We start from the raw sequence: 113,523 nt of genomic DNA on the forward strand, positions 1-113,523 counted from the left end.
TCGGGCGGGCCGGCAGCCAACGACGGGACGTGAGCAGCCACCAGTACAAGGGTTTGCGCGAGCCGTACGCGTGTTCAGGGTGGATCTCGACGCTGCCGGTGCTGATCACCGATACCGCGCGGACTGGGTCACCGCTGCCGGTGCGGGCCGGCAGTCTGGTCGCTTCCGTGGACATGTGAACTCCCTCCGGGCTCCGACGGGTTCGGGGCCGAGGGCATCAGTCTTCGTCCGGGGTGGTGGTCGCGTCTGTGACTTTTGTAGTGCGCGGGCGTTACCGAGGTCACGTGTCGTCGGGGTTCCAGGTCTGGTCGTGGAGACCGGTGGGATCGAGGATGTGGACCCGGTCGGCAGACGTGGCGACCAGCCCGGCCAGACGGAGCTCCCGCAGTACGCGCGCCACCACCTCGCGGACCGACCCGACCGAGTCGGCGAGGTCCTGCTGGGACACCCGGGCGACGAGCTCGCCGCGCGGACCCTGCTGGGTCGACGCCAGGTCGAGCAAGTGCGAAGCGACCCGCTGACGGACTGTGCCGAAGGCGTTGACCGCGGTCTGCTGCAGGTTCTCGTACAGGCGGCGACTGAGCTCCTCCGCGACCGCCCACCCGACCCGGCTGTCGGTCCGCGCAGCGGTCGTCAGCAGTCCCGCGTCGATCCGGAACAACGTGCAGTCCGACAGCGTCTGTACGCCGACATCGGCCGGCCCCGCGACCACCACGGCGATCCCGAGTACGTCGCGAGCCCGCGCGTACCGGACCGTCACCTGCCGCCCTTCCGGCGAGGACATGTAGACCCGCAGCAAGCCGCGAACCACCACCATGGCCCGCGGCGAGGAGCGCTCCCGGTACAGCGTCGTGCCGGCGGGGTAATCGATCCGATCACCCGTCACCAGCAACCGCTCGATCAACTCACCCGGCAGCCCCCCGAGGAAGCTACCGGCCATCGCCGCCGCCACGTCCCCATCAGCCATCCCTCCAGCATGGGCCACCACCCCCGCCGAAGCTACTGAGTACCTACCAAGGCGGCGGCGTGTTTGCCGGTGGTGAGGGATTGGCCCTGGTCGATCATTTGCTCGGCGATTCGGTCGACGGCCTGGGAGAAGGCCTCGGAGTTCTCGGGGTCCCAGTCGGTGAGGCGGTCGAGCATCCAGATCCGGAAGGCGCCGACGAAGCGTTGGAACATCTCCATGCCGAGCTGGGTGAAGCGGTAGTGGCCGAGAGTCTCGGAAAGGTAGCCGTCGGCAACCAGTTGGCTCGCGAGCGGTTCGAGCGCGCCGGGTGGCATGCGGAGGTCGCCGGTGATCTCGGACAGGGTCGCGGAGCCCTTCTCGGCGCCGCCGCGGAAGACGCGCATGATCATCCAAGCCTCGGCGTTGCTGAGCGGGAGACCGGATTCGGCCAGCACTTCGGGCGCGGGGTTGCGCTTGTGGTGCCGTACGACGAGGGCCGCGAGCTTCTGGAGTTCGTGTTCGGAGTCGAACGACGACGGCGCCGCGAAGTTCTCACCGACGTCGGAGGCGGCCATCCGCGCGGTGTCGCGGAGCGGGACCTCCTTCAGCAGCAGGGCCGTGATGAACCCGAGCGCCGCCACCGGGACGGCCCACAGGAACACCGTGTGCAAGGAATCGGCGTACGCCGCCGTCACCGCAGACCGCATCGACTCGGGGAGCTTGCGCACGCCCTCGACCGTTGTCACCACCCGCGGATCCGCGCCGGTGGCCTTGACGGCCTCCGCGAGGTGGACCGGCAGTTGGTGGGAGTAGATCGACCCGAACACGGCCACCCCGAACGAGCTGCCCATCGTGCGCAGGAAGCTCACCCCGGACGTCGCGACCCCGAGGTCCGTGTAGTCGACGGTGCTCTGGACGACGACCGTCGGGACCGGCATACACAGCCCGACGCCGAGTCCGAGCACGACCATGTAACCGGCCGTCACGACGTACGGCGTGGAGTTGTCGAGCAGGGACAGCAGGAACAGCCCGACACCGATCAGGATCGTGCCGACGATCGGGAACAGCCGGTAGCGGCCGGTCTTGCTGATGGTCTGGCCGGTCACGATCGACGCGACCAGCAGTCCGCAGACGAGCGGCAGCATCTGCAGGCCGGACTCGGTCGCCGAAGCGCCGTGCACGAACTGCAGGTACGTCGGCAGGTACGTGACTCCGCCGAGCATCGCGAACCCGATGATGAAGCTCATCACCGCGCACACCGTGAATACCCCGGACCGGAACAACCGCAACGGCAGCAACGGTTCCGCGGCCCGTCGTTCGACCAGGATGAAGAGGCCCAGGGCAACCAATGATCCGATCGCCATCGAGATGATGACCGGCGACGTCCAGTCGTACTCGTTGCCGCCCCATGTCGTCACCAGCGTCAGCCCGGTCGCGGCGAGCGCGATGAACAGGATGCCGAGGTAGTCGATCTTCGGCCCGACCGCAGCCTTCACCGAGGGAAGGGTGATCGAGGCAACGATCAGTACGACGATGCCGAGCGGGATGTTCACGTAGAACGCCCACCGCCAGCTCAGGTGGTCGACGAACAGCCCACCGAGCAGCGGGCCGGCGACCGTCGAGACGCCGAACACCGAGCCCATCACGCCCTGGTACTTGCCGCGTTCGCTCAGCGGTACGACGTCCGCGATCACCGCCATCGCGGTCACCATCAGGCCGCCGGCGCCGAGGCCCTGGAACGCGCGGGAGCCAACCAGCCACAGCATCGAGTCGGCCATCCCGCACAGCGCCGAGCCACCGAGGAACAGCACCACGCTGATCAGGAACATCGGCTTGCGCCCGTACAGGTCGCCGAACTTGCCGATCAGCGCGGTCATGATCGTCTCGGCCAGCAGGTACGACGTGACCACCCAGGACAGGTGGTTGGCGCCGCCGAGGTCGCTGACGATCGTGGGCAGCGCGGTCGCGACGATCGTCTGATCGAGGGCCGCGAGCAACATTCCGAGCATGATCGCGACGACCACCGCGTTCCGGGTGCCGCGTCCGACAGGCTGAGCCTCGGTCTCCATGAGCCGAATGTAACCGCCTCCGGACATTCTGTGACCACGAACCGACGGAGATCCGGTGTCGAAACGGTTCCGTAAGATGGGTTGGTGCCGTCGACATTGCCCGAGGGGGAGGTTGCGCCCCGGGACGGGGCGTTGCCGGAGTCTGCCGTCCGCGAGGCCGCGGACCGGCCGTTGGGGTTCTACCTGCATGTGCCGTTCTGTGCGTCGCGGTGCGGGTACTGCGACTTCAACACCTACACCGCGCGTGAGCTCGGCGGCGGTGGCTCGCAGGCGTCGTACGCCGAGACCGCGGTCCGCGAGGTGCTCCTGGCCCGGCGGGTGCTGGGAGAGCTGGACCGGCCGGTCGACACCGTCTTCTTCGGGGGCGGTACGCCGACGTTGCTGCCTGCCGCCGATCTCGGGAAGATGCTGGCCGCCGTACGCGACGAGTTCGGGCTGGCTCCCGACGCGGAGGTGACGACCGAGGCCAACCCGGAGTCGGTCGACCCGGCGTACCTCGAGGAGCTGCGGGCGGTCGGCTTCAACCGGGTCAGCTTCGGCATGCAGAGTGCGTCGTCGCATGTGCTCAAGATCCTCGACCGGCAGCACACTCCCGGGCGAGCCTTGCAGGCGGTCAAGGAGGCGACCGCGGCCGGCTTCGAGCACGTCAACCTCGATCTGATCTACGGCACGCCAGGCGAGTCGCTCGACGACTGGCGCGCTTCGCTGGAGTCGGCGCTGTCCGCGCAGCCCGATCACGTCAGCGCGTATGCGTTGATCGTCGAGGACGGGACGCAGTTGGCGCGGCGGATCCGGCGCGGTGAGCTGCCGATGCCCGACGACGACGATCTCGCCGACAAGTACGTCCTGGCCGACGAGCTGCTGTCCGCCGAAGGCCTGCGCTGGTACGAGGTCTCCAACTGGGCCCGCAGTACCGCGGCCCGCTGCCGCCACAACGAGCTCTACTGGCGAGGCGACACCTGGTGGGGCATCGGTCCCGGCGCCCACAGCCACGTCGGCGGCACCCGCTGGTGGAACGTGAAGCACCCCAGCGCCTACGCCGACCGCCTGAACACCAACCAAAGCCCCGCCCAGGCCCGCGAAATCCTCGACGAAGAAACCCGCCGCATCGAACGAGTCCTCCTCGAGATCCGCTTGGAGGCCGGCCTGCCACGAGAGGTCCTGGACGAGCCGGGCCGGAGTGCCGCCGCGCAGGTGATCGAGGACGGTCTAGCGGTGATGAACGGGGAGCGGCTGGTGCTTACCGATCGGGGCCGGTTGTTGGCTGATGCTGTGGTGAGGGATCTGCTTCCGTGAAGTGATCAGAAGTGATCGCAGTGGGCTGTTGACGACTGTTGTGCGCAGGCGGCAGGATCTACGGTAAGCGTTTACTGCCGTATGAGGAGTCGCGATGCCGCCCAGTTTTCGTCGTCGACTGTTGCTTCAGGCCGGGGTTGCCGCCGGCGCGCTGAGTGCGATAAGTCTGCCCACAGACGCGTTCGCGGAGGACGAGTACGACGTACTCCGGGCCCGCTGGACCGAGCTCAACACCGGTGGCGCGATCGACAGAGGAGACCCGGCGTACGCCGACGCGCTCGGCAAGCTGACCGCACAGGCGCAGCAATACGCCGGCACGATGATCACCACCGCTGATCGGACCGCGCTCTGGCCGGATCTGCCGTTGAGCCCGACCAGCGGGAACTTCTCGATCAGCTACACCCGCCTGAAGACGATGGCACTGGCCCGCGCGACCACGCAGAGCACCGACTGGGCCGACGAGCTGAGCGGCGCCCTCGACTTCCTCAACGCGAGTGCCTACAACGAGACCCTCAAAGAGACCGGCAACTGGTGGTTCTGGGAGATCGGCGCACCCCGCGCTCTCCTCGACACCTGCATCCTTGCGTACGACACCCTCGACGCCGACCAGCTGACGACGTACCTGAAAGCCGTCGACCACTTCGTCCCCGACCCGAACCGCCGGACCAACTCGCCGACCCTCCGCGAGACCGGCGCGAACCGGGTCGACAAGGCGCTGATCACCGCCCTCCGCGGCATCGTCGGTAAGTCCGCCGACAAGCTCGCGGCCGGCCGCGACGCGCTCAGCGACGTCGCCGAGTCCGGCAAGAACAGCATCTTCACCTACGTCAGCAGCGGCGACGGCTTCTACCGCGACGGCTCGTTCATCCAGCACGGCAACCTCGCGTACATCGGCACCTACGGCAACGTCGCGCTCGGCGGAGTCGCGAACCTCACCGCCCTCCTCGGCGGCTCGACCTGGGAGATCGCCGATCCCAACCGCGCCGTACTCCTCGACGCGGTCGAGGCGAGCTTCGCGCCGTTCATGACCGACGGCCTGATGATGGACTGCGTCTCGGGCCGCGCGATCTCCCGCGAGGCCGCCGGCGACCACCGCAACGGCCATGCCACCACGTCGACCGTGCTGTTGCTGGCAAGCGGTGTCGCCGAGCCGTACGCGTCCCGCTTCAAGGGCCTCGCCAAAGGCTGGATCACCCGCGACCGTCTCAACGACTACTTGCCCGGCGCATCGATCCCCGAGATCTCCCGCGCCAAGGCCCTGCTCGCCGACACCGCCGTCAAACCCGCACCCGCCGACCCTCGGCATTTCCAGTTCTACAACCAGGACCGCGTCGTCCATCGCCGCCCCGGCTGGATCTTCGCGATCGCGATGTCGTCGAAGCGGATGGCCCGCTACGAGTGGGGCAACGGCGAGAACCTCCGCGGCTGGTACGTCGGCGACGGCATGACCTACCTCTACACCGACGACCGGTCCCAGTACTACGACGCGTACTGGCCGACTGTCGACGCCCAGCGCATGCCCGGTACGACGGTCAGCACGCAACCGCGGCAACCCGGCGGCACCGGCGCAGGCACCGGGACCGTTGCCGCGTACGCCGAGTGGGTCGGCGGCGCGTCGTACAAGAACGTGGCCGGCGCTGTCGGTATGCACTTGATCAACTACGACAAGACGTTGCAGGCAAGGAAGTCGTGGTTCTGTCTGCGTGACTCGGTCGTTGCCCTGGGCGCCGGTATCACCGGGACCGACGGCTACCCGGTCGAGACGATCGTCGAGAACCGCAACCTGCACGAGAGCGGCACCGCGGCCCTGCTCGTCAACGGCCGACCTGCAACCGGCACGTACGACGACCCGAGCTGGGCGCACCTGGACGGCGTCGCCGGCTACATCTTCCCGAGCGGCGGCCGCCTGCGGACCGAGCGTGAGGACCGGACCGGGTCCTGGTCAGAGATCAATATCGGCAACGACACGGCCGGTTCGACCACCCCGCACACGCGCCGCTACGCGAAGCTGGTCTTCGAGCACGGCACCGCATCCGGCGAGTACGCCTACATCCTGTTGCCCAGAGCATCCAGCCGGGAGACGGCCGAGCGCGCACATGACCCCGGTCTGACTGTGCTCTCCAACAGCGCGAATGTTCAGGCGATCCGGTCCCACCGGGATGGCCTGACGCTCGTCAACTTCTGGGTGGCCGGCCAGGTAGCCGAGATCACCAGCGACGGGCCGGCGTCGGTGGTGATCGGCAAGGACGGACGGACGACAACGGTTGCCGTGTCCGATCCGAGCCGGACCGTGCAGACCGTGAGGCTGACGATCAAGAAGCCGATCGGCAGCGCGGTCACGAAGGACGACAGCGTGACCGTGGTCGAGACCGGGCGGCAGCTGGTCCTCGACATCGCCGTTGGCGACACCAACGGCAAGACGCACACCGCGTCGTTCCACTGAGAGGGTTATTCAGACGTCCCAGGTGAGCCTGCAAGAAAGAGATTGAAGGAAAGCCAGAGAGAAGAAGGGATTTAGAGTGGTGGCTGACCTCGGTGGCCAGCCGGAGGTTTCCGGCCCCGAGTGCCGAGTCGTGGATCAAGGCAGATTTGCAGCTCCCGGCCGGGGTGTCCTCGTCACCGCGGCCGGGTGCTGCCCTGGGGCGAGCTGGTGCGGTCGGCTCAGGGGCGGAGTTCGGCCAGGCGGCGTTCGGGCGCCGGGGCCGCCTCGGCGAGCAGTTGGGTGTACTCGTGCTGCGGATTCAGGATCACGTCGTCAGCCGGTCCGTGCTCGACGACCGCGCCGTGGTACAGCACCATGATCTCGTCGCTGAAGTGACGTGCGGTCGCGAGGTCGTGGGTGATGTAGAGGACCCCGAGGTTCTCCTCCCGCTGCAGGGCGGCCAGCAGGTTGAGGACGCCGAGCCGGATCGAGACGTCGAGCATCGACACCGGCTCGTCCGCGACCAGGATGGCCGGCTCCGGCGCGAGCGCCCGCGCGATCGCAACTCGTTGCCGCTGGCCACCGGACAGTTCGTGCGGCTTCCGGCCGACGAAGTCCTCGTCCAGCCGCACCCGCCGCAGCAGCTCCAGCACCCGATCAGTCACCCGGTCACGGGTGAAGTCCGGATGATGCAGCTTCACCGGCCGGGCCAGGTGATGGCCGATCGTGTGGTACGGGTTCAACGACCCGAACGGATCCTGGAACACCATCTGCACAGCCTTCCGGTACGCCGCCGCGCGCGCACCGCGGTACTGCATCGGCTCGCCGTCCACCAGGATCGATCCGGACGTCGGCCGCTCGAGCTGCATCAGCAACTTGGCGATCGTCGACTTGCCCGAACCGGACTGCCCGACGAGCGCGATCGTGCGCCCCGGGGTCAGCTCGAAACTGACGTTGTCGACGGCCCGCAACCGGGTGGTCCGCAGACCTTCTCGCAGCCGGTACTCCTTGACCACTTCACGCATCTCGAGCACGCTCATCGGCTCTCCATTTCGACGGCCTCCACGGTCTGCTCGGTCTCGTCCAGTTCCACGTCGTCGAGGTCGCCGCTGCGGACGAAGCCGCCGCGGTCGCCGGTCAGGCTCGGGAACGACGACAGCAGCCGCCGCGTGTAGGGATGCTTGGGCTGGGTGTAGAGCGTGATCGCGTCGTCGAGCTCGACGATCAGACCGGCCCGCATCACCGCGATCCGGTCGCTGATCTCGAGCAGCAGCGGCAGGTCGTGGGTGATGAACACGACCGCGAACCCGAGCTCGGCCCGCAGTCGGGTGATCTCGAGCAGGATCTCCCGCTGTACGACCACGTCGAGCGCGGTCGTCGGCTCGTCCATGATCAGCACCTGCGGCTCGAGCGCGAGCGCCATCGCGATCATCACCCGCTGCCGCATCCCGCCGGACAGCTCGTGCGGATACGCGCGCAGCCGGTTCCGATCGACGCCGACCCGTTCGAGCAGCTCGCCGCAGCGGATCTTGCGTTCGGCCTTGGGCACCTCGGGCCGATGCGTGATGAACACGTCCTCGAGCTGCTCGGAGATCCGCAGTACCGGGTTGAGCGAGTTCATCGCGCCCTGGAAGACCATCGCGATCTTGTCCCAGCGGAACGCCCGCAGATCGTCGCCGGACAGGCCGGCGAGGTCGACGTCGTACCCTTCGCGCGACGAGAACACGACCCGCCCGGAGGTGATCCGGGCCGGGGGTTTGAGCAGCCGGGTGATCGCGTACGCGAGAGTCGACTTCCCGCAGCCGCTCTCGCCCGCGAGGCCGAGGATCTCGCCGCGTTCCAGCGTCAGCGAGACCTCGCGGACGGCGTGCACGGTGGTCTCGGCCAGGTAGTCGATGCTGAGATTCTCGATGCTGAGCACGGGACCGCTCATGCCTTCACGCTCCACTTGTTGCGCTCGGCCCGCGTCTGCGAGCGCAGCTTCGGGTTGATGATCTCGTCGATCGAGAAGTTGATCAGCGACAGCGCCGCGCCGAAGAGCGCGATCGCCAGCCCCGGCGGCGCGAACCACCACCAGGCGCCGAGCCGCAGCGCGAGCCCGTTCTGCGCATAGAACAGCATCGTGCCCCAGGTGAACGAACCGGACGCGCCGAGGCCCAGGAACGACAAGCCCGCCTCGCCGAGGATCGCGAAGATCACCGCGAACACGACCTGCGACGCGAGCAGCGGGATCAGGTTCGGCAGGATCTCGACGAACAGGATCCGCCAGCGTTTCTCGCCGCTGATCTTTGCCGCCAGCACGTAGTCGCGGCTGCGCACGCTCAGGGTGAAGCCGCGCAGGACGCGCGCGGACCCGGCCCAGCTGGTGATCGCGAGCACCGCGGCCACCAGCCAGATGGATTTGTTCGGCACGTAGCTGGAGATCAGGATCACCAGCGGCAGGCCGGGAATGACGAGCATGATGTTGGTGAACAGGGAGAACGCCTCGTCCGCCCAGCCGCCGACGAACGCCCCGACGATGCCGAAGAACGACGACAGCAGCAGCGTGAGCGCGCCGACGACGAGGCCGATGACGAGCGAGCCTCGGGTTGCGTAGGCGAGCTGGGCGAACACGTCCTGACCGGTCTGCGTGGTGCCGAGCAGGAAGCCGTTGCCCGGGCCGGTCAGGCCCATGTCCCGGACGGTGGACGGATTTCCGACGAGCAGCGGACCGACGACGCCGAACACGACGATCACGCCGGCGATGCCCAGGCCGACGGCCAGCTTCAGCGTCATCGGCGGCAGCCGGCGTCTGGCCGGCGCCGCCGCCGAGGTCGCCGCCTGCGCCGCTCCTTCAGTGGTGATGGCCAAATCAGTTCACCCCGTTCAGGATCGTGCGCGGGTGCGCGGGTCGATGACGCCGTACAGCAGGTCGACGAGCAGGTTGGCGCCGAGGACCGCGAGCGTGATGATCAGGAACACGCCCTGCATCAGCGCGTAGTCGTTGTTGCCGACGGCAAGCAGTAGCGCGGAGCCGATGCCGGGGTAGGTGAACACCGCCTCGGTGACGATCGAACCCGCGACCACGAAGCCGAGCGAGATCGCGAAACCGGAGATCGACGGCAGGATCGCGTTCCGGGCGACGTACCGCGAACGGATCCGGCGCGGCGTCAGCCCTTTCGCCTCGGCGGTGACGACGAAGTCCTCGGACAGCGTCGACACCATCATGTTGCGCATCCCGAGCATCCAGCCGCCGATCGACGAGATGACGATCGTCAGTGCCGGGAGCGTGCCGTGGTACACGATCGACTGGACGAACGGCAGGTTCCAGCCCGGCGTCACGGAGTACACGTCGTAGCCGCCGTTGAGCGGGAAGACCGGCCAGGTGCTGCCGAGCAGGAACAGCAGCAACAGAGCCAGCCAGAAGTACGGGACCGACTGCAGCATCGTGGTGACGGGGATCAGGTTGTCGATCCACGAACCGCGACGCCAGCCGGCGGCCCGGCCGAGCAGGATGCCGACGGCGAACGAGATCACCGTCGCCAGCCCGATCAGGCCGACGGTCCAGGGCAGCGTCTGCCCGATGACCTGGGACACCGGCTCCGGGAAGTACGCGATCGAGGTCCCGAGGTTCCCCGACACCAGCTGGTGCAGGTACTTCCAGTACTGCGCCCACAGGGACGAGTGCGTGTCCGTCCCGAGCAGTGCCTCGATGGCTGCCCGGGTCGTCGGCGTGACCGGACCTTTGGTCGCCAGCTTGGACAGCATGAGGTCGACCGGGTTCCCCGGCATCAGCCGGGGAATCAGGAAGTTCAGTGTCAGTGCTGCCCAGAGCGCGGCGACGTAGAAGACGAGCTTTCTCAGCAGGTAGCGCACAGTCGGCCGCTACTTGGCGGGGGTGATGGTCTTGAGCACGATCCCGGCGTCCCACGCCTTCCAGGCCGCGGGCAGGACGTAGGTGTTGTCCTTGGTCGGCCAGCCGGTCGCACGCGAGGTGTTGAACTCGGTCAGCATCGAGTTCACGTAAACCGGGATGTACGGCAGCTGGTCCGCGATGATGCCCTGGATCTTCGCGTACGCGGCCTTCTGCGCGGCTTGGTCCGTCGTACCGGCCGCTGCCGTGAGGGCCGCGTCGACAGTCGGGTTCGAGAACCGGGACTGGTTGCCGGCCGACGCGCTCTTGCCGACCGCTGCGGTGTTCGTCGAGGCGAGCTTGCTGTCGTAGGTGAAGTACGGGTTCGTGGACGCGCCGAGGCCGACGGAGTCGAGCGACAGCTGGAACTTCCCGTTCGTCTGGGCGGCGTTCCACTCGTTCCACGAGACCTGGCTGGGCTTCAGCTCGATGCCGACCGCGGCCAGCTGCTGCTTGAGCGTGTCGTTGATCGAGATGTAGTCGCTCCAGCCCGTCACGGTCTGGACGGTCAGGGTCAGCCGCTTACCGGCCTTCGTCCGTACGCCGTCGCTGCCCTTGGTCCAGCCGGCCGCGTCGAGGAGCTTGCCCGCCTCGTCGGCGTTCGCGCTCTGCGGAAGCTTGGCCGAGCCGGCGTCCGCGATCCAGCCGTCGTCGCGGCCCGGAAGCAGCAGGGTGGGCGATCCGACGCCCGCGACTCCGCCGCCGGCCAGCTTGGCGAGCTGCTCGCGGTTCATGGCCAGGTAGATCGCCTTGCGTACGGCGGGATCGGTCTGCGGACCGGCGCATCCGAGCTGGGCGTTGGAGCAGGTCACGATGACCGTCGTCATGACGGGAGTGTTGACGTAGGTCAGGTCCTTGTTGGACTTCATGATGTTGTCGATCCCGGGCAGGTACGCACTCGCCCAGTCGACCTTGCCGGCCACGAGTGCCGCGCTGGCCGCGTCCGCCGACTGCACCGGCAGGTAACGGACCTCCTTGATGGTCGGCTTGCCCGTCTCCCAGTACTGGTCGTTCTTGGTCAGCACGTAGCTCTGCGGCGTGAACGACTTCAGCTTGAACGGACCGGTGCCGACCGGGTTCTCGTTCAGGTTCGTGGTCGGGTCCTTGATGTCCTTCCAGATGTGCTCGGGCACGATCGCCTGGTTGGCGAGGACGGCCGGCTCCTGCATCAGGGACTTCGACTTGAACGTCAGTACGGCGGTGTCGTCCGCGGTCGCCTTGGCCGTCGCGGCCAGGCCGGACGGGTTCAGCGCCGGGGTCTTCGCGACCAGGTTGAACGTGTACGCGACGTCCGTCGCGGTGAACGGCTGGCCGTCGTTCCACTTGACGCCGTGGCGGAGCTTGATCGTGAGCTCGGTGCCGGCGGCGTTCCAGGAGTAGCCGGTCGCGAGCACCGGGGTCGCCTCGGACTGCTTGGCGAAGTTGTACCAGTACAGCGGCTCGTAGATGACGCCGAGCGTCGGCTGCAGCGCGGTGCTGCTGAACGGGTTGAAGTTCTTCGCGGTGATGTCGCCGGCGGCGACGGTGATCGAGGCGTCCTTGGTGCCTGCGGCCTGGCCGCCGGTGGCGGCGCCCGAGCAGGCGCCGAGCGTCAGCGCCGTCGCGGTCACGGCGGCGACGGCGCTCACCAGGCGCCGCAGCCGCGGGCGGTTCGTGGAGTTCCGGAGCATGGGGGGAGTCCTTTCCGGGCATGCATGGTCCGCACCAACGCGGTCCTTGGAACGCGTCACCCGGCACCCGGCCAGGGAAGCTGGGCGGTAACTTAGTTGGCCTAATAAACTTGGCGCAAGAGTTCACCCGGGTAACGATTTGACCGCATACGGTCGCGAGCGCCCGGCCGCGAGGCGGGCGGGCGACGGGAGAGGGGGGCTACGCCGAGAGGGCGTGGTCGGATTTGAGCATCATCAGGGCGGCGCCGATGGCGGCGGCGTCGTGGCCGCGTTCGTCGAGGACGACCTCGGTGCCTACGCTGCGGCCGAAGACCGAGCTTAGGATGCGCTCCTGCAGGATCGGCAGGTAGATCGTTCCGGCGACGGCGAAGGCCGGGCCGGTGAGGACCAGCAGCTGTACGTCGTACATGTTGGCGATCGTCTGCGCGCCGAGGGCGATCCACGCGGCGCTGTCCCGGATGATCGCCTCCGCGCGAGAGTCCCCGCTCAGCGCGAGCCGGGCGATGGCGGAGAAGGCGGCGACGCCGGAGTGCCGGTGCGAGCCGAGGTCGAGCCCGGCCGCGCGTGCCTTGGCGACGACTGCGGCCGGTCCGGCCAGTGCCTCGAGACAGCCGGTGCCCCCGCACCAGCAGCGCGGACCGCCGATCTGCACACAGATGTGCCCGACCTCGCCGGCGTTGCCGTGCGCGCCCTGGTAGACGTTGCCGTTGAGACGCAGGCCGGAACCGATGCCCTCGCTCATGAACAGCGCAGCCATCACCGAGACGTCGTGGCTGGTGGTGAGCCGGGTGCCCGCGGCCGCTGCGGTCGCGTCGTTCTCGAGCAAAGCGGGCATCCCGAGCAGCTCTTCGAGGCGATTGCGGATCGGGAACCCGACCCAGCGCGTCATCGACGGCGGCGCCGACGTCACCCCGCGGTTGCGAATCAGCGGACCGGGGCAGACGAAGCCGAGGCCGAGCACGAGCGCCGGGTCGACCCCGGAGCGCGCGATCAGCTCGCGGGTCTCGACCGCCACCCGCGCGACGACGTCCTCGGGGTCGCTCTCGTCGCCAGGCCCGTCCCGCCGCCAGCGCGCGACGACGCCGCCGGCGTAGTCGACCAGCACGTACGTCAGGTGGTCCTCGCTCAGGTGGACGCCGACGACGTACCGCGCCGCCGCGCGGATCTGCAGCAGTGTGCGCGGTTTGCCGCCGATCGACGTGGAGGTCCCGCGGCCGGTCTCGGCGACCAGGCCGTCGTCGATCAGCCGGCGGACGACCGCGGTGACCGATGGTGCCTTGAGGCCGGTGAGCTGGGTAAGTTCGACCCGGCTGAGGGTGCCGGCGGAGCGGATGCGGTCGACGATCAGGGCGCGGCTGCTCGTCGGCGCCGGATCGTAGCCCGGCGACTGCGAGGAGTCGCTGACCTGCTGCATCGGGTCCATCCGCTTCTGTCCGGTTAGTTAGATCTGTGAATATAGTGGGAACGGCCGCCTAGGAGGGCAGTTTATGCAGGACCTCACGTCCCGGGATCGCATTGCCGGGCTGGTGCTGGCGCGTCCTGACCGGGTCCTCGGGATGGAGCCGTTCATGGCCGATGTCGTCCAGGGCATCGAGGAGTACTTCGCCGGCCGGCGCTGCAGCCTGCTGATCGAGTTCACCGCGGACGTCGCCGGCGAGATCGAGATCTGGCGCCGCTGGGTGGCCAACTCGTACGTCGACGGGATCGTCATGGTCGATCTCCGCAGCGAGGACCCCCGCCTGGACGAGCTGGTGCGCCTGCGGACGCCCGGGGTGCTGCTCGGCGGGCCTGAGCTGCAGGCCCCGATCACGAACGTCCTGGTCGACAACGCCGAAGGCGCCCGGGCAGCGGTTCGCGCCCTCGCCGACCTCGGGCATCGTGACATCGCCAGGGTGAGCGGCCCCCGCGACATGGTGCACTGCCAGGCGCGGGACGAGGCGTTCATCGCCACTTGCGCGGAGCGCGACGTGCAGGGGGAGCTGATCGAGGGGGACTACTCCGAGGACTCCGGCCGCGAGGCGACCCGGCAGCTGCTGACCGGCGACCGGGTCCCGAGTGCCGTTGTCTACGATAACGACCTGATGGCGATCGGCGGTCTCACCGTCGCGAAGGAGCTGGAGGTCGCGGTCCCCGAGGAGCTGTCGGTCATTGCGTGGGACGACACCGCCGTGGCCCGGCTCGCGCATCCGCCGTTGAGCGTGGTCACCGTCGACGTCCATGGGCTGGGCACGATCGTCGGCGAGGCGATCCTCGCGGCGATGGACGGCGCCGACGTGACGACGTACCACGTGCCGAAGCCGACGATCCGGCTGACGCCGTCGACGACCAGCCGGACCTGAGACAGGACGAAGGCACCCACCGGGTCGAGGTGGGTGCCTTCGTCGTACCGGGGGCTATTCGTCGAGGAACAGCTCGATCACGCAGCTGTCGACGTCGGGGGCGCGGTTCGGCAGCTTCAGCGTGAGCGTGTTGTCCGGCAGACCGGCGAGGTAGGTGTGGCCGGGTGCGGAGGGGTCGACGGTGACGCGCCGGACCTCGGACGCGTCGTGCAGGAATTGTGCGTACGAGACCTTGTCGCCGAGGCCGGGCAGGTGCAGGTGTCCCATCGGCCACGCGAAGATGTGCAGGTACAGCCGGCGGCCGTTCTGGGTGTAGCGGCAGTCGGCGGGTGGGACGTAGGTGCTCGGGCCGCAGTCGCGGATCGAGCGTTCGTGCAGTCGCATCCAGTCGCCGATCCCGTCCAGGACCGTGAGCGCTCGCGGTTCCCAGGCACCACGGCCGTTCGGGCCGACGTTGAGCAGCATGTTGCCGCCCTTCGAGACGGCGTCGACCAGCATCCGGATCAGTAGCGCGGGCGACTTCCAGTCGTGGTTGTCCCGGTGGTAGCCCCAGCTGCCGTTCAGCGTGTGGCACGCCTCCCACGGCACCTGCATACCGTTGCCTGCAGCAACTTCATTGCCCGGCGGCTGGACCTGTTCGGGCGTGGTGAAGTCGCCGGAGCCGAGGCCGAGCCGGTTATTGACCAGGATCCCGGGCTGGAGCTCGCGCACCATCTGCAGCAGTTCCGCCGACCGCCACTCGTCCGGGCCCTTGGCGTTGAACCCGCGATCGGCGTACGAGAAGTCGAACCACATCACGTCGATCGTCCCGTACTCCGTGAGCAGCTCGCGGACCTGTCCATGCAGGTAGTCGGCGTACTTCGAGACGTCGCGATCCGCCGTCCGGTCGATGAAGTCCACATCCTTGCGCTGCGGATGGTAAAGGTCGACCGGGAACTCTGGATGGTGCCAGTCGAGCAGCGAGTGGTACAGCCCGATCTTGAACCCGCGCTCGCGGAACGCCTCGACCATCGGCGCGAGCAGATCCTTTCCCCACGGGGTGTTCGGCGCCGAGTAGTCGGTCAGCTTGGAGTCCCAGAGGCAGAAGCCGTCGTGATGCTTCGTCGTGATGACCAGGTAGCGCATCCCGGCGTTCCAGGCGTCCTCGGCCCAGCGCTCCGGGTCGTACAGATCCGGCGAGAAGTGGTCGAAGTACGGCTGATAGGCGGCGTCGGTGAGCTGCTCGTACGACTTCACCCACTCGTGCCGTGCGGCGGCCGCGTAGATGCCCCAGTGCACGAACAGCCCGAACCTTGCCTCGGTCAACCAGCTCATCGCGGGCTCGCACCGCCGAGCGCCGACTCGAACTCGCCGCGGATCTTGTCGCCGCCGTCCTTCGCCCACTTCTTCACCGCGGCGTCGAACGCGCTGATCGGCTTCCGCCCGGCGATCACGTCGTTGCGTACGTCGGTCAGCGGCTGGCCGATGTCACCTCCGGACTTGTCGTTGGTCGGCGAGATCAGCGACGCGGTCGGGTCCTTGACGACCATGCCGATCAGCTTGGTCAGATCCTCGTGCGCACGGTCGACGTACGTCGGCGAATCGGTGTTGTAGAGGGCCTGCGGTGCGGCGGTGATGTACTTCCACGGCACGGTCAGCTCGGCCTCGCCCTTGCTCGTCAGCTTCGGGTTGCCGTTCGCGTCGCGAGTGAAGTCGACACCCTCGACGCCGTACGTGAGCAGCAGGTTCTCGCTGCTGCCGAACGGCGCGGCGAAGAAGTTCGCGACCGCGAGCAGTTCCTTGGCGCGGGCGTCGTCGGCCTTCTTCATCAGCGTGTACGCGAACAGGATGTTGTCCGACCAGGTGTTCGCCCTGCCGCCCTTCGGCGCCATCGGGACGAACGCGCGCGGATCGTTCTTCGGGTCCAGGCGGGACATGTCCTTGACGTAGCCGGAGTACCCCGGGAAGCCGTCGTACACCAGCGCGCCCTTGCCGGCCCGGAACGCGTTCTTCCGCGCCGTGCCGTCGATACCGTCCGAGCCCGGCACGAGCACCTTGGCCTTGACCAGTTCGATCGCGAACTCGAGCGCCGCCTTGTACTCCGGGGTCTCGAAGCTGCGGACCAGTTTGCCGCCGTCGAGCCGCCAGCCGTTCGGTACCCCGAACATCTGCTGGATCATCGTGAAGAACGTGTTGCCCTTCGAGTTCACGATCGCCCAGCGGCCCTGCTGCGGCTTGGTCAACTCCTTGCACGCGGCAAGGAAGTCCTCTGCGGTGGCCGGGTAGTCGACACCGGCCTCGTCGAACAGCCGCTGGTTGTAGAAGCCGGCACCGCCGGTGATACTGCGCGGGATCGGCAGCCCGTAGATCTTGTCCTGCACCACGCACGCCTGCCAGATCACCGCGGGGATGTTGGCCAGGTTCGGGTAGTCCTTGACCTTGTCACCGGACAGGTACGGCGTCAGGTCGGTGCACTTGGCCTTCAGGAACGCGGGCAGGTTGTTGACCGCGGTCGGGTCGGTGAGCAGCACCAGGTCCGGAAGCTGGTTCGCGGCCAGCATGGTCTGGAACTTCGTCGCCCAGTCGCTGTCCGGGACGATCGTCAGGTCCAGCGTGCCGCCGAGCTTCTGCTCGACGGCCTGCCAGGCGGCGTTCTTGTCCCGGGACGGCGGCAGCGGGTCGAAGATGTCGGTCATCACGCTGACCTTGCCGCCGTTCAGCGGCGGCTTGGGCACGGTGGTGACGAGGTCCTTCGGGTACGTCCGGTACCCGGGCGGCACGCCGTCCGCCGTACCAGGGAGATCCGGCTTCGGGCCGGCGAAGGCGACGTACGTCGGGAGCGTCACCGATGAGGCGCGGGCGGTGCCGGCCGCCGTGCTGCCGTTGCTGCAGGCAACCAGCGCCGGTACGCCGGTGGCGCTCATCACGGCGACGCCGACTGCGCTCCGCAGGAAGCTTCTGCGGCTGAGCGATGGGGTGGTCACGGTCTTTCTCCTAACCCTTGATGGCGCCGGTGAGTACGCCCTTGGTGAAGTAGCGCTGCAGGAACGGGTAGACGCAGAGGATCGGGACCAGCGCCACGACCACGACCGCCATCTGCACGGCCTGGATCGACGCGACCGCCTCGCCGGGCGACTCGGTTCCGCCGCCGACGGGCTGTCCCTGCAGGACGTAGAGACGCAGTACGAGCGGCAACGGCCACTTGCCGGTGTCGTTGAGGTAGAGCAAGGCGTTGAAGAACGCGTTCCAGTGGCCGACCGCGTAGAACAGCGCGACGACCGCGAGGACGGCCTTCGACAGCGGCAGCACGATCCGGATCAGGATCGCCAGGTCGCCGGCGCCGTCGATCCGGGCGCTGTCCAGCAGTTCGGCCGGGATGTTCTGGAAGAAGTTGCGCAGGACCAGGAAGTTGAACGCGCTGACCAGGCCCGGCACGATCAGCGCGGCGTACGAGTCGTAGAGGCCGAGCGCCTTGACCAGCAGGAAGTTCGGGATGATGCCGGCGCCGAACAGCATCGTGAACAGGACGGCGGTGAGCACGAACCGGCCGCCGACGATCGGCCGGCTCAGCCCGTACGCGAGCGCGATCGTGACGACCAGGTTCAGCGCCGTACCGATGATCGTGATGCCCGCGCTGACCAGCAACGCGTGGCTGACCACGCCGCCGGCGAAGATCGTCCGGTACGCCGCCAGCGTCGGCTCGCTCGGGAACAGCGGGATGATGCCGCCGCGTCTGGTGATCTCGGACTCGCCGGCCAGGCTGGTGGCGACGATGTTCACGAACGGGTAGAGCACCAGCAGGCAGACGATCGCGATCACGACGCCCTTGATCGCCAGCCCGAGTCTGCTCGGCGCCTCCATCCACGGTGGCCGGTTGGAGAGCCGCTGCGAGGTCGTCATCTGCTGTAGATCCCTTCGTGGCCGAAGCGATGGGCGAGTTTGTTCGCGCCGAGGATCAGGACCAGGCCGATCACGCCCTTGACCAGACCGACCGCGGCAGCCGGTCCCCACTGGCCGTCGAGTACGCCGTGGAAGTAGACGTAGGTGTCGAGTACTTCGGCGGCGTCGGCGCCGACCGCGTCGCGCTGGAGCAGGATCTGCTCGAAGCCGACCGAGAGGATGCTGCCCAGGTTGAGAATCAGCAGCAGCAATGTGACCGGCACGATGCCCGGCAACGTCACGTGCCACAGCCTTCGCCACCGATCCGCGCCGTCGATCGCGGCCGCTTCGTAGTGCTCGGTGTCGATGTTGAGCAGCGCGGCGAGGTAGATGATCGTGCCCCAGCCCGCGTCCTTCCAGATCAGCTGCAGCGTCACCAGCCACGGGAAGAAGCCGGAGCTGGTCATGAGGTCGACGCGCGGCAGGCCGAGTTCGCCGAGGAGCTGGGGGAGCAGGCCGGTGCCGCCGATGAGCTGCTGACTGATCGAGATCAGGATCACCCAGCCGATGAAGTGCGGCAGGTATACGACGCTCTGCACGAACCGTCTGATCTTCGGGCTGAGGATGCTGTTGAGCAGCAGCGCCAGACCGAGCGGCGCGGGGAAGAACAGGACCAGCTGGAGTACGGCGAACTTCAACGTGTTGAGCAGTGCGCGGTAGAAGTCCGGCTCTGCGAAGACGGAGAAGTTACCGAAGCCGACCCAGGGGCTGCCCTTGAAGCCGAGGTACGGCTGGTAGTCCTGGAAGACGATCACGTTGCCGAGCAGCGGCACGTAGTGGAACACCACGAAGAACAGGAAGCCCGGTAGCACCAGCAGCAGCATCGTGCGATCCCGCCGGAGCCGCTGGCGCAGTCCGGGGCCGGGGCCGGCCCGCCGCGCTGCGCGTCGCCCTACCTGCCGATGCATGAGGCGCCTCCTGATAGTAAGCGTTTGCTGTCGTGATTGGCAGTAACCATGAAACGTTCACAGCCTTGCTGTCAAGCGCTGGCTGGAACTTGTCTTGACCTGTGGCGGTCGAGCTGTCTACGGTTTCTAGTAACCGTTTACTAGGAGTGATCCGTGCCGAACCAGCACCCTGTCCCGCGTCTGCGCACGCTCGTTGCCATGCCCGCGGAAACCTGGTCAGAGGTGATCACCGCGCCTGTCCGGGATCGTCTTACGGCGGTCGTGGAGCTGCTCGGCCTGGGCCCGGCGGATTCCGGCGGCGTACTCGAGGTCGGCGCGGAATGCCGGCCGCGGTTGGTGGAGTCGTTCGCGGACGTGGCGGACGAGTTGGCGGCGGCGGAGGTGCTGTTGACGGGGTGGGGGTGTCCGCGGATCACTGCCGACGTACTGGACGCTGCGCCCAAGTTGCGGGCGATCGTGCATGCGGCCGGGACGATCAAGACGTTCGTGGATCCGGTGGTGTTCGAGCGGGGGATCGAGGTGTCGTCGGCGGCCGCGGCGAATGCGATCCCGGTTGCGGAGTTCACGCTGGCGGCGATCGTGCTGGCAGCGAAGCGGGCGTTCCGGCACCGCGAATGGTTCCAGGGGTCAGGGGTTAAGCGACCGTTGCTGGGGGCACCGATTCTGGGGACGCTGGGTACGACGGTCGGCGTACTCGGTGCGTCGCGGATCGGGCGCCTGGTGATCTCGAAACTGCAGTCGCTCGACGTGAATGTCCTTGTGAGCGACCCGTATCTGAGTCCCTTGGAGGCTGCCGAGCTGGGTGCTCGGTGGTGCGACCTGCCGACGCTCTTCTCCGCGAGCGATATCGTCACGGTGCACGCGCCACTGCTGCCGGAGACTCGCGGACTGGTCTCGGCGGAGTTGCTCTCGGCAATGCCGGACGGTGCCGTCCTGATCAACACTGCGCGTGGTGCGCTGGTGGATCACGCGGCCCTCGAGCGCGAGTGTGTCTCCGGCCGGCTGGACGCCGTACTGGACGTGACGGATCCTGAACCGCTGCCGCCTGGCTCGCCGTTGCTGCAGGCCCCCAACGTGTTCATCACGCCGCACCTGGCCGGTGCTATGGGCAACGAAACGACCCGCCTCGGCGAGGCTGCGGTGGCGGAGATCGAACGTCTGGCGAAGGGTCAGCCGCTCGGTCATCCCATCCATCGTGATGACCTCGGGCGGATCGCATGACCCGGAGCATGCGGCTGCCCGCGCCTGACCGCATGTTGTCTCCTCGGACCGGGTATACGCGGGAGACCTGGCTGGCGGTGGCTGATCAGTTGCTCGACTCGCTGGTGCCTTGGTTCTCGGGCAGCGGGGCGCAGGTGCGGTTGCCGGGGCGGGGGAGTTGGTCGGGGGCCGACTGCGACGGGTTGGAGGGGTTTGCTCGGTCGTTTCTGCTGGCTGCGTTCCGGATCGCGGCGACGGACGGCGATGAGCGGTTGGTCGAGCGGTACGCGCGCGGGCTGGTGGCGGGTGCGGCGGGTGAGTGGCCGCGGTTGACGCCGTGTTCGCAGCAGATGGTGGAGGCGGCGGCGATCGCGGTCGGGTTGCACGAGTCGCGGACGTGGCTGTGGGACAGGCTCGACGTACGCGAGCAGGAGAAGGTGGTCGACTGGTTGAGCGGGTTCGTCGGGTCGCGGACGTGGGACAACAACTGGCGGTTGTTCCAGGTGGTCGGCGAGCAGTTCGTGGCGTCCGTTGGTGCGCCGTACTCGCAGGACGACATTGACGCGGGGCTCGATCGGATCGAGGACTGGTACGTCGGGGACGGCTGGTACTCCGATGGTGACGGGCAGAACTTCGACCACTACATCGGCTGGGCGATGCACCTGTACCCGGGGCTGTGGACCCGCATGGCCGGTCCGTCCGCGGATGGTCGCCTTGCTGTCTACAGGGAACGGCTGCACCGGTTCCTCGAGGACGCGGTGCACCTCACCGGCACGGACGGGGCGCCGATCCACTTCGGGCGGTCGCTTTGCTACCGGATGGCTACCGTCGCGCCGTACTGGATGGGTGCGCTCCTCGACGCGACTCCGCTGGCTCCTGGGCAGACCCGTCGCCTGTGCTCGGGGACTCTGCGCCACTTCGTCGACCACGGCGTACCTGACGAACGCGGCCTGCTCACCCTTGGCTGGCACCACCACTTCCTGCCCACCACCCAGCCGTACTCCGGACCCGGCTCTCCGTACTGGGCCTCCAAAGGTTTCCTCGGCCTGTTGCTCCCCGCCGACCACGAGGTCTGGACCGTCCGCGAATCGGCTCTACCCCTGGACGAGCGCGACCAGCTCCGCCCGATGCCTGCCCCCGGCTTCCTCATCCAGTCCACCAAACACGACGGCATAGTCCGCCTTCTCAACCACGGCAGCGACCACGGCGGAGAAGGCGACCCCCACTACAACCGCCTCGCCTACTCAACCCACACAGCCCCAGAACTAACCGAAGCCCCCGAGCGCACCGTGTCTGCGGGCTGTGCTGGGGGTGGCGAGGGTGCCGGGGGTGCTGGGCAGGTCGGAGACGGCAGGGGTGTAGCGCACGCCGGTCGCGCTCAGGTCTCCGACTGCGGTTGGGGGCACCTCGACAACCACCTCTCGCTTTTCGGCGCCGACGGCTTACTTGAGCAGCGGCGGAGTATTCGGCGCCTGCGGGTGACGGGAGGGCAGGCGGCGTCGTGGTGGGAAGCAGGGGAGGCTCGGTTTGAGGTGGTGAGTGTGGTTTGGGGGCGGGTTGAGGTTCGGTGTGTGTTGGTCGACGGGCCGGAGGGGGTGGTGAGGCACGGCGGGTATGCGGTGGCAGGGGTTGAGCGACCTCAGGTGAGTGCAACCGGAATGTGGGCGCAGGCGACGCGTGTGGATCGGCTGACGAGTGTGGTGGTCGGGTTGCACGGGTACGACAGCGCAGCCGTCCGGCGTGGGTTGGACTCGAATGCGTTCGGGCCGCACTCGGCGACGCCGTACCTGGAGGCTCAGCACGACGGCAGAGGTGCGCGGGTGCTGGTGTCGGCGGTGGTACTGTCCGGCGACACGGTCTGGCCGGAGGCGGTGGCCGAGAGCATCGACGTCGCGGTCGACGGGCTCGACGTACGGCTGCGGTTCGCGGACGGTACGACGGCCGGCGTACGACTCGGCGAGGAGGTGGGGGATGGCGGAGCAGCCGCGGTCGCGGGCGCGCCGGCGTGACCCCGAGTCGGCCCGCACCATCCGCGACGTCGCCGCCCGCGCCGGCGTCTCCACCGCGACCGTCTCCCGTGTTGTCAACGGCAACTATCCGGTCGCGGCCTCGACCCGCGCCGCGGTCGAACGAGCGATGCGTGACCTCGGGTACGTCGCCAACGCGCACGCCCGCGCCCTGGCCGGCTCGACCACCCGCGTCGTCGGCATCGTCGTCAGCGAGATCGTCGACCCGTTCTTCGCCTACATCGCTCGCGGCGTCCAGGCCGAGGCGCTCGCGTCCGGCCGCCTCTGCCTCGTCTGCTCGACGCAGGGCGGCGAATCCGCCGAGCTCCGCTTCGTCGACCTGCTCCTCGAGCAGCGCGCCGACGCGGTGATCCTGGTCGGCGGCGCGGTCGAGGACAAGGAGTACTTCGCGGCCGTCGGGCAGCGCGCTCGTCAGCTCGCGAACAACGGCTCCAGCCTCGTCCTATGTGGCCGGCCGGGGCTCGAGGCCGGCGTACCGGCGTACGCGGTCGAGTACGACAATGTCGGCGGCGCCGCGGCGATCACCGATCACCTGCTCAGCGCCGGCCACACGAAGATCCTGTACCTCGGCGGCCCGACCACGCTGTCGACGACGACCGCTCGCCTGGAGGGCTTCCGCCAGGCGTTCGCCGCCCGCAAGCTCGAGCACGATCCGGCCCTGGTCCGCACCGGCGCGTTCGGCCGCCAGTGGGGCTACCAGCAGACCCTTCGCGCGCTCGACGACGATCTCGACTTCACCGCGATCTTCGCCGCCAATGACATCGTCGCCGCCGGTGCGTACGTCGCCCTGCGCGAGCGCGGCCTCAGCATCCCCGGCGACATCTCGGTGGTCGGCTACGACGACGTACCGGTGGCGACCGAACTGCAGCCGGCGCTGACCACCGTCCGGGTGCCGCTGGAGGAGCTCGGCCGCGCCGCGGTCCGGGCCGGGCTGGCCGGGCAGGAGCCGAACGCGGACCCGTTCGCGCACCAGCAGCCGATGACCACGCTCGGGACCGTCGTCGTGGTCCGGGACTCGGTCGGCCCGCCGCGGTGATCACTCACAGCTAACTCCCAGTCTGCGCTTCCCTCGGTGATCGTCGTGATTCGCAGCGTGATCAGCGGTGACACTATGTCAGGACCTTGTGGGGCTCGTGTCTCAGCGTGACCGGGGAGTGCTTGACATATCCGGTTCGGGCGTTTGAGACTCAGGTCACTTTCGCGATCCGAGAGCGCTCTCAACTCCGTCCAAGTTCCAGGGAGCACGTCACATGCGGCCCAGCGCCCGCTACCGCCCCATCGCCGGACTGCTGGCCTGCGCCGCGGTCCTGCTCGTCACCGCGGCCTGCGGCGGTGGTTCCAGTTCCTCCGATCCGACCGCCGCCAAGACGGACGGGCCGAAGATCAAGCTGACCATCGCGACCTTCAACGAGTTCGGGTACGACGACCTCTACACCGAGTACGAGGCCGCGCATCCGAACATCACGATCGTCGAGCAGCACGCCAAGACCGTCGACGACCACGTCAAGAACCTGGACTCGAACCTGGCGTCCGGGACCGGCCTGGCCGACATCGAGGCGATGGAGGTCAGCTGGATCTACAAGTACCTGGCCAAGGCCGACAAGTTCGTCGACCTGCGGCAGTACGGCGCGAACGACCTGAAGGACCGCTGGCTCGACTGGAAGGTGGCCGGTGCGACCACGCAGGACGGCAGGATCATCGGGTACGGGACCGACATCGGCCCGGAGGCGATCTGCTACCGGCGCGACCTGTTCGCGAAGGCCGGGCTGCCGACGGACCGGACGGAGGTCGCGAAGCTGTTCCAGGACTGGCCGTCGTACTTCGCGACCGGGCGCAAGTTCAAGGAGAAGGTGAAGGGCTCGGCGTGGTACGACTCGGCCGTCCTCACCTGGGAGGCGATGCGCAACCAGCTGATCCAGGCGTACTACTCGAACCAGGATCGCTTCCTCGCCGGCGAGAACCCGCGGCTGAAGAAGACCTGGGACCAGGTCGTCGCCGGGAGCAGGGACGGTCTGTCGGCCGGGCTGGTCGCCTGGAGCGACGAGTGGAACGCGGCCTTCCGCACCGACAAGTTCGCGACGATGGCGTGCCCGGGCTGGCTGCTCGGGGTGATCCAGGACAACGCGGGCAGCTTCGGCAAGGGCAAGTGGGACGTCGCCGATGTCTTCCCCGGTGGCGGCGGCAACTGGGGCGGCTCGTACCTGACCGTGCCGATCCAGTCGGCCCAGCCGGAGGAGGCCGCGAAGCTGGCCGCCTGGCTGACCGCGCCCGAGCAGCAGGTGAAGGTGTTCAAGAAGATCGGTTCGTTCCCGTCGACGCTCGACGCGTACAACGACCCGCAGGTGAAGTCGCAGGTCAATCCGTACTTCAACAAGGCTCCGGTCGGGCAGATCTTCGTCAACCGGGCCCGCAACGTGATCCTCAAGCAGCACAAGGGTCCCCGCGACGGCGAGATCAACCAGATCTTCAGCGCCGCGCTGTCCCGGGTCGACAGCGGCAAGCAGTCGTCGGCCGCGGCCTGGGCGCAGGCTGTCGACCAGGCCGAGAAGGTCGCGGACACCCGGGTCGGGAACTGAAGAAATCTGTCAACACGCCCCGGCGGGTTGCCAACGGCTGACGCGCGTTCGACCTAGGACGTACTACCGTGTGAACGCAGGCCGATCGACAGCCGAGGAGGGCCGATGGACGGGTCTGGTTCTCCGACACTGGAACAGGTTGCGGCGGTCGCCGGGGTGTCGCGGGCAACGGTCTCGCGGGTCGTGAACGGTTCGCCGAAGGTGTTGCCGGAGACGGTCGCCGCGGTCGAGCAGGCGATCCGGCAGTTGGGGTATGTACCGAACCGGGCGGCTCGTGCGCTGGTGACCCGCCGTACGGATTCGGTGGCGATCGTCGTACCGGAGCCGGACACCCGGGTGTTCTCGGACCCGTTCTTCGCCGGCATGCTCAGCGGGGTCAGCCGGACGCTGGCGCCGACGTCGTCGCAGCTCGTGCTGCTGATCGAGCCGGCCGAGGGTGACGACCAGCGCTTCATCCGGTACTTGCGCGGCGGGCATGTGGACGGCGCGATCATCATCAGCCACCACGGGCGCGACAACGTACTGCAAGAGATCGCGCAGTTGCCACTGCCGATCGTCTTCAGCGCGCGGCCGCTCGGGGTCGACGTACCGGTGGCCAGCGTCGACGTGGACAACGTGGCCGGTGCGCGGACCGGGGTCGAGCATCTGCTGGCGATCGGGCGAAGCAAGGTCGCGACCGTCGCCGGGCCGTTGGACATGACGGCCGGGCTCGATCGGTTGACCGGCTACAAGGACGTGATGAAGGAAGCTGGGTTGCCGGCCCTCATCGAGTACGGCGACTTCACCGCCGACGGCGGCGAGCAGGCGACGCTGCGGTTGCTGGACGCGCATCCCGATCTCGACGGGTTGTTCGTCGCGTCGGACCTGATGGCGACTGCTGCGCTCCGGGTGCTGTCCGAGCATGGACGTCGGGTGCCTGCGGATGTCGCGGTGGTCGGCTTCGACGACTCGGTCCTGGCCACCACGACGACGCCCAAGCTCACCACCGTCCGCCAGCCGGTCGAACAGCTCGGCGCCCGCCTGGCCGAGATCCTCCTGGCGAAGATCGGTGGGGCGCACCTCACCAGCCCGGAGATCTACAACACCGAACTGATCATCCGCGACAGCGCGTGACGGTGCCCGGTCGCCGGCGCGCTTGTGTGCGGTGTATATGTTGGTAGTGCCAACGTTGGCGCAGCCAACATAACCTGGGGAGTCCGGATGAAGAGTGTGCTTGTGGTGGGACGTAGTCCGAGCGTGCTGGAAGCAACGGTGGAGCTGTTGCGGGCGGACGGGTACCGCGCGGATGCGACCAATCAGTTCGACCGGGTGCTCGACGACTACGACGTCGGCGCGCTGGACGTACTGGTGTTCGGCGGGATGGTGCCGCCGGACACGAAGGAGGACTTGAGGGCGGAGCTCGGCAAGCGGAACGCCGCGCTCACGATCGTCCAAGGGCTGGTCGGGATCCCGGGGGTGATCGCGGCCCAGGTCGACGTGGCGACCCGCGGAGAGCAGGAGGTGGACGTCGAGTACATCGAGGAAAGCAGGATCCTCAGGGTCACGCTGGCGGACGCCGTACGGGTCACCGTCGACGCGTTCTGGATGACCTCCTGGACGCCGCCCGAGCCGAGCAGCACCTCGTCCGTGGTGTTCGACGGTGAACTCGCGGCAGGCGTTCACGACATCGCGCTGCCGGACCTGGTGCCGGCTGAAGGGTCGTTCGCGGTGGTCACGGCCGGCGCCGAGGTGCGGGTCCAACAGGTCGGGCCGATGCCGAAGGCGCTTGCGCGGATGGTCCCGAAGTCGGCAAGCGATCAGCGGCTACCCGGCGTCGCGAGTGTCAGCACCGGGACCGAGGTGGGCGGTTAGGGCGGGTCGTTCTGGAACTGGAACTGGACGCGGACGGAGTTGTCGAAGGGGATGACGACGGTGGTGTTGGAGGCGGACCAGGTCTGGGGGACGAGGAAGAGGCGGTTCTGGCCTACTACCAGTAGGCGCAGGCCGCGGTAGCGGTAGTTGAAGGTTTGGCCGGTGCCGGCGCGGAGGGTGGTTTCCTCGATGCCTGGGGAGCGGAGGGCCAGCCTCTCCTTGGTGTCGAGGATGACGACCGGGAAGCGGTTGAGGTCGCGGGCGTCGGCGCGGGCCAGACCACGGCCGGAGTACTGCGCTGTGGTCGCGGTTGCCCAGAAGGCGCAGGTGACCGTGGCGACGGCGAGCAGTGCGATAAGTACGCGTTGCGGACCGAGGGTCGGGTCGGCCTTACGGCGGAGATAGGTGAGGTAGGCAAGGGCCGCGGCGGAGAAACCGATCACGGCGGGGATGATCAGCGCGTAGTACGGCATCTGGCCGATGAGCGGATACGCGAGGAGACCCGCGACGCCCAGGACGAGGACCAGCACGGCGACGCGGGCGGCGCGACGTACTGCGGTGGGCGTCGGATGGATCGCGTTGTGCAGAAGAAGAGCGGCCACCGCGAGCAACGTGATCACCAGGAGCGGGACGAGCAGCGGTTGCGGGCTGCGCATCACGTAGTCCTGCGTGCTGAGGCCGATCGTGTCGACGTCGATCCCGAAGTACTCGTACTGCGACCGTGAGGAGACGTACCCGAAGTAGAACAGCAGCGCACTGAGCAGCGTCACCGGCGTGATGATGCCGGCGGCGAACCTGATCCAGCGTTCGGCCTGCGAACCTTCGTCGGCCATCCGTCAGCCGCCGTCGGGGGTCTCGGCCGGCAAGGCTGTCAGGACGATCTGGCTACCGCTCCGACCGAGCAGACTGTCGCAGTCGGACTGACTCTCGCACGTGGCCTCGCCCGGGACCTGGAGGGTGGTACTGCCGGAGCTGACGAGCTGGCGGACACCGACGTAGCAGGTGTCGTGCTGGTCGGTTGTCCACCGAAAGCCGGCACAAGCCGGAAGGTTGTCGGGGCAGGACTGCTGGTCGGCCCCGAAGATCCCCTCGGGGTTGAAGGTTGCCGAGCCCAACTCGATCGTGACGCCGGCCGGGAGTGACGTGTCGGTCAAGCTGACCGAGTAGCAGTTCGGATGCAGGTCGTCGACGGACGCGCCGCCGACCGGGAGCGAGGCGATGCTGATCGACGGCTGTTTCTGTTCCGGTTGGGTCGACTCGGTATCGGTCGGTTCGGGCGCCGGTTCGGTGGTGTCGTCGGCGGTCGCGGTGACGACAGGCGTCGGCGTACCCCCGTCGCTCGACGAGCATCCCGTCAGCAACAGGACCGGCACCGCGACGAACGCGACCAACGCACGCATGACAACCACCCCAGGACCCAGAATGACCCTCTGTGCAGACGGCGACAACCTTTTGTTCACTCTCCGCTGCGACAACGGTGCATCCGTGATATCCCTATGGACAAAGGGGGGACCTGAATGACCGACCACGAGATCCGGATCGCGCTGGTTCTGAACGGCGGTGTCAGCCTCGCGGTCTGGATGGGCGGGGTGACGCACGAGCTGGATCTGATCCGGCGTGCGTCCGGCGGGTCCGACGCGCCGCAGTCCCAGCCGTACGACGCGGTCCTCGCCGACCGCTGGCGGGAGCTGTGCCACCGGGGTGAGGAGCGGCGGCGCGTGGTGGTCGACGTGATCGCCGGCACGAGCGCCGGCGGGCTGAACGGTTCGTTGCTGGCGACAGCGATCGCGAACGGTTCGACGCTGGACCCCGACGGTGACTCGGGCGATGAGACAGGTCCCTGGCTGCGGCAGAAGTGGGTCGCGCTCGGCTCGCTCGACGTCGGCAAGCTGGTCCCGTCGGCCGGCGTGAAGTCGACCTCGGTGCTCGACGGCAAGTACTTCCTGCAGCAGCTCGAGGACCTGCTCAAGGGCGTGGCCGACGCCGGTGACAGCGACGCCGAAGAGCCGGTGACGTTGTTCGTCACAGCGTCCGGGCTGGGTGTGCAGCAGTTCAAGGCCAAGGACGCGGCCGGCCAGGCCTTCGTCGTGCCGGACCATCGCTACCTCTACGGGTTCACGAGCGAGGACGCCCCGACGTACGACGGGGCCAAGCGCAAGTTCTCGGTCAAGGACACGAACGGGTTGAAGGACACCGAGCTGCTCGCGCGAGCGGCGCGGGCATCCGCTTCGTTCCCGGCCGCGTTCGGTCCGGTGCTCGAGACACCCGAGCTGGCCGCGAGCCCGCCGCGGATCCAGCCCGGCCCGGCCGAGGCGGGGTCGTGGCTGGTGGACGGCGGCGTGCTCGACAACGCGCCGTTCGGTCCCGTGCTCGACGTCGTCGCCCGCCGGCCGGTGACCGGCAAGGCGACGCGCTACGTGCTGTACGTCGTGCCGTCCGCCGGGATCGGGCATGCGGCGACCGCGTTGCCCGGTGCGAAGGAGCCGAGCTGGCGGGTGGCCGCGTTGTCCGCGGTCCAGTTCCCGCGCGAGGTCGACTTCCGGTCCGATGTCGAGCAGCTCGAGCGGCTGCTGCTGGAGGCCGACGCGTCCTGGTCCGACACCCAGCGGCTCTTCGACCGTTGCCTGAAGCAACCAGAGGAGCGAGCCCGGTTGAAGGCGGCGGCGACCGCTCTGCAACCGACGTACTCGCGAGGGCGTGCGGCCGGCGGGGTCTGGGAGGCGGTGACGATCGCGAGCCACGACCAGTCGACCGTGCTGGACGCCGCAACCGCGTTGTCGGAGCCGCAGATCGACGAGATCCTCGCGACAGAGCATCCGTGGGTGCCGGGACCGGACGGTTCGACGACCGCCGTCCGCGACGATGCCGACGGCAACCCGAGCTGGCTGTGGGGGACCGGCGCGGCCGAGCGCATCGTCCGGCTGATCCTGCGTTGGCTGCGGAACCGGATCACGCAGGCCACGCACGCCGAGCGCGCGGAGCTGGACAAGCGGCTGACTGCCGCAAGCGATTGCCTGATGAAGGTCCAGGCCGTCCGCGACGCTCTCGATGTCGAGCTGGCCGCGGCGCATCTGGACCTGCGACCGGCCGGCGGCGCGGAGGCGGTCGCGGTCGGGTTGAACGACATCTTCGAGAAGTTGCAGATCCAGCGGGCGCTCGGTGACGCGTTCGCCGAGGTGGTCACGGTCGTCGGCTGGGAGCTCGTCGACACGGCGCTCGAGGTGGAGATCGTCTCGCGCTGTACGTCGGCGCGCACTCCGCAGCAGCGCAGCGCGCCGTTCCAGTTCCTCCGGCTCGGGCCGGACATTCCACTCGCCGTGCTCGACGAGCTGCAGGAAGGCTCGATCGCGAACCAGCTCAGCGAGCGCATCCTCTACGGCAGCCAGGTCGGGCACTTCGGCGCGTTCGGTGCGGCGGATTGGCGGCGGTGGGACTGGTTGATGGGCCGCCTGCATTGCGTCGCGCACCTGGGCACGATGCTCGGCGCGGACTCCGACTGGATCCGCGAGACCCAGCGGCAGGTGCTGCAGGCCGAGGGCTGGGAGATCGACGCGGTCGCCGAGCGGATCGAGCGGCTGGCCAAGGACTTCCCGGTCGACGCCGGGATGGGCGCGTTGGTGACCATGCGCAACGAGCTCAACGCGTCACCCGAGGGCCGCGCGATCACCAAGGGCATCGCCGACCGGATGGTCGATGTCTCGTCCGGCCTCGGCCCCGAGGTCGGCAACTGGGTGAAGGCGGCCGCGGGCCGCAAGCATCAACCCGGATCCTGGTTGTTACGGACGGCGCGCTGGTTCACCGAGCCGGCCCGGCAGACGGCCTGGGAGCGGATGGTTCGCGGCGCGAAGCTGAGCCCGGCGCACCGGCCGCAGATCTTCGAGCCATGGTTGCCTGTGGCAACAGCTGTGGTCGGTATCGTGCTGCTGATCCTGGCCGGCACCGTCGACGCCGTACGCCTCATCGCGGCGCTCCTGGCCGGGGCAGTGCTTGCGTTGAGCGCCGTCCTCGGCGTGGTGACGTGGTACGTACGACGGGCCCGCCGGCGGATCCGCGCGTGGCTCGAGCGGCGGATGCCGGCGATCAGTCCAGAGTCACGAAATCGATGAGCTCCTCGACCCGGCCGAGCACGGCCGGGTCGAGATCGGCGAAGCTGTTCACCTTCGACAGGATGTGCTTCCAGGCCGCGGCCACGTCGGCCTGGTCGGTGGCCGGCCAGCCGAACGACTGCAGCACGCCCTTCTTCCAGTCCTGACCGTGCGGGATCCGCGGCCAGGCCTTGATCCCGACCGACGACGGCTTCACCGCTTCCCAGATGTCGATGAACGGGTGGCCGACGACCCGCACGTACCGGTTGCTGACCTGCGCGGCGATCTTCGATTCCTTCGAGCCCTCGACCAGGTGATCGACCAGTACGCCGAGCCGCCGGCCGGGCGCGGGCTGGAACCGGTTGACGATCTCGACCAGGTCGTCCACGCCCTCGAGGTACTCGACCACGACGCCCTCGATCCGCAGGTCGTCGCCCCAGACCTTCTCGACCAGCTCGGCGTCGTGCCGGCCCTCGACGTAGATCCGGCTGGCGCGCGCGACCTTGGCGCGGACGTTGTCGACCGCGACCGAGCCGGACGCGGTCCGGGTCTTCTTCGGCGGGCCGGCCTTCTTCGGCGGCTTCAGGCTGACCGGTTTGCCGTCGATCCAGAAGCCCGGACCGAGCGGGTACGTGCGGATCTTGCCGTGCCGGTCCTCGAGGTCGACGACGCCGTGCTCCCAGCGCACGATCGCGCCGACGAACCCCGACGTGGGCTCCTCGACGACCATCCCCTTCTCGATCTCGACCTCGACGGTCCGCCCGTTCTTCGGCTTGCGCCAGTCCCCACTGAGTACGTCGTTCCCATACCTGTCAGCCACCCGCCCAACTCTAATAACTGGGAGCGGCATGCGACGCGGACGACTGGCGGCTCGGCGCGGTGAGTGTGAGCGCGAAGTACGCGAGGAAGCCGACGACCAGGCCGACCGCCCACGAGTAGTCGTAGAGCGGTTTGAGGAACGGGATCAGGCCGTCGGCCGGGAACGGGCCGGCGCCCGGGTTCGAGTACGCGCCGCCGACGGCGAGCAGTGAACCGAGCAGCGTTGCGACGACACCGCGCCAGTTCCAGCCGGCGGCGTACCAGTAGCGGCCTCCCGGCTGATAGAGGTCGGCGAGGAACAGGTTGGTCCGATCGATCAGCCAGTACCCCGCGATCAGCACGCCGGCCACCGAGGCGAGCAGACCGCCGTAGAACGACAACCAGACGAAGATGTAGATCGACGGGTCCGAGATCAGCCGCCATGGCTGGATCACGATGCCGATCACGCCGGTGAGCAGACCCGCGGTCCGGAAGTTCAGCCAGCGCGGCAATGCGTTCGCGAAGTCGTACGACGGGCTCACGACGTTCGCCGCGACGTTGCAGGACATCGTCGCGAGGATCGCCATGATGAGGCCGATCGTGACGATCACCGGGTTCTCGAACCGGCGGGTGAGCTCGACCGGGTCCCAGATCGCCGAGCCGTACAGCACGACCGTGCCGGAGGTGGTGATGATCGAGACCAGCGCGATGAACGACATCGTCGTCGGCAGGCCGATGATCTGCCCCCAGACCTGTTGCCGCTGGCCCTTACCGAACCGGGTGAAGTCCGGCATGTTCAGCGACAGCGTGGCCCAGAACGCGATCATGCCCATCAGCGACGGCGCGAAGATCTTCCAGAAGTCGGCGTCCCAGCCGAGCTTCGACGGCTGCGACAGGATCGGTCCGAAACCGCCGGCCTTGACCAGGATCGCGACCATCAGCGCCACGAACGCGACCGTCACCAGCGGCGCCGCCCAGTTCTCGAACCGGCGCAGACCCTCGATACCGCGGAAGATCAGCACCATCTGCAGGACCCAGAAGAACGCGAAGCTCAGCCACATCGTCCACGGATGGCCGCCGACCGCGGACGCGTCCAGCCAGCCCTTGCCGAACAGCTCGCCGACGATCACGTAGATCGCCTGGCCGCCGATCCAGGTCTGGATCCCGAACCAGCCGCAGGCGATGAACGCCCGCAGCAGCGCCGGGAAGTTCGCGCCGCGGACGCCGTAGAACGCCCGCGCGAACACCGGGAACGGGATGCCGTACTTCGTTCCCGCGTGACTGTTCAGCAGCAGCGGGACCAGCACGATCAGGTTCCCCAGCGTGATCGTGAGGAACGCCTGCAACCAGTTCATCCCGATCGCGACCAGGCCGGACGCCAGCAGGTAGCTCGGGATGTTGTGCGCCATCCCCATCCACAGCGCCGCGTAGTTGTACGTCGTCCAGGTCCGCTGCGGCAACCGCGTCGGCGCCAGCTCGGCGTTCGCGTACGGGCTGTTCGCCAGCGCGCCGGGATCGGTCAGTTCCACTCGTCCATCGGAGTGAACAGTCTGCTCAGCAGTGGCCACAGGTCCCACCTCATCCGGTCGGGCGATGTCCGTTCCGAACAAGTTGCGCGACGAGGTGACGTCATGTCAACGGACAACTACCCGAAAGGGTCATCCCGGGCCGAGCAAGGGCAGAGTCGGGCGCTGCGGCGCACCCAATGCCCGGTAGCCGCGGCGGATCGCGTCCTGGAGTTTCTCGACCGGCCACGGCCAGTCCTCGGTGTGCTTGAGGGCGTCGTCCAGCGGCGTGCCGGCGTGGTGCAGCGTCGAGATCGTGTTGGCGACCTTGCCCAGCTCGATCGCCTGGTCGCGGGCGAACTCGATGTCGACAACCGCGCCGTGGCCGGGAACGATCGTGGTTGCCGCGGTCATCATCCCGACCACGGCCTGGATCGTGTCCGGCCACTCGAGCGGGAACGAGTCCTCGCCGTACGACGGGGGCGCCGACTCCTCGAGCAGGTCGCCGACGAAGGTCACGTCGACATCCGGTACGACGACGACCGTGTCGCCGGAGGTGTGCGCGTTGCCGACGTACAGGAGCTCGACGCGGCGGTCGCCGAGGTCGATCACCTTGGCGGCGGCGAACGTCGTACCGGCGAGGTTCTCTTCGGTGGCCGCGTTCTCGTGCAGGTAGACCTCTGCGTCGGTGAAGACGCTGTTGCCGGCGACGTGGTCGAAGTGGGCGTGGGTGTTGACGACCCAACGGACCGGCAGGTCGGTCAGCTCACGGATGTGGTCACGCAGCTGCTCGGCCTCTTCGGTGGTAGCACGGGTGTCGACGACCAGCGCGCCCTCGGAGCCGACGACCAGGCCGACGTTCAGGTCCCATTCGTCGTACCGCCGGACCCAGGTGCGGTCGCCGATCTCGGTCCACTCACTCATGGCTCCGAGGTTACTTGCTGAGCACGTCGCCCTTGATCACCTGGTCGCGCTCGACGCCGCGCAGCAGCAGGCCGACGTTGTCGCCGGCCTTCGCGGTCTTGACGATCTTGCGGAACATCTCGACACCGGTGACCTCGACCTGCAGCATCGGCTGCCCGGCGCGGCTGAGCAGCACCTGCTCGCCGACCGACACCGTGCCGGCCTGCACCCGGCCGGTCACCACGGTCCCGCGTCCGGTGATCGAGAACACATCCTCGACCGTCATCCCGAACGACCCAACCGGCAACGCATCCTGCGGCCGCGGCGCTTCAGGAAAGCTCGGGGCGTCCTTCTTCCAGAACTTCCAGCCCATCCCTTGAGCCTAACTGTTGGCAAGCCCTCTCCCCGGGACTTAGGCTCGCAAGTGTTCCGAACGGAACGTCGAAACTTTCGAAGGGTGGTCGGTGTGACGACACGACGTGCTGTGGTGGTCCGGGGCGGTTGGGAAGGGCACTCCCCGGTCGAGGCGACCGACCTGTTCATCCCGTTCCTCAAGGAGAACGGCTACGAGGTCACGGTCTCCGACACGACCGCGAGCTACCTCGAGCTCGACGGTGTCGATCTCGTCGTGCAGTGCGTCACGATGAGCGAGATCGAGCCCGAGCACTTCAAGGGCCTGGAGGCGGCGATCCGCCGCGGTACCGGGTTCGCCGGCTGGCACGGCGGCATCGCGGACTCGTTCCGCAAGAACGTCGACTACAACTTCATCGTCGGCGGGCAGTTCATCTCGCACCCGCACGGGTTCACCGACTACCGCGTGGACATCGTGAAGGAGCACCCGATCGTCGAGGGCATCGAGCACTTCGACGTGCACACCGAGCAGTACTACGTGCACTACGACCCGACCAACAACGTGCTCGCGACCACGACGTTCGAGTCGCACCCGGACTTCCCGTGGATCGAGGGCGCGGTGATGCCGGCGATCTGGACCCGCCCCTACGGCGAGGGCAAGGTCTTCGTCTGCACGGTCGGCCACAAGCTGGACGACCTGGAGACGCCCGAGGTCCGCACGATCATCGAGCGGGGGCTGCTGTGGGCGAGCAAGTGACCAACATCGGCATCGTCGGCACCGGAGTCATCTCCGGCACGTACCTCGACCACCTGGCCAAGCTGCCGGGCGTCGACGTGGTCGCAGTGGCCGACCTGGATCGCAGCCGGGCCGAAGCGATCGCGGACAAGCACGAGGGGATCCGCGCCCTCACCCCGGACGAGCTGTACGCCTCCGACGACGTCGAGATCGTGCTCAACCTGACCATCCCGGCCGCGCACGCTCCGGTGCACCAGGCCGCGATGGAAGCCGGCAAGCACGTGTACGGCGAGAAGCCGCTGGCCGTCGACCGCACCGGCGCCGAGCCACTGCTCAAGTACGCCGCGGCGAACAGCCTCCGCGTCGGCTGCGCACCGGACACCGTGCTCGGCACGGGTACCCAGACCGCTCGTGCGGTGATCGACCGCGGCGACATCGGCGTACCGCATGCTGCGTTCGCGGCCTTCACCACGCCGGGCCACGAGCTGTGGCACCCCGCGCCTGAGTTCTACTACCAGCCCGGTGGCGGTCCGGTCCTCGACATGGGCCCGTACTACGTGACCAGCCTGGTCACCCTGCTCGGTCCGGTACGCCGGGTCACCGCGCGCGCCGGTCAGTCGAAGCAGGAGCGCAAGATCCACTCCGGGCCGCGGGAGGGTACGACGTTCCCGGTGGAGGTGCCGACGCACGTCACCGGCGTACTGGAGCACGAGTCCGGTGTGCTGACGACCGTGTTCATGTCGTTCGACGTGTGGGCGGCCCGGCTGCCGCGGATTGAAGTACACGGGACCGACGGCAGCCTGTCCGTGCCGGACCCGAACGGCTTCGACGGGACGGTCGAGATCGCCACGGCTGCGCAGCGCGACTGGACCGAGGTGCCGGTCGCCGGTGGGTACGCCGGAGCCGGGCGGGGCGTCGGTGTGGCCGACATGGCGCGGGCGCTTCGTCGCGGTGAGCCACATCGTGCTGACGGAGCGTTGGCCTACCACGTGCTCGACGTACTCGAGTCACTGCTCGACGCGGCCGTCCAGGATCAGCCTGTGGACGTCGCGAGTACGGTCGAGCGGCCCGCCGCCGTACCGTTGGGGGCGTCCCCCGAGTCCGCCTGAGGCACAGCCTGAGACCCGCCCCACGCCGTAGTGCGCGGAGTGGGTACTACGGCTCGGTAGACTGGCACTCGGAACTTTCGAGTGCCAAGGTCGATCGAGAGAGGGTGGTGCGCGTGCTGGACGACCGCAAGCTGGATGTGCTCCGCGCCATCGTCGAGGACTACGTGGCGACCCACGAGCCCATCGGGTCGAAGGCGCTGGTCGATCGGCACAACCTCGGCGTCTCGCCGGCCACGGTCCGCAACGACATGGCCGCGCTGGAGGAGGAGGGGTACATCACCCAGCCGCACACCAGCGCCGGCCGGATCCCGACCGACGCCGGGTACCGGCTGTTCGTGGACAAGCTGAGCACGGTCAAGACGCTCTCGGTCGCCGAGAAGAAGGCGATCACGTCGTTCCTGGCCGGAGCGGTCGACCTGGACGACGTCGTCCGCCGTACCGTCCGGCTGCTGGCGCAGATCACTCGCCAGGTTGCGATCGTGCAGTATCCGTCGCTCAACCGGTCGAGTGTCCGGCACATCGAGATCGTCACGATGAGCCCGCGCCGGCTGTTGCTGGTGCTGATCACCAGCAACGGCCGGGTCGAGCAGCGGATCGTCGAGCACCCGCACGATGTCGACGAGCAACTCATCGCCGATCTGCGTTCGCGGCTCAACTCGGTCCTTGCCGGACAGCGCCTCACCGACGCGACGACCTCGCTGGGCGGCGTGCCGGAGCTGTTCGCGCCGGGTGACCGGGCGCTGGTCGCGTCGATCGTCACCACGCTGCTGGAAGCCTTCACCGACGAGGTCGGTGAGCAGCGGATCGCCGTCGGCGGCGCCGCCAACCTGACCAGGTACGGCGACGACTTCGAGCGCAACGTCAAGCCGGTGCTGGAGGCGCTCGAGGAGCACGTCATCCTGCTCCGGCTGCTCGGCGAGGCGACGAACCCGCAGACCCTGACAGTCCGCATCGGTCACGAGAACCCGTTCGAGGAGCTGGCCACCACGTCGGTGGTCGCGACCGGCTACGGGTCCAAGTCGGAGGCGCTGGCCACCCTCGGCATCGTCGGCCCGACCCATATGGATTACCCGAGCACAATGGGCGCAGTACGAGCCGTCGCCCGCTACGTCAGCCAGATCCTGGCCGACTCATAACGACGGGGGGGTGTCTGATGGTCCAACGCCTACTGCGGGGCACTCGGCACGGCGCCTCGCCGCACGGGTGCAAAGGGAACGATGCTCCGCATCGACCCCTTCGCCCCCGCGCGCCGATGCACCGCACCGAGCACCTCCTCGCTACGGCGCTGGACCATCAGACACCCCCCACAACCCCCTGGTCTGGAGTATGAGCACCGATTACTACGCCGTCCTAGGTGTCAGCCGTGACGCGTCACCGGACGAGATCAAGAAGGCGTACCGCAAGCTGGCACGCCAGTACCACCCGGATGTGAACGACTCCGAGGACGCGCACCAGAAGTTCCAGGAGATCGGGCGCGCGTTCCAGGTGCTCAGCGACCCGCAGAAGCGGCAGATGCACGACCTCGGCGGCGACCCGTTCGCGACCGCGGGCGCCGGGCCGGGCGGCGCCGGGTTCGGGCAGGCGTTCACGTTCACCGACATCATGGACGCGTTCTTCGGCCAGACCGGCGGCGCGACCCGCGGCCCGCGACCGCGGACGCGGCGCGGTCAGGACGCGCTGATCCCGCTGCGGATCGACCTGGCCGAGGCGGCCTTCGGTACGACGCGGGAGCTCAAGGTCGACACCGCCGTACTGTGTCCGACCTGTAGCGGGTCCGGCGCCGCCGCCGGGTCCGAGCCGGTCACCTGCGAGATCTGCCACGGGCGTGGCGAGGTGACGCACACGCAGCGGTCGTTCCTCGGCGAGGTGCGGACGATGCGCCCGTGCCCGAACTGCCGCGGCTACGGCACCACGATCCCGAGCCCGTGCGTCGAGTGCGCCGGCGACGGGCGGGTGCGCTCGCGCCGTACCGTCACCGTGAAGATCCCCGGTGGCGTCGACAGCGGGACCCGCGTGCAGCTGTCCGGCCAGGGCGAGGTCGGCCCCGGCGGCGGACCGGCCGGCGACCTGTACGTCGAGATCGAGGTCGAGCCGCACGACATCTTCACCCGCAACGGCGACGATCTGCACTGCACGGTCACACTCCCGATGACGGCGGCCGCGCTCGGTACGACGATCGACCTGCCGACGCTCGAGGGTGAGACGACGCCGCTGGAGATCCGGCCTGGCACGCAGTCCGGGACGGCGCAGACGCTCACCGCACGCGGCGTACCGAGGCTGCGGCACGCCGGCCGCGGCGACCTGATCGTCCAGGTCATCGTCGAAACACCGACCAAGCTCGACGACGCCCAGGCCGACCTGCTCCGCCAGTTGGCGGTCGCCCGCGACGAGGAACGCCCCCAGGGCCAGGTCCAAGCCACCCACAAGAGCGTCTTCGGCCGCCTCCGCGACGCCTTCGGCGCCCACTAGATGACGCCGCCTCACCCCCGCCCGGTGCCCGTAGGTGGGGGTGTTCGGTAGGTGGGCGTCGCGGTGTTCTTTCATGCCGACCTCGTCGGCGATGAGCTGGTGTTGGACGGCCCGGAGGGCCGGCATGCTTCCGTGGTTCGGAGGATCGCGCGTGGAGAGCGCGTCCGCTTGACCGACGGACGGGGAGCGTGGGCCGAAGGACCTGTTGTTGCCGCTGGCAAGAGCGGGGTGACGGTGGCCGTGGACGAGCGGGGAGTTGTGCCGGCGGCTGATCCGCGGGTGGTTGTGGTGCAGGCTTTGCCGAAGGGGGAGCGGGCCGAGCTGGCAGTCGAGATGCTCACCGAGGTCGGCGTCGAGGTGATCGTGCCGTGGAACGCGGAGCGCAGTCAGTTCCGCGCGAATCCGGAGCGGGTCGAGAAGATGCTCGCGAAGTGGCGCGCGTGGGCGTTCGAGGCGAGCAAGCAGTCGCGGCGTACGTGGTTCGCCGAGGTCGCCCCGCTCGCGTCGACGGCCGACGTCGCGAAGCTGGTCGCCGCCGCGGCCCTCCCCGTCGTGCTCCACGAAGAGGCAACCGTTCCACTGGCGTCGCTACACGTCCCGCCGACAGGCGACATCGTCCTCGTCATCGGCCCCGAAGGCGGGATCGCCCCAACCGAGCTGGCCGCCTTCAACGTCGCCCCGGTCCGCCTGGGCGACACCGTACTGCGAACCTCCACCGCCGGCGTCGCCGCCGCAGCCGCCCTCCTCGCGCCGACCCGCTGGAGTTAGCCCCGCACCGCCTGCTGGTACGCCGCGAGGGCTTCGGCGTCGTCGATGCTGCCGTGGTGGATCTGCTGCCACACGCCGTCGTAGGTGAAGATCCGCGTTGTGCGGATCTGCAGCGGCTGCTCGCCCAACGTGGGATGCCGGTACGTGCCGACCTCCCGCCCCGCGAACACCACCGAGCCCTCGCTAGACTGTTAGACAGGAACCGAACACAACTGTACGACAAGGATCGAACACCATGGTCGTCGAGTCAGCCCGCGCCCGCACCCTCAGCCACGTGGACCCGGCCGAGGTGCCGCTGCAGACGGCCCTCGACGCGCTCGCGGACCCGGTCCGCCGCTCGATCCTGCGCGACCTCGCCACCCACGACGACTGGACCCGCGCCTGCGGCACCTTCGACCTCCCGGTCAAGAAGGCGACCGCCAGCCACCACTTCGCCGTACTGCGTTCGGCCGGTCTGATCGAGCAGCGCGACGAGGGCGCCCGCCGCCTCAACCGGCTCCGCCGCGAGGAGTTCGACAAAGCCTTCCCCGGCCTGCTGTCGGCCACCGTCGACCGCGCCGACTGACGAACTCTTACAAACCCCGAACACTGCCCCGAACCTCCTCGAACGCCGGCCGGGCAGAGTCGTTCTCGTCAACACAACGATCGAGAACGAGGAGCACAAGATGCGCAGGTCTGTGCGCGGCGCGATCGCGGCCGGTACGTCGGCCGTCGTCCTGGTCGGCGGATTCGTCGGCGGTGCGACGATGGCCGCTGCCGATCCGACCCCGGCGCCGAGTACGTCGTACAAGCAGGTCACGCTGAGCCCCGAGGATTCGCAGAAGTTGTGTGCGGACCGGCTGCCGAAGATGGTCGCCCGGCGCGACAAGTTGGCCGAGCGGATCGGCGGCGGCGCCGACGTGAAGGGCTCGGTGGCCTGGCTGAAGGCACGAGCCGCGGAGCAGAAGCAGAAGGGGCACACCAAGGTCGCGGACCGGTTGGAAAAGCGGGCCGAACGCCGCTCCGGTCGACTCACCGAGCTCAGCGCCGCGAAGACGAAACTCGAGGCGTTCAAGGCCAAGTACTGCCAGGCAGCCAAGTGATGCGCAAAGCACTCGTCGTGCTGCTCGGTACGGCGTGTCTCGGTCTCGGGCTGTCGGCCTGCGGCAGCTCGGGGGACGCGCACGGCAGCCAGCCCGGTGGGCAGGGCACCGGTCCTGCTCCGGCGACCCAACAGGTGGGGTCGCCGGAGCAGGAGCTGGATCAGATCGGGTCTACGCTGGACGCGATCGATCGCGAACTGGCCGGGGACGACACGCCCTGACCGAGAGTCTCCAGGAGCAGAGGATGGCCGAACCCGGCCGCGGGCTGGTTCTGGTGGTGGAGGACGAGGCCGCGATCGCCGAGGTGATCGAGCTGTACCTGCGCCGGGACGGCTTCGACGTCCGGATCGAGTCCGACGGCGAGGCGGCACTCACCGCCTGGCGTCAGCTCCACCCGGTCGCGGTGGTCCTCGACATCGGCCTGCCCGGCCGCGACGGCGCGGATGTGTGCCGGACGATGCGGGCGGCCGGCGACTGGACGCCGGTTCTGTTCGTCACCGCCCGGGACGACGAGGTCGATCGCTTGCTGGGCCTTGAGCTCGGGGCGGACGACTACATCACGAAGCCATTCAGCCCGCGGGAGCTGGCTGCGCGCGTCCGGACCGTCCTCCGGCGCGCGGCGGGCGGCGTTCCGGCAGGGAACGTTCCGGCGGACGGCGAGGTGCTGTCGGTGGGTGTCGTGCGGGTCGATCTCGGCCGCCGGCGGGCCTGGGCCGGTGAGGCCGAGGTGAGTCTGACGTCGACCGAGTTCGACCTGCTGGCGCAGCTGTTCCGGCGTCCGGGCCGGGTGTTCGAACGCGACGAGCTGCTCAGTTCGGTCTGGGGATACCACTCCGCCGCGGGCACCCGGACGGTCGACGTACACATCGCCCAGTTGCGCGCGAAGCTCGGCGCGGCCAGCCCGATCCGGACCGTGCGCGGCGTCGGCTATGCGGCCGACCGCGACTGACGGCCGACTGACGGGCGATTGATGGCAACCGACGTAAGGACCCCCGAGGACGCCGGTCGTGGCTCACTGGCCACCCGGATCGTCTTGACCTGTGTAGCTGTCGCAGGGATCGCTGTCTTGGTGGCCGGCCTGGTGATGGCGGGTCTGGCCAGGAGGTCCGCCCAGAACGTCCTGCAGCAGTCCCTGTCCGCGCAGGCCGATGTGATCGCCGGCCAGGTGGATCAGCGTGGCCTGAGTTCTCGGGCGGCCGGGCTCGGGCGGGTCGCGCAGGTGGTCCGCGGGCAGGGCATCGTCGTCGTACTGCTCCTGCCGCGGCGCGGGGTCCAGTCGACCGACGGATCCTCCACCCAGGCAGCGATCACGGCCGGGCTCGATGGCATCGGCAGTACGCAGCGGATCTCCACCCAGGTGCAGGTCGGCGGCACCGACTACCTGGTCGAAGCTCGCGGTCTCGGCGACAGCTCCGGCTTCGCGCTGGTCGAACCGGTCCGGCTGGCCGCCGACACCCAGCGGGTCCTGATCCGCAACATCCTGTTCGCGCTCGGCGCCGGTCTGCTGGTCGCGGCGCTCGCCGGCACCCTGCTCGGGCGCCTCCTCGGCCGGCCGCTGCGTCGTACGGCGGACGTCGCGGCCGCGATGCGTCAGGGCCGGCGCGATCTCCGCGCACCGGTCGAAGGCCCGGTCGAGGTGGCCGAGGTCGCGGCCGCGGTCAACGAACTCTCGATCGCGCTGCAACACAGCGAGGCGCGGCAGCGCGAGTTCCTGCTCTCGGTCTCGCACGAGCTGCGTACGCCGCTGACCGCGGTCCACGGGTTTGCCGAGTCGCTCGCCGACGGGGTCGCGACCGATCCGCGGCATGCCGGCCAGGTGATCCAGCAGGAGTCGCAGCGGCTCGAACGACTGGTCAGCGATCTGCTCGACCTCGCCCGGATCGGTGCGGATCAGTTCCGGCTCGACCTGGCTCGGGTGGACCTGCGCGAGACGCTGGTCGCGTGCGCCGAGGTCTGGCGGGTGCGCTGCGAGCGGCAGGCCGTCCGGTTCCGGCTCGACCTGCCACCGGTTCCGGCCGTCGCGACCACCGACCCGCGCAGGATCCGCCAGGTCCTGGACGGTCTGGCCGAGAACGCTCTGCGCGTCACCCCGGCAGGTGCACAGCTGACGATGTCTCTGGATCGCTCGCCGGCACACGTGACGATCCAGGTCCGGGACGGCGGTCCGGGCTTGGCGCCGGAGGACTACGCGGTCGCGTTTCAGCCGGGCGTACTCAACCAGAAGTACCGTGGCCGGCGGCCGGTCGGTTCGGGGATCGGCCTCGCGCTGGCTCAGGGACTCGTCACCAGGCTCGGCGGCACTCTCACCGCAGGGCCGGCGCCGGAAGGCGGCGCCGGGTTCACGATCGTGCTGCCGGCTACTTGACCTCGATCGTCTTCGAGTCGGTGTTCGTGATGGTGCCGTCGGCATCGGAGATCAGGTAGGCCTCGATCTGCCACGGCCCGGGCGTCAGCGAGACCGAGAACGCGAACGGCGAGAACTTCTGGCCTTCTTTGGTGTTGGTGAAGCTCTTCTTCGTCTCGCGGGTCTTCAGGTTCGTCAGCTGGTAGTTGACCGTCGCCTCGAACGCGCTCGCGGTGCCCTCGACGGTGACCTTGCTGCCGGTCACCGCGCCCTCGGTTGGCGAAGTGATCCAGACGAGCGCCTGCACGTCCGCCGCCTGCGCCCGGCCGAGCGGGGCGCTTGTGTCGACTTGACCGAACAGCTTCTGGCCGGCCCGGCCCTGCTGCGTGATCTGGACCGCGGACGAGTCGTCCGACAGTGCGCCTTGCACCGTGTAGATCAGCTGCTGCGTGGCGACGTTCGCGAGGTCGGGCGCCAATGTGGTCCTTGGCAATTGCTTGAAGTCGACCGTGACGACACCGTCCGACCGCGTCACCGAGTTCACAGCGGCGCCGCGCCAGACCGAGTAGTAGTCCGGGTCGTTCGGCTGCTTGGTGGTCATGATGCGGACGGCCTCTTCGGCCGGGTGGCCGCTGACCTTCGCCCAGGTCCGGTACAGCTTCGCGGCGGACTTCTTCGGTACGCCGACCTGCTGGCCGAGCCAGTAGACCGGGACGACCGCGCTGGTCACGGACTGCTCCGGCTTGCCGCGGTCGGTGGGCTGCGTGGTCGTCTTGACCGCAGGGGACGTTGACGGAGGCAGCGTGGCCGGGACCGGCGAGGGGGCGGACTTGGTGACGGACGGGGTCTGGCCCTGGGGCAGGCTGGAGGCGCTGGTCGTCGTACCAGGGCCGGCGACCGAGTCGCCGTCGTTCGCGACGTCGTCACTGCCGTTGAACACGGTGAATGCGCCGACCGCCGCGGCGGTGCCGAGCGCGGCCACGCCGGCGGTCAGGAGCCAGGGGCGCCGGGCGGCCGGCTGGCGCTGGGCGTGCGCGCGGGCGCGGATCTCCGGCAGCGCGTCGGCCGGCTCGATCCGGTCCGCCTCGTCCCGCAGGGCCCGGCGCATCAGCTCGTCGAACGGCTCGTTCGGTTTCTGGTCGTTCATGCGTTCTGCTCCAGGAGCTGGCGCAGCGACTTGGTCGCGCGCGCGGCGTGGCTCTTCACGGAGCCCCGGCTGATGCCCATCGTGTCGGCGATCTCGGCCTCCGACAGGTCGCCGTAGTACCGGAGCACCATCACCGTGCGCTGTTTCTCCGGCAGCGTCCGCATCGCCTCGATGACGCGGTCGGTCTCGGCGGTCCGCAGGACGGCCTGTTCGGCGCTCGGCTCGTCGGGGAGTGACTTCGGGGTGTGCTTGTCCACCACCACCAGGTGGCGCTGACGGGACCGGCAGCGGTTCACCACCGCGGTCCGCAGGTACGCGAGGGCCTTGTGGGGGTCGCGGAGCCGGTGCCAGCGACCGTGCATCGCGACGAACGCGTCCTGCACGATCTCCTCCGCCGTGCCGGTGTCGCGCAGCAGCAGGGCACCGAGGCGGACGAGCGAGGTGTAATGAGCGGTGTAGACAGCCGTCAGCGCCTCGTCGGCATCCCACGAGGACTCATGTGTCACGCACTCTTCGTACACCACGGCCGGTTGAGCCACGAAAAGACGACGCCAAGACCCTGTCCCAGGTTGACAACAGATTTGGCCCGATCTGGTGGGAACCTGAGGAGATGAAGCAGCGCGGTGACGGCCGGTGGTCGGGCCATCACGACATCACGTACGCCTCGGTGACGCGGCTCTACCAGCATGTCGCCGCCGCGGACGGCACCGTGCACGGTCTGCGACAGGGCGAGTACGCCGCGGCGCTCGACAAGGCTCAGGCCTACCAGGACCGCCCGTTCGGCGCCGGCGTGATCACGAACTTCGGCGGCCTCGGGAAGTCCTTTCCGTACGTCGGCCTCGGCCCGACGACGCACTCGGCGTACGCGAACCCCGACGCCCAGCGCGAGCACTTCATGGCCGACCCGTTCCGCAAGGGCTGGGACAACCTCGACACGAACGCGGCCTACATCTTCGAGCAGGTGGCGGCCGCGCAGGCTTCCCCGCATCTCGAGTTCGGCCATCTCGGCGCGGCCGCGCATGCGCTGCAGGACAGCTACTCCGGAGCCCACGCCTGGCGCGAGGACTCGGTGTACGACGGTGACCCGGCCGCCCCGGTCGTCTCGCTGCACGTGTTCACGCCCGCGCACACCGTGGGGGTCGACGACGGCCGGAACACCCACTCCGACGAGTTCGACACCCCGCCGGCCACCTCCGGGTCCACGCGGGCGGCGGTCGAGGCGACGTACCGGATGTTGCGTACGTACGAGCTCAACCGGGGCTCCTCACTGGAGAACGCGCTGCAGGCCGATCTGGGACCGCTGCTGCGGCCGTCCGCGGCCGGTGTGACCGTCAGCCTGCACCCGGACCGGGAGTGGACCCTCGAACGGAACCGGCGGCTCGCGCTCGAGAACGGCGTGATCACGCCCGGTCCCGAGGCGGACGAGATCGCCCGGCTGAGCGCCGTACTCGCTCCGAACGCAGCACCGAACGCCGCCTCGGACCGGGTGGGGACCCAGCCGCCGGCGCCCGGGAGGAGCGTGTCCCGGGGAATTACAAGTGAGGGTGTCGGACGAGGCGGCTAGCATGGGAGGTCACATCACCCGTATTCAGGAGGAAGAGCCTGTCCAGGCCACGCAGTATCGAACCGGAGGCGCGCGCGAACGGCACCGCTCGCGAAGCCGCCACCAGCGCGCAGGCATCACACAAGATCGTCGTGCCGAACAGCATCGACATGGTTGCCCTGCTCGGAGCCCGGGACGAGTTCCTCCGCATCGTCGAGAAGGAGTTCGCCGCCGACATCATGGTCCGCGGCAACGAGATCACGCTCAACGGTGAGCCGGCCGAATTGGCCCTGGCCGAGCGGCTGATCGACGAGCTGATCGCGGTGATCCGGACCGGGCACGGGCTGACCGCCGACTCGGTCGAGCGCAGCATCGCGATGATCAAGCAGGCGACGGCCGAGAGCCCGGCCGACGTACTGACCCAGAACATCCTGTCCAGCCGCGGCCGCACGATCCGCCCGAAGACGCTGAACCAGAAGCGGTACGTCGACGCGATCGACAAGAACACGATCGTCTTCGGCATCGGCCCGGCCGGTACCGGCAAGACCTACCTGGCGGTCGCCAAGGCGGTCCAGGCGCTGCAGGCCAAGGAGGTCAACCGGATCATCCTGACCCGGCCGGCCGTCGAGGCCGGTGAGCGGCTCGGGTTCCTGCCCGGCACCCTGTCGGAGAAGATCGACCCGTACCTGCGACCGCTGTACGACGCCCTGCACGACATGCTCGACCCGGAGTCGATCCCGCGGCTGATGACAGCGGGCACGATCGAGATCGCGCCGCTGGCCTACATGCGCGGCCGGACGCTGAACGACGCCTACATCATCCTCGACGAGGCGCAGAACACCTCGCCGGAGCAGATGAAGATGTTCCTCACCCGGCTCGGTTTCGGCTCGAAGATGGTCGTCACCGGCGACGTCACCCAGGTCGACCTGCCGACCGGGACGAACTCCGGGCTGCGCGTCGTCCAGGACATCCTCGAAGGTGTGCAGGACCTGACCTTCTGCCGGCTGACCTCGCACGACGTGGTCCGGCACAAGCTGGTCGGGCGGATCGTCTCGGCGTACGAAAACTATGAAGGTAGTGCTGACAACCACCGATGAACGTCGAGGTCAACAACGAGTCCGGAGTCGAGATCGACGCCCACGGACTGATGCGGCTCAGCCGGTTCGTGATGTCGTCCCTCAAGCTGCACCCGGAGTGTGAGCTGTCGATCAAGCTGGTCGACGAGGACACCATGGCGCGGTATCACGTCGAGTTCCTGGACCTGCCGGGTCCGACCGACGTGATGTCGTGGCCGATGGACGAGCTGCGGCCCGGTCCGTCGGACGATGACGACGGCGACCTGCCGCTCGGTCATCTCGGCGACATCGCGCTCTGCCCGACCGTCGCGGCCGCGCAGGGCGCGAAGGCCGGCCACGGCACGTGGGCCGAGCTGGAGCTGCTGACAGTGCACGGCATCCTGCACCTGCTCGGGTACGACCACGCGGAACCCGCGGAGAAAGCGGAGATGTGGGACGTCCAGGGCCGCCTGCTGGAAGCATGGCGGGCACCTGGGAACCGGCTCGAGAGTGTCTGAGGCAGGAGTGACGTTGCGGTGACCTCCCACGACCTCGTCCTCCTGGTTGTGGCTGCGGTGCTTGTCCTGCTCGCCGGTCTGTTCGCCGGCGCCGAGGCTGCGCTGTCGTCGTACTCGAAGGTGCGCGCGAACGAGCAGGTCGAGCTCGGCAACCTCCGGGCCGTCCGGCTGCGAGACCTGCTGTCCGACGCCCCGCGGTACCTGAACTCGCTGCTCCTGCTCCGGCTGATCTGCGAGATCACCGCGATCGTGCTGGTCACCCAGGCGCTGTCCGGAGTCCTGTCGGTGACCTGGGAGCACATCCTGATCACCGCCGTGGTGATGGTGCTGGTGTCGTACGTGATCATCGGGGTCGCGCCGCGGACGCTGGGCCGGCAGCACTCGGACCGGTTCGCGATCATCTCGGCCGGTCCGGTGATGGCACTGACCAGGATCCTCGGCCCGCTGCCGAAGTTCCTGATCCTGATCGGCAACGCGCTGACCCCGGGCAAGGGGTTCGCCGAGGGGCCGTTCGCGACCGAGGCCGAGCTGCGCGCGCTGGTCGACTACGCGGAGAAGTCGGCGGTGATCGAGTCCGGCGAGCGGCAGATGATCCACTCGGTCTTCGAGCTCGGCGACACGATCGTCCGCGAGGTGATGGTGCCGCGGACCGACATGGTCTACATCGAGAAGCACAAGAAGCTCCGCCAGCTCACCTCGCTGGCGCTGCGCTCCGGCTACTCGCGGATCCCGGTGATCGGCGAGTCGCTCGACGACATCCTCGGCGTCGTCTACCTCAAGGACGTGATGCGCCGCGTCTACGACAACGCCTCCGCCGAGTCGACCGAGCGGGTCGAGTCGGTGATGCGGCCGTGCATGTACGTCCCGGACTCCAAACCGGTCGACGAGCTGCTGCGCGAGATGCAGGCGGCCCGGATGCACCTGGCAATCGTCGTCGACGAGTACGGCGGTACGGCGGGACTGGTGGCGATCGAGGACATCCTCGAGGAGATCGTCGGCGAGATCACCGACGAGTACGACGAGGACCCGGACTCGGTGCAGCAGCTGTCGGACGGCTCGTACCGGGTGTCGAGCCGGCTGCCGATCGACGAGCTGGGCGAGCTGTTCGGCGTACCGCTGGACGACGACGACGTCGACACGGTCGGCGGTCTGATGGCCAAGCTGCTCGGCAAGGTGCCGATCCCCGGCGCCGAGGTCGCGATCGAGGGCCTGTCGCTGACGGCGGAGCGGCCGTCCGGCCGCCGCAACCAGGTAGGTACGGTTCTGGTACGACGCGAGGACCCCACTCCCGCGCCCCAGGACCAGAACCACCAGCACGCCTAGCCGCTCACCACCCCTTCCCTTTGGAGCTTTTGTTGTCGGACCTTTCGGCGGAGGACGCCAAACTCGTCACGCTCGCCCGCGCTGCCCGGGCCCGGACACGGGCCGCTGAAGGAGCCGCGGTCCGCGACTCCGACGGGCGCACGTACGCCGCATGCACGGTCGCGCTCGACACCGTCGAGCTGACCGCATTGCAGCTGGCCGTGGCGATGGCGCTCGCGTCCGGGGTGAAGGGTCTGGAAGCCGCGGCGGTCGTCACCGACGCCGATGCCGTCGACGTCGGCGTCGTCCGGCACTTCGCCGGCGCCAACGTTCCCGTCGTACATGCCAATGGCACCGGAGAGGCCCGCGATGTCGTCCACACCTGAGAACTTCAAGGCCGGGTTCGCCTGCTTCGTGGGTCGGCCCAACGCCGGCAAGTCCACCCTCACCAACGCGCTGGTGGGCAAAAAGATCGTCATCACCTCGTCGAAGCCGCAGACCACCCGGCACGCCGTCCGCGGGATCGTGCACCGGCCGGACGCGCAGCTGATCCTGGTCGACACCCCCGGGCTGCACAAGCCGCGGACGCTGCTCGGCGAGCGGCTGAACGACCTGGTGAAGACGACCTGGGCCGAGGTCGACGTGATCGCGATCTGCCTGCCGGCCAGCGACAAGATCGGCCCCGGCGACCGGTTCCTCGTGAGCGAGGCGGCGAAGGTCGCGAAGACGCCGAAGGTTGCCCTGGCCACCAAGGCGGACCTGGTCGAGCCGGACCGGATGGTCGAGCACCTGGCCGAGATCGCCAAGCTGGGGGAGTCGGTCGGGATCGAGTGGGCGTCCGTGGTCCCGGTCTCGGCGACGTCCGGCTTCCAGGTCGACGTGGTCGCCGACGAGCTGGTGAAGCTGCTGCCGGACGGCTTCCCGCTGTACCCGGACGGCGACATCACCGACGAGCCGGAGGAGACGCTCGTCGCCGAGCTGATCCGCGAGGCCGCGCTGGAAGGTGTCCGGGACGAGCTGCCGCACTCGATCGCGGTCACCATCGACGAGATGAACCTGCGCGAGGACCGCCCCGAGGACAAGCCGCTGCTCGACATCTACGCGAACATCTTCCTCGAGCGGGAGAGCCAGAAGGGCATCGTGATCGGCCACAAGGGCGCCCGCCTGCGTGAGGTCGGCGCCGCGGCCCGGCAGCAGATCGAGGCCCTGCTCGGTACGCCGGTGTACCTCGACCTGCACGTGAAGATCGCCAAGAACTGGCAGACCGACGCGAAGAACCTTCGCAAACTGGGATTCTGATGAGCCTCCAGAATCCTGTGTACGCCGCCCTCACCGGCCCGCACTCCCACCTCGCCGAGGTCCGTGGCAACGCACGCCGGTATCCCTCGGCCGTGGCGCCGTTCCTCGCCCTGCCCGACGAGCCCACCGAGCAGGACTGGGCCGACGCGGCCGTCCTCCTCGGCCCGGGGACGACCGGCGCGTTGATGCGGCCGGACTTCCCGATTCCCGCGTCGCTCAAGCTCGACCGGCAGTTCGACCTGGTCCAGTTCGTCGCTCCGGACGGGCTCGCCGAGCCCGACGACGAGGCGATCCTGCTCGGTCCGGACGACGTCCCCGAGATGCTGGCGCTGGTCGCGCTCACCGACCCCGGCCCGTTCCGCACCCGCACGATCGAGCTCGGCACCTACCTCGGCATCCGCCGCGACGGCGACCTCGTCGCCATGGCCGGCACCCGCTTCGCGCTACCGGAGTACACCGAGATCAGCGCCGTCTGCACCCACCCGTCGTACCAGGGCCAGGGCCTCGCCCGCCGCCTGATCGCAGCCGTAGCCGCCCACATCACCACCACCGGCCGCACCCCGTTCCTCCACACCGGCGGCACCAACACCAACGCCATCCGCCTCTACAACTCCCTCGGCTTCACCCTCTCCAACAAAATGAAGGTCACCCTCGTCCAGGCGGTCTAGGCCGGAACTGTTGCAACAAGCTGCAATTCGGGCGCGTTGTGTCCCCTGCGCACGTTATGCTCGCGCTCGATCTCGAGGCCCATCGAGGTTATTCATGTCCTGAGGGGGACTTCTCGTATGAAACTGCAGCGCTTCGCGCTTGCCTTGGCTGGGGTCGGCATGCTCGCCGGCACGGCCGCCGCTGTCCCGGCCACCGCGGCCGTCCGGTCCGACCCGACGCCCGCGATCGCCCACACGGCCAAGGGCGGCCTGAAGACCACGCCGAACACCAAGCTCGCATCCGGGGGATGCCTGCAGGATGTCGGCTTCAACACCCCGACGCCGGGGATCAACGACACTCTGATCACGCCGGCCAAGCCGCCGCGCGGTCAGTTCTATGCGGAGTTCCCGTTCGTCGGCACGCGTCTCAACACGACGTGGTACGGCGTGCAGACAGACACGCACTTCTACTACCACAGCCTGCTCGTGCAGAACGGCACGCTGTACCGCGGTGTCACCTACTTCGACACCGAGAACGCGCGCCCGACGTACGCGCGGATCGGCTCCGGCTGGACCAGCTTCACCCAGCTCGTCACGTCGAACTACGCGATCACCGCGCCGAACCGCTCGTACCTGTACGGGCTGAGCACCAACGGCAGCCTCTACCGCTACGCGGCGTCCGGCGCCACCTTCCGGGCGCTCGGTCATTTCGCCGGCTTCAAGGGCTTCAAGGCGATGACCGTGATCTCGGAGACCCCGACGTACGACACGCTGCTGATGACCACGAAGGCCGGCGCGCTCTGGACGGTCCGGATCCCGGCCGCGGCCTCGACGAAGCCGATCCTGAAGCTGGTGCGGAGCTCGGGCTTCGCGGCGTACGAGTCGCTGGCCGCCCGGGAGTGCGGTACCAAGGGCGGCACGCTGGTGACCGGTTTCGACAACGACACCGACTCGCTGTACCAGTACGCGATGAGCAAGTTCAACGGCTCGGCGACGGCTGTCACGTCGTACGGCCGCGTGACCGGCGGCACCGTCCCGGGCACCGGCATCTTCTCGATCACCGGCCACTGGAACCAGCTCGTCGGCGAGTGAGCCTTCAGCAGTAGAAACCGGGGGCGCCGCTGGTTGCGGCGCCCCCGGTCTTGTTTCAGAGCTTCTTCTGGTAGGCCAGGATCCGGGCCACGATCTTGTAGTTGAGTTGCTCGTTGATGCTGATCATGTGGTTGTTGGACTCGGCGTTCCAGGTGTCCACCTGGGTCAGGGCCGGTTCGGTCTCGCGCAGCCACAGCAGCATGGCGGACTTCACCAGGGCGCCCAGGCGGTGGCCTCGGTGGGCCCGGTCGACCGCGGTGTCGTGCTGTTCGCCGACGTGCGGGCGCTCGCGCTCGACCGAGATGACCGTGTGGCCGGCCAGCGCGCCGGTGGACTTCTCGCGGGCGATCACCCGGTAGACGGTGTGGCCGCTCTTGGACTGCGCCTCTTCGTACGCCCGCAGTCGCTCGGGGCTGTAGACGTCGTCCTCCATGTCGAGGTCGTCCTTCGGGGCGTCGTTGATGGACGCGGTCAGCGTGACCATGTCCGCCAGCAACTCCTCCGGCAGCGCCCCGGTCAGCTTGGTCAGTTCGTACGACGTGGACGCGGCGACGGCATCGTCGTACAGCCGCTGCACCACGCCGTAGTCCAGCCCGGTCAGGTCCTGCCGGCGGTTCACCTCGATGGCCTTCTGGACGAACCCGTGCCGCAGGGCGAACGCGTCGGCCTTCGGCAGGTCGATGCAGCCGTAGCCGATCGTGTCCCGGCCCAGCTCGCGGGTGAGGCTCTCGCCGTACTCGACCAGGGCCGACCCGACACCACGACCGCGATGATCCGGATGGACGTCGACGTCGATCCAGGTCTGGTTCGTGTTGTCGTAGAGGTTGACACCCATGCCCAGCAGACCGACGGCCGTGCCGTCGGCGTCCCGCGCCAGGTAGGCGTACTCGGGCTCCATGTCCCAGCCGTAGCGCAGCATGTTCGCATAGCCGCGCGCGGTGGGCTCCAGCATTTCCGGGCAGTCGAGCTTGAGGCCCGCGCTCTTCAGGGCAACGGCCTCGGCGCACCCGGCTTCGTCGTCGGGGGACAGTCTCGTGATCTCCACAGGCCCAGCGTCCACCGAGCGACCGGTTTACCGCGACTGGTTTATCCGCGGTCGAGAAGTTCCTCGCTGAGCTTCCACAGCCGCCGCGCGTTCTCCGGGTCGATCGCGTACGGGAGTACGCCGAACGCGCCCGGCGTCACCGCCAGCACCTCGGTGTCCGGTACGTCGGACGCATGCACCGTCGCGATGTCGACGTCCTCGCAGTACACCCCGCCGTACCCTTCGAGCTGCGGGCTGACCGCGCACCACACCTGGGTCGCCGCGCCCTGCTCGGCCGTCTTCAGCCCTCGCGCCGGATCGATGATCGGCTCGTAGTTCTCGTCCAGGAACCCGCCCTCGCGCAAGGTCTCGCGGTCCGAGTACCGGGCCAGATGCGTGATGATGCTGCCCGGATGGACGGCGAACGCGCGGATCCCGTTCGCCCGTTCGCGCGCGTCCAGCTCGACGGCGAACAGGATGTTCGCGGTCTTCGACTGGCCGTACGCCGGGTACGGCGCGTACTCGCGATGCTCGAAGTTCGGGTCGTCGAAGTCGACCGGGCTGTACCGGTGGCCGCGCGACGACACCGCCACCACCCGCGCGCCGCCGGCCTGCCGTAACGCCGGCAGCAACCGCGTGGTCAGCTGGAAGTGCCCGAGATGGTTCGTCGCGAACTGCGACTCGTACCCGCGGGCGTCGCGGGTCAGCGGATTCGCCATGATCCCCGCACTGTTCACGAGGATGTGCAGCGGCCGGCCCGACGCAAGGAACCGGTCCGCGAACGCGTCGATGCTCGCCGGATCGAGCAGATCCATCTGCTCCACCACAACCCCGTCGATATCCGCCAGCTCAGCGGACGCCCGCGTCACGTCGCGCGCCGGCACGATGACGTCGGCGCCCGCGAACCGGAAGGCGCGGACAGTCTCCTTGCCCAGCCCGGAGTACCCGCCGGTGACGATCGCGACCTTCCCGTGCAGATCGACACCTTCGAGTACGTCGGAGGTCGTCGATGCGGCTGTGAATCCAGATCCGATTGGTGTTTGCATGCTTCGACCGTATGCCGCAAGATCCGGACGCAGAATGCTTGAGAGTGCCGATAACTTGCGCGATAGTACGGATATAGTGAGTGGATGGCCGATCCGCTGACGGATACCCTCGCGCTCACCGAGGCGCATTGCCATGTCTCGCGCGGATTCGAGGCGACGGGCGAGTGGGCGTTGCACTACCCGGCGACGAACCGGCTCAAGTTCACGGCTGCCGTCGAGGGCACGTGCTGGATCGACTTCGACGACGAGCTCGCCACCGGCCGCATCGAGCTGGAGCCGGGGGACGTCGTGCTGTTCGACGGCCGGCACGAGTTCGTGAAGGGCAACTCCGACGCCGTGCCGGTCGAGGACGCCGTGGTCGCGTTCGGTGCCACCGACGGACCGATCGCCCGCTTCGGCAGCGGTGTCCTGACCGGCGATGGTCCGCGGGTGGTCGGCGTCGGCGGTCACGTCAGCCTGAACCGCACCGGCGAAGAGCTGCTGATGCGCGCCCTGCCGCCGGTGATGCACCTGCGGGCCACCGACGAGCGGTCGGCGACCTTCCACTGGCTGCTGAACCGGTTGTTGCACGAGGCAACGACTGCGGAACTCGGCGCGAGTCTGGCCGCCGACGACGTCGCGCACCTGCTCTTCCTCGAGGCACTGCGTGCGTGTCTCGCGCAGGCGGAGGATCTCCCGGTCGGTTGGCTGCGGGCGATCGCCGACGAGCGCATCGCTCCGGCTCTGCGCCTGATGCATGACGAACCCGGCCGGGCCTGGCAGCTCGACGAACTTGCCCGGGCCGCCGCGATGTCGCGTACGACGTTCGCCGAGCGCTTCCGCTCCGTGGCCGGCGTGCCGCCGCTGACGTACCTGCTCAACTGGCGCATGCGTCTCGCCGAGCGAGCGCTGCGCGACGACGACCAGTCGCTGTCCGCCCTCGCGCATTCGCTCGGCTACACGTCCGACAGCGCCTTCAGCAACGCCTTCAAACGCGTGAACGGCGTCGCTCCCCGGCGCTACCGCGAGGCTGCCCGGGCGACCCGGGCGGCTCCCGAAATGGACGAAGCTACGGCTTAGGCATCCCGTACGCGTGGTCGACCGTCATCGAGAACATCAGCCGCTGGTCCGCGACCATCACCGCGCGGTACTCGTCCCAGTCCGGGTGCTCGCCCGACGCGGTCCGGTAGTAGTCGACCAGGTCCTCGACGACGGCGTCGTGCGGATCGGCCGCGACCGGGCTGAGCTCGGCCTTGCCTTCCAGTACGACGTACGAGCGCCCGCGCGGCCCGTCGACGTACAGGCTGGCGCGCGGATCGCGGCGCAGGTTCTTGGTCTTGGCGCGACCGTCGGTCAGCGAGACCCGGACCCGGGTGCCGTCGAACACATACGTGACGTTGGACAGCTGCGGCCGCCCGTCGCGCTTGATGGTGACCAGCACACCGAGCCCATGCGTGCCGATCCGGTCGAGGAGGGATTCCGTCATACGACAAGCTTAAAAATTCAAGCGCCCTTGAAGGCAAGAGACACTCAGATGCTCACCAGCAGGATGCCGCCGACAATGGTGGCCAGGCCGATCGCCTGCCTGGTCTCGAACCGCTCCCGGAGTACGACGGCACCGAGCAGGACGCCTAGTACGACGTTCAGCGAGCGACCGATCGCGATCGTCCCGACCGACGCGAACCTCAACGCCAGCAGGACCAGGCCGTAGCCGGCGGGCGTCAGGACGGCGACCGGCAGTGCCTGTCGCCAGTTCGGTAGCGGGCGGCGGTAGGCCAACGGCGAGAGCACGGCTACCTGGGCCACGTTCGCGACTGCGAGATACGTCAGCAGATCGACGTGTAGCGATGTGATGGCGTAGCCGTCCCACAGCGTGTATGCCGCCGTGCATGCCGCGACCGCCAACCCGAGGATGACGCCACGTGATGACCGTGGGCGTTCCATCAGCAGTACGCCGACCAGCACCAGCGCCGCTCCGCCGTACACCTGCGGCCCGCCGAGACTCGCGATCGCCACCAACACCGGCGCGCTGCCTCGACTGACCGAGTAGACGGTCGAGAACGCCCCGGCGCCGTACGCCTTCTGCAGGGTGACGGCGTACGTCGTGTGCAGCGCCATGCTCACGACTCCGGCCCACCAGGCGGCCGACCCGCGAGCCAGCAAGACGAGCGAGATCGGCAGCGTCAGCAGCCCACACATCCACACGAACGCGGGACCGCCCAGACCGCCCCTCTTCAGCAGCAGGTTCCATGTCGCATGACAGCCCGCGGAGGCGGTCAGCAAGCCGAGTGCAATCACGTAGACAGTGTCTACACGACCCGAGTAGACGGTGTCTACCGGTACCTGTGGATCGGCTGAAGAAAGCCCCCGGATCCTGGTCCCGCGGCCGCGGACTGGAAAGCATCGGGGACATGACCGAGATCAGCGAGCGGGCCGCCGTACGGCGGCTGAACGACCGGTTGGGGTTCGGGCCGGCGCCGGGCGACCTGGACGCCGGCGTCGACGCGACCGTACGGCGACTGCTGGGTCCGGCGAAGGATGCGGCGGCCGCCGCAGTCCCGCCGCCGACCGGTCTGGAGTCGCCCGCGGCCGTGAAGAAGAAGGACCAGGACAAGGACGCGAAGAAGGCCGCCAACAAGCAGCGGGCCGCGCAGGAGCGGAAGCTGACGATCTGGTGGCTCGACCGGATGGTGGTCAGCCGGACCGCGGCCGAGCGGCTGACCTGGTTCTGGCACGGGCACTTCGCGACCAGCAACCAGAAGGTCCGCAACGCGGCCTGGATGCTGGCCCAGAACCAGACCCAGCGCAACCTCGCGCTCGGCCGGTTCGGTGACCTGGCGCAGGCGATGATCGTGGACACCGCGATGATCCGTTGGCTCGACGGCCAGAAGAACCGCAAGGGTTCGCCGAACGAGAACCTGGCCCGCGAGTTCATGGAGCTGTTCACCCTCGGCATCGGTCACTACCAGGAGGCGGACGTCGCCCAAGGCGCTCGCTGTCTGACCGGGTGGGTGTTGCACGGGGACGCGGCGACCTTCCAGCGGAAGCGGTTCGACACCGGCAGCAAGACGGTGCTCGGCAAGACCGGCGACTTCGATGCGAAGGGGTTCGCACGGCTCGCGCTCGCCCAGCCCGCGTCGGCCGGGTTCGTGATCGGGAGGCTGTGGTTCCGGCTGGTGTCGGCAACGCCTCCCGATGCGGCGACGCTGGCGCGACTGACCACGGCGTACGGCGTGAACCGTGACGTGAGGTCGTTGCTGACGGCAATGGTCGCGGAGGCGGCGTTCAAGGACCCGGCGGCGAGTCTGGTCAAGGAACCGGTGGAGTGGGCGGTCGGATTGCTTCGGGCGCTGAAGCTCCGGCCCAGCAAGCTCGAGGAGAAGGAACAAACCAAGCTGCTCGCCGGCCTGCGCGGCATGGGCCAGCTGCCGTTCCGGCCGCCGAGTGTCGGCGGTTGGCCGGCCGGAGCGAGCTGGCTGACTACCTCGGCCGGTGTCACCCGGCTCCAGCTCGCGCAGCAACTGGCGAAGAAGGCCGACCTGTCCGCAGTCAAGGACGCGAACGCGGTCGCCGCCTTGCTCGGCGTCGACGGCTGGTCCGAGCGGACCAAGACCGCGTTGGCCCGTGTGAAGGATCCTGCGCAGCTGACCGCGGTCGCGGCCTGCGCACCCGAGTACGTCGTGAGCGGATAGGGCGGAACTGTGGACAATCTGACGAGAAGGCGATTCCTCACGCTTAGCGGGGTGACCGCGGCCGGAGCCTTGGCGGCCGGAGCGACGCAGGTGAACTGGTCCGACCTGATGGCCGCGGCCGTCGACGATCCGCTGCCGACCGACCAGTCCGTGCTCGTCGTCATCACCTTGTACGGCGGGAACGACGGCCTGAACACGGTCGTGCCGGCGGCGGATCCGGCGTACCAGAAGGCGCGGCCGGACCTGGCCTACCAGACGAACGAGGTGCTCGACCTCGGCGACGGTCTCGGGCTGAACCCGGGGATGAAGGGTCTCAAGGGTCTGTGGGACGACAAGCGGCTCGCGATCGTCCGCGGTGTCGGCTACCCGGACCCGGACCGCAGTCACTTCCGGTCGATGGCGATCTGGCAGACGGCATCGCCCAAGTCGCCGGTGCCGACCGGCTGGCTCGGCCGCTGGCTCGACGCAACCGGTGCCGACCCGCTGCGCGCGGTGTCCGTCGAACCAACCCTGCCGCCACTCCTGGCCGGCGAAACCACGGCCGCCGCCTCGCTCCCGTTGCGCGGGCTCTCCTTACCGGGCGGCGCCTTGGGTACGGCGTACGCCGCGCTGGGCAAACCGAGTGCGGGTGAGGGGCACTGGCAGGCGCGAGCGGCCAAGTCCGTGCTGGACTTGCAGAACGCGACGCAGGTGCTCGGCAAGGCGGTCAAGAGCGGCCACGACCAGGAGGACGATGACGACGAGGAGCGGACGAAGGGCGCATCCGCGGGCGGTACGTCGCAGCTCGGTGCGCAGCTCGAACTGATCGCCGGCCTGATCGAGGCCGGCGTACCGACCCGGGCGTACTCCGCTTCGCTGGGTGGCTTCGACACGCACGCGGACGAGCGCGGCACGCAGCAGCGACTGCTGACCGAACTCGACGGCGCGCTGACGCCGTTCGTGCAGCGGCTGCAGAAGACAGACCGCGGGAAGAACGCGGTCGTGCTGGTGTACTCCGAATTCGGCCGCCGGGTGCAGGCCAACGGAAGCGACGGCACCGACCATGGCACCGCCGGCCCGGTCTTCGTCCTGGGCGAGAAGGTCTCCGGCGGCTTCTACGGCAACCAGCCAAGCCTGACCGACCTGTCCAACGGCGACCTCAAAGCGGGCACGGACTTCCGCGACGTCTACGCCACGATGCTGCAACACGTCCTCGGCGAAGACCCCGGCAAGATCCTCGCCAACCACACCACCACCATCGACGGCTTATTGAAGGTGTGAAAGCCGCAGATGGAAGGCGGCACCCTGTTTGCCGTCGGGGCGATCGGACACGGTGAGGTCGCCGCCGTGGGCTCGGGCGATGCCGCGGGCGATGGCCAGGCCGAGACCGGCGCCCTTGCTGTGCGGGCCGTGGACGAGGCGCTCGAAGATCCGCTCCCGGGCCTCCGGCGGTACTCCGGGACCGTCGTCCTCGACCAGTGCGCCGGACGCGTCGACGGTGATACGGATCGCCTGGGCTCCGGCCTGGCGGGCGTTGTCGACGAGGTTGGCCAGGACCTGGGTCAACCGCTCCGGATCGGCGGTGACGATGGCCGATCCTTCGACCTCGACCTCCAGATCCGGCGCGACCAGGCGGACCCGGGCAGCCTGGGACTCGGCGAGGTGGTGCAGGTCGACCTGTGTGAGGTGCAGCTGCAGGCCGGCGTCGATTCGGCTCAACTCGAGCAAGTCCGAGACGAGCGTGCCGGCGCGGCGAGATTCACGCACCAGAAGGAGTTCGAGCTGACCGCGCTGGTTCGCCGCGGCCTGCGGACCGAGCTGGATCAGCGTCTCCGCGGCCGTCTGCAGTCCGGCGATCGGCGTACGCAGTTCGTGCGCGGCATCGGCGACGAACTCACGCATCCGATCCTCCGAACGCCGTGCCGCACCCTCGGCGCCCTCGAGCGCATCGAGCATCTCGTCGAACGCGGCCGCCGTACGGCCGAGCTCGGTGTCCGCGCGCTCCGGCTGCAGCCGACCGCCACGCCGCCCGGCCGCGATCGACCGGGCCAGACCGGTCATCGCATCGAGCGGCGCCAGTGCGAACCGCATCCCGATCACCAGCGCCACCGCGGTGATCAGGATCGCCAGAGCGCCGGAGATCAACAGCACGGTCCGCAGCCGCGAGCTCGCGTCGGCGAGCAGGCTGGTGTCGGCGGACAGCATCAGCGTCGCGCCCTTCGTCTGCTGACCGGCTTGCAGCGTCGCCTTCACCTGCCGCACGGTCCCGCCCGCGTCGATCGGCGGCGCGCCCAGCTGCCGTCCGTTCCGCAGGATCAGCGTGACCCGTACGCCGTCGGCGTCGACCCGCCGTACCAAGTTGCCTGGAGCAACGTTCTGCCGGGCGAGCTGCTGGGCGAGCTGGGCCCGGCCGGTGAGCAGCGAGTCGAGGCTGCGCTCGGCCTGCGCGTCGAACACCGCCTTCACCGTCAGGCCGGTGACCGGCAGCACGACCAGCAGTACGGCGATCGCCGTCAGCGTCACGCGAACACGCAGCGAAGCGGTCCTCATGGGCGCAGCACGTACCCGGACCCGCGGACCGTATGCAGCAGCCGCGGTCCGTGCGCCTCCAGCTTGCGCCGGAGCCCGCTCACGTACACCTCGACCAGATTGTCCGCGTAGTCGTCGTACCCCCAGACCGCGGTCAGCAACTGCGTCTTGCCGACCACCTTCCCGTCGCGCCCGGCCAGGAACGTGAGCAGCTTGAACTCGGTCGCCGTCAGCTCGATCGGCGTCCCGCCCCGGCGTACCGATCGCGCCTCGACATCAACCTCGAGATCGCCGACCTCGAGAACGGTGCGCAGCCGGCCCATCCGCCGCAGTACCGCCTCGACCCGCGCGATCAGCTCGGCCAGGACGAACGGCTTCACCACGTAGTCGTCCGCGCCGGTCCGCAGCCCGTGCAGCCGGTCGCCGACGGCGTCGCGCGCGGTCAGCAGGATCACCCCGGCGTTCGACGTCTCGCGCGCGACCGTGAGCAGTTCGAACCCGTCCCGGCCGGGCAGCATCACGTCGAGCAGCACCAGATCCGGCCGGTACTCCGCGAGGTCCCGCTCAAGACCCTCGCCGTCCGGGCGGGTGAGTACGGCGTGGCCCGCTTCGGTGAGCGCGATGCCGACGGCGGTCCGGATCGGCTCCGCGTCCTCCACCACCAGCACCCGCGCAGTCATCGGGCCATCCTTGCACCCGCCCCCGACCCGCAACTGAACGAAGGATGCAATCCTCAGCACATCCTCAGCACATCCTCAGCGAGTCCGGCGTCACTCTGCGTGTCTCGTCCGTCGAGACCCCCGGTTCGACGGCCCGGGGGAGTTGTGCATAGAGTGGTTGCCATCATGCGGCATCAGCTTCTCCTCCTTCGCTGCCGCGGCGAGGCCTGTTAAGGCCGGTTCCCTCGCCGCGGTGTTCTGTCGTTCGCCGGTCGTCCAAGCGACCCCGCAGTAGACAGCTCCCGAGGAGAACCCCCGTGGCACCGAAGAACCAGCCCAAGCCCGTCCAGCAGCCGTCCGGTATGCCGACGCACCGCTACCGCGCGTTCCCGCCCATCGACCTGCCCGACCGCACCTGGCCGGCCAAGTCCGTCGACCGCACCCCGCGCTGGCTGTCCACCGACCTCCGCGACGGCAACCAGGCGCTGGTCGAGCCGATGTCGCCGGCCCGCAAGCGGCGGATGTTCGACCTGCTGGTGAAGATGGGCTACAAGGAGATCGAGGTCGGCTTCCCGAGCGCCAGCCAGTACGACTTCGACTTCGTCCGCAGCCTGATCGAGTCCGACGCGATCCCGGACGACGTCACGATCTCGGTGCTGACGCAGGCCCGCGAGGAGCTGATCGAGCGCACCGTGCAGTCGCTGCAGGGCTCGCCGAAGGCCACGATCCACCTCTACAACGCGACCGCGCCGCTGTTCCGCCGGGTCGTGTTCAACGTCGACAAGGCCGAGTGCCGCAACATCGCCGTCCGCGGCACCGAGACCGTGATGAAGTACGCCGACGAGATGCTCGGCGACTGCGAGTTCGGGTACCAGTACAGCCCGGAGATCTTCACCGGCACCGAGCTGGAGTTCGCGCTCGAGGTGTGCGAGGCGGTCAGCGACGTCTGGCAGCCCGCCGAGGGCCGCGAGATCATCCTGAACCTGCCGGCCACCGTCGAGATGTGCACCCCGAACGTGTACGCCGACCAGATCGAGTGGTTCGGCCGGCACCTGACCCGGCGCGAGCACAGCGCGATCAGCCTGCACCCGCACAACGACCGCGGTACGGCGGTGGCCGCGACCGAGCTCGCGCTGATGGCAGGCGCCGATCGTGTTGAGGGCTGCCTGTTCGGGCACGGTGAGCGCACCGGCAACGTCGACCTGGTCACGCTGGGGATGAACCTGTTCAGCCAGGGCATCGACCCGCAGATCGAGTTCTCCGACATCGACGAGATCCGCCGTACGGTCGAGTACTGCACGCAGATGCGCGTTCCCGAGCGTCAGCCGTACTCCGGCGACCTGGTCTACACCGCTTTCTCCGGCTCGCACCAGGACGCGATCAAGAAGGGCCTGGAGGCGCTGGACAAGCAGGCCGCGGCCGAGGGCAGGCCGGTCGGCGACATCGCCTGGGAGGCGCCGTACCTGCCGATCGACCCGAAGGACGTCGGCCGCAGCTACGAGGCCGTGATCCGGGTCAACTCGCAGTCCGGCAAGGGCGGCGTCGCGTACATGATGAAGTCCGAGCACCGGCTCGACCTGCCCCGCCGGCTGCAGATCGAGTTCAGCCGGGTGATCCAGCAGCACACGGACAACGAGGGCGGCGAGGTCGGCCCGCAGCAGATGTGGGACATCTTCGCGGCCGAGTACCTCGCGCCGGGCAAGCTGTCGCTGCTGAGCGTCAACTCGACGTCCGGCGAGGGCCAGGGCGACCAGCTCCGGGTTCAGGTCTATTCCAATGGCGTGCCCCACGAGTTGGTTGGTGAGGGCAACGGCCCGGTGTCGGCCTTCGTCGACGCGATCAAGCCGCTGAAGTACGACGTACGGGTGCTGGACTACCACGAGCACGCGCTCTCGGCCGGTGGTGACGCGCTGGCCGCGGCGTACGTCGAATGTGAGGTCGGCGACGAGGTTTTCTGGGGTGTCGGGCGGGACGCGAACATTCTCACGGCCTCACTGAAGGCCGTTGTCTCGGCTGTCAACCGCGCCACGCGCTGACTGCGTCACATTCTCCCGGCGAATCGCCCGTCCTTGTTTCAGGGGCGGGCGATTCCTGTACGCCCCGGTACCGTTGCGTCACTGACCGCAACGTTGTCTCACTGTTGCCTCAAGTCGTTGACTCGGGGACCAGAGCTGCGCACACTAACGACACTATGCGCAGATCCTTGCAAGACAGCGTTACTAAGTCGTGCTGTTGAGCGGTCTGCGCCACCGACTTTCCCTGGCAGTCGCGTGGAGGTGAGCAGTGAGCGGTGCGGTCGAGACACCCGCGTCGAAGCTGATCGAAGGCCCGGTTGTCGAACCGAGACCCTCGGCTGTTCGGCGCTTCTTCAACGCCTGGCTTGTCCGAAGAATCTTCAAGGCCGTCCTGACCGTCTTCATCGTCACCAGCGGTACGTTCTTCCTGGTCCGGCTGCTGCCTGGTAACCCGGTCGACACCTATATCCAGACCCAGATCGCGCAGACCGGCGTCTCGTACGAGCAAGCCGCCGCGCAGGCGAAGAACCTCTTCTCCCTGGACCCGAACGCACCGCTGATCCAGCAGTACGTGACGTACATGGGGAACCTGCTGCAAGGCGACTTCGGCAACTCGGCACTCTCGCCGGGCACGACCGTTGCCTCGGTCATCAAGACCTACCTGCCGTGGACGCTGTTCTCCGTCGGCGTGGCCACGGTGCTCGCGTTCGTCATCGGCATCGTCGCGGGCATGATCATGGCGTACCGCCGCGAGACCTGGGTCGACCATACGCTCACCTCGATCGGCGCGTTCCTGCACGCGATCCCGAACTACATCCTGGCGATCCTGATCGTCGTCTTCCTCGGGGTGAAACTGCAATGGTTCAACCTGACCGAGGCGCGCGGGTCGTACACACCAGGCGTGCATCCGTCGTTCAGCCTGTCGTTCCTGAACGACATCTTCTACCACGCGGCGCTGCCGATCCTGGCCTACACGCTGACCACGGTCGGCTCCTGGGCGCTGGTGATGAAGTCGTCGACCGTGGAGACGCTCGGTGAGGACTACGTGACCGTCGCCCGGGCCCGCGGCCTGTCCGACTCGCGGATCAGGAACGGGTACGTCGGCCGCAACGCCGTCCTACCGCTGTTCAGCGCGCTCGCGGTCTCGCTCGGATTCGTGGTCGGCGGGTCGATCTTCGTCGAGAAGATCTTCGGCTATCAGGGCATCGGATTCAGCCTCTTCAACGCGGTCAACGGCCGCGACTACGCCGTGTTGCAGGGGATCTTCCTGGTCATCACGATCTCGGTGGTGGCGGCCAACCTGATCGCCGACATTCTCTACAGCCGACTGGATCCGCGGATCCGCGTCCAGGGCAAGGGGTGACGAGATGTCCGAAGCAACCGTCGTGAATGTCAACGCGATCGGGACGACCAGCGTCTCCCGCTTCGCCGGCATCCTCAAGTCACTGCGGCGCAGCCCGGCCGGCTTCATCGGCTTCGTGCTGGTGGCGCTGCTCGTGCTGATCAGTGCGATCGGGCCGTTCTTCACCCCGGAGGTGGCGCCGAACGTCAAGGAGATCCTGCTCCCCGCGGGGACGCCCGGGCACCTGCTGGGCACCGACAACGAGGGCAAGGACGTCCTGATCCAGATGATCGCCGGCGGCCGGACGGTGATCTTCGTCGGCTTCGTCGCCGCGGCGATCTCCACCGCGATCGCCATCGTGCTCGGCTCACTGGCCGCCTACCTGGGCGGCTGGGTCGACTCGGTCGTGGTCACCGCGGCCGACGTGTTCCTGACCGTCCCGCAGATCGTCCTGCTCGCGGTCCTCGGCGCGTTCTTCAAGCTCGACTCGCCGATCCTGCTGGCCCTGCTGGTCGGTGGTCTGTCCTGGCCGGTGCTGACCCGGGCCGTCCGGGCCCAGGTGTTCTCGCTGAAGGAACGTGAGTTCGTCGAAGCCGCCAGGCTGCTCGATCTCGGCACGCCGCGGGTGGTGTTCGTCGAGATCCTGCCGAACATGGCCAGCTTCATCCTGATGAACTTCATGATCGGCGTGACCAACGCGATCTACCAGCTGGTCGGCCTCTACCTGCTCGGTCTCGCGCCGCTGACGGGATCGAACTGGGGCATCATGCTCAACCGCGCCTGGATCGCCGGCGCGATCTTCAACGACAACAGCCTGGCCTGGATCCTCAGCCCGATTGTCGCGATCATCCTGCTGCTGCTCGGATTGGTGATGATGACGAGATCCCTCGAAGAGATCCTCAACCCGCGTCTCCGGGACCGGTGACGATGGTGACGACGACTCCCTCGGGCAAGACAAACACAGCGGGCGCCGATCGCGCGGTGCGTGGCGGCGAGGGTAAGCCGCTGCTGTCGATCCGCGACTTCAAGGTCGAGTACCGCACCGGCTCCGGCGCGACGGTGCAGGCCGTCCGCGGCGTCGACCTCGACCTCTACCCGGGCGAGAGTCTTGCCCTGGTGGGGGAGAGCGGCTGCGGCAAGACGACGTTCGGGCTCGGGCTGCTCCGGCTGCTGCCGCGGCTCGGTCACGCCAGCGGCAAGGTGATCTTCAACCGCGCCGACGGCACCGAGATCGACATCCTGAGCCTCGACGGGCGCGACCTGCGGCAGTTCCGCTGGCGGGACGCGGCGATGGTGTTCCAGGGCGCGATGAACGCGTTCAACCCGGTGCTGAAGATCCGCGCGCACATGCACGACACGATGCGCGCGCACACCAAGGCGACCCGGCAGGAGATCGAGGACCGGGCCGGCGAGCTGCTCCGGCTGGTGCGCCTCGAGCCGGAGCGGGTGATGGACTGCTATCCGCACGAGCTGTCCGGCGGTATGCGGCAGCGCGTGCTGATCGCGATGAGCCTGCTGCTCGAGCCCGAGGTGCTGATCCTGGACGAGCCGACCACGGCGCTCGACATCCTCACCCAGCGGTCGATCGTCGACGTACTGCACGAGGTCCGTGAGCGGCTCGGCTTCTCGATGATCTTCATCTCCCACGACCTGTCGCTGGCCGCCGAGCTCGCCGACCGGGTCGCCACCATGTACGCCGGGCGCCTGGTCGAGACCGGCGGTGTACGGGACCTGTTCTACCGGCCGCGGCACCCGTACACGCTGGGCCTGATCAAGGCCGTGCCGCCGATCGTCGGCGACCTGCCCGACCTGGAATCGATTCCGGGCGGTCCGCCGAGCCTGGCCGCACTGCCGAAGGGCTGCACCTTCAACCCGCGGTGCAAGTTCGCCACGGACGAGTGCAAAGCGGCCGAACCGGACCTGCTCCCGGTGACCGACCAACCGGGCAGCGCCCACGAGGTCGCCTGCATCCACTGGAAGGACGTGCACCTCGACCGCGAGGTGCCCAGCCAAGACTTGGGGACTGCGTCATGAGCGCGCTCGAGAAGACCCCGGAGACCCCTGAGGCCGCAGCGGGCAGCCGTACGCCGTTGATGACGCTGGCCGGTGTCAGCCAGGTGTTCGACACCAAGGCCGGTCCGATCCGTGCGGTCGACAACATCGACCTGTCGGTCAACCCCGGCGAGGTGCTCTGCCTGGTCGGCGAGAGCGGCTCGGGCAAGACCACCGCGGCCCGGATGGCCGCCGGTCTGGCCCGGCCGACCGACGGCAAGGTCGAGTTCGCCGGCACCGACATCTGGTCGATGAACCGGCACGACTTCGGCGGCTTCCGCCGCAGCGTGCAGTACGTCCACCAGGACCCGTACGCGTCGCTGAACCCGACCCGGACGATCCAGCAGACGATCACCGCGCCGCTGCTCAAGCACGGTGTTGTCAAGGGCAACAAAGCGGCCGCCGACAAGGCCGCCGAACTGCTCACCAAGGTCGACCTGACGCCACCGGAGAACTACCTGCCGAAGTACCCGCACCAGCTGTCCGGCGGACAGCGCCAGCGGGTCTCGGTCGCGCGGGCACTGACGCTGGACCCGAAGCTGATCATCGCCGACGAGTCGACCTCGATGCTCGACGTGTCGATCCGGATCAGCGTGCTGGCGATGCTCGGCCGTCTGCGCGACGACCTCGGCGTCGGGTTCCTGTTCATCACCCACGACCTGGCGATCGCGAAGTACTTCGGCTGGAACGGCAAGACCGCGGTGATGTATCTCGGCCGGATCGTCGAGTTCGGCCCGACGCCGAAGATCATCAACGCGCCGACGCATCCCTACACCCGGGCGCTGATCGACGCGATCCCCGAGCCGGATCCGGACCTGACGAAGACCAAGGGCCGGGAATCCCTGCGCAGCCTGGAGATCCCGAGCCTGGCCCACCTGCCGACCGGCTGCTCGTTCCACCCGCGCTGCCCGATGTTCGAGGACGGGCTGTGCGACGGCGAGGTCCCGGAGCTGGTGCAGATCCGTCCCGGTCAGTCCGCGGCCTGCCACGTGGTGGCCCGCGACGGCGCCGGGGAGGTCCGGCCCGATGAGCCGGTGGCCTGATGTCACCGCAGATCGGCCGGGCGGCGCTCGGCTGGGCGACGTTCCTGGTACTGGCCAGCGGGGCGTTGCTGCTCACGCTGTCGCCCGGTACCCCGGAGTTCGTCGTCACCCTGTTCACCTTGTGTTTGGGCCTGCTACTGGGCCTGATCGTCGTCGTCGGGATCGTCTGGACCCGACGGCGGGAAAAACGCGAGGGCGGTTCGCAGTAACCCAAACCAGTAGTGCCTGACGCACACAGTCGTGCGGTCAGATCAGAAAGGACCAAGGAATGAGTCCCACCGGCACCAACGATTCCGGCACCAACTCTCCGGGGCCGAGCCCCCGGACGAACGCGATCTCGCGCCGAAACGTGCTCCAGTTGTTCGGCATCGCCGGTGTCGGCGTCGCCGGCATCGGGGCGCTGGAGGCTTGCTCGCCGAGTACCCCGAACAGCAACAGCGGGGACAGCAGCAAGAACGCCAACAAGGAGTTCCACGGCGCGTACCCGTACCAGCTGCCGCCGAAGGGCCACTTCAACCTGGCCGCCGGCGTCCTCGACGGCATCCAGCAGTCGAGCCCGTACCTCGACCTCGTCTACCCCAGCGGCGGCCTGTACTACTGGGCCGACAAGAAGTGGGAATGGATGATGGCCGAGTCCGGCACGCTGGACGAGGCGAACAAGACCTACACGATGAAGCTCCGGTCCGGGCTGACCTGGAGCGACGGCAAGCCGGTGACGGCGAAGGACGTCGTGTCGACGTTCAACCTGCAGTGGCTGATGCGCCAGCCACCGTGGACCTTCCTGTCCGACGTCACGGCGAAGGACGACACCACCGCGGTGTTCACCATCGGTACGCCGTCCACCGTGCTCGAGCGCTACATCCTCCGCGCCCCGATCCTGCCCGACTCGGTCTACGGCGAGTGGGCCACCAAGGCCGAGACGATGCGCAAGGCCAAGACCAGCCTGGACAGCGCCGAGGGTAAGCAGCTCAACGGCGACTTCCAGAAGTTCCGTCCGGAGAACCCGGTCGTGTCCGGTCCGTTCAACTTCGACGCGAAGAACATGACCAACGCGCAGATGAACCTGGTCAAGAACGACAAGGGCCTGTTCGCCGACAAGATCGGCTTCAGCAAGGTTCTCCTGTACAACGGTGAGACCTCCGACGTCACCCCCGTCGTCCTGAACAAGGACGTCGACTACGCCACCCACGGCTTCGCGGTGGCCACCGAGAAGACGCTGCTGTCCAGCGGCTTCCGGATCCTCCGGCCGCCGGTGTACTCCGGCCCGGCGCTGGTGTTCAACTACACGGCGCACCCGGAGCTGTCCGACCCGAAGGTACGGCAGGCAATCGCCTACGTCCTCGACCGGGCCGAGAACGGCACCGTCGCACTGGGCGACTCCGGCAAGCCCTGCAAGTACATGGCCGGCTTCTCCGACATCGCCGTCCCGGACTGGATCTCCGACGCGGACCAGAAGAAGCTGAACGCCTACGACAAGGACCTCGCCAAGGCCACCAGCCTGCTGCAGTCGGCGGGCTGGAAGCAGACCGGCGGCAAGTGGATGCTGCCGAACGGCAAGCCGGCGGCGTACGACATCAAGTTCCCGACCGAGTTCGCCGACTGGAACCCGGCCGCCACCAACGCGGCCGACCAGCTGAACAAGTTCGGGTTCAACATCACCAAGCGGGGTATCACGTTCACCCAGCTCAACCCGGACGTACTGGCCGGCAAGTTCGACTTCGCGATCCAGACCTGGGGCGCGTCGAGCCACCCGCACCCGTACTTCGCGTTCGTCCAGGACCTGTACACGTTCAACTACGTGGTCGCTGCGAACCAGGGCGGCAAGGGTATGAACTTCCCGCTGAAGCAGACCACCTCGGCCGGTCCGATCGACCTGCAGTCCGTGGTGGACAAGTCCGCGCAGGGCCTGAACCTCGACGAGCAGAAGAAGAACGTCACCGCCGCGGCGCTGGCCTTCAACGAACTGCTGCCGATCATCCCGCTCTGGGAGCGCTACGGTAACAACCCCGCGCTCGAGGGCACCCGGGTGGCGAAGTTCCCGGCCGACGACGACCCGATCCTGAAGAACGCGCCGTACGCGGACAACTTCGTGATCATGTACATGTACCAGGGCAAGGTCGCTCCGGTCTAACCGGTTGGCATCTGACCTGGTTGTCTGATTGGGTCGGCCGGGTGATCTTGGTTCGCGAGATCGACCCGGCCGACCTGGCCCTGTTCGACGAGTGGTACGACGCCTTCCGGGCCGGCGCGGTCGCCGGCCGGCAGGCTGCGCTGGTGGCCGGGCGGGAGACGCTCGGCTACTCGCTGCGCAACCCCAGCCCGCTGAAGCAGCGGATCGCCGTGGCTGCGTTCGAGGACGACCGCGTGCTCGGCGGGATGCTGTTCGAGTACCGGCTGACCGACAACCTCGACACGGTCGAGGTCGAGATCGACGTCCCCGCGGAGCACCGGCGGCGCGGGATCGGTACGGCGCTGTGGCAGTGGGCCGTCACCCGGTCGGCCCAGCTCGGGCGGACCATCGTCCAGACCGAGCTCGGCGTCCCGTGCGAGCCGTGGGCGGGTGCCGCGTTCGCGGAGCGGCTCGGGTTCGAGGTCGAGCACGTCGAGGAGCACCTCGTCGTACCGCTGCCGTACGACGATCTGCGGCTGGACGAGCTGCGCTCAGATGTAGGACGCCTCGACGGGTACCAGCTGACCTCGTGGGCGGGCGTGTGCCCGCCGGAGCATCAGCAGGCGTACGCCGATCTGCACACCGCGATGGACCTGGACGTCCCGACCGGTGGCATGACCCGCGAGCTCGTGCCGTGGACGGTCGACAAGCTCGAGGCGAGCGAGGCGCGGATCGACCGCAACTACCTCGCGCTGGTGACGATGGCCCACACGCTCGACGGCCTGCCGGCGGGGTACACGTTGCTCTATCTGCCGCGGGCCGACGCGGAGCATGCCCAGCAGGACGACACGCTCGTACTGCGGGAGCACCGCGGCCACAACCTCGGCACCCACCTGAAGCTCGCGAACCTGGAGCAACTCGCCAAACACCGGACGACGCAGCGCTTCCTGCACACCTGGACCGCGCTGTCGAACGCACCGATGCGCAAGGTCAACGCCCGCTTCGGCTTCCGCCCGGTCGAGGAGCATCGCGAACTCGAGCTGCGCCTGCCTCGGTTGCGTCCGGCGGCTCGTGCGGTGATCGTGGATGAGGAGGAGCGCATCCTGCTCGTCCGTTTCGAGTTCGACGACGGGCCGCTGTGGGCGACTCCCGGCGGCGGACTCGAGCCCGGCGAGACCGTGGTGGAAGGGCTGCGGCGTGAACTCGTCGAGGAGGTCGGCCTGCGCGACTTCCCCGACCCGCCGCACCTCTGGCACCAGGAAGTCGTTGCCGAAGGCCACGCCACCGGCTACGACGGCGTCCTCAACGACTACTTCCTGATCCGCACACCGGCCTTCGACCCCGCCGGCACCCTCACCGCAGCCGAGCTCCGCGCCGAGAACGTCCACGCGATGAAGTGGTGGACCCTGGCCGAGCTGACGGCGTACGAGGGCCGCTTCGCCCCGCGCGACCTGCCGACCCTGATCGACCGCCTGCTGACGGCCGGTCCGCCGACCACACCCACGCAGCTCGGCCTGTGAGAATGCCGTGTGAACCCTGTCAGAACAGGGGATCCGGGCACTGGAACGGCCTAACTTCGAAGTGTGAGCACTCGACATACCACTGACTGGTTCGTCCCCGTTCGTTGTGCCGGCGACATCGCCACCGTGCAGACCGGACGGCTGCCCGACGGACTCCACGTCGGCATCGCCTTCAGCTCGCTGGACCGGCTCCGCGCGGCGTCCGGCGCCCAGGACTTCATGCGCGTCTCGGAAGACAGCCTGCACGACATGCTCGGGCAGGTTGGGATCGCGAGGATCCAGCTCGACCCGACGCTGGTCGCCGTACCGGTCAGAGGCGCCGTAGCCAGCTGAGGCGACCCTCGTCCATCACCGCGTGGCCGTCGGCGCTGTCCGCGACATTGGGGTCGTGGGTGGCGATCACGACGGCCGCGCCCCGGCGGGCCTGTTCGTGCAGCAGGTCGAGGACCCGTTCACGGTTGGTGCTGTCGAGTTCGCTGGTCGACTCGTCGGCAAGGATCACCCGGCCCTGCTGGGCGATCCCGCGAGCGACCGCGACGCGCTGCTGCTCGCCGCCGGACAGCTCCTCGACCAGATGGTCGCCGCTCTCCTCGAGGCCGACGCCCGCGAGCGCCTCCTCGATCGTCCGCTCGACCTCTTCACCCGGCTTCCGGCTTGTCAGCAAGGGGATCGAGAGGTTCTCCCGCGCGGTCAGCACGCGCGCGAGTCCGTTGCCCTGCGGGATCAGTACGACGCCGTGCGCGGCCGCCGTCGGCCGGTCGGTGATCACCAGCCCGTCGATCTCGACCTGCCCCTTCGCCACCGGCACCGCACCGGCGATTGCCCACAGCAACGAGCTCTTGCCCGCACCCGACGGACCGCTGACCGCGAGCACGAACCCCGGCGGGACGGTCAACGACACGTCCGACACCGCGGTCACCTCGCCGTACCGCACGGTCACCTGGCTGACGTTGATCACTGGTTCCCCTCCTGCTCCACGGGGGTGAGCCGGATGACGCCGTCGTCGGTCGTGACCTGGACGAGAGTTCCGGCCGGCAACAGCTCGGCCACATGCGGGGGCAGCGGCAACGAGCCGTCGACCGCGACCACGGCGTACTCCTCACCGGACCTGCCCTCGGAGGCGATCCGGCCGTCGCGGATCGTGATCGTGCGGGGGAGGGTCGCCGCAACCTCCGGGTCGTGAGTGACCAGCAGGACCGTCATCCCGGTCTCGGTGTTGATCGTGCGGAGCGCCGCGAGGACCTCGTCGCGGGCATGGTGGTCGAGCTGGCTGGTCGGTTCGTCGGCGAGCAGCAGGCCGGGAAGGGTTGCGATGCCGACGGCAACGGCGCACAGCTGGACCTGACCAGGCGTCAGCTGGGACAGGGGTGTGGCCGCATGGTTGCCCAGACCAACGAGTTCGAGGATCGTCTCGGGCGTGGGCAGGTCGCGCCCGTCCGGTGCGGCCTGCTGGGCGTAGCGGATGTTGTCGGCCGGAGTCAGGTACGGAATCAGGTTGCGTCCGGCACCTTGCAGGACGATGCCGACGTCACCGGACCGCATCCGGTCCAGCTCGGCGTCGGTCATCGTGGCGACGTTGTGCTCACCGATCTGCAGCCGGCCCGCGCTCGGCGTCAGCAGACCGCCGCAGAGCTGGAGCAACGTCGACTTCCCGGCGCCGGACGGTCCGAGCAGCCCGACCAGCTCGCCGGGCCGGACGGTGATGCCGATACCGGACAGCGCGGCGACGTCGTGGCCGTGTGCACGGTAGATGTGCACCAGTCCCGTCGTACTGATCGCCAGCCCGCTCACGTCAGCTCCTCCCGGATGCGGTTGTAGGTGGAGCGTCTGTTGACGCCGCTGCCGAGCAACAACGTCACGGCTGCGAGGATCGCCGTACCTGCGGCCCAGAGGATCACGGCCACCGGCCAGCTGATGCCGAGGTCGAGTGGCACCGGGCCGCCGCTCGTCGCGAACAGCGGTATCAGCGGCAGCGCCACATGTGCGCCGACCAGCCCGCAGATCGTCCCGAGCAGGACGGCCAGTGCGACCGGACCGGTCTGCTCCCAGCGTGCGGCTCGCCCGGTCGCGCTCGCCGGTACGCCGGTGATCTTCAGGCTCGCGTAGTCCTGCGCACGTGACCGCCACGACGTGACGACGGTCAGCAGCAGTACGACGATCGCCAGCACCCAGGCCGCGATGCCGACCACCGGCGTCAACTGCAACGCGAGCGCGCTCGCCGACCGCCCGTACGCCGCGATCCGGTCGTCGCGCCGGTCGATCAGGTCGGCGTTGTACCCGGCCTGCGCGAGCTTGCTCGTGATCGTGTCGACGTTCGCCAGCCCGTCCTTGTTCAGCCAGAGCTCGAAGTCGGTGCCCTCTTCATCCACGACACCGCCGAGCCGCCGTACCGTCTCGAGATCGACCACCGCGGTGCGCTCGCTGTACCGGTTGACAGGCCCGCGCAGCCGGTCGATCCGGGCCAGGGTCATCGGGCTGCCGTCGGCCGCCGGGGTCGTGGTCGCATTGTCGACCCAGTGGTACTCCGGGGTGACCAGGGCGGGGACGACCGACGGCACGGTCCCGTACTGCACGAACATGTCGGCGCCGAAGCTCTTCATCGCGATCGTCAGCGCACCACCCGACGTGGCCGTGATCGAGCTCTGGTCGGAGCCCAGCTGCGGCACGGTCTGCCAGGACTCGGCCTTGCCCAGGGCAATCGTCGGGTGGTCGTCGCTGGAGATGTTGCTGATCACAACGTTGCCCTGGACACCGGCCGGGTCGAGTGGTTCGCGGCCGATGCCGAGCCGCAGCAGGTCACACCCGCCGAGGCAGTCGACGTCGGCCCGCAGTACGACGGCCTTAATCGACGGGAACTGTGTCGACGGGAACCGGATCGGCGGGAACGAGACCAGGAAGCGGGACCCGTCGCGGTGGCTGATCACGTTCGCCCGCAGGATCACGGACTTCGGCGTACCGCCGTCGATCTTGTCGCCGTTCGCGGCGCGGCTGATCAGCGGCTTGATCCCGTTCACCGAAACCGTGGCTGTCAGCTGCGAGCTGCGGAAGGCAAGCGGCGCGAGATCCTTCGGCGCCTGGAGCGTCTGCCAGCCCTGTGCGTCGGTGAGCTGATCGCCCTGGAACGCGACCCGGCGGAAGCTGTCCGGCTCGATCATCTCGGTCTGCAGCGTGTCGGGGGAGGGCGGCCGGGAGATCACGACCGGGGTGAGCCAGTGCCGGTCCGGGTCGATCTGGTTCACGGTTTGCAGGAACGACCCCAGATACAGGGAATTCATCCGCAGTACGCCCTCGGCGCCGGTCTCGTAGCCGGACCGGGTCTCGCGGTTGGCGGCGGCGATCGACGAGGCCTGGCCGGCGAACGTGAGGAGCGCGGCGGCGACCGCGACCGCGGCGACGATCCGGGTCACGGCCGGCCGGCGGGAGATCTGCAGTGCGCCGAGCGCGAGGCCGAGTCGGCCTCGGCGGAGTGCGGTGCGGCTGATCAGCCCGGCCGTCGGCAGCAGCAGGTGCGCGAAGATCAGGCCGGCCGCGAGCCCGAGCAGCGCGGGCGTGAGGACCGGCAGCGGGCCGCGACCGTCGCCGGTGAGCGCGGCGATCAGCCCGGCCACGGCGAACACGATGATGCACAGGTCGGCGACACCGATCGTCCGGCCGCGGCGGAGCGGGAGGACGCGCCGGAGCAGGTTGGAGATCGACTGCCGGACGGTGCCCCGGACCTGGAGCACCACGACGATCAGCGCGAGTACGGCGGCAACCACGAGCGCGACCGGTACTGTCCAGGGCAGTTCGATCGGTGCGCCGTGCCGCAGCCAGGTCGCGCGGACGATCAGCAGCAGCGCGAAGCCCGCGAGCCCGCCGAGCAGGGTGCCTGTCAGAACCGGCAGGCCGAGCTCGATGCAGAGGGCACGTTGGGTGCGTCGCGCGGACGAACCGCGCAGGCGCGACAGCGCGATCTCGGGGCGCCGCTGGTCGACCACGGCCGCCAGGGCAAGCGCCAGTACGACGACCGCGAACAACGCGACCTGCACCATCACCAGCGGGATGATCGTGGTCGCCTGCTTCCGCTCCGCCTGGATCTGGTCGACGAGAGTGGCCAGCGAGGACGTGTTCTGCGCGGCGACGCCGGTCTCCCTGGCGTTGCCGTTGACCGTCTCGGTCGCTTCCTTGAGGCGGTCCAGGTCGCCGAGCCGGGCCACGCCCGGGATCGGCCGGAAGTCCGACGTGACCCGCTGCGTCCAGTTGTTGCCGGCGAACGTCGAGTTGTCGGTGAAGAACTCGTTGGCCGCGCCCGGGTCCTTGTCGGCCGGCTTGTGCGAGTGGCCGGTCGGATAGTCGCCGTACCAGTAGTCGCCCCGGGCCTGTTTGGGCTGGTAGAAGCCGACGATCGTGAGCCGGCCGCCGCCCTTGCCGATGTCGCTCGGGGTCGCGGACAGGATCGTGCCGATGCGGAAGTCCCACGTCGTCTTGTCGACCGTCGAGGCGATCACCTCGTTCGCCGCGCTTGGGCAGCGGCCTTCGGTGACGTCGAGCTGCGCGCAGTACCCGTCCCGCCAGCGCACGCGGGCGCCGGGGGACGGGTCACCCTGTGTGGCCGGGATGCTCCAGCTGACGTCGTTGTAGATGCCGTGCAGGGGTGGGGTGAATACCGGCTTCAGATCGGCGGGGAGGAGCTTGTCGAGGTCCTCGGGGCGGGTGCTGACGCCGACCTGCGGGCCCGGTGAGGCGAGCAGCCAGGACGCGGGCAGGCTCTGGCCGGACAGGGTCTCGGTCATCACGGTCTGCTCGACTGCGCGGGCGAACCACGGCCCGAAGACGGCGCAGGCGCCGATCAACAGGCTGATGCCGGTCAGTACCAGGGCCTGGGCCCAGCGGTACCGCAGCGCCCGACGCAGGAACATGTCCACCCCTTTGCTGCCCGTTTGTTGCTCACTCGTGCCAGCCGAAGATATGGAATGTTGCGGTCTTTGTGCCTCGCGGCGGCAAAATGTCACAGTAATGTTGTCTGGACAGGAATATGGCTCACCCCGCGCCCCTGATGGTGCGGCCCGGCGGTAGGTTCGGGGCATGCGTGAATCCCAGCTCGGTGACCTGACCGTTTCCGCCCTCGGCCTCGGCTGCATGGGGATGTCCCAGTCGTACGGCGTCCGCGCCGACGACAGCGAGTCGATCGCGACGCTGCACGCGGCGATCGACGCCGGCTGCACCTTCATCGACACCGCCGACGTGTACGGCGACGGCGAGAACGAGGAGCTGGTCGGCCGGGCGCTGGCCGGGCGCCGCGACGAGGTGGTGCTCGCGACGAAGTTCGGCTTCAAACGGCCGTCTGCGGACGCGGTGGTGCCGACCGTCGTCGACGGTTCACCTGCTTATGCGCGGGAGGCTCTGGATGCGTCGTTGCGGCGGCTCGGCGTCGACCATGTCGACCTCTGGTACCTGCACCGGCGGGACCCGGCCGTGCCGATCGAGGAGACGGTGGGCGCGATGGCTGAGATGGTGGCGGCAGGCAAGGTCCGGTACCTCGGGTTGTCCGAGGTCAACGGGGACACGGTGCGGGCGGCACACGCCGTACATCCGATCACCGCCGTGCAGAGTGAGTGGTCGTTGTGGACGCGCGACCCGGAGACCGTCGTACTGCCGACGCTGCGGGAGCTGGGGGTCGGGTTCGTGCCGTTCAGCCCGCTCGGTCGCGGGTTCCTGACCGGGCAGATCAAGTCGGAGGCGGACTTCCCTTCGGATGACATGCGGCGGGGTTTGCCGCGGTTCCAGGGGGAGAACTTCCAGCGCAACCTCGACCTGGTCGCACAGGTGCAGGCCCTGGCTGCCACGAAGGGCGTGACGCCGGGACAGCTGGCGCTTGCGTGGCTGCTTGCTCAGGGCAATGACGTGGTGCCGATCCCGGGGACGAAGCGGCGGACGTACCTGGCCGAGAACCTCGGTGCTCTGGACGTCTCGCTGTCGGCTGACGAGCTGGCGTCGCTGGACGCGGCGTTCCCGCCTGACGCGGTTGTCGGGCAGCGGTACACCGAGAGCGGGATGGGCCTGGTGGGCAAGTGATCGGTGTCACCGGGTCGACCGGTCAGCTCGGTTCCCGGATCGTCGCGCGGCTGGCCGGCGTACCGCTGCGGTTGATCGTGCGCGACCCGGCCCGGGCTCCGTCGGTGCCCGGTGCGTCGGTCGCGCAGGCGGCGTACGGCGAGCACTCGGCGCTGCTCGAGGCGCTCGACGGGGTCGACGTACTGATGTTGCTGAGCGCAACGGAATCGGCCGATCGGGTGGCGTTGCACAAGGCAACGGTCGACGCGGCGGTTGCGGCTGGGGTGCGCCGGATCGTCTACACGTCGTTCGTGGGGGCGTCGCCGGGGGCGACGTTCACGTTTGCCCGGGATCACTGGCACACCGAGGAGCACATCCGATCCAGCGGGGTCGAGTTCACCTTCTTGCGGGACAACCTGTATTTGGACTTCGTGTCCGGCGGAGTGGGCGAGGACGGCGTGATCCGCGGCCCGGCCGGGGACGGCCGGGTGGCGGCGGTCTCCCGCGACGACGTGGCCGCCGTAGCCGCCACAATCCTCCGCACCGCCGACTCCCCTCCGACCACCCCGACCCCGGCAGCCTCTTCGCAGCCCACCCCCGCCGCCTCCGGCCCGCCCGGGACCTCGGCGGTTGCGTCCGGACCCTCCGCCGCTGCGCCGGCTGCCTCCGGTGCGTCCAGCACCTCCACCGCTCCGCCGTCCACCGCCGGCGCGTCTGGCGCGTTCGGCGCCTCTGGGGCGTCTGGGGCGTCCGGGGCGTCCGGGGCGTCCGGGACCTCCGGGACCTCCGCGGTTGCGTCCGGCGCCTCGGCCGCTGCGCCGTCGACCGCCGGCTCGGCCGGCCTGTCCGCGGCCGGCTCGGCCGGCTCTGCACCGGGGGCCGGCGACCACGTGGGGGCGACGTACGACCTGACCGGGCCCCGCGCGTTCACGCTGTCCGAGGCGGCCGCGATCCTGTCGGACGTCTGGGGCCGCAAGGTCCGGTACGAGCCGGAGACGCTCGACGAGGCGTTCCGCTCCCGCGAGTCGTACGGCGCCCCGGCGTGGGAGGTGGCGGGCTGGGTCACGTCGTACGCCGCCATCGCCAGCGGCGAGCTCAGCCAGGTGTCCACCGCCGTACGCGACATCACCGGCGTCGAGCCGACCGGGTTCGAGGAGTATGTCCGCGCGCAGTGAGAGACTGGTGCGGTGCCGCTCTACCGGGATCAGGCGATCGTGCTGCGCACCCAGAAGCTGGGTGAAGCAGACCGCATCGCCACGCTCCTGACCCGCGCCAACGGCAAGGTCCGCGCCGTCGCCAAGGGCGTCCGCCGGACGTCGTCGCGCTTCGGCGCCCGCCTGGAGCCGTTCAGCCACGTCGACCTGCAACTCGCGACCGGCCGGACACTCGACGTAATCACCCAGGCCGAGTCGATCGCGGCATACGGCGAGGGCATCGTCGGCGACTACGCCCGGTACACCACCGGCACCGTCCTGCTCGAGACCGCCGACCGCCTCGTCGTCGAGGAGAAGGAACCCGCCACCCAGCACCACCTCCTGTTGGCCGGCGCCCTAAGAGTCCTCTCCACCGGCGAACGCGAACCAGGCCTCGTCCTCGACTCGTTCCTGCTCCGCTCGCTGGCGATCTCCGGCTACGCCCCCTCGTTCGACGACTGCGCCCGCTGCGGCGAACCGGGCCCCCACCGAGCCTTCAACCCCGCCTCCGGCGGCATGGTCTGCACCACCTGCCGCCCCCCAGCCTCAGCCATGCCCAGCCCCACCACCGTCACCCACCTGGCCGCCCTCCTCACCGGCGACTGGCCCACCGCCCTAAAAGCCGACCCCAGAACCCGCCGAGAATCCACCGGCCTAATAGCCGCCTTCTTCACCTACCACCAAGAAAACCAACTCCGCTCCCTACCCCACCTAGACCTGACCTCGTAACTGAGAAGCAGGGAAAGATAGAGGGTTGTACAGAAGCTCCGAAGAGAGAAGTAAGGAAGAACAAAGAAAGAGAAGATAGGGAGGGGAGTTGGGTGTCGGCAGTCTCCGGCGGTCCAGCGCCGGTCATGACCTCCTCCGAGCAGTTTGTCCATCGCTGACTGCTGCTCCGCGTGTCGTCGGTTCTCCAGGCGCGACAACCTCGGCCAATTGCACCCAGCCGACGTGCACCGTTGATCGGAACGAGGCCGCACCATCGGCGACGTACTTCCGGAAGTCTGGCCCGATCACCGCAGGTCAATCCGGCATAGCCTTGCGCCTCTTAGCGATCCAGCAGATACGTTCGCGAATCACGCGTCGGCCGGAGCAAGCTCAGCACCCTAGGCCGTCAGACGGCACCGGCCGTACTCACTTGCGCTGCTCGGTGTCCTTAGCCTGCTCAACACCCGGCCCACTACTGGACTTCCGAGCTTCCGGCGCACCCTCAGGCGCTTGCGTCGTACCTGGCCGAGCCACACCTTCCAGCGCGGTGTACCGCGCCGACCCACGCTGATTCGCCGTCAGTATCGGCAACGTACCACGCTGTTCCGGAGGCACGACAGCATTCAGCTTCTGCGCAAACGACCGAAGCTCCTGCCCCTCCGCCATCTTGTCAATCAACGCCGACATGGTCTTCGGCTCCCGTCGATTTCGGTCCACCATCGCCTGCAGACCGGCCTGGACCCGCTCCGGCTCTTCGACGAGCTTGCGATTCAGGAACTGGTTCAGACTCTCGACGCGCATCGCGTTCGGACCCGACGACGGCGGCCTGAAGTCCTTCAGGTTGTCGGTGACCAGCACAGTCGACTCGCTCTGAACGGCCCCAGCCAGGACATGCCTGTCCTTGGGGTCCGCCTGCATCTGATCCTCCAGCTCCTGTGGAGGAGCCTCGACCATCGCGTCCTCGAACGCTGCGTTCATCCTCGAGATACGTCGGCCGATGGCCTGCTCCGACACCCCCGACGGTCGGTTGCGACGCATCTCGTCGATGACCTTCTCGGTCCAGCGCGGCTGGAAGACGCCCTGGTCGGCCAGTGACAACAGCACGTCGTTCGTCAGCTGTCCACGGACGACGTTGGCGTCCAAGAACGCGCGTTCGGGCTGGGGCCGCGGCGCGGGCGAGATCGACTCGGTCATGCCGTCAACTTTCGTCGTCGGCGGGATCGTCAGCCATCATCTCGTCGAGGATCGCGCGTCGCCGCCTGATGCGATCGTTGTCCCAGTTGATGACGTCAGCCAATTTCACCCAGTCGACGTACTCCGAGGAACGGAACGGGATCTCGCCGGCGCCGACATGTTTACGCAGGACGTCGCGCGCGATCCCGAGCGCATCCGCCGCCTCGTCGATCGGCAACTCGGTCCGCAACGGGATCACCTGCACCGCACGCCCTGCACGCATAGCGTCGAGCACATGCTGAACCGCCCGATACACGAGCTCCGGAATCTCCTCCCGGACCCCATCGGGCCGGATCACCGCAGGCCCATCCGGCACGAGTCCCCGCTGGTCGTCATCAAGCAAATAAATCCGCGACTCAGTCTCCGGTCCAAGCATGCACGAATTGTAATCTTTCCTAAGTTCTCCCAGGTCCGACTCGACCCGGGCGCCGCCGGTCTGGTAGGAGCAGTTCTTGACCGAGAAGTCGACCTGCGCTTCGACCTGGGCGGGCCACGCGCCCCCGGCACGCGCAAGCATGGACGAGCTCACCTCGCCATGCTGCTTGACTGCGTCCTCGACCGCACCAACGCCAGTGAGGTAGGGCGCGGACGTGAGCCGCAACTCTGCGTTAGCACCCGGTCTTGCTGGCTTCGACCGCGTCACGGCCGTCCGGATCAACCAGCACCGGGACAGCTTCTCCGATTCGGAGTTGGGTCGCGGCCTGTTCGGTCATCGCGATCTGGCCGGTGTCTCCTAGCGTGCTCTGCCAGGTGATTTCCCATTGGGCCGTGGCTGTCACCGGGTACTTGCAGTTGGGGAGCTTGTGTGAGGTCTTGGTGTAACTGTGCCCGCAGGTCGGCGATGCCTTCACGCCCATCGAGGCGTCGTACGGCGTGCCTGGGCCTTCACAACGCACTGTGCTTCCGTCGCCCATAGACCAGTTGACCGCTGTGACCTGTGCAGATGCGGTGACCGAAAGGCCCGGCACACTCGCGCCACGAACGATCGGACCCCAGGTGTTCTCCGATTTGTCTACCCACAGCCAGACGGGCATGTTCACAAGCCCGATCTGCCCCGCAGCCGGCGCGGTTCTCACCAGCGGTGGTGCGAGCTTCATGGTCGCAATTGCCTGGTAGACAAGGGTCAGAGGATCTACAACTACCGTGTCGGGTTTGCCTGGCAACCACACCCATTTCGTGACGACGTGTTTACCCTCGTCGTAACCCTGCTCGCGCAAGCATGCCCAAATGCTGCCGTCTGTGTGGCCCTCCCAGCGAGGATCACTGAGCGGCGGAGGTGGCGTCTCACGCCGCATGTAGCACTGCTGGCTGTTCGACCAGTTGCCGAGCACTGATGTACACGCCTGCAATGCACCGCCAGGAAGGTGGCAGATAGGTTTCTCTGTGTGCACTGGTTTCTTCGTCGGCTTCTTGCCGGGGTCGACACTGCCTGGCTTCTGAACGTAGCTCTTCAGGACCCACCCGCAGAAGTGCCGACTTCCAACGCATTTCCACACATAGTCGGGCCCGGGTTTCGGAGGGCGCTGCTCAGCGTCCGCGAGTTGCGGGTGGACCACGAGGATTGCGGTTGCTGCGATGATGCCGGCGAGCCGCCTCAACATACGCCCAGCTCCTTCTCCGTGATCAGCCACCAGTGCTTCACGCCGCCCGTCGCGGCAGGGGCGTAAACCATCCGAGACGAAACCTTCTGGCGCTTGCTTGTGCCCGCGCCGATCGGGATCGGCTTGCCGGTCTGCTGGGACCGAATGATGACCGCCGAACTGTCGATGCAGTTGATCAAGTCAACCTGTGGCTGCTCGAGCTTGAGATTGACGGCGGACACCTGCGTGTTGAGAACCTTCGTGCTGCCAGTCTCGTACCAGCCGTAGTCCTGGAAGTTGACGATGTCCTCGAGGACCGTAGTGATCCACGTCCCTCCGTTGCCGGCGCTCTCCAACTTGCCTCGGTCTGCCTTGGCCGGTGCCGCCAGGGCAGCGTCGATGGCGACCCGAGCGGCTGAGTACTGCTTCTTCGAGGCGGTGATCGCTGCCTGCTCCTCGGCCGTCCATTGAGGCCCCGAAGGTGTCTGCGACGGTCCTGGACTTGGTGAGGGCGAAGTGGGCACTGGAACGGTGTTCGGCCTGCCGGCCTCCGGGGATCCGTTGCACGAGGTCAGCGCTGTTAGGGCGCAGAGGGCTGCGAGTGCGGGTCCGAGTGGTGGTCGGCGGGGCATGGGGTGGGGCTCCGTTCTTGGGTTGCTGGTGGTGTAAGGGTTGCATACGGAGGGTGGTCGTGGGGGTGGGTTATCCACAGGTTGCAGGTTGCTGCAGGAGGGGGCGGGTGGGGTGGGAGGATCGGGGTATGTCGCCTATTGGTCGTCGTCGGGGTCGGGGAGTTTTGGGTGGGGGCCGGGAGAAGAAGGTGGTGGTGGCGCCGGACGTGCATCCATCCGGGGCGCGGGCGCCGGGGATTCCCAAGGAGCTGGTGCCTCGGCATGTGGCGATCGTGATGGACGGGAACGGGCGGTGGGCCAAGCAGCGGGGGCTGGCGCGGACCGAGGGGCACAAGGCGGGGGAGGCGAGCCTGCTCGATGTGATCAAGGGCGGGATCGAGATCGGGGTGAAGTACATCTCGGCGTACGCGTTCTCGACGGAGAACTGGGCGCGGTCGCCGGAAGAGGTGCGGTTCCTGATGGGGTTCAACCGCGAGGTGATCCATCGGCGCCGTGACGAGCTGGACGCGATGGGCGTCCGGGTGGTGTGGTCCGGGCGGCGGCCGCGGTTGTGGAAGTCCGTGATCGACGAGCTCGAGTACGCGCAGGAGCGGACCAAGGACAACGACACGATCACCCTGCAGTTCTGCGTGAACTACGGCGGCCAGGCGGAGATCGCCGACGCGATGAAGTCGATCGCGGCGGAAGTTGCCGCAGGCAAGCTCAAGCCGGACCGGATTACCGAGAAGACGATCGCGCGGCACCTGTACGCGCCGGACATCCCCGAGGTCGACCTGTTCGTCCGCTCGTCGGGGGAGCAGCGCACGAGCAACTTCCTGGTCTGGCAGCTGGCGTACGCCGAGATGGTGTTCCTCGACACCCTCTGGCCCGACTTCGACCGCCGCGACCTGTGGCGGGCGATCGAGCTGTACGCACAGCGCGACCGCAGGTACGGCGGCGCGATCCCGAACGAGGTCGCCACCGACGCCTGACCGTCGGCCGGCACCGCAACCGGCACCGCAACCGGCACCGCAACCAGCACCGCAACCATCAACGCACCGGGAACCGCCGGTCGACCTCGTTGCGTCTACGCTCGTTGTGCGAGGCATCAATCATGACGGGAGCGCGGGCCGGACCGGCGCGCGGCGGACGAAGGCGAGCTGATGGCGAACGAGGCGGAATACGCCCACTACACCAACCAGATCGCGACGGCGGTGACCGAGGTTCACACAACGCTGCGGTCGGTCACCTACGAGCTCGGCGACGACCAGGTCGGCCGGACGCTGGAGCTCCGGTCGCAGGATCTCGCGACGCTGCGGCCGGGCGTCGACGGCCTCGCAGCGGCCGAGCACAAGGCACAGGTGGCCGAGGGTGCGGCGAAGGCACCGGCCGGGGAGAACCTCGTCCGCACGTTCGCGGTGTACCAGGGTGACGTCGAACAGCAGTCGGCGCACCTCGGCAGGGTGCAGCGACAGCTGGGCGGTCTGAGCACCGGCACGACGCCGGACGACCGTCATTGTCTGCAAGCGGGATCGCAGGCTCTCGAAGGGGCTTTGCGGGATCTGGAACGGATCGAGCAGATGCCTGATCGTTCGACCGACGATGTCGCGAAACTGAAGTCGGGGGTCGAGTTCCTGAAGACCGTCGTCGACGACGTCGGCAAGCGGGTCGAGGCGATGACCGCCGAACTGTCGAACGGCCGGCAGGCGGCGTACAGATTCCACACCGCCGTGCCCGGGGACGTGCAGCCGTCCGACGAGCTCCGGCGGACCATCGGCCGGATGGACGATTCGATCGCCCGGACCGGCGACCACGCACAGCGCGTGCACACGGCCCTCGCCAGGAACAGTGCGGGGTTCGACGCCGTCGCCCAGTTCTCCGTCGACGTCGCCAATGGCGCGCTGGCGGCGCAACAACAGGCCGACAAGGAAGCCGCGCAGTTGGCCGATGCGGTGCGTGCCGGCGTCAACCCGACCGCGCGCGCCGACCAGCACCCGGTGGCGCACCAGCCGGAATCGAGCCTCAGCCGTCGCCTCGACGGTCCGGCCCAGGAGGGCGGCCTGAAGCTCTAACGCCCCGGCGAAGGCAGCAGGCCGCGTTCGATGGCGACCGTGACAGCACGCGTGCGGTCGTCGACGTCCAGCTTGGCGAAGAGACGCTGCAGGTGCGTCTTGACCGTGGCCTCGCCGATGAACAGCTCCCGCCCGATCTCCGCATTGCTCAGACCCCGAGCTACAGCAGCCAGCACCTCCAGCTCACGCGGCGACGGCGAAGCCGCGGCAGGTGCAGCCGGCGTACGCAGACGAGACATCAACCGCGCCGCAACCGGCGGAGCCAGAACAGTCTCACCACGAGCCGCGGCCCGGATCCCGTTCAGCAGTTCGGCATGCGGCGTGTCCTTCAGCAGATACCCCGCGGCCCCAGCCTCGACGGCATGCAGGATGTCGGTGTCGGTGTCGTACGTCGTCAACACCAGCACCCGCGTCGACGGATAGCCGGACACGATCGCCCCGGTCGCGGTCACACCGTCCATCCGCGGCATCCGCAGATCCATCAGTACGACGTCCGGCCGCGTCGACTCCACCAGCGCCACTGCTTCCGAACCGTCCCCGGCCTCACCGACCACGGAGATGTCCTCGGTCACCGACAACATCCCGGTCAACCCCGACCGCACGACCGGATGATCGTCGACCACCAGAACCCGAATCACGCATCCTCCTGCACAGCCGGAATCAACACCTGCACTCGCGTACCGCGCCCGGGCGCACTCTCCACCTGGACCGAACCGCCGGACTCCTCGACCCGCCCGCGCATCGCACTCAGCCCGAACCCGCCCGACTCGGCGCCCGGCGTGAACCCGGACCCGTCGTCGCGGATCTCGATCCACACCCCGTCGTCCGACAACCCGAGCGTGATCAGCACCTGCGTCGCAGCAGCATGCTTGCGGACGTTGGCCAACGCCTCCTGCGCCGACCGCAGCAACACCACCTGCTGCGCCTGCGGCAACGCCGCGACCTCGTCGTCCGGCAGGTCGAGCGAGACCTGTACGTCGACGCCCGTCTCGGCCGCGAACCGCTCCGCCTGCCGGCGCAGTACTTCGGTCAATGTTGCCTCCGACAACGCAACCGGGGTGAACGCGGCAACCAACGCCCGTGCCTCGGCGAGGTTCTCCCGGGCGGTGTCCTCGATGGCCGCCAGCCGCGCCGAAGCATCCGCCCCGCGCGACAGCTCCACTGCCGCCGCCTGCGCGAGCATCACGATGCTCGTCATCCCCTGCGCGAGTGTGTCGTGGATCTCCCGCGCCATCCGCTCCCGCTCGGCCATCACTCCGGCACTGTGGTGTGCCTCGGCGAGCTCGTCGCGCGCGGCCTCGAGCTGTTCGATCAGCTCGGCGCGCTGCTGACTCTGCGTGATGACCTTCTCGATCCAGATCCCGAACAGCAGACTGACCACGAGGCTGACCAGCATCCACGGCAGGATCTCCCAGAACGCGTTCCAGCCCCATCCCGCGCCCCACAACTGCGCCGTACCGACGCCGAGCACCAGCAGCAGGCTGAGCCCGATCCCCTCACGCACGTCCTCGCACAGCAACCAGATCTGCGCCGACGCGATGAACATCAGGAACACCGACTGCGGATAGATCCCGATCAGCACCACCAGCGACACGATCAGCACCAGCCGATACGCGTACGACGGGACCCTGCGCCGCGACCGGATCGCCGGCAGCCCGATGAACTGGTACGCCGCTGCGAGCACCACGACCGTACCGGCGAACACAGCCTGCCGCGCCGTCCCCAGATGTCCCAGGAACGACAGCGCCAAGGTCATCCCGAGCAGCACCCAGAACACGATGTGCCATCCGATCAGCGCCCGGGTCCACACGGGCTGTCCGGCGCCACCGCTCGAGCTCTGCACGGACCCCATCTTCCTCCACATCAGGATCCACACCCGAGGCCCGGTCCAAGCAGGGGTTGAAGACAGGCCGGTACGACGCCGGTCCGGAAGGTCCGACGTCGTACCGGTGACCTCGTTCATCAGCCCGCGTCCCGGCGGGTCCAGCGGAACACCCGCTGGGCGAGGAACAGGCCGACGATCAGCCAGATCGAGAGCACGATCGCGCCGGTGCCGAGCTGCCAGGACTTGGCCGGCTCGGTGAGTTCGAACCCGTCCGGCAGGAACACCGACCGCATGCCCTGGGCGAGCCACTTCAGCGGGAACACCGAGGCGACGTTGCGCATCCAGGCCGGCAGGCTGCTGTAGACGAAGTAGACACCGGACATGAACTGCAGCAGCAGGACGACCGGCGTGATCACCGCGGACGCGGCCTTGCCGGACTTGGGGACGACGCTGAACGCGATCCCGAGCACCGAGCCGGACGCCGTACCGAGGATGAAGATCCAGACGAAGTTCACCCATCGGTCGGGCTCGGAGGGCAGGTCGACGCCGAGCAGCAAGCCGGAGATCGCCAGCAGCAGCGCGATCTGCGCGACCGAGGTGATCAGGACCTGGCCGATCTTGCCGATGAAGTAGGCCTGCGGGGGCATCGGCGTACCGCGGAGCCGCTTGAGCAGGCCTTCGTCGCGCTCGAGCGCGATGCTGATCGCGAGCGACTGGAAGCTGCTCAGGAAGATGCCGGAGGCGATCATCCCCGGGGTGAAGTAGGTGGCGGCGTTGACGCCGTCGAAGTCGGTGTTGCCGAAGACGGCGGAGAAGATGCCGAGGAAGATGATCGGGAAGAAGAACGTGAAGATCAGCGCTTCGCGTTCGCGGAAGAACTCGCGGACCTCGAGCCGGGTCCGGGCCAGGCCTACCGAGAGGGTGGACGGCAAGGGTTTGGTGTCGGCCATCAGAGTGCACCAGCTTCGATCGCAACGGCGGGGGTGTCGGCGGCGGCCTTGCCGATCAGGTCCAGGTAGATGTCTTCGAGGCTCGGGCGCCGTACTTCGAGCTCGGGCACCTCGCCGCCGAAGCGGGCCATCAGCGCGGCGACCTCGGCGGTCGGCTGGTCGGTGCGCAGTTCGTGTTGTCCGTCGGCGTCGACCCAGGAGACCCGGGCGGTCCGGGCGCCGCGTCCGCCGAGCGTCTCCGGCGTACCGATCTCGATCATCCGGCCGTCCGCGATCACACCGACCCGATCGGCCAGGTGTTCGGCCTCGTCCAGGTAGTGGGTGGTGAGCAGGATCGTGGTGCCTTCGGTGCGGAGCTCCTCGATCAGCGTCCAGAACTGCCGGCGTGCTTCCGGGTCGAACCCGGTCGTCGGCTCGTCCAGGAACAGCAGCTCCGGGTTGCCGATCACCCCGAGTGCGACGTCGAGCCGCCGGCGCTGACCGCCGGACAGCTTGCGTGGGCGGGTCTTGCGCTTCTCCTCCAGGCCGACGGCGGCGATGACCTCGTCCGGATCGCGCGGGTTCGGGTAGTAGGCGGCGTAGTGGTTGACCAGCTCGGACACCGTCGACTCGGCCTCGTCACGCGAGGTCTGCAGTACGATCCCGAGCCGGGACCGCCAGTGCCGGTCGCCGTCTGCCGGGTCCGTCCCCAGCACACTCACTTCACCGTCGTCGGCCCGGCGATACCCCTCCAGAATCTCCGTGGTCGTCGTCTTACCGGCCCCGTTGGGGCCGAGCAGGGCGAAGACCTCGCCCCGGTGGATGTCCAGATCGACACCGTCGACCGCGACCTTGTCCGGGTACCGCTTGACCAGGCCGCGCACCCTCACTGCGTTGTCGTTCTCCATGCCTCAACTCTCCCGTCGGGCGGTGCTCCCGAGGGAGCACCGCCCGACGGACTCCCTGTCCACCGACCGGGGGACACGGCGGCGTACACGCCGAGGGGGCTGACGGGAGTGGGCCCGGCCGGTTAGGTTCGGGGAATGGCTCAGACGGTGCGTGGTGTGGTGGCGGCGGGCAAGGGTGCGCCGGTGACGATCGAGGAGATCACGATCCCGGACCCGGGTCCGGGTGAGGCGGTGGTGAAGGTCCAGGCCTGCGGGGTCTGCCACACCGACCTGCACTACCGGGAGGGTGGGATCAACGACGACTTCCCGTTCCTGCTCGGCCACGAGGCCGCGGGCATCGTGGAGTCGGTCGGCGAGGGTGTCACGGACGTCGCGCCGGGCGACTTCGTCGTACTGAACTGGCGGGCCGTCTGCGGAAACTGTCGCGCCTGCCTGCGCGGCCGGCCCTGGTACTGCTTCAACACGCACAACGCCAAGCAGAAGATGACGCTCAAGGACGGGACCGAGCTGAGCCCGGCGCTCGGGATCGGCGCGTTCGCGGACAAGACCCTGGTCGCGGCCGGCCAGTGCACGAAGGTCGACCCGGCCGCGAAGCCGGAGGTCGCCGGCCTGCTCGGTTGCGGTGTGATGGCCGGTCTCGGCGCCGCGATCAACACCGGCAACGTCGGCCGCGGCGACACAGTGGCGGTCATCGGTTCGGGCGGCGTCGGTACGGCGGCCGTTGTCGGAGCCCGTCTCGCCGGGGCAGCCAAGGTCATTGCCATCGACATCGATGACCGCAAGCTGACCGTGGCCCAGGAGCTCGGCGCGACCCACGCGATCAACTCCAAGGACCTCGACCACGACGGCGTCGTCGAGGCGGTGCAGAAGCTGACCGGCGGGTTCGGTGCGGACGTCGTGATCGATGCGGTCGGCCGCCCGGAGACGTGGAAGCAGGCGTTCTACGCGCGGGACCTGGCCGGCACGGTCGTGCTCGTTGGTGTGCCCACTCCTGACATGCAGCTGGAGATGCCGCTGCTGGACTTCTTCGGCCGCGGCGGCTCACTCAAGTCCAGCTGGTACGGCGACTGCCTGCCGACCCGCGATTTCCCGCTGCTCATCGACCTCCACCTCCAGGGCCGCCTCCCGCTGGGCCGCTTCGTCTCCGAGACGATCGCGCTGGACGACGTCGAGGCCGCATTCACCAAGATGCACCACGGCGACGTGCTGCGTTCGGTGGTCGTCTTCTAAGCCTGGCGCACGTTGCGGGCGAGGAAGCTGCCCGCAACGATGCCGAGTGCGGCGGCGAGGGCGAGGAACCAGCTCGTTGTCGCGAGTGAGCCTCCGGACAGGAACAAGGTTCCGAAGACCGTGACGCCGCCGACCTGGCTGAGCTGGATCGTCGTCGTGAGGATGCCGCTCGCGTCGGCCGCTCGGTTGAACGGGACGTGGACCAGCGATTGGGTGACGAGCGGGCTGGCGGACAGACCCATGCCTGCACCGGCCAGCACCAGCGCGGGCCACACGAGCGGCCCGGCGCCGAGCTGTGTGAGCCCGATGCCGACGTACCCGAGCATGCACAGAGCGAGGCCGGTGGGGACGACCAGGTGATGCACCCGGCTCGGGAGCGAACGCCAGAAGAACCCGACCAGACCGAACGTGACAGCGAAGGGGAGCCAGGTCAGCCCGGAGTGCAGGGCGGACTCGCCGAGGCCGTTCTGCAGGTGCAGGGTGAAGCTGAACATGAACCCGGAGACGGCCAGCAGCGTGCAGGTGAGTGTGGCGATACCGGCCCCGAGCCCGCGAGCACGCAGTACGTCGAGGTTGAGGAGCGGATCGGCGACCCGGCGCTCGACCCGGACGAAGGCCACTGCCAGGACAAGCCCCGCGACGATGCAGGCGAACGTCCATCCCGGCCAGCCGAGCTCGTGCCCGATCACCATCGGCAGTACCAGCAGGAGTACGGCGCAGGTCGAGATCGCCAGCCCGGTGAGGTCCAGCCGACGCGCAACCGCCGGCCGGGGTACGTCGGCCGGCACCAGCCGGGGGACCAGCAGCGCGAGGACGATGCCGACCGGGACGTTGATCAGGAAGATCGGGCGCCACTGGGACCCGAACAGGTTCGCGGCGAGGAGCAGGCCGCCGACGACCAGACCAGCGACCTGGCCCGCGGACAGCGTCGCGCCGTACGCCGACAGCGCCTTGGCCCGGGCGGGGCCGGTGAAGTGGGTCTGGATCACGCTGATGATCTGCGGAACCATCACCGCCGCCGCCATGCCTTGCGCGAAACGGAACAGCACCAGCGGCAGGATCGCCGGCGCCAGCCCGCACGCGAGCGACGCGAGCGTGAACAGCACGACCCCGATCAGGTACATCCGGCGGCGGCCGTAGAGGTCGCCGAGCCGGGCTCCGGTGATCAGCGTCATCGCGTACGCGACCATGTAGCCGCCGACCACCAGTTGCAGCCAGGCGCCCGATGCGTGGAAGCCGGTGCCGATGGTGGGCATCGCGACATTCACGACGGACGTGTCGAGCAGTGCCATGAACTGGCCGAGCAGCAGCACGGCGAGCATCAGTCCGCGCCGCGCGCCGACGTCGGCGCGGCGGTCGATCATCACAGTGGCCATCAGGTCTCTCCCTCGTCCAGTGCCTGAGAGTCAGGACGTGGGTATGTACCTGGCGCACCTCGCGAATTCATCGGCCGAGCAGCGATGAATTCCGGCGAGCAGCGCGGTATGTACTTCCACAGACCCGGACAAATGGGAGGCTCGCGCCGTGGACCGTGACGACTTCGATCAGCAGGTGGCGCCGTACCGGCGTGAGTTGCTGGCGCACTGCTACCGGATGCTCGGGTCGGTTCACGACGCGGAGGATCTGGTCCAGGAGACGATGCTGCGGGCGTGGCGGGCGATCGACACGTACGACGCCGAGCGCGCCTCGCTCCGCACGTGGCTCTACCGGATCGCGACCAACGCGTGCCTGACCGTGCTCAAGGGCCGCGGTCGCCGCGCGCTCCCATCAGGACTGGTCGGAGCGACGACCGATGCGCAGGCGCCGATCGAGCTGGCGATGGACGTGCCCTGGCTGCAGCCGTTCCCGACGGTCGGCGATCCGGCCGGTGCGATGGAGGCCCGGGGGAGTCTGCGGCTCGCGCTGGTCGCCGCGATGCAGTACCTGCCCGCACGCCAGCGAGCTGTCCTCGTACTGCGAGATGTCCTCGACTGGTCCGCGGCCGATGTCGCGGAGGCGTTGGAGACCACACCGGCGTCGGTGAACAGTGCGCTGCAACGCGCCCGGGCCCGGCTGGCCGAGGTCGATGTCACTGAGGACGATGTCGACGAGCCGACCGACAAGGAGATCCGGCAGATCGTCGACGACTACGTGCGAGCCTTCGAGTCGGCCGACGTACAGGGCCTCAGCCGGCTGCTGGCCGAGCGGGTCGTGCTCGAGATGCCGCCGGCTCCGCTGTGGCTGGTGGGACGCGACGCGTACGGCGCCTTCATCGAGCGGGTCTACGCGATGCGCGGCCCGTCCTGGCGGATGGTGACGACTGTGGCGAACGACCAGCCGGCCGTCGGCGCGTACGTGCGCGCCGACGACGGCAGGTTCCGCGCCCACAGCCTGCAGGTCTTCGCCGTCAGCAAGGCCGGAATCACCCACAACATCACGTTCTTCGACCAGACCCTGTTCGAGTACTTTGGCCTGCCGCTAGACCTTGAATGAGATCCACAGGTCCGGTGTCGCGTCGGGCTTGCCGGCGACCGGGCGCGCCTCCTGCGTCCACTCGTCGCCGGACACCTCGGTCGCGACGCGCTGCCAGAACCGGACCGCCTTCTCGTTGTTGCCCTGGAACGCGACGTCGCACGGGCCCGGGTGGTTCGACAGCACCTCCTGCACCGCCCGCAGGCCCAGGCCGCTGCGGCGTACCGGTCGGACGATGAAGAACGCGTTCAGCACGTGCACCGGCCGCTGCAGGGCACGCATGAAGCAGAAACCGACCGGGTTCTCACCAAGGGAGACCAGGTACCCGGCCCACTCCGGATCGCCGGTCAGGACCTTCTCCAGCCACTCGGAGCGGTAGCTGCCGTCGGGCCGCGGCACCTGCCCCTGGAACTCGGACAGGTCGTGGCGGAACAGCAGCCACAACCGCTCCATCAGCGGGCGGTCGGAGGCGTCGACACGGCGCACCACAAGATCAGACATAGGTCTCCTCACAGCGAATCGGAACGAATCAGAACGCAGAAAAGCCTCCCGCCGGAAGAGTCCGGTACGGAAGGCTTACTGCGGTCAGTTTATCAGTCCTGCGGCGCGGTCTGCCCGGCGACCCAGTTCATGTCGGGGTAGCGGTCGCCGACCGGGCTCAGCTTCGACAGGCCGGCCAGATCCTCCGCGGTCAGCGAAAGCTGCAGCGCCGCGGCGTTCTCCTCCAGGTACTTGCGCCGCTTCGTCCCCGGGATCGGAGCCACATCGTTGCCCTGCGCAAGCACCCAGGCGAGCGCGACCTGGCCCGGCGTGGCGTCGTACCGGGCGGCGACCGAGCGGATCTCGTCGACCAGCGCGAGGTTCGCGTCGAGGTTGTCGCCGGTGAAGCGCGGCAGGGTACGGCGGAAGTCGTCGGCCGGCAGGTCCGTCGGCATCGCACCGGTCAGCATGCCGCGCCCGAGCGGCGAGTACGGCACCATGCCGATGCCGAGCTCGCGGCAGGCCGGCAGCACCGACTCCTCGATGTCGCGGCTGAACAGTGACCACTCGGACTGCACCGCGGTGATCGGATGGACGGCATGCGCCCGCCGGATCGTCTCCGCCGACGCCTCGGACAGGCCGAGGTACCGCACCTTGCCGGCCTCGACCAGCGACGCCATCGCGCCGACGGTCTCCTCGACCGGTACGCCGGGATCCACCCGGTGCTGGTAGTAGAGGTCGACGTGGTCGACGCCCAGCCGTTGCAGCGAGGCGTCGATCGCGGACCGGACGTACTCCGGCGACCCGTTCACGCCGCGGGCCGACGGGTTCCGCGGGTCCCCGATGATGCCGAACTTCGTCGCCAGGAACACCTCGTCGCGGCGGTCGGCGATCGCTGTGCCGATCAGCTCCTCGTTGGCGCCGAAGCCGTACATGTCGGCGGTGTCGAGGAACGTGATGCCGAGGTCGAGCGCGCGGTGCAGGGTCGCGACGGACTCGTTGTCGTCGGCCGCGCCGTACGCGAAGCTCATTCCCATACAGCCGAGTCCGAGCCGGCTGACCTCGGCGCCCTGAGTACCCAGTTTCATCAGAATCTCCCTGAAAAATGGCATGGCTCCGCCCGGGACCCCCGGGTCGAGCGAGGAAAAGTTACGGAGTGGCAGTGCCGCCGTACATGTCGATCTTGTAGTCGGTCACCGCGAGGGCGAGCTGCAGATCACGCAGCTGCCGCTGGATGTTGGCGCGGTGCTCCTGCATCAGGGCGAGCCGCTGGGGTGCGGTGTGTTCGCCCTCGTGCACCAGCGCCAGGTAGTGGCTGAGCGTGCCGATCGGCATCCCGGAGGCACGCAGCCTGCTGATGAACACGATCCGGGCCATCGCCCGCCGGTCGTAGCTGCGGTAGCCGGCGGCGTCCCGCCGTACGTCGAGCAGCCCGATCCGCTCGTAGTACCGCAGCGTGTGCGCGGTGAGGCCGGTGAGCTCGGCGGCCTCGGCGATGGACAGCTGCTCGGGCAGATCGTCCGGGAGCTCGAGCAGGCAGAGCAGATCCGGGTCGACCGGTTCCAGCTCCGCGTGATGCGCAGCTATGGCGGCACGACGGTCCGTGAGCAGCTCGGTCGCGTTCATGTCTACGACCGTACGCCTTAGAGCGCGCTCAAAGGCAAACTCTCGGGATCACACCTGCTGGCAGTCGGCGCAGGTGCCGAAGATCTCCAGGGTGTGGCTGATGTCAGCGTAGCCGTGTTCGGCGGCGACCTTGTCGGCCCAGCGCTCGACGGCGGGCCCCTCGACCTCGACCGTCCGCCCGCAGTTGCGGCAGACCAGGTGGTGGTGATGACCCTTCGAGCAGCGCCGGTACGCCGTTTCGCCGTCGGCGTTGCGCAGTACGTCGACCTCGCTGGAGTCCGCGAGCGCCTGCAGGGTGCGGTAGACAGTGGTCAGGCCGACGTTCTCACCGGCGGACCGGAGGTCCTGGTGGATCTCCTGGGCGGTGCGGAATTCGTCGAGCTTGTCGAGCGCTTGCGCGACCGCCGCGCGCTGACGGGTCGAGCGTGTTCCGATAGCCACCGTTCCTCCTGTCATCTCGTCAGCCCAATTCTCTCAGAAGTCGGCAAGTGTCAGTGCTCATCCCAGTGGTCCCCGTGTGCCGCGTGCAGGTGACCGTCGTGAACGTAGTCGACATGGTCGCCGTGGTCGACCTTCTGATGACCACAAGCCTGGCTGTGGGCGTGGGGGTGCCCGGGGCTGACCACATGCGGCTCCGGAGCCGGCAGCCCGACCTCCGGCTCATCGTCCGCGAGCGGACGCATCCGGCCGGACCGCCGCCGGAGCAGCGTCCCCACCGCGGCCGCCACCACGAACCCGGCCAGCGCTAGCACGACGATGGTCGCGCCCGGAGCCACATTCGCGTTGTACGACGTGATGATGCCGGCCAGACACGCCAGCACGCCGATGATGCACGCGGTGACGAACGTACTGCGGAAGGAGCGCGTCACCTGCTGAGCTGTCGCCACGGGGACCACCATCAGCGCGCTGACCAGCAGCAGGCCCACGGTCCGCATAGCCACCGTGACGGTCACGGCAGCCATCACGGCGATCAACAGGTTGAGCAACTGCACGCGGAGCCCCGTCGTACGGGCGAACTCCTCGTCCTGGCAGACGGCGAACAGCTGCGGTCCCAGGCCGATCGCCACGACCAGCACGGTCACGGCCAGGCCGACAACGACGTACAGGTCGCTCTGGGACACCGTGGTGAGTGAACCGAACAGATAGGTGTTCAGGGTGGCTGCGCCTTGGCCGGCTAGCCCAATGAGGAGCACTCCGCCCGCTATACCGCCGTAGAACATCAGGGCGAGCGCCACGTCGCCAGTGGCCTTGCCGCGCGCCCGGATCAGCTCGATAGCTGTCGCACCGGCGATCGACACGACCACTGCGGTCAGCACTGGCGCACTGCCGGTCAGCAGACCGAGCGCGACGCCAGTGATCGCGATGTGGCCGATACCGTCACCCAGGAGCGACAAACGCCGCTGCACGAGGTAGGTGCCGATGGCCGGCGCGGACAGTCCGGTCAGCAGGCCGGCGATCAGTGCCCGCTGCATGAACTCGAGCTCGAAGAGGCTCATGATGGCGTCCACCCCGGTCCGTCGTCGGTGTGTGAATGGTGGACGTGGGCGTGGGTCTGCGAGGCGTGCGGCGGTCCGTCGTACACGATGCGGCCGCGGCGCATCACCACCGAGCGATCGATCAACGCGTCCATCGGGCCGAGATCGTGGCTGACCAGGACCACCGTCGTGCCGCCGGCGACCTTGTCCCGGACCGCGTCGGCGAAGATCTGCTGGCTGGCCAGATCCACACCGGCCGTCGGCTCGTCGAGGATCATCAGCTCCGGATCGGACACCAGGGCCCGTGCGATCAGCACCCGCTGCTGCTGCCCGCCGGACAGCTCGGCGACCGCGTCCTTGCGCCGGTCGGCCATGTCGACGACCTCGAGCGCCTGCTCGATCGCTTGCTTGCCGGCGGCCCCGAGCGGGCTGAACAGCCGCCGCTTGGAGAGCAGACCGGACGACACCACCTCGTACACGGTCGCCGGTACGCCGCCGGCCGCGGTGATTCGCTGCGGCACGTACCCGACGCGGTGCCATTGGCGGAAGCGGGGGACCGGCGTACCGAACAGGCGGACCTCGCCGCGAGCCGCCGGCAGCAGGCCGACGATGGTCTTGATCAGCGTGGACTTGCCGGACCCGTTGGTCCCGAGCACGGCGACCACCTCGCCCTGCCGGATCCGCAGATCGATACCCCTGAGCACGAGCCGACCGCCCAGGTCGACCGAGAGATCGGAGACCTGGACGGCCCTGGAGGCGTCTTCTGGTGTCATCTGCAGCCGTTCGCCGTGCGCAGTTCCTGGAGGTTCTGCTGCATGAGGGTCAGGTACGTTTCCTTGGAGTTGGCGTCGGACAGGCCTTCGATCGGGCTCAGCACGGCGGTCTTCACGCCGACGTCGTTCGCGATCGTCTCGGCCACCTTCGGGCTGACCAGCTCCTCGTAGAAGATCGTCGACACGTTCTGGTTCTTCACGATGTCCTGGACCTCCTTGATCCGGCTCGGCGTCGGCTCCGCGTCCGGCGCGAACCCGGCGATCCCGATCATCGTCAGACCGTATCGCTTCGCCAGGTAGGCGAACGCCTCATGACTCGTCACGAACGTGTTCAGCCTGCAGTCGGCCAGACCGGTCCGGTACTCGGTATCGAGCTTGCTGATCTGCGCGAGCAGGACCTTGGCACGCTCGTGGTACCCGGTGGCGTTGGCGCTGTCGAGGCTGACGAGCTTCTCCTCGACGGCCTTCACGACCTCGGCGTACCGCACCGGGTCGAGCCAGAAGTGCGGGTCGAGCGCGTTCTGCTTGTGCGCGGCCGGCATCGCGCCGTCGTCGTGCTCCTCGAAGTCCGCGCCGGTGGCCTCGAGCTGGGCGGCCGGGGCGATGTCGAACCCGGCGTCCTCCGCGTTCTGGTCGACGGCCTCGTCGACGGCCGGCTGCAGGTCCTTCTCGTAGACGACGAGCTTCGCCGTCGCGATCGATCCGACCTGCTTCGGGGTGAGCTCGAGGTCGTGCGGCTCGACGCCTGGCGCCGTCAGGGTGGTGACGTTCACGGCGTCGCCGCCGACCGAGCGGGCGATGAACTCGAGCGGATAGAACGAGGTCACGACGTCGAGCTTGCCGTTGGTGGTCCCGGTGGCTGCGCCGCCGCATCCGGCCAGGGCGAGTGTCGCCGTCGCGACGGCACCGGCGACAATGGCTCGAAGACCAGATCTCATGACAATCATTTTCATTTAATTGGAACTGGTTGTCAAAACAGGGAGTCATACGATGGCCAGCCGCAACGTCGGGCGCCGGCGCGCCGACCACCGGAGCAACCGACGCCGGAAGCTGGAAATTCCCGCGGGCCACGGACATGGCCACGGCCATGGGCACGGCCACGGCGACCACGTGGTCGACACGTCGGTGGTGAACGACGATGCGATCGTGGCCCGGCGGGTCCGGATCGTGGTCGCGGCGGTGCTGATCCCGCTGCTGCTCGCCGCGGTGGTCGGGATGATCGTGATGTGGCCCGACGGTGATGTGAAGGTGGCGTCGTACCAGACCGCCACCGCGCGCGGCGACGTCACCGCGGTCAAGGCCTGCCCCGGGAAGCAGGGGCAGCAGTGTGACGAGGCCACGGTCAAGCTCACGAGCGGTCCCGACAAGGGCCGCACGGTGCCGATCGAGGTGCCGAAGGCCAACCAGACCCCGATCCCGGTCAAGGTCGGTCAGACGGTGATGCTCGGCATCGACGACGGCGCACAGACGCTGGCCGAGCGATACTCCTATGTCGACCACGACCGCACCAACTCGTTGTTGCTGCTGGCCGGGATCTTCGCGGTCGCGGTCGTTGCACTGTCACGCTGGCGAGGGTTCGCGGCGCTGATCGCGCTGGCGGTGACGGCGGTGATGCTGACGCAGTTCATCCTCCCGGCGATCCTGCACGGCGAGAACGCGCTGCTGGTCGCGGTGGTCGGCGGCACGGTGATCATGGCGATCGCGTTGTTCCTCACGCACGGGATCAATGCCGAGAGTTCGATCGCGTTGTCCGGGACAGTGGCCGCGCTCGGCCTGACGGTCCTGCTGGGCTGGTTCTTCACCAAGTTCTGCCAGCTGAGCGGGCTGGCGTCCGAGGGTGCGTCGGGCGCCAAGTCGCTGGTGCCCAACATCGACCTCACCGGCCTGCTGGTCGCGGGCATGGTCATCGGCGCGCTGGGTGTGCTGGACGACGTGACCGTCACACAGGCGGCGGCCGTCTGGGAGCTGTCGGCGGCGAACCCGGCCGCCAACCGCCGCGAGCTGGTCACTGCGGGTCTGCGCATCGGCCGGACACACGTCGCCTCGGTGGTCAACACCCTCGTCCTGGCGTACGCCGGTGCATCGTTGCCGGTGCTGCTCGTCTTCGCCATCCAGGACCTGCCCGGCCGGGCCGTTCTGTCCACCGAATCGGTCGCGATGGAGATCGTCCGCGGCCTGGTCGGCAGCCTCGGCATCATCGCCGCCGTACCGCTCACCACCGCCCTCGCCGCGATGGCCGTCGCCGACCGCTCCCGCGAACTGGTTGCCGACGTCGAGCACATCTACGACTAGGGCATAGCTGACCGAAAATCAGCCCTTCCGCCCGGGCCGTCAGGCTTCTACAGTGCTGGTAGGTCACGGAGAGTCCGCCCGCAATTACCTTCGGTGGCCGAACGGGGTGAGGAGCTGATGAGATTTCGTCATCGGGACGGTTCGACCGTCCATCTGGCGTACTGCGCGACCGTGCATCCGGCCGGTGAGCTCGACGAGCTGATCGCCGGTCTCGACGACTGCGCCGGACCGGTGCGCTCGGCACTCGGCGTACCTGTGCTCGGGGTTGGACTGTGGTTTCCACACCGGCTGGCCGACCGGCTCGCGAACTCGCCGTCCTCGCTCAGCAAGCTCCGTCGATCGCTGCACCGCAATCGGCTCGAAGTCGTCACTCTGAACGGCACCCCGCATGCGCACTTCGCCGAGAAGGTTGTCGGCAGCAAGCTGTACTGCCCGGACTGGACCGACCCGGAGCGGCTCCGCTACACCCTCGACCTGGTCGATGTGCTGGCCGAGTTGCTCCCCGCGGACGCGTCGTACGGATCGGTCTCGACCGTCCCGCTGGCCTGGCGCGTGCCGTGGTCGAAGGCGCGCAACCGCGCCGCGCGTGAGGCATTCGACCGGGTCGAGCAGCACCTCGCGCGGACCGAGAACCGGACCGGCCGGACGATCCGGCTGGCTGTCGAGACTGAGCCGGGCTGCGTCCTGGAGATGGTCGGTCAGGCCGCTGCGTGGCTGGACCGCTACTCCAGTCCGTACGGCGGTACGTCGCGCATCGGACTGGGACTGGACGCGTGCCATCTGGCCGTGCAGTTCGAGGAGCCGGCTGATGTGTTCCAGATGCTGTGGCGGGCCGGAGTCGACGTGGTCAAAGGGCAGCTGTCTGTTGCGCCGACGCTGGTGGACCCGTCCGATGCGGCCGCTCGGTATGTCCTGACGCAGCTCGGCACACCGAAGTACCTGAGGCAGGTGCGTGAGTGGGGCGGGCCGGGAGTGGACGACGTCGCCCAGGCCTACGAGTTGTCGGGTCACGCGGCTTGGCGGATGCACACGCACCTGCCGGCCCACAGTGCGCCACCGGACGGGTTGAGCGTGACAACCGGCGTACTCGACGACTGTTTGACCAGACTGGTCGGCGGTGGGCATCCACTAACGCACCACCTGGAGTCCGAGGTGTACATGTGGCCGCGTGGTCGGCAGTCCCTGGTCAAACGGATCACCAAGGAGCTGACCTGGCTACGCGACCGACTGACTGACCTGGGGCTGGACGAGATCCACTGAGCCGAGCGTCTTACCTACTGCGTTCTGCGACCAGATGAAGCGCTGCACCGCCGTGGGCAGCTTCGGGAGCGCTGCAGCGGCGAACGGCATCAGCCGCAGTGCCAGCGGGCTGCCCGGGATGATCGTCCTCATCAGCTTCGGGCCGATCCTCCGACTCTGCTCGACCAGCGGCCGGATGATGCGCTCGTAGCTCTTCAGCCCTGACGCCAGATCGCCCCGTGCCGCGGCCAGTTCGCTCGCCAGGATGTACGCCGTCATGACGGCCAGACTCGTCCCGCCGCCAACTGCCGGTCCGGGGCAGTAGCCTGCATCGCCGACCAGCCCGATGCGCCCTTTGCTCCAGGTGTCCAACGTGATCTGTGCGATCGAGTCGAAGTAGAAGTCCTCGGCGGTCTCCAGGTGCTCCAGCAGTTGCGGCACCTTCCAGCCGTAGTTGCTGAACTCCCTGACCAGCAAGGCCTTCTGCTCGTCCTTGTCGCGGTAGTCGTAGTGCAGCTCGGTCGGCGTACGGAACAGGAAGCCGCTGCGTGTCTGGCCGGTCTGGTGGACGCCGTAGATGCCGATGAGCTTGTCGACGGACAGGTGCGCGAGCGTGTGGTTGCCGACGCCGAAGACGTCCGGCATCGAGAACACGGCGAGGTAGCCGCCGAGCCAGCGCCGTAGCGGTTCTTCGGGGCCGAAGGCGAGCCGGCGGACGTTCGAATGCAGACCGTCGGCGCCGATGACGAGGTCGAAGCGACGCTGTGTGCCGGAGTCGAACGTGACGTCGACCCCGCTGCCGTCGTCGTGCAGGCTCGCGATCGAGTCGCCGAAGAGGTACTCCGCGGCGTCGCGGGAGGCGTCGTACAGGATCCTGGTCAGCTCGCCGCGGAGGATCTCCACGTGGCTGCTCGAGATCCCGGCGTACATCCGGCTCAGGTCGACCTCGACCGGGCGGCGGCCGAACCGTTCCATCGTCATCGAGTCGATCCGGGTGCGGGCCGCGTCGATCGCGTCCCAGCAGCCCATCCAGCGGGTCACCTCGGCGGCCGAGCTGAACAGGTCGACGGCGTGACCGCCGAGTCCGTGCCGCAGTTCGGGTGTGCGCTCGACGATCGTCGGCTCGAAACCGTAGCGGTGCAGCCAGTGCGCGAGGACCGGACCGGCCACGCTCGCACCCGAGATCAGAACCTTCATCACAGCCCCCTGACGTTTGCTTACTTAACGGAAGGTAAGCATGCGTCTAGGCGTTGTCAATGGCTTACTTACCGGAAGGTCAGTTAATCTTCGGGGTATGCCGAGACAACGGACCGGGGACACCCGGGCGCGGATCCAGCAGGCCGCGCTGGAGCTGTTCGCCGAGCGGGGGATGCAGCAGACCAGCCTGCGCGACATCGCCGACCGGCTCGGGTTCACCAAGCCGGCGTTGTACTACCACTTCGCGTCGCGCGAGGACCTGCTGAACAGCCTGGTCGAGCCGATGATCGCCGACTTCGAGGCGTACGCCGCCGCGCAGCAGGCGGCAGCCCCGGTCGCCCCGCGCGAGCTCCTCGGCTCGTACTTCGACCTCGCCTACCGCCACCGCAAGCTGATCCAGCTCGCGATCCGCGACCTCTCCGTGCTGCACGAGCTCAACCTGGCGGACCGGTTCATCGAATGGCGCGGGACGCTGGCGACGCTGCTGATCGGCACCGAGCCGTCGCTGTCCGACGTGGTGCGCTGCATGGTCGCGCTCGGCGGTCTGTCCGACTGTGCGGTGATGCTCGACCACGTGCCGGTGGACGAATTGCGGGAGGCCTCGGTCGAGGCTGCCTACGACAGCCTCGGCCGGCCTTGATCAGCCTTTCGCGATCCTCGAAACGGCCCAGAACAGGATCAGCAGAATCGAGAAGATCCGCAGGAACTTCGGTCCGCCGGTGACGGCCGGCCACGACAGGAACGCGAGCCACGACAGCAGCAGAGCCAGCAGTATCAGTGCCGGCACCCCGACCACTGCCGGAGCGAACACTCCGGCCAGTGCGAGCACCAGCGTGATCCCGGGCAGCGTCAGCTTCGGTGCGGCGTGCAGCTTCGCGACATACGGGTAGCTGATCTTCGTCAGACGCTGCCGTAGCGAGCTGACCGGCTGACTGCCGCTGGGGGAACTCATTGCACCATTGTTCCAGGCTGTAGGTAGTTGCTACGGGTTGAGTCGGTAGAAGCGCCAGAACGGGTGCTCGATCGGCAGTACGTCGACACCGCTGTACCCGGCGTGTTCGGCCAGGTGCCGTAGCTGATCCGGTCGCATGATCGCGCCGACCACGTCGGAGTCCGCGTCGACCAGGCCCTGCGGCGTACACCAGATAGTGCTGGCCGCGGCCAGGAACCGCTGGACCTCGTCGCCGGGCGCAGCGAGCACCTCGTCCGCCCGCTCGTCCATGACGATCACCGAACCACCCGGTACCAGGGCTGTCCGCGCAGCGATCAGCGCTTCCACGGGGTGCGCGAAGTCGTGCAGGCACTCGAAGAACGTCACCACGTCGTACTGCCCGGCTGCGACCGCACTGATGTCGCGGACCTCGAAGTCGACCCGGTCGGCCACACCCTGCTCGGCCGCGTTGCGACGGGCCCGGCTGATCGAGTCCTCGTCGTTGTCGTACCCGTCCACCCGCACCGCCGGGTACGCCTTGGCCAGTTCGATGGCCGACCAGCCCGCACCGGTCCCCAGGTCGGCCACGCGCGCACCTGCGGACAGTACGTCGTGCAGTCCGGGCACAGCCGGGACCCACTCGGTCGTCAGCGAGTTGACGTACGCCGGCCGGTTCAGCCCCTCCTGCGCCAGCACCGCCTCCTCGCCGTACGCCGTGTAGGGCACGCCGGCGCCGGTGCGGAACGCCTCCACCAGTTGGGGAAACGCCCTGCCGGCTGCGGGCACGATCGCGGCCAGACCGCCGGCGTAGAACGGACTCATCGGCTCCAACAGCGCCTCGCGTACGCCGGGTGCCAGCTCGAACCGGTCCGTCCAGACGTCGGTGCCATGGATCGTCAGCAGGCCGCTGATCGCCTGTGACTGCAGCCATTCGACCAGGTAGCGGTGGTCGACACCGGTCTGCTCGGCCAGCTCGGTTGCTGTGATCGGACCGTTCGTACCGATCGCCTGGTAGATGCCGTGCTTGTCGCCGAGGTAGATCGTGAGCAGCTCGGCCGCACCGAGTGCTGCGCCGAACATCCGTCCGAGCAGGGCCTCCGCGGCTGCCGGGTCTGCCTTGGTGACGTCTGTGGTGGTCATGTCGCTCTCCTGTTGCTGAGTAGGAACTGCCTTCACCCACTCAGGCGCCAGATGTCACCTGGCAATGCCAGGTGACGTCGTCCTCCGGCTCGTAGACGCACTGGCGGCCGGTGCGGATCGAGGCCCGCAGATGCCGGCCCAGCGCCGGGTGGACGCGCTCGATCACCTTCACCGCCGCGCCGATACGCATCGAGACCGCCTTCCGGCTGCGCTCCACTGGATCACCTGCCGACCTGGCCCGGCCACCGAGCCCGAGCGCACCGGCCAGCTCCTGGGTCAGGAACTCCTGCTCAACACGGAGCTTCTCCGCTCTGCCCAGGTCGTTTCGGTCCTCAGCTTCGGCGAGCTCATCCGCCAGCTCCCGCAGCCGCTCGCGATAGGCGGCTCGCGCCTGGTCGTCGAGTGCCGGTCCGAGGTCGGCGCCATGGACTCGACCCGGACCTGAAAGGTCGATAACACTCACCGGTGTCCGCGGCCGCGCGAGTAGTAGCGCCAGGTCGCGCACGCCTTTGGAGTCGGCAACCTGCACTGTGACACCACGCCACGTCACCTCCCACGTCGCACCGAGGCGCCGGAGTACGCCGACACCCGGGGCGGCGTGGACTGCTCCAAGCTCGGCCAGGGCCTTCTCGGTCTCCACGACCAGGGTCTCCGCGCCGGCCATCCGGTGCGTTTCCAGCGCCGTCTCCAGCAGCTCACGTGCCTCAGGCCGTCCCAGTTGCGCAGCCAACCGGCCGAGGAACAGGGACACGCTGCCCAGACACGCGCCTCCGACCCCATCGATCACCCACAGCCCGGCGTACGGCGTCAACGCGTCGAACGCGAGCTGTGCGCACTCGTCGTCGCCGAGTACTCCAGCTGCCGCGCCCAGGAAGGCGACGGACTCCAGCCACTCGGCGTCCGTGGGGATTGCGTCCAGTCCGTCGCGGACACGGCGCCGTACTATGCCGCGGGCCTCCTCGACCGCTCCTGCTCGTGCCAGGTAGTACGCCGACGGCCCGTCGATCATCGGGTTGCCGATGAACGGCACCATCACGGTCTCGACGTACGCCTGCAGCTCGTCGAACACACCGGTCGTGTCGGCGAGTGCTGCACCCAGGGCGAACACCATAAGCGGCGCGTTGACGCTCTCCGCATCCTCGCCGAGCCGCGTGGCCTCAGCGATACAGGTCTCGGTCTCGTCGAGCCGTCCGGACATCAACGCGCGCATGCCTTTCCAGATTGGCACCAGCCAGCTGTACAGCGGAAGACGGAGAGGCAGGACCGCGCGGGCGAACGCGGCAATCTGTACGTCGGCATCCGTGAACCGGCCCTGCTCGAGCAGAGCCACCACCAGCAACCGCCGGGCCAGCAGCAGCAGCGCCAGGTCACCGGTCGCGAGCGCCAGCATGCGCTCGGCCGCGGCGGCCCGCTCGGCCACGTGGTCCGGCCCGGCGAACACGTCGCACCACACCGCCAACGCCGCAGCTTCGGCGCGCGCATCCCGGGTCGCCCTGGCCATCCGCACCGCCTCGTCCGCCAGCTGCCGAGGACCGTCACCGCGGTCAGTCGGTATCCGCCCGAGTGCCACGCGTGCGACAGCAGCAGCCTTCAGTGCGTCGTCCGGCAGCTGCGGTACGACGCTTGCCAGCAACTCCGTCTGCTCGGTGTCACTGAGGTCCACCTCGAACCCGCCGACCCCACCGCCCATGCCCAGCACAGCTCTCGCGACTGTCCGGGGATCAGTCGCCTCTCGTGCCACAGCTCGCAGCGTGTCCCGTCCGGCCGCCAGCTCACCGGCCAGGACCTGTGCCTCGCCCAACTCCAGCTGCACCAGCGGGTCCTCGACATCCGCCCAGCGATAGAACCGCACCGCCTGCTCGTACCCGGACTGCCGCTGCGCGGCCCGAGCCGCGAGCAATGCGAACTGACGCGACCGCGTGGCCGCATCCGGCTGACCGACCGCCCCGCGGTAGTGCGCAGCGACCTGTCCGGGGTCAGCGTCCGGCCTCCCGGCAAGCAGCTCTGCCGCCCTGAGGTGCAGCAGGGACCTGCGGTGAACACCCAGGCCGGAGTACACCACCTCGCGAACCAGCGAGTGTGCGAAGCGCATCCGGGTCCCGTCCACCTCGGCAAGCCGCGCCGCGACCGCATCAGCTAGTACTACGAGCATGTCGGCCGTGGTCGTCTCGTCAACTGCGGCGACGAGCTCCAGGTCCACGTCCTCTCCGAGAACGGCGGCAGTCGCGAGTACGTCGTACGCCGGCTGGCTCAGGCGGGCGAGTCGACGCTCCAGCACCTGCCGTACGCCGGTCGGTGTCTCGGTGGACGTCGTACCGCGGGCTGCGTGCCAGCGGGCGAGCTCCTGGACGAAGAACGGGTTCCCGCCGGTGCGGTCGTGCACCACGTCGGCGTACGCGAGGTCCGTGTCCTGCCCCAGGACCTGTGTGACCAGCTGTCCGGTTGCCTCGCGGTCCAGCCCGCTCAGCGGTATCCGCACGAACGACGGCGGCAGCGCGCGGAGTGCCTCGGCGGCGGGCTCGGCGACGTCCACCGCGTTGTCCCGGCTGGTTATGAGGAGCAGACAGCGAAGCTCCGGGAGCAGACCGACTACGAAGGGCAGCAGTGCGAGCGCCGGACCGTCCGCGAGGTGCAGGTCCTCCAGGATGATCAAGGCGGGGTACTCCGCGGTCGCCGTCGCGAGCTGGTCGGCCACAGCCGCGAAGACACCGGTCCGGCCGGTGCCGGGATCGTCGGGCAGCACAGTCGACAGTCCGAGCGCGCGGAACGCCTGCCGCCACGGCCAGTACGGCAGGGTCTCCGTCTCCGGGCAGCGGCCCCACGCGACGACGTACCCCCGCTCGCGGGCAGTGTCCGCGAAGGCGGCCGCCGTGGTCGACTTCCCGATGCCGGCGTCGCCGATCAGGAGCGCGCCCTGGCCGCGGCCGCGCTCGACCTCGTCCAGCAGGCCGGCGAGAGTGCCGAGCTCCCGTCGCCGGCCGACGACACGCTCGGGCATACCGACACTGTGCGGCGGCCGGCGGCCCGGGGGAAGTGCTGACCGGCGTCCGTGCGTGTCACGTAAGGTGACTCGGGTGTTCGTGGTGATCAGGTTCCGGGTGGGGGAGGCCGAACAGGCCCAGTTCGCCGAGCGGGTGCAGGTCGCGATCGACGTGCTGTCGCAGCAGAAGGGCTTCGTCTCGGCCCGGGTCGGGCGGAACGTCGACGACCCGGAGTTACTGGCCCTTGACCTGGAGTTCGTCAACGTCGGGAGCTACCGCCGGGCGCTGTCGCCGTACGACGTGAAGGTGGCCGCGGTGCCGCTGCTGTCGGAGGCGATCGACGAGCCGACGGCGTACGAAGATTTGCTGACCTAGCACGGATTCGATGAGGGCCACCCGGGACCGATAGCCTGGACCTTTCCGTAGCTTCACCTGTGCCCGTTCTGGAGTCGAAAAGTGCCCGTGGAAACCGTCGATGCCGTCGTCAGCCTCAGCAAGCGGAGAGGCTTCGTGTATCCCTGCGGCGAGATCTACGGCGGTACCAAGTCGGCCTGGGACTACGGACCCCTCGGCGTCGAGCTGAAGAACAACGTCCGGACCCAGTGGTGGCGGACGATGGTGACCGGTCGCGACGACATCGTCGGGCTGGACTCCTCGGTGATCCTGCCGACCCAGGTCTGGGAGGCCTCCGGCCACCTGGCCGAGTTCGTCGACCCGCTGACCGAGTGCCAGTCCTGCCACAAGCGGTTCCGCGACGACCACCTCCGCGAGGACTTCGCCCGCCGGAAGAACAAGGACGCCGACGACGTCAAGCTGGCCGAGATCGCCTGCCCGAACTGCGGCAACAAGGGCACGTTCACCGAGCCGCGGATGTTCAACGGCCTGCTGAAGACCTACCTCGGCCCGGTCGAGTCCGAGGAGGGCCTGCACTACCTCCGCCCGGAGACCGCGCAGGGCATCTTCATCAACTTCGCGAACGTGATGGGCACCGCCCGGAAGAAGCCGCCGTTCGGCATCGCCCAGGTCGGCAAGAGCTTCCGCAACGAGATCACACCCGGGAACTTCATCTTCCGGACCCGCGAGTTCGAGCAGATGGAGATGGAGTTCTTCGTCGAGCCCGGCACCGACGAGGACTGGCACGAGTACTGGCTGAAGGCGCGCTGGGACTGGTACACCGGCCTCGGGCTGAACCCGGACAACATGCGGTTCTACGAGCACCCGAAGGAGAAGCTTTCGCACTACTCGAAGCGGACCGTCGACATCGAGTACCGGTTCAACTTCGGCGGCAAGGAGTTCGACGAGCTCGAGGGCATCGCGAACCGCACCGACTTCGACCTGACCACCCACTCCAAGCACTCCGGCGCCGACCTGTCGTACTTCGACCAGGAGAAGGGCGAGCGCTGGACGCCGTACGTGATCGAGCCCGCGGCCGGCCTGACCCGCAACGTGCTCGCGTTCCTGCTCGACGCCTACACCGAGGACGAGGCCCCGAACGCGAAGGGCGGCGTCGACAAGCGGACGGTACTGCGCTTCGACCCGCGGCTCGCCCCGGTCAAGGCCGCCGTACTGCCGCTGTCCCGCAACGCCGACCTGTCGCCGAAGGCCCGCGACCTGGCCGCCGAGCTGCGGAAGAGCTGGAACGTCGACTTCGACGACGCCGGCGCGATCGGGCGGCGCTACCGCCGCCAGGACGAGATCGGTACGCCGTACTGCATCACCGTCGACTTCGACACCCTCGAGGACCAGGCGGTGACGATCCGGGAGCGCGACTCGATGAAGCAGGAGCGGGTCGCGCTGACCGAGGTCACCGGATACCTCGCCCAGCACCTGGTGGGTTGCTGACGATGAAGCTGTCGCGGGATCGGGTGCGCTTCGGGCTGGCCGTTTTCGGGTTGTCGGCGCTGGCCGTCTTCCTGTTGTCCGCGTGCTCGGACGACAAGCCCGCGGCCGGGAGTTCGCCGTCGGCTTCCGGCGCGTCCTCGTCGAGCGCGCCGTCGTCGACTGCCCCGATCCCGACCGCTTCCACGCCGTCGCTGACCCCGCTGCCGACGCCGTCCAAGCCTTGGCCGACCCCTCGCGTGACTGGTGAGCCGGCCAGCGACGCGCCGCTGGCCTCGCGGATCACCTTCGCGATCTCCAAGCAGGCGCAGATCGCGGCCGGGAAGGCTGCCACCACGACGGTGAAGTGCCCTGGGATCGACAAGGTCGAGACCGCCGGCACGCACGAGCTCACCTGCACCGTGACGTACGCCGGGAAGTCCTACAGCGGCACGTTGACGGTTGACGCGAAGCAGTACTCCGCGTCGTACAAGTTCACCTCGCCGTCGGTCGCGATCGTCCGCGCGAAGGTCGTCGACGCCGTGCAGCGATCCGTCGCCGACGCCGCGAAGGTGACCTGCACGATGGACGATGTTGCCGTGGTCAAGACCGCCGACGCGGGGATCGCGTGCGACGTGACGACGACCGCGAACGCCGTACAGCCTTATAAAGCACAGGTTTCCGGCAACGGACAGGTGCTGGTGGCGAAGGCCTGATGCTCAAGCTCGGCAACCTCACGATCGAGACGCCGGTGGTGCTCGCCCCGATGGCCGGCATCACCAACGCGGCGTACCGCCGGCTGTGCGCGGAGCAGGGCGCCGGGCTGTACGTCTGCGAGATGATCACCTCGCGCGGCATCGTCGAAGGCGATCAGAAGTCGCTCGACATGCTCACGTTCGACGCCCGCGAGACGGTGCGGTCGGTGCAGCTGTACGGCGTGGACCCGGTCTTCATCGGGCGGGCGGTGCAGATCCTGTGTGACTCCTACGGAGTCGCGCACATCGACCTGAACTTCGGGTGTCCCGTCCCGAAGGTGACGCGCAAGGGCGGCGGCGCAGCGCTGCCGTGGAAGCGGAACCTGCTCGGCGCGATCCTCCGGTCCGCGGTGCACGCGGCCACGCCGTACGGCGTACCCGTGACGATGAAGACGCGGATCGGGATCGACTCGTCCCACCAGACGTACCTGGACGCCGGGCGGATCGCCGCTGACTCGGGGGCCGCCGCGATCGGGCTGCATGGCCGTACGGCGGCGCAGGCGTACTCCGGTCAGGCGGACTGGTCGACGATCGCCGAACTCGTGGAGCACGTGTCGATCCCGGTGCTGGGGAACGGCGACATCTGGGAGGCCGGGGACGCACTCCGCATGGTGGCCGAGACCGGGTGCGCTGGTGTGATCGTTGGCCGGGGGTGTCTGGGGCGGCCGTGGCTCTTCCGGGACCTCGCAGCTGCCTTCGCCGGCGCCGAATCTCTTAACCTGCCGACCCTCGGCGAGGTGGCCGTTGTCATGCGCCGCCATGCGGAACTCCTCGCCGAACTGATGGGCGAGCAGCGGGGTCTGCGGGACTTCCGCAAACACGTGCCGTGGTACCTGAAGGGCTTCCCCGCCGGCGGCGAACTCCGAGCCGCCCTGGGCATGGTCGACACCCTCACCCACCTGGACGAACTCCTCGCCCAACTCGACCCGACCGTCCCCTTCCCGGTCGCCGAACTAGGCGCCCCCCGAGGCCGCCAAGGCAGCCCCCGAGACCACATCGTCCTACCCCAAGGCTGGCTGGACGACACCGACGGCCTATCCGCCGACCTAGCCGACGCCGAACTAGGCGTCTCCGGCGGCTAACCCAACCTCAGCGAAAGCACACCGCCTGCGGCGGCGACTGTCTCCCTGGGCGCCTTCGGCGGGCATGGATCGCTGGAGCTGGTTGGTTTGGTGGGGCAGGGTGCACCTACGGCCACCATCGGTGGATGCCGGATTCGCGGGAGCAGCTCGTGAGCGGCCTGCTGCACGAAAGGGCAGCGTCTTCGGGGGCAACTGCCTGTAGCGCCCTCCGGCGCAGTACGGATCGCCGTGCAGTCGGATCGCTTGTGGTGAAGGCGGTTGTGTCCGTGGCCTCCGGTGAGAGGGCGCCGTTTCGTGGGAGGAACTCGAGCGAGGTGTGGTGTCGGCTGGTGAGGTGTGGCGGGAAACGGGGTTGCTGGAGGTTTGGTTGGCTGGGAGGGTCTAGGAAGTGGAAGCGACGCGAGGGGGCCTGCTATGCGAAACGTCGTTCTGTACATGTCGATGTCGCTGGACGGATACGTCAGCAGCGACCGTGAGCATCCAGGTGTTGCGGTCGCCGAAGTGGCTGAGTTGAAGCAGTGGAAGTTGGATCGGATCAGCAAGGCCGGCGCGCACCTCATGGGGCGGGTCACCTACCAGGAGATGGCGTCGTACTGGCCGCACTCCGACGACGCCTACGCGGCTCCGATGAACGACGTACCGAAAGTCGTGTTCTCGAAAAGCCTCAGTGACGCCGAGGCAACCTGGCCTGAGACCCGGGTCGCGCGTGGCGACCTCGCGACCGAGATCGCCACGATCAAGGCCGAGCCTGGCGCCGACGTGGTCGTCTGGGGTGGTCGCCAGTTCGCGGGTGCGCTTGCCGCCGCGGATCTGATCGACGAGTACCGCCTCCTGGTCCAGCCGCTCGCCCTCGGCCGCGGACAGACCCTGTTCGACCAGCTTCCGGAGTCGCGTCGCCTGGAGCTCGTCGAGTCCAAGCCGTTCTCCAACGGCGTCGTCGTACAGATCTACCGACCCCAACACACCTGAAAAGTCATTCGAGCACCGGCGCAGGTTCCTTGGCTGCCGACTCGTGGTCGACGTCGCTGTGCGTCAGAGCCAGATAAGCCACGAGTACTGCGAACAACAGCAGCCCGACCAACGTGACCGGACCGATGCCCCATCCCACCCCGCCGTCGTGCGTACCCTTTCCGAGCCAGTCGGCGACCGACGCACCGAGCGGCCGCGTCAGCACGTACGACGACCAGAACGCGACGGTGACGTTGAGCCCGAGCTTCCACAGCCCGAGCGGTACGACGATCAGCACCGCGAACAGCAGGATCGACCAGGTGAACCCCAGTCCGAAGTCGATCGCGGTCGCATCACCGACGGCGGTGCCGAGCCCGAACGTCAGCAGCACGACGCCCCAGTAGAACCGCTCGCGCCGCGCCGTCGTGATCGAGTGCACCGAGATCGTGCCCTCACTGCGCTGCCACCAGGTGAGGAGGCCGCAGAGCAGCGCCAGATAGACGAGGGAGTCGAACCAGTACGGCGTACCGAGCGCGACATGTGGTCCGTCGGCGATCATCGTGCCGAAGAGCGCGACGCCGAGCACAGTGATCCAGTACCGGACCGGATGGTAGGTGTTTGCCTTCAGTTGCAGGTAGAGGGCGGTGCCGAACCCGCCGACGCCGATGACGCCGGCGAGCGGGATGCTGATGGAGCCCAGGTAGTCGGATGCGGTCTCCCCGATCCCGGTTGTCAGCAGCTTGACCAGCCAGAACATGGCGAAGACAGCCGGAACCTTCGGGGCAGTGAACACGCGAGTTTGCACGGTCCCGAAGGCTACGACCGCCAAGCTGAGAGATCCCTGATTGCCGTACGCCGGCCTTTCAGCGGGCGTTGGTGGTGCGCCAGGTGATGTAGTCGGCGACGGCTTCGGGGAACGTGAAGCTGGGGGTGAAGCCGGTCTCCTCGGTCAGGCGGGTGATGTCGAGGTGCGGGCTGGTCTCGCCGCCGGGTTCGACAGCGAGCTGGCCGGCTGCTTCGCCGTACACGAAGGGCTTGCCGCTGGAGACGTTGTAGGTGGTGTGGTTGAGCGTGTCGGCGCTGACCAGGAGCGCGATCGCGCGGCCCATGTCGGGCGCGTAGCACCAGTCGCCTCCCGCGTCGGCGGGCAGGGGAGCGGGGGTTTCGCCGCGAAGTACGGCGCTCACGTACGGCGGGATCGGGCTGAAGATCGACTCCGGGTCCATCAGCGGGCCCCACGTCGAGCCGATCCTGAGCACGATCGGCCGTACGCCGGAGCCGGCGAGGCTGTGCGTCGTCACGGGCTCGACGGCCTTCTTGAAGGCGACGATGAGGTGCGGGAGGTCGGCGGTCGGTAGCGACATCCCTTCGTGCCAAGGGCTTTCGTCCTGCCCGATGTACACACCGATGCTGCTGGCAACGGCGAACCGGCGTACGCCCCACGTCCGCGCCGCATCCAGCGCGTTGAACAGCGCTGCGGTGTCGTGGCGGAAGTACGCGACCGGGTCCCCGGACGGGATCGAGCCGGCCAGGTGCACGATGTCGCTGATGTCGTAGCGATCCCCGAGCGCGAGGAACGCCTCCCGATCGGTGACATCGAGCCGCTCGACGACGACTTTGCCGTCGACGGCGCTGCCGTCAAGGGAACTGTCGAGGAACGGCGGGGGATCGGTCTGCCGGTGTGACGTGACCACGACCTCCTGCCCGAGGTCGAGGAGGGCGCGGGCGGTGTGGGCGCCGATCATGCCGAGCCCACCGGTGACGAGAATCATGGCCGCGACGCTAGACGGGTATCACCGCGCCGGGCTTGAACGAATCACGCACGATCCCTTGACCTGACCCCGGAAGTCAGGGGACCTTTGACGACATTGATTTACGAGTCACTTCCGAACATGGTTCGTAAAGGAGTGCCGTGGGCATCGTGATCGGGGTCGTCACACATGTGACCCACCACGAGTTGTTCCACGACGCGGCCCGCACGCTCGGCGGTGTGGATCTCGAGTGGGTCAGCTACGACCACGAGGACGAGATCCGGGACAAGGTCGCCGAGTTCCTGAGCACGACGCGACTCGACGGCTTCCTGGCCGGCCCCGTGCCGTACACCGCGAGCCGCGAACTGCTGCCGCCCGGTCTACCGGTCGGCGTGATCCGCTCGTCGGCGCTCGACCTGACCCTCGCGCTGTACCGCGCGCAGGAACGCGGCTGGGGCCGTACGCCGGTCAGCATCGACACGTTTCCGGCCGAAGCCGTCGAAGCGGTGGCCACCGCGCTGGACCTCGACCAGGACCAGATCGATTGCTTGCCCTACGCACCGACCCAGAGCGTGGAGGAGATCGTTGACTTCCACCGTTCGGCGTACCAAAAGTTCGGCGACCGCAGCTACGTGATCAGCGTGCGTGCCGCGGTCCGCGAGCAGCTCGACGGGCAGATCCCGATCATGAGCGGTATGCCGGTACCGGCAACGATTCGCACCGAGCTGCACGAGCTCGCGCTGCGGATCGAGTCGGAGCGGGCCAGCGCGCAGCGGTTCGCGGCCGGCGTCTTCCTGATCTCGCAGTCCGCGGACGAGGAACGCGCCCGCATCGGACTGATGAACCACCTGCTCAACACCCCGGAGTTCGCCGGCGCCTGGATCGAGAACCGCGGGCGCCGCGGTGTGGTCGTCTTCGCCCACAAGGCGTTGTTCGAGCGCATCACCCGCAACTGGGTCGCCGTACCCGCGCTGGCCGAGGCCGCCGCGGCGCTCGGTGCGCAGATCTCGGCCGGCTTCGGTGTCGGGGTGTCGGCGCGCAACTGCGTCCTGCTCGCCGAGCAGGCGGCCGCGCGCGCCGAGCTGTCGGAAGAACCCTGCGCGTACCTCTTCGAGGACAGCGGTGTCGTCATCGGCCCGATGGGGCCGGCCGGCGAAGCGCTCCGGTTCTCGTACCGCGAGCACGGCGAAGAGGTCGAACAACTGGCGAAGTACGTCGGTCTGAGCGCCGCCACCGTGTCACGGCTGGCCGCGCTGGACCACGAACTACAAGGCCGCACGCTCTCGCCTGGAGAGCTTGCCGGTCATCTCGGCATCACGGATCAGAGCGGACGCCGGCTGATCCGCACCCTCGACGCAGGCGGCCTGGTGAGCGTCGAGGGCACCGCCCAGCACCACCCCAAAGG

The 113,523-nt window shown here is 68.5% G+C and carries 109 protein-coding genes (2 of these 109 cut by a window edge); 56 read left to right on the plus strand and 53 right to left on the minus strand.

Annotated features, from left to right (window positions below; all coding sequences use genetic code 11):
- The 3 genes from ABT313_RS09740 to ABT313_RS09750 form a co-directional block, all read right to left on the minus strand.
- Positions 1-175, minus strand: the 5' portion of a protein-coding gene (locus ABT313_RS09740) for an N-acyl homoserine lactonase family protein (protein WP_350850589.1). The gene continues 719 nt to the left of window position 1, outside the view; only the first 175 of its 894 coding nucleotides appear in the window; it begins with the start codon at positions 173-175; its stop codon lies off the left edge, out of view.
- 105 nt (positions 176-280) lie between these two features.
- The gene (locus ABT313_RS09745) at positions 281-967 is read right to left on the minus strand and encodes a Crp/Fnr family transcriptional regulator (protein WP_350850591.1); all 687 of its coding nucleotides are present in this window, start codon (positions 965-967) and stop codon (positions 281-283) included.
- A gap of 32 nt (positions 968-999) precedes the next feature.
- Entirely contained in the window at positions 1,000-3,015 is a 2,016-nt protein-coding gene (locus ABT313_RS09750; RefSeq protein ID WP_350850593.1) for an MDR family MFS transporter, read from the minus strand.
- A gap of 84 nt (positions 3,016-3,099) precedes the next feature.
- Here ABT313_RS09750 and hemW point away from each other — a divergent pair, with 84 nt between their 5' ends.
- Both hemW and ABT313_RS09760 read left to right on the plus strand, forming a co-directional pair.
- Positions 3,100-4,311, plus strand: coding sequence for a radical SAM family heme chaperone HemW (gene hemW / locus ABT313_RS09755; protein WP_350850595.1), 1,212 nt, complete (start codon positions 3,100-3,102; stop codon positions 4,309-4,311).
- Between the two features lie 94 nt (positions 4,312-4,405).
- Entirely contained in the window at positions 4,406-6,754 is a 2,349-nt protein-coding gene (locus ABT313_RS09760) for a polysaccharide lyase 8 family protein (protein ID WP_350850597.1), read from the plus strand.
- Between the two features lie 218 nt (positions 6,755-6,972).
- Here the strand turns inward: ABT313_RS09760 and ABT313_RS09765 are convergent, their stop codons facing one another.
- The 6 genes from ABT313_RS09765 to ABT313_RS09790 form a co-directional block, all read right to left on the minus strand.
- The gene (locus ABT313_RS09765; protein ID WP_350850598.1) at positions 6,973-7,773 is read right to left on the minus strand and encodes an ABC transporter ATP-binding protein; all 801 of its coding nucleotides are present in this window, start codon (positions 7,771-7,773) and stop codon (positions 6,973-6,975) included.
- Positions 7,770-8,666, minus strand: coding sequence for an ABC transporter ATP-binding protein (locus ABT313_RS09770; RefSeq protein ID WP_350850599.1), 897 nt, complete (start codon positions 8,664-8,666; stop codon positions 7,770-7,772). Before ABT313_RS09770 ends, ABT313_RS09765 begins: the two co-directional genes overlap by 4 nt.
- Positions 8,663-9,583, minus strand: a complete 921-nt coding sequence (locus ABT313_RS09775; protein WP_350850601.1) for an ABC transporter permease — start codon at positions 9,581-9,583, stop codon at positions 8,663-8,665. Before ABT313_RS09775 ends, ABT313_RS09770 begins: the two co-directional genes overlap by 4 nt.
- Positions 9,584-9,598: 15 nt before the next feature.
- Complete coding sequence (locus ABT313_RS09780) at positions 9,599-10,588, minus strand: ABC transporter permease (RefSeq protein WP_350850602.1); 990 nt, start codon at positions 10,586-10,588, stop codon at positions 9,599-9,601.
- A gap of 9 nt (positions 10,589-10,597) precedes the next feature.
- Positions 10,598-12,295: an ABC transporter substrate-binding protein gene (locus ABT313_RS09785; protein ID WP_350850604.1), complete on the minus strand. Its 1,698-nt coding sequence runs from the start codon at positions 12,293-12,295 to the stop codon at positions 10,598-10,600.
- 199 nt (positions 12,296-12,494) lie between these two features.
- On the minus strand, positions 12,495-13,709 hold the full coding sequence (locus ABT313_RS09790; protein ID WP_350850606.1) for an ROK family transcriptional regulator: 1,215 nt from the start codon (positions 13,707-13,709) through the stop codon (positions 12,495-12,497).
- Positions 13,710-13,782: 73 nt separating this feature from the next.
- On the opposite strand from ABT313_RS09790, the gene ABT313_RS09795 reads away from it, so the two are divergent.
- Positions 13,783-14,634: a LacI family DNA-binding transcriptional regulator gene (locus ABT313_RS09795; RefSeq protein ID WP_350850608.1), complete on the plus strand. Its 852-nt coding sequence runs from the start codon at positions 13,783-13,785 to the stop codon at positions 14,632-14,634.
- 54 nt (positions 14,635-14,688) lie between these two features.
- Here ABT313_RS09795 and ABT313_RS09800 read toward each other — a convergent pair whose 3' ends face one another.
- From ABT313_RS09800 to ABT313_RS09815, 4 genes are read right to left on the minus strand one after another with little or no spacing between them, the layout of a single operon-like run.
- Positions 14,689-15,948, minus strand: a complete 1,260-nt coding sequence (locus ABT313_RS09800; RefSeq protein ID WP_350850610.1) for an alpha-L-fucosidase — start codon at positions 15,946-15,948, stop codon at positions 14,689-14,691.
- Positions 15,945-17,597, minus strand: coding sequence for an extracellular solute-binding protein (locus tag ABT313_RS09805; RefSeq protein ID WP_350850612.1), 1,653 nt, complete (start codon positions 17,595-17,597; stop codon positions 15,945-15,947). The genes ABT313_RS09800 and ABT313_RS09805 overlap by 4 nt, the downstream gene beginning before the upstream one ends.
- Positions 17,598-17,607: 10 nt before the next feature.
- Positions 17,608-18,513 carry a carbohydrate ABC transporter permease gene (locus ABT313_RS09810; protein WP_350850614.1) on the minus strand — a complete coding sequence of 302 codons (906 nt, stop codon included), beginning with the start codon at positions 18,511-18,513 and terminating at the stop codon, positions 17,608-17,610.
- Positions 18,510-19,460 carry an ABC transporter permease gene (locus ABT313_RS09815; protein WP_350850615.1) on the minus strand — a complete coding sequence of 317 codons (951 nt, stop codon included), beginning with the start codon at positions 19,458-19,460 and terminating at the stop codon, positions 18,510-18,512. Before ABT313_RS09815 ends, ABT313_RS09810 begins: the two co-directional genes overlap by 4 nt.
- A gap of 153 nt (positions 19,461-19,613) precedes the next feature.
- Here ABT313_RS09815 and ABT313_RS09820 point away from each other — a divergent pair, with 153 nt between their 5' ends.
- The 6 genes from ABT313_RS09820 (at position 19,614) to ABT313_RS09845 (ending at position 27,114) form a co-directional block, all read left to right on the plus strand.
- Positions 19,614-20,681, plus strand: coding sequence for a hydroxyacid dehydrogenase (locus tag ABT313_RS09820; RefSeq protein ID WP_350850617.1), 1,068 nt, complete (start codon positions 19,614-19,616; stop codon positions 20,679-20,681).
- A gap of 32 nt (positions 20,682-20,713) precedes the next feature.
- Positions 20,714-22,669: a DUF2264 domain-containing protein gene (locus ABT313_RS09825; RefSeq protein WP_350850618.1), complete on the plus strand. Its 1,956-nt coding sequence runs from the start codon at positions 20,714-20,716 to the stop codon at positions 22,667-22,669.
- Positions 22,632-23,723: a LacI family DNA-binding transcriptional regulator gene (locus ABT313_RS09830; protein WP_350850620.1), complete on the plus strand. Its 1,092-nt coding sequence runs from the start codon at positions 22,632-22,634 to the stop codon at positions 23,721-23,723. Before ABT313_RS09825 ends, ABT313_RS09830 begins: the two co-directional genes overlap by 38 nt.
- A gap of 214 nt (positions 23,724-23,937) precedes the next feature.
- Positions 23,938-25,263, plus strand: a complete 1,326-nt coding sequence (locus tag ABT313_RS09835) for an ABC transporter substrate-binding protein (protein ID WP_350850622.1) — start codon at positions 23,938-23,940, stop codon at positions 25,261-25,263.
- Between the two features lie 105 nt (positions 25,264-25,368).
- A complete protein-coding gene (locus ABT313_RS09840; RefSeq protein ID WP_350850624.1) occupies positions 25,369-26,376 on the plus strand; it encodes a LacI family DNA-binding transcriptional regulator in 1,008 nt (335 codons plus the stop codon).
- Positions 26,377-26,463: 87 nt separating this feature from the next.
- Positions 26,464-27,114: a hypothetical protein gene (locus ABT313_RS09845; protein ID WP_350850626.1), complete on the plus strand. Its 651-nt coding sequence runs from the start codon at positions 26,464-26,466 to the stop codon at positions 27,112-27,114.
- On the opposite strand, the gene ABT313_RS09850 is transcribed toward ABT313_RS09845, so the two are convergent.
- Together ABT313_RS09850 and ABT313_RS09855 are read right to left on the minus strand one after the other, a co-directional pair.
- On the minus strand, positions 27,111-27,947 hold the full coding sequence (locus tag ABT313_RS09850) for a hypothetical protein (RefSeq protein ID WP_350850628.1): 837 nt from the start codon (positions 27,945-27,947) through the stop codon (positions 27,111-27,113). The genes ABT313_RS09845 and ABT313_RS09850 overlap by 4 nt on opposite strands.
- A gap of 3 nt (positions 27,948-27,950) precedes the next feature.
- Complete coding sequence (locus ABT313_RS09855) at positions 27,951-28,514, minus strand: hypothetical protein (RefSeq protein ID WP_350850629.1); 564 nt, start codon at positions 28,512-28,514, stop codon at positions 27,951-27,953.
- Between the two features lie 117 nt (positions 28,515-28,631).
- Here ABT313_RS09855 and ABT313_RS09860 point away from each other — a divergent pair, with 117 nt between their 5' ends.
- Positions 28,632-31,220: a DUF3376 domain-containing protein gene (locus ABT313_RS09860; RefSeq protein WP_350850631.1), complete on the plus strand. Its 2,589-nt coding sequence runs from the start codon at positions 28,632-28,634 to the stop codon at positions 31,218-31,220.
- On the opposite strand, the gene ABT313_RS09865 is transcribed toward ABT313_RS09860, so the two are convergent.
- From ABT313_RS09865 to ABT313_RS09880, 4 genes are all read right to left on the minus strand, one after another.
- Entirely contained in the window at positions 31,195-32,049 is an 855-nt protein-coding gene (locus ABT313_RS09865) for a DUF3097 domain-containing protein (RefSeq protein ID WP_350850633.1), read from the minus strand. The genes ABT313_RS09860 and ABT313_RS09865 overlap by 26 nt on opposite strands.
- The gene (locus ABT313_RS09870) at positions 32,030-33,526 is read right to left on the minus strand and encodes an NCS1 family nucleobase:cation symporter-1 (protein ID WP_350850634.1); all 1,497 of its coding nucleotides are present in this window, start codon (positions 33,524-33,526) and stop codon (positions 32,030-32,032) included. The genes ABT313_RS09865 and ABT313_RS09870 overlap by 20 nt, the downstream gene beginning before the upstream one ends.
- A gap of 129 nt (positions 33,527-33,655) precedes the next feature.
- Positions 33,656-34,426, minus strand: coding sequence for an MBL fold metallo-hydrolase (locus ABT313_RS09875; RefSeq protein ID WP_350850636.1), 771 nt, complete (start codon positions 34,424-34,426; stop codon positions 33,656-33,658).
- Positions 34,427-34,436: 10 nt separating this feature from the next.
- On the minus strand, positions 34,437-34,778 hold the full coding sequence (locus tag ABT313_RS09880; protein ID WP_502883953.1) for an EF-Tu/IF-2/RF-3 family GTPase: 342 nt from the start codon (positions 34,776-34,778) through the stop codon (positions 34,437-34,439).
- Between the two features lie 93 nt (positions 34,779-34,871).
- Between ABT313_RS09880 and ABT313_RS09885 the strand changes: the two genes are divergently transcribed.
- The 5 genes from ABT313_RS09885 (at position 34,872) to ABT313_RS09905 (ending at position 39,838) form a co-directional block, all read left to right on the plus strand.
- On the plus strand, positions 34,872-35,513 hold the full coding sequence (locus ABT313_RS09885; protein ID WP_350850637.1) for a ThuA domain-containing protein: 642 nt from the start codon (positions 34,872-34,874) through the stop codon (positions 35,511-35,513).
- Positions 35,498-36,601, plus strand: coding sequence for a Gfo/Idh/MocA family protein (locus ABT313_RS09890; RefSeq protein WP_350850639.1), 1,104 nt, complete (start codon positions 35,498-35,500; stop codon positions 36,599-36,601). Before ABT313_RS09885 ends, ABT313_RS09890 begins: the two co-directional genes overlap by 16 nt.
- Positions 36,602-36,714: 113 nt before the next feature.
- Positions 36,715-37,737, plus strand: coding sequence for a heat-inducible transcriptional repressor HrcA (hrcA, locus tag ABT313_RS09895; protein WP_130447330.1), 1,023 nt, complete (start codon positions 36,715-36,717; stop codon positions 37,735-37,737).
- A gap of 190 nt (positions 37,738-37,927) precedes the next feature.
- A complete protein-coding gene (dnaJ, locus tag ABT313_RS09900) occupies positions 37,928-39,070 on the plus strand; it encodes a molecular chaperone DnaJ (protein ID WP_350850641.1) in 1,143 nt (380 codons plus the stop codon).
- A gap of 63 nt (positions 39,071-39,133) precedes the next feature.
- On the plus strand, positions 39,134-39,838 hold the full coding sequence (locus ABT313_RS09905; protein WP_350850642.1) for a 16S rRNA (uracil(1498)-N(3))-methyltransferase: 705 nt from the start codon (positions 39,134-39,136) through the stop codon (positions 39,836-39,838).
- On the opposite strand, the gene ABT313_RS09910 is transcribed toward ABT313_RS09905, so the two are convergent.
- Positions 39,835-40,011, minus strand: a complete 177-nt coding sequence (locus ABT313_RS09910; protein WP_350850644.1) for a hypothetical protein — start codon at positions 40,009-40,011, stop codon at positions 39,835-39,837. The genes ABT313_RS09905 and ABT313_RS09910 overlap by 4 nt on opposite strands.
- 62 nt (positions 40,012-40,073) lie before the next feature.
- On the opposite strand from ABT313_RS09910, the gene ABT313_RS09915 reads away from it, so the two are divergent.
- From ABT313_RS09915 to ABT313_RS09935, 5 genes are all read left to right on the plus strand, one after another.
- Positions 40,074-40,403 (plus strand): ArsR/SmtB family transcription factor, encoded by a 330-nt coding sequence (locus ABT313_RS09915; protein ID WP_350850646.1) that lies wholly within the window; start codon positions 40,074-40,076, stop codon positions 40,401-40,403.
- 100 nt (positions 40,404-40,503) lie between these two features.
- On the plus strand, positions 40,504-40,920 hold the full coding sequence (locus ABT313_RS09920) for a hypothetical protein (protein WP_350850648.1): 417 nt from the start codon (positions 40,504-40,506) through the stop codon (positions 40,918-40,920).
- Positions 40,920-41,141 (plus strand): hypothetical protein, encoded by a 222-nt coding sequence (locus ABT313_RS09925; protein WP_350850650.1) that lies wholly within the window; start codon positions 40,920-40,922, stop codon positions 41,139-41,141. The genes ABT313_RS09920 and ABT313_RS09925 overlap by 1 nt, the downstream gene beginning before the upstream one ends.
- 23 nt (positions 41,142-41,164) lie before the next feature.
- Entirely contained in the window at positions 41,165-41,869 is a 705-nt protein-coding gene (locus ABT313_RS09930; RefSeq protein ID WP_350850651.1) for a response regulator transcription factor, read from the plus strand.
- Positions 41,870-41,989: 120 nt separating this feature from the next.
- Positions 41,990-43,285, plus strand: a complete 1,296-nt coding sequence (locus ABT313_RS09935) for a sensor histidine kinase (protein ID WP_350850653.1) — start codon at positions 41,990-41,992, stop codon at positions 43,283-43,285.
- Here the strand turns inward: ABT313_RS09935 and ABT313_RS09940 are convergent.
- Both ABT313_RS09940 and ABT313_RS09945 read right to left on the minus strand, forming a co-directional pair.
- A complete protein-coding gene (locus tag ABT313_RS09940) occupies positions 43,278-44,411 on the minus strand; it encodes a Gmad2 immunoglobulin-like domain-containing protein (RefSeq protein ID WP_350850655.1) in 1,134 nt (377 codons plus the stop codon). The genes ABT313_RS09935 and ABT313_RS09940 overlap by 8 nt on opposite strands.
- A complete protein-coding gene (locus ABT313_RS09945) occupies positions 44,408-44,917 on the minus strand; it encodes a SigE family RNA polymerase sigma factor (RefSeq protein WP_350850657.1) in 510 nt (169 codons plus the stop codon). Before ABT313_RS09945 ends, ABT313_RS09940 begins: the two co-directional genes overlap by 4 nt.
- Positions 44,918-45,021: 104 nt before the next feature.
- Between ABT313_RS09945 and ABT313_RS09950 the strand changes: the two genes are divergently transcribed.
- The 8 genes from ABT313_RS09950 to ABT313_RS09985 all read left to right on the plus strand — a co-directional run bounded on the left by ABT313_RS09950 (position 45,022) and on the right by ABT313_RS09985 (position 51,867).
- A complete protein-coding gene (locus ABT313_RS09950) occupies positions 45,022-45,975 on the plus strand; it encodes a hypothetical protein (protein ID WP_350850659.1) in 954 nt (317 codons plus the stop codon).
- Between the two features lie 149 nt (positions 45,976-46,124).
- Positions 46,125-47,051: a PhoH family protein gene (locus tag ABT313_RS09955; RefSeq protein ID WP_170989703.1), complete on the plus strand. Its 927-nt coding sequence runs from the start codon at positions 46,125-46,127 to the stop codon at positions 47,049-47,051.
- Complete coding sequence (ybeY, locus tag ABT313_RS09960) at positions 47,048-47,527, plus strand: rRNA maturation RNase YbeY (protein ID WP_134097364.1); 480 nt, start codon at positions 47,048-47,050, stop codon at positions 47,525-47,527. Before ABT313_RS09955 ends, ybeY begins: the two co-directional genes overlap by 4 nt.
- Positions 47,528-47,545: 18 nt before the next feature.
- The gene (locus tag ABT313_RS09965; protein WP_350850661.1) at positions 47,546-48,850 is read left to right on the plus strand and encodes a hemolysin family protein; all 1,305 of its coding nucleotides are present in this window, start codon (positions 47,546-47,548) and stop codon (positions 48,848-48,850) included.
- Between the two features lie 29 nt (positions 48,851-48,879).
- Complete coding sequence (locus ABT313_RS09970) at positions 48,880-49,215, plus strand: cytidine deaminase-like protein (protein ID WP_350852109.1); 336 nt, start codon at positions 48,880-48,882, stop codon at positions 49,213-49,215.
- The gene (gene era, locus ABT313_RS09975; RefSeq protein WP_350850663.1) at positions 49,199-50,128 is read left to right on the plus strand and encodes a GTPase Era; all 930 of its coding nucleotides are present in this window, start codon (positions 49,199-49,201) and stop codon (positions 50,126-50,128) included. The genes ABT313_RS09970 and era overlap by 17 nt, the downstream gene beginning before the upstream one ends.
- Positions 50,128-50,796, plus strand: coding sequence for a GNAT family N-acetyltransferase (locus ABT313_RS09980; RefSeq protein ID WP_350850665.1), 669 nt, complete (start codon positions 50,128-50,130; stop codon positions 50,794-50,796). Before era ends, ABT313_RS09980 begins: the two co-directional genes overlap by 1 nt.
- Positions 50,797-50,913: 117 nt before the next feature.
- Positions 50,914-51,867, plus strand: a complete 954-nt coding sequence (locus ABT313_RS09985) for a hypothetical protein (protein WP_350850667.1) — start codon at positions 50,914-50,916, stop codon at positions 51,865-51,867.
- Between the two features lie 55 nt (positions 51,868-51,922).
- Here the strand turns inward: ABT313_RS09985 and ABT313_RS09990 are convergent, their stop codons facing one another.
- A complete protein-coding gene (locus ABT313_RS09990) occupies positions 51,923-52,912 on the minus strand; it encodes a GNAT family N-acetyltransferase (protein WP_350850668.1) in 990 nt (329 codons plus the stop codon).
- Between the two features lie 41 nt (positions 52,913-52,953).
- Complete coding sequence (locus ABT313_RS09995; RefSeq protein ID WP_350850670.1) at positions 52,954-53,937, minus strand: oxidoreductase; 984 nt, start codon at positions 53,935-53,937, stop codon at positions 52,954-52,956.
- Positions 53,938-54,021: 84 nt separating this feature from the next.
- On the opposite strand from ABT313_RS09995, the gene ABT313_RS10000 reads away from it, so the two are divergent.
- Complete coding sequence (locus ABT313_RS10000) at positions 54,022-54,996, plus strand: AraC family transcriptional regulator (RefSeq protein WP_350850672.1); 975 nt, start codon at positions 54,022-54,024, stop codon at positions 54,994-54,996.
- Here the strand turns inward: ABT313_RS10000 and ABT313_RS10005 are convergent.
- Both ABT313_RS10005 and ABT313_RS10010 read right to left on the minus strand, forming a co-directional pair.
- A complete protein-coding gene (locus ABT313_RS10005; protein WP_350850674.1) occupies positions 54,986-55,402 on the minus strand; it encodes a PPOX class F420-dependent oxidoreductase in 417 nt (138 codons plus the stop codon). The genes ABT313_RS10000 and ABT313_RS10005 overlap by 11 nt on opposite strands.
- Before the next feature lie 44 nt (positions 55,403-55,446).
- The gene (locus tag ABT313_RS10010; protein ID WP_350850676.1) at positions 55,447-56,214 is read right to left on the minus strand and encodes an EamA family transporter; all 768 of its coding nucleotides are present in this window, start codon (positions 56,212-56,214) and stop codon (positions 55,447-55,449) included.
- A gap of 113 nt (positions 56,215-56,327) precedes the next feature.
- Between ABT313_RS10010 and ABT313_RS10015 the strand changes: the two genes are divergently transcribed.
- Entirely contained in the window at positions 56,328-57,608 is a 1,281-nt protein-coding gene (locus tag ABT313_RS10015; protein WP_350850679.1) for a DUF1800 domain-containing protein, read from the plus strand.
- A 51-nt stretch (positions 57,609-57,659) separates the two neighbouring features.
- Positions 57,660-58,868, plus strand: a complete 1,209-nt coding sequence (locus tag ABT313_RS10020; RefSeq protein WP_350850680.1) for a DUF1501 domain-containing protein — start codon at positions 57,660-57,662, stop codon at positions 58,866-58,868.
- On the opposite strand, the gene ABT313_RS10025 is transcribed toward ABT313_RS10020, so the two are convergent.
- Both ABT313_RS10025 and ABT313_RS10030 read right to left on the minus strand, forming a co-directional pair.
- Positions 58,854-60,137 carry a HAMP domain-containing sensor histidine kinase gene (locus ABT313_RS10025; protein ID WP_350850682.1) on the minus strand — a complete coding sequence of 428 codons (1,284 nt, stop codon included), beginning with the start codon at positions 60,135-60,137 and terminating at the stop codon, positions 58,854-58,856. The genes ABT313_RS10020 and ABT313_RS10025 overlap by 15 nt on opposite strands.
- Positions 60,134-60,796 carry a response regulator transcription factor gene (locus tag ABT313_RS10030; RefSeq protein WP_350850684.1) on the minus strand — a complete coding sequence of 221 codons (663 nt, stop codon included), beginning with the start codon at positions 60,794-60,796 and terminating at the stop codon, positions 60,134-60,136. The genes ABT313_RS10025 and ABT313_RS10030 overlap by 4 nt, the downstream gene beginning before the upstream one ends.
- 341 nt (positions 60,797-61,137) lie before the next feature.
- On the opposite strand from ABT313_RS10030, the gene leuA reads away from it, so the two are divergent.
- The 9 genes from leuA to ABT313_RS10075 all read left to right on the plus strand — a co-directional run bounded on the left by leuA (position 61,138) and on the right by ABT313_RS10075 (position 71,190).
- Positions 61,138-62,811 carry a 2-isopropylmalate synthase gene (gene leuA, locus ABT313_RS10035; RefSeq protein ID WP_350852112.1) on the plus strand — a complete coding sequence of 558 codons (1,674 nt, stop codon included), beginning with the start codon at positions 61,138-61,140 and terminating at the stop codon, positions 62,809-62,811.
- A 247-nt stretch (positions 62,812-63,058) separates the two neighbouring features.
- Positions 63,059-64,153, plus strand: coding sequence for an ABC transporter permease (locus ABT313_RS10040; protein WP_350850686.1), 1,095 nt, complete (start codon positions 63,059-63,061; stop codon positions 64,151-64,153).
- Positions 64,154-64,157: 4 nt separating this feature from the next.
- Complete coding sequence (locus ABT313_RS10045) at positions 64,158-65,057, plus strand: ABC transporter permease (protein WP_350850688.1); 900 nt, start codon at positions 64,158-64,160, stop codon at positions 65,055-65,057.
- A 5-nt stretch (positions 65,058-65,062) separates the two neighbouring features.
- Positions 65,063-66,166 (plus strand): ABC transporter ATP-binding protein, encoded by a 1,104-nt coding sequence (locus ABT313_RS10050; protein WP_350850690.1) that lies wholly within the window; start codon positions 65,063-65,065, stop codon positions 66,164-66,166.
- Entirely contained in the window at positions 66,163-67,227 is a 1,065-nt protein-coding gene (locus ABT313_RS10055) for an ABC transporter ATP-binding protein (protein WP_350850692.1), read from the plus strand. The genes ABT313_RS10050 and ABT313_RS10055 overlap by 4 nt, the downstream gene beginning before the upstream one ends.
- A complete protein-coding gene (locus tag ABT313_RS10060) occupies positions 67,227-67,436 on the plus strand; it encodes a hypothetical protein (RefSeq protein WP_350850694.1) in 210 nt (69 codons plus the stop codon). Before ABT313_RS10055 ends, ABT313_RS10060 begins: the two co-directional genes overlap by 1 nt.
- 59 nt (positions 67,437-67,495) lie before the next feature.
- Positions 67,496-69,358, plus strand: a complete 1,863-nt coding sequence (locus ABT313_RS10065) for an ABC transporter substrate-binding protein (RefSeq protein ID WP_350850695.1) — start codon at positions 67,496-67,498, stop codon at positions 69,356-69,358.
- Between the two features lie 41 nt (positions 69,359-69,399).
- Positions 69,400-70,857: a GNAT family N-acetyltransferase gene (locus tag ABT313_RS10070; protein ID WP_350850697.1), complete on the plus strand. Its 1,458-nt coding sequence runs from the start codon at positions 69,400-69,402 to the stop codon at positions 70,855-70,857.
- A 63-nt stretch (positions 70,858-70,920) separates the two neighbouring features.
- Positions 70,921-71,190: an SAV_915 family protein gene (locus ABT313_RS10075; protein ID WP_350850699.1), complete on the plus strand. Its 270-nt coding sequence runs from the start codon at positions 70,921-70,923 to the stop codon at positions 71,188-71,190.
- Here the strand turns inward: ABT313_RS10075 and ABT313_RS10080 are convergent.
- The 3 genes from ABT313_RS10080 to ABT313_RS10090 are packed head-to-tail and all read right to left on the minus strand — an operon-like array spanning position 71,168 to position 75,755.
- Positions 71,168-71,815: an ABC transporter ATP-binding protein gene (locus ABT313_RS10080; RefSeq protein WP_350850702.1), complete on the minus strand. Its 648-nt coding sequence runs from the start codon at positions 71,813-71,815 to the stop codon at positions 71,168-71,170. The two genes, ABT313_RS10075 and ABT313_RS10080, sit on opposite strands and share 23 nt — an antisense overlap.
- Complete coding sequence (locus tag ABT313_RS10085) at positions 71,812-72,648, minus strand: ABC transporter ATP-binding protein (protein WP_350850704.1); 837 nt, start codon at positions 72,646-72,648, stop codon at positions 71,812-71,814. Before ABT313_RS10085 ends, ABT313_RS10080 begins: the two co-directional genes overlap by 4 nt.
- The gene (locus ABT313_RS10090; RefSeq protein WP_350850706.1) at positions 72,645-75,755 is read right to left on the minus strand and encodes an FtsX-like permease family protein; all 3,111 of its coding nucleotides are present in this window, start codon (positions 75,753-75,755) and stop codon (positions 72,645-72,647) included. The genes ABT313_RS10085 and ABT313_RS10090 overlap by 4 nt, the downstream gene beginning before the upstream one ends.
- Positions 75,756-75,921: 166 nt before the next feature.
- Between ABT313_RS10090 and ABT313_RS10095 the strand changes: the two genes are divergently transcribed.
- Genes ABT313_RS10095 through recO form a run of 3 tightly spaced genes read left to right on the plus strand, consistent with a single transcriptional unit; the run spans position 75,922 to position 78,812 of the window.
- The gene (locus ABT313_RS10095; protein ID WP_350850708.1) at positions 75,922-76,911 is read left to right on the plus strand and encodes an aldo/keto reductase; all 990 of its coding nucleotides are present in this window, start codon (positions 75,922-75,924) and stop codon (positions 76,909-76,911) included.
- Positions 76,908-78,065 (plus strand): SDR family oxidoreductase, encoded by a 1,158-nt coding sequence (locus tag ABT313_RS10100; RefSeq protein ID WP_350850710.1) that lies wholly within the window; start codon positions 76,908-76,910, stop codon positions 78,063-78,065. The genes ABT313_RS10095 and ABT313_RS10100 overlap by 4 nt, the downstream gene beginning before the upstream one ends.
- 12 nt (positions 78,066-78,077) lie before the next feature.
- Positions 78,078-78,812 carry a DNA repair protein RecO gene (recO, locus tag ABT313_RS10105; RefSeq protein WP_350850712.1) on the plus strand — a complete coding sequence of 245 codons (735 nt, stop codon included), beginning with the start codon at positions 78,078-78,080 and terminating at the stop codon, positions 78,810-78,812.
- Between the two features lie 405 nt (positions 78,813-79,217).
- On the opposite strand, the gene ABT313_RS10110 is transcribed toward recO, so the two are convergent.
- The 4 genes from ABT313_RS10110 to ABT313_RS10125 form a co-directional block, all read right to left on the minus strand.
- On the minus strand, positions 79,218-79,985 hold the full coding sequence (locus ABT313_RS10110) for a PIN domain-containing protein (protein ID WP_350850714.1): 768 nt from the start codon (positions 79,983-79,985) through the stop codon (positions 79,218-79,220).
- Between the two features lie 4 nt (positions 79,986-79,989).
- Positions 79,990-80,553 carry a hypothetical protein gene (locus ABT313_RS10115; RefSeq protein ID WP_350850716.1) on the minus strand — a complete coding sequence of 188 codons (564 nt, stop codon included), beginning with the start codon at positions 80,551-80,553 and terminating at the stop codon, positions 79,990-79,992.
- 79 nt (positions 80,554-80,632) lie between these two features.
- The gene (locus ABT313_RS10120; RefSeq protein ID WP_350850718.1) at positions 80,633-81,625 is read right to left on the minus strand and encodes a hypothetical protein; all 993 of its coding nucleotides are present in this window, start codon (positions 81,623-81,625) and stop codon (positions 80,633-80,635) included.
- Positions 81,619-81,960: a hypothetical protein gene (locus ABT313_RS10125; RefSeq protein ID WP_350850720.1), complete on the minus strand. Its 342-nt coding sequence runs from the start codon at positions 81,958-81,960 to the stop codon at positions 81,619-81,621. The genes ABT313_RS10120 and ABT313_RS10125 overlap by 7 nt, the downstream gene beginning before the upstream one ends.
- 404 nt (positions 81,961-82,364) lie before the next feature.
- Between ABT313_RS10125 and ABT313_RS10130 the strand changes: the two genes are divergently transcribed.
- Positions 82,365-83,207, plus strand: coding sequence for an isoprenyl transferase (locus tag ABT313_RS10130; RefSeq protein ID WP_350850722.1), 843 nt, complete (start codon positions 82,365-82,367; stop codon positions 83,205-83,207).
- 171 nt (positions 83,208-83,378) lie between these two features.
- Entirely contained in the window at positions 83,379-84,287 is a 909-nt protein-coding gene (locus ABT313_RS10135) for a hypothetical protein (protein ID WP_350850725.1), read from the plus strand.
- On the opposite strand, the gene ABT313_RS10140 is transcribed toward ABT313_RS10135, so the two are convergent.
- From ABT313_RS10140 to ABT313_RS10155, 4 genes are read right to left on the minus strand one after another with little or no spacing between them, the layout of a single operon-like run.
- Complete coding sequence (locus tag ABT313_RS10140; RefSeq protein ID WP_137253840.1) at positions 84,284-84,925, minus strand: response regulator transcription factor; 642 nt, start codon at positions 84,923-84,925, stop codon at positions 84,284-84,286. The genes ABT313_RS10135 and ABT313_RS10140 overlap by 4 nt on opposite strands.
- The gene (locus ABT313_RS10145) at positions 84,922-86,250 is read right to left on the minus strand and encodes a sensor histidine kinase (protein WP_350850727.1); all 1,329 of its coding nucleotides are present in this window, start codon (positions 86,248-86,250) and stop codon (positions 84,922-84,924) included. The genes ABT313_RS10140 and ABT313_RS10145 overlap by 4 nt, the downstream gene beginning before the upstream one ends.
- Positions 86,250-87,062: an ABC transporter permease gene (locus tag ABT313_RS10150; RefSeq protein WP_350850728.1), complete on the minus strand. Its 813-nt coding sequence runs from the start codon at positions 87,060-87,062 to the stop codon at positions 86,250-86,252. The genes ABT313_RS10145 and ABT313_RS10150 overlap by 1 nt, the downstream gene beginning before the upstream one ends.
- Positions 87,062-87,949 (minus strand): ABC transporter ATP-binding protein, encoded by an 888-nt coding sequence (locus tag ABT313_RS10155; protein WP_350850730.1) that lies wholly within the window; start codon positions 87,947-87,949, stop codon positions 87,062-87,064. The genes ABT313_RS10150 and ABT313_RS10155 overlap by 1 nt, the downstream gene beginning before the upstream one ends.
- A gap of 135 nt (positions 87,950-88,084) precedes the next feature.
- Here ABT313_RS10155 and ABT313_RS10160 point away from each other — a divergent pair, with 135 nt between their 5' ends.
- A complete protein-coding gene (locus tag ABT313_RS10160; RefSeq protein WP_350850732.1) occupies positions 88,085-89,179 on the plus strand; it encodes an S-(hydroxymethyl)mycothiol dehydrogenase in 1,095 nt (364 codons plus the stop codon).
- Here the strand turns inward: ABT313_RS10160 and ABT313_RS10165 are convergent.
- Positions 89,176-90,555: an MFS transporter gene (locus ABT313_RS10165; RefSeq protein ID WP_350850734.1), complete on the minus strand. Its 1,380-nt coding sequence runs from the start codon at positions 90,553-90,555 to the stop codon at positions 89,176-89,178. The two genes, ABT313_RS10160 and ABT313_RS10165, sit on opposite strands and share 4 nt — an antisense overlap.
- 148 nt (positions 90,556-90,703) lie before the next feature.
- Between ABT313_RS10165 and ABT313_RS10170 the strand changes: the two genes are divergently transcribed.
- Complete coding sequence (locus ABT313_RS10170; RefSeq protein ID WP_350850736.1) at positions 90,704-91,651, plus strand: sigma-70 family RNA polymerase sigma factor; 948 nt, start codon at positions 90,704-90,706, stop codon at positions 91,649-91,651.
- Here ABT313_RS10170 and ABT313_RS10175 read toward each other — a convergent pair.
- The 7 genes from ABT313_RS10175 to ABT313_RS10205 all read right to left on the minus strand — a co-directional run bounded on the left by ABT313_RS10175 (position 91,637) and on the right by ABT313_RS10205 (position 96,922).
- Positions 91,637-92,131 (minus strand): GNAT family N-acetyltransferase, encoded by a 495-nt coding sequence (locus ABT313_RS10175; protein ID WP_350850737.1) that lies wholly within the window; start codon positions 92,129-92,131, stop codon positions 91,637-91,639. The two genes, ABT313_RS10170 and ABT313_RS10175, sit on opposite strands and share 15 nt — an antisense overlap.
- 92 nt (positions 92,132-92,223) lie before the next feature.
- Entirely contained in the window at positions 92,224-93,198 is a 975-nt protein-coding gene (locus ABT313_RS10180) for an aldo/keto reductase (protein WP_350850739.1), read from the minus strand.
- Positions 93,199-93,259: 61 nt separating this feature from the next.
- Positions 93,260-93,736, minus strand: coding sequence for a MerR family transcriptional regulator (locus ABT313_RS10185; RefSeq protein WP_350850740.1), 477 nt, complete (start codon positions 93,734-93,736; stop codon positions 93,260-93,262).
- 48 nt (positions 93,737-93,784) lie between these two features.
- On the minus strand, positions 93,785-94,177 hold the full coding sequence (locus ABT313_RS10190) for a Fur family transcriptional regulator (protein ID WP_350850742.1): 393 nt from the start codon (positions 94,175-94,177) through the stop codon (positions 93,785-93,787).
- A 50-nt stretch (positions 94,178-94,227) separates the two neighbouring features.
- Positions 94,228-95,232 (minus strand): metal ABC transporter permease, encoded by a 1,005-nt coding sequence (locus tag ABT313_RS10195; RefSeq protein WP_350850745.1) that lies wholly within the window; start codon positions 95,230-95,232, stop codon positions 94,228-94,230.
- The gene (locus tag ABT313_RS10200) at positions 95,229-95,984 is read right to left on the minus strand and encodes a metal ABC transporter ATP-binding protein (RefSeq protein ID WP_350850747.1); all 756 of its coding nucleotides are present in this window, start codon (positions 95,982-95,984) and stop codon (positions 95,229-95,231) included. The genes ABT313_RS10195 and ABT313_RS10200 overlap by 4 nt, the downstream gene beginning before the upstream one ends.
- Positions 95,981-96,922 (minus strand): metal ABC transporter substrate-binding protein, encoded by a 942-nt coding sequence (locus ABT313_RS10205; RefSeq protein WP_350850748.1) that lies wholly within the window; start codon positions 96,920-96,922, stop codon positions 95,981-95,983. Before ABT313_RS10205 ends, ABT313_RS10200 begins: the two co-directional genes overlap by 4 nt.
- A 52-nt stretch (positions 96,923-96,974) precedes the next feature.
- Between ABT313_RS10205 and ABT313_RS10210 the strand changes: the two genes are divergently transcribed.
- Both ABT313_RS10210 and eboE read left to right on the plus strand, forming a co-directional pair.
- Entirely contained in the window at positions 96,975-98,276 is a 1,302-nt protein-coding gene (locus ABT313_RS10210) for a YibE/F family protein (RefSeq protein ID WP_350850751.1), read from the plus strand.
- 117 nt (positions 98,277-98,393) lie between these two features.
- Positions 98,394-99,536: a metabolite traffic protein EboE gene (gene eboE / locus ABT313_RS10215; protein ID WP_350850754.1), complete on the plus strand. Its 1,143-nt coding sequence runs from the start codon at positions 98,394-98,396 to the stop codon at positions 99,534-99,536.
- On the opposite strand, the gene ABT313_RS10220 is transcribed toward eboE, so the two are convergent.
- A complete protein-coding gene (locus tag ABT313_RS10220) occupies positions 99,492-100,712 on the minus strand; it encodes an FAD-dependent monooxygenase (RefSeq protein ID WP_350850755.1) in 1,221 nt (406 codons plus the stop codon). The two genes, eboE and ABT313_RS10220, sit on opposite strands and share 45 nt — an antisense overlap.
- A gap of 97 nt (positions 100,713-100,809) precedes the next feature.
- Between ABT313_RS10220 and ABT313_RS10225 the strand changes: the two genes are divergently transcribed.
- Positions 100,810-101,352 carry a TetR/AcrR family transcriptional regulator gene (locus ABT313_RS10225; protein WP_350850756.1) on the plus strand — a complete coding sequence of 181 codons (543 nt, stop codon included), beginning with the start codon at positions 100,810-100,812 and terminating at the stop codon, positions 101,350-101,352.
- On the opposite strand, the gene ABT313_RS10230 is transcribed toward ABT313_RS10225, so the two are convergent.
- The 3 genes from ABT313_RS10230 to ABT313_RS10240 are packed head-to-tail and all read right to left on the minus strand — an operon-like array spanning position 101,353 to position 105,781.
- Positions 101,353-101,664 (minus strand): DUF6703 family protein, encoded by a 312-nt coding sequence (locus tag ABT313_RS10230; protein ID WP_350850758.1) that lies wholly within the window; start codon positions 101,662-101,664, stop codon positions 101,353-101,355. It lies immediately after the preceding gene.
- 30 nt (positions 101,665-101,694) lie between these two features.
- Positions 101,695-102,783: a class I SAM-dependent methyltransferase gene (locus ABT313_RS10235; RefSeq protein WP_350850760.1), complete on the minus strand. Its 1,089-nt coding sequence runs from the start codon at positions 102,781-102,783 to the stop codon at positions 101,695-101,697.
- Between the two features lie 40 nt (positions 102,784-102,823).
- Positions 102,824-105,781: an ATP-binding protein gene (locus ABT313_RS10240; RefSeq protein ID WP_350850762.1), complete on the minus strand. Its 2,958-nt coding sequence runs from the start codon at positions 105,779-105,781 to the stop codon at positions 102,824-102,826.
- A 76-nt stretch (positions 105,782-105,857) separates the two neighbouring features.
- Between ABT313_RS10240 and ABT313_RS10245 the strand changes: the two genes are divergently transcribed.
- The 5 genes from ABT313_RS10245 to ABT313_RS10265 all read left to right on the plus strand — a co-directional run bounded on the left by ABT313_RS10245 (position 105,858) and on the right by ABT313_RS10265 (position 110,388).
- Entirely contained in the window at positions 105,858-106,139 is a 282-nt protein-coding gene (locus ABT313_RS10245; protein WP_198681898.1) for an antibiotic biosynthesis monooxygenase family protein, read from the plus strand.
- Between the two features lie 81 nt (positions 106,140-106,220).
- Positions 106,221-107,606 carry a glycine--tRNA ligase gene (locus tag ABT313_RS10250; RefSeq protein ID WP_350850764.1) on the plus strand — a complete coding sequence of 462 codons (1,386 nt, stop codon included), beginning with the start codon at positions 106,221-106,223 and terminating at the stop codon, positions 107,604-107,606.
- Positions 107,607-107,608: 2 nt separating this feature from the next.
- Positions 107,609-108,298, plus strand: coding sequence for a hypothetical protein (locus ABT313_RS10255; protein WP_350850766.1), 690 nt, complete (start codon positions 107,609-107,611; stop codon positions 108,296-108,298).
- Entirely contained in the window at positions 108,298-109,419 is a 1,122-nt protein-coding gene (gene dusB, locus ABT313_RS10260) for a tRNA dihydrouridine synthase DusB (RefSeq protein ID WP_350850769.1), read from the plus strand. Before ABT313_RS10255 ends, dusB begins: the two co-directional genes overlap by 1 nt.
- 414 nt (positions 109,420-109,833) lie before the next feature.
- Positions 109,834-110,388: a dihydrofolate reductase family protein gene (locus ABT313_RS10265; protein ID WP_350850771.1), complete on the plus strand. Its 555-nt coding sequence runs from the start codon at positions 109,834-109,836 to the stop codon at positions 110,386-110,388.
- 4 nt (positions 110,389-110,392) lie between these two features.
- Here ABT313_RS10265 and ABT313_RS10270 read toward each other — a convergent pair whose 3' ends face one another.
- On the minus strand, positions 110,393-111,172 hold the full coding sequence (locus tag ABT313_RS10270; protein ID WP_350850773.1) for a COG4705 family protein: 780 nt from the start codon (positions 111,170-111,172) through the stop codon (positions 110,393-110,395).
- Positions 111,173-111,230: 58 nt separating this feature from the next.
- A complete protein-coding gene (locus tag ABT313_RS10275; RefSeq protein WP_350850775.1) occupies positions 111,231-112,139 on the minus strand; it encodes an NAD-dependent epimerase/dehydratase family protein in 909 nt (302 codons plus the stop codon).
- A gap of 140 nt (positions 112,140-112,279) precedes the next feature.
- On the opposite strand from ABT313_RS10275, the gene ABT313_RS10280 reads away from it, so the two are divergent.
- On the plus strand, positions 112,280-113,523 hold the 5' portion of the coding sequence (locus ABT313_RS10280) for a hypothetical protein (protein WP_350850777.1). It continues 58 nt past the right edge of the window; 1,244 of the gene's 1,302 nt are visible here — the first part of the coding sequence; it begins with the start codon at positions 112,280-112,282; the stop codon falls past the right edge of the window.

This window comes from Kribbella sp. NPDC000426, assembly GCF_040300265.1.
Classification (GTDB): domain Bacteria; phylum Actinomycetota; class Actinomycetes; order Propionibacteriales; family Kribbellaceae; genus Kribbella.

Excerpts from the sequence above, each read along its gene's own strand:
- ABT313_RS09955 (WP_170989703.1), top strand. The coding sequence starts at position 46,125 with ATGGTTGCCCTGCTCGGAGCCCGGGACGAGTTCCTCCGCATCGTCGAG.
- ABT313_RS09840 (WP_350850624.1), top strand. The coding sequence starts at position 25,369 with ATGGACGGGTCTGGTTCTCCGACACTGGAACAGGTTGCGGCGGTCGCC.
- ABT313_RS09925 (WP_350850650.1), top strand. The coding sequence starts at position 40,920 with ATGCGCAAAGCACTCGTCGTGCTGCTCGGTACGGCGTGTCTCGGTCTC.
- ABT313_RS09880 (WP_502883953.1), bottom strand. The coding sequence starts at position 34,778 with ATGGGCTGGAAGTTCTGGAAGAAGGACGCCCCGAGCTTTCCTGAAGCG.
- ABT313_RS10145 (WP_350850727.1), bottom strand. The coding sequence starts at position 86,250 with ATGAACGAGGTCACCGGTACGACGTCGGACCTTCCGGACCGGCGTCGT.
- ABT313_RS10225 (WP_350850756.1), top strand. The coding sequence starts at position 100,810 with ATGCCGAGACAACGGACCGGGGACACCCGGGCGCGGATCCAGCAGGCC.
- ABT313_RS10200 (WP_350850747.1), bottom strand. The coding sequence starts at position 95,984 with ATGACACCAGAAGACGCCTCCAGGGCCGTCCAGGTCTCCGATCTCTCG.
- ABT313_RS10275 (WP_350850775.1), bottom strand. The coding sequence starts at position 112,139 with ATGATTCTCGTCACCGGTGGGCTCGGCATGATCGGCGCCCACACCGCC.
- ABT313_RS10120 (WP_350850718.1), bottom strand. The coding sequence starts at position 81,625 with ATGTTGAGGCGGCTCGCCGGCATCATCGCAGCAACCGCAATCCTCGTG.
- ABT313_RS10265 (WP_350850771.1), top strand. The coding sequence starts at position 109,834 with ATGCGAAACGTCGTTCTGTACATGTCGATGTCGCTGGACGGATACGTC.
- ABT313_RS09985 (WP_350850667.1), top strand. The coding sequence starts at position 50,914 with ATGAAACTGCAGCGCTTCGCGCTTGCCTTGGCTGGGGTCGGCATGCTC.
- ABT313_RS09745 (WP_350850591.1), bottom strand. The coding sequence starts at position 967 with ATGGCTGATGGGGACGTGGCGGCGGCGATGGCCGGTAGCTTCCTCGGG.
- ABT313_RS09790 (WP_350850606.1), bottom strand. The coding sequence starts at position 13,709 with ATGCAGCAGGTCAGCGACTCCTCGCAGTCGCCGGGCTACGATCCGGCG.
- leuA (WP_350852112.1), top strand. The coding sequence starts at position 61,138 with ATGCCGACGCACCGCTACCGCGCGTTCCCGCCCATCGACCTGCCCGAC.
- ABT313_RS09770 (WP_350850599.1), bottom strand. The coding sequence starts at position 8,666 with ATGAGCGGTCCCGTGCTCAGCATCGAGAATCTCAGCATCGACTACCTG.
- ABT313_RS09810 (WP_350850614.1), bottom strand. The coding sequence starts at position 18,513 with ATGACGACCTCGCAGCGGCTCTCCAACCGGCCACCGTGGATGGAGGCG.
- ABT313_RS10055 (WP_350850692.1), top strand. The coding sequence starts at position 66,163 with ATGAGCGCGCTCGAGAAGACCCCGGAGACCCCTGAGGCCGCAGCGGGC.
- ABT313_RS09830 (WP_350850620.1), top strand. The coding sequence starts at position 22,632 with ATGGCGGAGCAGCCGCGGTCGCGGGCGCGCCGGCGTGACCCCGAGTCG.
- eboE (WP_350850754.1), top strand. The coding sequence starts at position 98,394 with ATGAGATTTCGTCATCGGGACGGTTCGACCGTCCATCTGGCGTACTGC.
- ABT313_RS10095 (WP_350850708.1), top strand. The coding sequence starts at position 75,922 with ATGCGTGAATCCCAGCTCGGTGACCTGACCGTTTCCGCCCTCGGCCTC.
- ABT313_RS09850 (WP_350850628.1), bottom strand. The coding sequence starts at position 27,947 with ATGGCCGACGAAGGTTCGCAGGCCGAACGCTGGATCAGGTTCGCCGCC.
- dnaJ (WP_350850641.1), top strand. The coding sequence starts at position 37,928 with ATGAGCACCGATTACTACGCCGTCCTAGGTGTCAGCCGTGACGCGTCA.
- ABT313_RS09835 (WP_350850622.1), top strand. The coding sequence starts at position 23,938 with ATGCGGCCCAGCGCCCGCTACCGCCCCATCGCCGGACTGCTGGCCTGC.
- ABT313_RS10060 (WP_350850694.1), top strand. The coding sequence starts at position 67,227 with ATGTCACCGCAGATCGGCCGGGCGGCGCTCGGCTGGGCGACGTTCCTG.
- ABT313_RS09815 (WP_350850615.1), bottom strand. The coding sequence starts at position 19,460 with ATGCATCGGCAGGTAGGGCGACGCGCAGCGCGGCGGGCCGGCCCCGGC.
- ABT313_RS10195 (WP_350850745.1), bottom strand. The coding sequence starts at position 95,232 with ATGAGCCTCTTCGAGCTCGAGTTCATGCAGCGGGCACTGATCGCCGGC.
- ABT313_RS09865 (WP_350850633.1), bottom strand. The coding sequence starts at position 32,049 with ATGCCGCTCCCAGTTATTAGAGTTGGGCGGGTGGCTGACAGGTATGGG.
- ABT313_RS10185 (WP_350850740.1), bottom strand. The coding sequence starts at position 93,736 with ATGAACGCGACCGAGCTGCTCACGGACCGTCGTGCCGCCATAGCTGCG.
- ABT313_RS09855 (WP_350850629.1), bottom strand. The coding sequence starts at position 28,514 with ATGCGTGCGTTGGTCGCGTTCGTCGCGGTGCCGGTCCTGTTGCTGACG.
- ABT313_RS09860 (WP_350850631.1), top strand. The coding sequence starts at position 28,632 with ATGACCGACCACGAGATCCGGATCGCGCTGGTTCTGAACGGCGGTGTC.
- ABT313_RS10220 (WP_350850755.1), bottom strand. The coding sequence starts at position 100,712 with ATGAAGGTTCTGATCTCGGGTGCGAGCGTGGCCGGTCCGGTCCTCGCG.
- ybeY (WP_134097364.1), top strand. The coding sequence starts at position 47,048 with ATGAACGTCGAGGTCAACAACGAGTCCGGAGTCGAGATCGACGCCCAC.
- ABT313_RS10255 (WP_350850766.1), top strand. The coding sequence starts at position 107,609 with ATGAAGCTGTCGCGGGATCGGGTGCGCTTCGGGCTGGCCGTTTTCGGG.
- era (WP_350850663.1), top strand. The coding sequence starts at position 49,199 with ATGTCGTCCACACCTGAGAACTTCAAGGCCGGGTTCGCCTGCTTCGTG.
- ABT313_RS09920 (WP_350850648.1), top strand. The coding sequence starts at position 40,504 with ATGCGCAGGTCTGTGCGCGGCGCGATCGCGGCCGGTACGTCGGCCGTC.
- ABT313_RS10180 (WP_350850739.1), bottom strand. The coding sequence starts at position 93,198 with ATGAAACTGGGTACTCAGGGCGCCGAGGTCAGCCGGCTCGGACTCGGC.
- ABT313_RS10005 (WP_350850674.1), bottom strand. The coding sequence starts at position 55,402 with ATGACGGAATCCCTCCTCGACCGGATCGGCACGCATGGGCTCGGTGTG.
- ABT313_RS10155 (WP_350850730.1), bottom strand. The coding sequence starts at position 87,949 with ATGGAGAACGACAACGCAGTGAGGGTGCGCGGCCTGGTCAAGCGGTAC.
- ABT313_RS10130 (WP_350850722.1), top strand. The coding sequence starts at position 82,365 with ATGTCGCCTATTGGTCGTCGTCGGGGTCGGGGAGTTTTGGGTGGGGGC.
- ABT313_RS10110 (WP_350850714.1), bottom strand. The coding sequence starts at position 79,985 with ATGACCGAGTCGATCTCGCCCGCGCCGCGGCCCCAGCCCGAACGCGCG.
- ABT313_RS09875 (WP_350850636.1), bottom strand. The coding sequence starts at position 34,426 with ATGAGTGAGTGGACCGAGATCGGCGACCGCACCTGGGTCCGGCGGTAC.
- dusB (WP_350850769.1), top strand. The coding sequence starts at position 108,298 with ATGCTCAAGCTCGGCAACCTCACGATCGAGACGCCGGTGGTGCTCGCC.
- ABT313_RS10000 (WP_350850672.1), top strand. The coding sequence starts at position 54,022 with ATGGCCGATCCGCTGACGGATACCCTCGCGCTCACCGAGGCGCATTGC.
- ABT313_RS09800 (WP_350850610.1), bottom strand. The coding sequence starts at position 15,948 with ATGAGCTGGTTGACCGAGGCAAGGTTCGGGCTGTTCGTGCACTGGGGC.
- ABT313_RS10160 (WP_350850732.1), top strand. The coding sequence starts at position 88,085 with ATGGCTCAGACGGTGCGTGGTGTGGTGGCGGCGGGCAAGGGTGCGCCG.
- ABT313_RS10165 (WP_350850734.1), bottom strand. The coding sequence starts at position 90,555 with ATGGCCACTGTGATGATCGACCGCCGCGCCGACGTCGGCGCGCGGCGC.
- ABT313_RS10175 (WP_350850737.1), bottom strand. The coding sequence starts at position 92,131 with ATGTCTGATCTTGTGGTGCGCCGTGTCGACGCCTCCGACCGCCCGCTG.
- ABT313_RS09765 (WP_350850598.1), bottom strand. The coding sequence starts at position 7,773 with ATGAGCGTGCTCGAGATGCGTGAAGTGGTCAAGGAGTACCGGCTGCGA.
- ABT313_RS10025 (WP_350850682.1), bottom strand. The coding sequence starts at position 60,137 with ATGAGGACCGCTTCGCTGCGTGTTCGCGTGACGCTGACGGCGATCGCC.
- ABT313_RS10065 (WP_350850695.1), top strand. The coding sequence starts at position 67,496 with ATGAGTCCCACCGGCACCAACGATTCCGGCACCAACTCTCCGGGGCCG.
- ABT313_RS09785 (WP_350850604.1), bottom strand. The coding sequence starts at position 12,295 with ATGCTCCGGAACTCCACGAACCGCCCGCGGCTGCGGCGCCTGGTGAGC.
- ABT313_RS10240 (WP_350850762.1), bottom strand. The coding sequence starts at position 105,781 with ATGCCCGAGCGTGTCGTCGGCCGGCGACGGGAGCTCGGCACTCTCGCC.
- ABT313_RS10150 (WP_350850728.1), bottom strand. The coding sequence starts at position 87,062 with ATGGCCGACACCAAACCCTTGCCGTCCACCCTCTCGGTAGGCCTGGCC.
- ABT313_RS09930 (WP_350850651.1), top strand. The coding sequence starts at position 41,165 with ATGGCCGAACCCGGCCGCGGGCTGGTTCTGGTGGTGGAGGACGAGGCC.
- ABT313_RS10210 (WP_350850751.1), top strand. The coding sequence starts at position 96,975 with ATGGCCAGCCGCAACGTCGGGCGCCGGCGCGCCGACCACCGGAGCAAC.
- ABT313_RS09980 (WP_350850665.1), top strand. The coding sequence starts at position 50,128 with ATGAGCCTCCAGAATCCTGTGTACGCCGCCCTCACCGGCCCGCACTCC.
- ABT313_RS10135 (WP_350850725.1), top strand. The coding sequence starts at position 83,379 with ATGGCGAACGAGGCGGAATACGCCCACTACACCAACCAGATCGCGACG.
- ABT313_RS09760 (WP_350850597.1), top strand. The coding sequence starts at position 4,406 with ATGCCGCCCAGTTTTCGTCGTCGACTGTTGCTTCAGGCCGGGGTTGCC.
- ABT313_RS10205 (WP_350850748.1), bottom strand. The coding sequence starts at position 96,922 with ATGAGATCTGGTCTTCGAGCCATTGTCGCCGGTGCCGTCGCGACGGCG.
- ABT313_RS10030 (WP_350850684.1), bottom strand. The coding sequence starts at position 60,796 with ATGACTGCGCGGGTGCTGGTGGTGGAGGACGCGGAGCCGATCCGGACC.
- ABT313_RS09750 (WP_350850593.1), bottom strand. The coding sequence starts at position 3,015 with ATGGAGACCGAGGCTCAGCCTGTCGGACGCGGCACCCGGAACGCGGTG.
- ABT313_RS09845 (WP_350850626.1), top strand. The coding sequence starts at position 26,464 with ATGAAGAGTGTGCTTGTGGTGGGACGTAGTCCGAGCGTGCTGGAAGCA.
- ABT313_RS10235 (WP_350850760.1), bottom strand. The coding sequence starts at position 102,783 with ATGACCACCACAGACGTCACCAAGGCAGACCCGGCAGCCGCGGAGGCC.
- ABT313_RS09825 (WP_350850618.1), top strand. The coding sequence starts at position 20,714 with ATGTTGTCTCCTCGGACCGGGTATACGCGGGAGACCTGGCTGGCGGTG.
- ABT313_RS09940 (WP_350850655.1), bottom strand. The coding sequence starts at position 44,411 with ATGAACGACCAGAAACCGAACGAGCCGTTCGACGAGCTGATGCGCCGG.
- ABT313_RS10090 (WP_350850706.1), bottom strand. The coding sequence starts at position 75,755 with ATGTTCCTGCGTCGGGCGCTGCGGTACCGCTGGGCCCAGGCCCTGGTA.
- ABT313_RS09795 (WP_350850608.1), top strand. The coding sequence starts at position 13,783 with ATGCAGGACCTCACGTCCCGGGATCGCATTGCCGGGCTGGTGCTGGCG.
- ABT313_RS09915 (WP_350850646.1), top strand. The coding sequence starts at position 40,074 with ATGGTCGTCGAGTCAGCCCGCGCCCGCACCCTCAGCCACGTGGACCCG.
- ABT313_RS09950 (WP_350850659.1), top strand. The coding sequence starts at position 45,022 with ATGAAGCAGCGCGGTGACGGCCGGTGGTCGGGCCATCACGACATCACG.
- ABT313_RS10015 (WP_350850679.1), top strand. The coding sequence starts at position 56,328 with ATGACCGAGATCAGCGAGCGGGCCGCCGTACGGCGGCTGAACGACCGG.
- ABT313_RS10045 (WP_350850688.1), top strand. The coding sequence starts at position 64,158 with ATGTCCGAAGCAACCGTCGTGAATGTCAACGCGATCGGGACGACCAGC.
- ABT313_RS10230 (WP_350850758.1), bottom strand. The coding sequence starts at position 101,664 with ATGAGTTCCCCCAGCGGCAGTCAGCCGGTCAGCTCGCTACGGCAGCGT.
- ABT313_RS09995 (WP_350850670.1), bottom strand. The coding sequence starts at position 53,937 with ATGCAAACACCAATCGGATCTGGATTCACAGCCGCATCGACGACCTCC.